This is a genomic window from Izhakiella australiensis (assembly GCF_002006995.1).
GTDB lineage: Bacteria > Pseudomonadota > Gammaproteobacteria > Enterobacterales > Enterobacteriaceae > Izhakiella > Izhakiella australiensis.
Window position 1 is genome coordinate 1 of record NZ_MRUL01000002.1, and the last position, 115343, is coordinate 115343.

Below are 115343 nucleotides of genomic sequence, written 5' to 3' on the forward strand. Positions count from 1 at the left end.
TGCATTTGATTCTGGTTCGTCTGGAGAAACGGGTAACGTAGAATCATCATCGATAGTAGTCAGTTGACGACCAGTGTCAACGAATCGCGGCACATTTCATCTACATGCGCATTGGTGCGCATAATGTATATTATGTTAAATAACATTGATTGTTAACTTACTTCAAGAACCTGGACGGTTTGCATAAAACCATAGGGTTAAGTTCCCCCTTTATCTTGCGTTTTTCTCTGAGGATGTCTCAGATGTATGTACTCGACCAGTTGAGCGTTGCTCCAAACCGGCGACTGAAGATTAATCATGTACATGCAGTCTGCCGTTTTATTAACTATCTGATCAATACTTACGTTTCCCCTCGTTATATGGATGGCACCCCAGAAGAGCTTTCACGTTATGCTTTACAATTATCCAAGCGTTTGTCTGCCTTCTGCTGTTGCATGCGGCGAAGCCGCCCTGCCTTCAATAACATCCACTGATTTACGCCACAACGTTGGTCTGTAAGCATCCCAGCAAAACGGCCCATTCACTTTCTCTTTTCTTTACTATTGAAGCGGTCAACAAAAACTGGCCACGGTTTTAGAGTTTTTCCAGTATCGGTTTTCCGATTCGTTTGGTGGTAACCCACCGTTATATTCATGCGGTCTGAGCGCGCTGTAATACTAACGATATAGTTCGGCGACTCTATGGCGTTGGTCGTATAGATCACCTTGCGGATATAGGGGTGTATTTTTCCATGGGAAGCAAGCGCTGTGCCTCTGGCAACAGTTGTGTCTGCGCCATAACGGCTGGTAGTTTGTAGTGTCCACTTTTATTGTCCCAGGACATTAATATCCCAGCGTTGAAGTGCGCCTCACCAGCAAATATGACGGGACCTCTCTTTGTGGCAGATGTGTGACCAAAACCAAACTCCACTATATATCTAGATCTCAAGCATAAAATTTCATTAGGATTTTGGGGAAGAATAACAAATTCGTAACTGCCCTGTGGCACTACCGTTTGTGGACTGGCTTCTTTGGAAGTGAGAGAGTACTTCCCATCGTCAATTTTTAATGAAAATATCTCGTCGTTACCCGCTGGGCGCTGACTCACGTAGGGATCGGGGGGAGTCTCCTGCACTAGTTTAAGTGTCGAGGATTTTTCTATGCTTCCCCCCAATGGCATTGTATTCCCACCCTGTCTGCCTTGGGCGGATACCGGAGCCAGATGTTCCCGGATGATACGGATATTAGTTTCCCTCACTTCCTGCATCCTGAGATCATCGGTTGCCTTGTCGCGCTTCGCCTTTTCAACAGCTTCCTGTGTACGCTGGCTGGCAGCGGTACCTTCTCCTCGGATTTTTTTTTCAATACCCAGGTAGATTTCTGTGTAATCATCAAGATCCACGGGGTAGAAGGACTGGCTGTCCGCATCCCACAATACGTTCCCTGAATTCAGGTCATTAGGCATGATGTTGTGCTCAGAAAGCGTCTGTTCCATAGTTTCATAACGGGCCACGGAATCTTCAGGCAATATTTTTCCTGAGATTTTGTGAAGCGGGATGCCCGGAACACGCTGCTGGCGTATGTAAAGTTCACCGCCCGGAGCTTGATACAACTCCGCTGAACCGGTACCGTAATATTGCTCAAATGAGCGGGCTTCTTGCCGTGCTGATTTCAGGTAAGCCGCTTTACCATATCTGGTCCGGAGATTGTTGGCTGTAGCTGGCAATGGTTTTATGACAAAGCGGTCATCGGACGCATCCACGGATACAGTACTGAATTTACCTGACCCCACTTCCGCACCGAGCTTCAGTTCTGTCACCGTAGGTAAAGAAACGATACCGTCTTCTTCTGTCAGCGGTATACGGGTAACAGAAGCAATAGTTTTCTCCGGCGAAACGACCACAAGGGGACGGGTCTCATAATGGCGGCCCCAGGATGGAGGTGCATTATTTTCTGCATAATATTTTGCAAATGCTATATCACTGAACACACCATCCTGCGGTAGTTTATATTTATTAAGGAGGGCGTGGGCACTCAATGCTGATTCTCCCGGCAAAGAGGCTATGATATCAATAGCTTGCGGTTTTTGAGTGGCAGGGCCTTTTCCACGACCGGACAGGCCGATCTGTCGGATAACACCCAGACGTTCTCTCAGGTTCTCTATGCGAAATTGATTATTATCATACCGGAGTAGTAAGCAGGTCCTGCCGTCTCTGTCAACGATGCGAAAACGACCTGAATCCGGCCCACTAAGGCTTTTCAACTGAACATAATTTGAACTGCCCACATGCAAGTACATGTTACCCTGTGGGTCTTCGAAATAACCCCTTCCCATGCGCTGCAGTTGCCCTTCAGCAACCTTATCCGCATACATTTCAGGTGTAATATGTCCGGCAAGGTTCTCTGAATATGGTGATTTAGCACGATGAATCATGACCTCGCGGGAGGGCACTTTGCCATTTTGCACATTGACACCACGGTAACGTTGCCTCCACTCACTGAAAGTCTTTGCTATTTTTCTGCTACCGCTCATCCCAGTACTGAATAATGAGCCATACATCATGTTATTTAATATATTTGTCCCCAGATCTGAGTCGTCATTTACATAACTGCTGTAAAGTGACTCTGGTAGAGATGAAATGACTTCTTCTATAACCTCCTTTCCCCCAATGTTAAGCAATCGGAAAGCTCCACGACCAGCCCGAAGAATCCTGAAACATGGAGTGATCCCCATTTCTAAAAAACCGAAAAACATTTCCATTTTGAAGCGATTCCACTGGCTTTTTTTCATTTCAGTGGTTGTGATGATTTGGTCGTCAAGCGCAATGGTATGATGACGTGCCAGAATGTCCTTAAGCTTAGCGACCGATCCACTAAGCCCATAACGTGTGGCGTCTATAGCTATAACAGCTCCATCTAAATAAATCTTATTGGTCGGATCAGTAAGATGCGCAAACTGGATGATTCTTTCCCCATATTTATCGACTCCAACAACCTGTCGAATCTGCCTCGTAGACAGATGCAGAGTAATCCACGCCTTAAATCTGTCGTCATTTATTAATACCTTCGGCACATATTGCAGACGCGGCACCCTCCATTCTCCATCCTTCACTAACCAGAATGGCTTTTTTACGTCCTGAGAAGAAATAAACAGCTTGTCTCCATTCGACATATTAAAAACCAATAACCCGTAAAGGGGATCTCCATCTGCGGTGATGATTTGAGCCATTATGGAATTACCTGAAGCATAATCAAGCAAAGCGTTGCGGTCCTGCTCCGGGAGCCCCGTAAACTCTTCACTGGCCCGCCTTGCCAGCCCTGCCAGTTTGCTTGACTCAGATAGAGTAAATGCTCTGGAAAACGCCGCCTCTTCAAAAACGGCACTAACTTTTTTTTGATAAAATGAAGGAATGTCATCTCTTAACTTCAGCAAGTTATCTCCTGTATTCTTCGGTAGCCTGCTGCCATCCTCGTTATAAATAGTAGTCAGATAGAACTTGCTATCCTCAGGGGAAAGAAAACGTACAAAAAAACTTCTCGGATTTATCAGGGAGCTACTTTCCTCCTTCGCTTTAAACTTTTGTTCCATTTTTCCTGTCGCCAAATCTCTTGGTGTCATTTCCACTTCAAGTTCACGAGACAGAAGTATCCAGTAGTATCTGACAACACCGACCGTAGCTATTATTGTTGAGTTGCTACTTAACATGGTGTTATTTAGGACAGTTGCAATAGAGTCATTAATAAATGTCTCTGGGTTTAATGTCATCAATCCCTCAATGATTACCCTCTGCGCATCCAGAATTTCTTTCAGAGTGCTTTGCTCCTGAGGAGAAAGGAGTCCAATACCTGCAATCCGTGTGAGGGGGATTTGACTGGTTCCGGTCCAGTATACTGTTTCCGGCATATTGACTGTTGTATCTGAGGTTTCACCTACTGGCGAAAGTTTTTGAACTGAGCCCTCCGAAAATGCGGGCACTTCAGGGACAGATGAACTGTTAACACCAGAAGGTTTCGTAGAATCGCCGAGTTTGATAGAGACGGGCATACCAGTCGAGTACATGTCAGGGGGGAGTTGTGTTACCAGGCGCGAGGAATTAGTCAGAGTCCGGGGGGCCCCGAGTAATGGCTCTTGCTCATTTTTTATCTCTTTCCGGGTTGCGATTTTCCAGGACACACTGTACATCTCTTTTCCGTCCCTGCCGAGAGGTACCCAGATACGGTTACGGTATAGTGATGCCAAGGGCGTCAGAGCATCCCCTACTCTCTCCCCCACAGCAAAACCCAGTCGATCATCATTGACGCGTTGAGCCACATCCTGCAGCCACCGGTAACTGCTCCAGTGCCTGTCATCTCTTTTTTTACACGAATAGGAAAAATTCAATTCAGCCTCGCCAGCGCTTTTTACTGTAAAAATGAAGGTTTTCCCGGCCAGTTTTTCTCCCTGGTTTATATTCAATGCCACCTGTATTCCGGCGTTTAAAACCCACTTTCCCCTCAGTACCTTTGAGTTATCAGCTCCATCTAGCAGGGCGGGGACTAAGTATCTGTCTGCCTCCAGGAGCGCCTGCTGCAAGTGCTCCGGGTAAGCTGGCGATGTGTTATCATCAACGGCGCTATCGGTTTTTTTCACCTGGACGGTATCTACAGAGCTGTCACTTCCTAAAAAGGTTTTTCCCTTTATCCAGTTAACTGCTGCCATGCCTGCAATGGTCACCAGCCCAATCCCCCCTAGTACTACCTCCTTGCTTTTTAGAGCCTGCATGTAGGTTGATGCCAGAGGAACCGCCACTGCAGTCAGAGGAAGCAGCAGCGTGCTTTCGGGTCTGTCAGTTGATGAGGGAACTGATACGTCCTGTGTCCCCGTAAAACGTATGATATTTTCGTGCTCTTCAGGTAATCCCACAGCCTCCCCGGTACGAACACGATTGCCGGATCCTGGTCGACCAGCCACATCCTTCCTGTCAACCTCAGGATACATTTTCGTTTTATATGGTCGCGGCAGGGTGATATGAGACAGATCATCAGTCTCCGCGGTTCTTGTGTCTGCAAGAGTCATTTCTTTAGTGGCCCTCCTGGCAGACGGCACGCTTTTGCTATCCGCTACCGACAGGTGGGCCCAGAGTCTTAGCAACGCAGACTGCCATGAAGGGGTCGGTTCATTCCTGTTTTCAGCCGGCAGACCGAAAGACTGTGTTGCCATCAACGTCACAATAAGAGCGGCTGCGTGTTCCTGGGCCTTCTGCGTCTTGTTTCTCGACTGTCCTGGCATGTACTCTTGCAGTTGTGTAAATGACGTATTTCCCTCTTCATTTAAGAAAAGAGGCAACTGACTTCCGTACTTGTCCAGTACGGCCAGTCCCATTGAGCCGGCCAATGCAACCGCTTTTTCGTCAACAGGAAAAGTGCTGATGTCCTGCAATATCTCTGACAGGCTGAAGAGTATCGGATCGCATGAAGTTGATATAACTCGGTGTCTGCCTGATGAACGCTGCTCACTGCGGGAAGGCGGTGTACGTGTCGGTAGTGCTTTACTGGTAGAGGCCGGTTGCTGAGTCTGAAGGGCCGTACAGGAGGGTCGTATAACGGCTTCGTAGTGTCCCTGCTGATCCCAGACTATGAGTCTGTGAGTTGGGAAGCCTCTGCCGGGAGCTCTGTAGGTTCCCTGAACTACTTCAGGATGAGCCTCTTCCAGTCCTGCTGAGATCATCGTAACTTCGGCGTTCACATTGTAGCGCTGATTTACAATTTCAATCAGCAAAGACGCGGCCCCCCCTGAACCTGAATCGAAAAACAACTTGTTTCCCTGTTCCTGCGGATTCCGGGAGTCGTACTCTTGACGTATCCGGGCGACCTCGTTGTCCAGTGCCTCAGAGTGCAGATCAGACCTTATCGGCTGAATCAGTGCATAAATTGCGCAATTGTTCCCCATTCCGGAATTGGAAATGACCTGATCTCCACGCTCTTGCAGGTAGCGTCTAAATGTGTCGTTAAGTATCTGATAGGCTCGTATCTGTGCAACCTGATCGTGACTGGACGTTTCCGATGGTAGCCCATTTTTTTCTTCCCGTAATTCAGGAGGGTGTCTCTGACTACATGATATTTGCGATGCAGGAGCGGTTTCCTTGTTATTATGTGAATTTTCTTGGATGAAATTATTTTTCACCTTTTTTATGTAAGCTGTGAATGGTTGCTTATCCACGATTGAGTTGATTTTTGTAGTTGTATTTGTAGTTACCTTTATATTAGTAACGCTATTACCAGTTATCTTCATTATGAATTGTGTGTTCTAATGGAAAATAGCTATATAACTCTTTGTTTTATGAAATGTCTTTCAAAAAACGGAACTGAACCGCTGCGGTTGGCTCTGTCGTATTAAAAAATGTCAATGCCGATCGAATAAGTTTAATTGTTTTTCTTCCACCCAGGTTGCGGAAGACCCACGAAAGTGACCCATCCCGGCAGTTGAAATTTGACCCAGGGGTTAAGCTGCTCTCTCTGAAAGGGAGAGCTTATGGTTACTTTTAAGATCGTTATGGAAATTCATATTCTGCATAAACAGAGAATGAGCATCAGAGGCATCGCCTCTCAGCTTGGCATCTTCCACAACACCGTTCACAAATACCTGAAATCCAGACAGTTGCAGCCGGTCTATTCTCCACGGCCAAAAGCCTTTTCTCTGCTGGACAAACACCGGGATTACATGCGTAAACGGATCGCGGATTCAAAAATAATCATTTATATGAATGCGACAAAACCCCGGATTGCGATTTACCTGATCCTGAGAATTCTATACGGTTAGTGGTTCTCCGGCCGACCGGCGGCTGGTTCACTAATCAACGAGCTTAACGAACAGTGCAGTGTCACGGGCTTACGAGTCAGTTCGGTCAGGGGGCCGTCGGCCATCCCGCAGTTGAGGATATTATCAGTCCAGTGGCGGCGAGCTGAATAGACATTCACGTTAACCCGCACACCCTCTTTAAGCCAGCTTAGCCGCTTACTGTTGATAGCTGCTGGCGTAAAGCGCACCGTGCCGCCTTCGGACGACAGGTTAAGTTCTGATTGCCCCATATCGATCTGGCCTGATTCGTCCGCGGCAGACTGGTGTCGGATATTGGGTTCTCCATACCAGCTGGCGGCAACAGTAATGCCTTCCTTCCCCTGCGCCAGCGTCTGGCGAGCATCCGGTGACAACACGACCCGTATCTGTAGATCCGGCAGAGGCCTGGTTTGCGCTGCCTGTCCATTTCCGGCAGCGACGACCATAAATAAGGCCCACAGGTCATACCATCTTAATTTCATTCGTTGCTCCCGTTACCTGATGGCAATTGTTAAGCGTAGACCTCAAACAGTATCCGCGCTTCAGTCTATCGTATCCATCGCCCAGTTTAACAGGTCACTGTTGCAAATATCCGGTAGTGGTAAACTGATCGGTTCTTTCGCATTAAAATGTCGCCGGGTAACGTACTGTTTTTTGATGTTGCCAAACGATGCCTCTGATCAAAAAAGCCTTTAAACGCCTGCATTATCCCGTCGATGTCGATAATGGCGCAGCGTGGTTCTGCCGCCAGTTCCTGATAGCGATAAAAGGTATCGCGTGACACGCCCATAATCTTACTGGCTTTTGATACGTTACCAAGTTCTTCGGCGAGATTGAGCAGGACGGCTTTGTGTTTAATGATGGGATTGTCAGTATGAAGCATGAGAGTTACCTCGTGTTTTGTTTAAAGATTGGACACCCATATCAAAACCGGTAACTCTCAATCTTGCAAGGTCCTGCGTCAGATCAAGTCGCGACTAATATACTTAATGCGACAGAACCCCTCAGTCGCTCCCATTACCAAAAAAGGGTCTGCCTTTATCATCAATCCCTTCGGCTATCCGCTCGCGGTTGCGTACTTTCACTCCTCGTTTTTTTGAGGATGAACTCTGTGCCGGTTCATGTTTCGGTACCTCCAGCGCCTCAATTTCTTCTACTAAATCTGCAAAGTGCAACCCTTCAACAACTTTTGTAATCTCATCTAACTTCTGCATTACGTGAGGGCTAATGATCTCCGTTACTATCTCTGTTGTTTTTTTGTCGATCTCTTTGCGTGCCTGTACCCTGATCTCTTCTGTGGCTTTCTCGGCAATCACTTTGCCTGCCTGTGCCCTGATCTCTTCTGTGGCTTTCTCGGCAATCACTTTGCCTGCCTGTGCCCTGATCTCTTCTGTGGCTTTCTCGGTAATCACTTTGCCTGCCTGTGCCCTGATCTCTTCTGTGGCTTTCTCGGTAATATCTTTTTCTGCCTGTGCCCTGATCTCTTCTGTGGCTTTCTCGGTAATATCTTTTTCTGCCTGCTCCTGCAGAGCTTTCTGAATATCCTTTTGCGCCTGGTCTTCAATCTTTGTCACTAAAACTTTATCAATCTGTTTTTTTGCATCTTCGTTAATGAGAGGCATATCGTCTGGCCTGGCGATTTCTTCACTCCGTAACTTCTCAAGGTTTGTGAAGCACTCTGTTATTTCATTTATTTTCTTAATGAAAAAAGGATCGGTTAATATATGTTCAGTTAATTTCTCTCTTGCTATTTTAATTGCTTTATCTTTGTCAATTTGTCCAAATATCTTTGATTTTTCAATTGATTCACTTATGATTCTACCTGCCTTATCTGTTTTTAATGCTTTTTTTATTGTTACTTCTGTTTCCCTCTTATCTTCACTGATGTTTAAAATATACAGTCCATTTTCCTTCATTAAATTTATCATATTGCTTACAGACACTTCTTTCACGCTGTCCACTTTAAAAAGATGCGCAGGGAATACATGATTTTCCATATAAGACGGGACGAGGAGATTGTATTTTATTAATTTATTGTTAATCTCTTTGAATATTTTTTTCTGTTTTTTTCTTATTTCTTCCTTCCTGTGTTTTTCCAAAGCAATTTCTTTTGCAGCATTCCATGATTTATTACTCATAGCTTGCATAATTTCCTTTATATCATCCCTGCCCAATGAATAAGGCTCTGATAGCAAAGGAGCCTCTGGCATTTTTTTGCGAATTTTATTAAGCAACTCAGTTACCGGATTACTTTCACTTCCGTAAACAGTAACAGACTCGTGAATTAATTTATCAACTAATTTTTTAAGTAAAGGCGCTAACGCTTTTTCTCTTAAAATCCGATCGTAATATCCTTCCTTTTTTGAAGAAAATATAGATCTCACAAACTGTTCGAAAGTAGATCCTTGTTTATTCGGAGATCGAAGAACCAGCGCCATATCTTTTAGATGCGCCGGTGACCTGATGTCATCAACCAGCCCGATCATAAAATGAAGGAAAGCTTCATTGATTTTTATTCCGTCAGGGGTTTTGATGTCAAATGAAAGTTTGCTGAGGAACTCATATCCTATTTCATTTGTTTTCATAAGTTTTTCTAATGCAGCTTCAGGAGGCAATGACAGCAGACTGAGCATGTCGCTGGATACATAATAAATCAGCGAACAATTTTCGGCAGTCAGACTGCGGGCTAACTGTTCAGAAGGAGGTTCCGTCGGGATGAAAAAAGTATGACTATATTTATTTTTGCTGGCTTTAGCTGCTTGCGGCGGGCCGTATTCATCAATACTGCCTGAACTTCCATGAGAAGTTTCCTGAGGTCTTTTGCTATCCGTCTGGTTTATTTTCAGATTTGCTGAACGGTCCGTTAGATGTACAATATTATTATCATTTGTTTCTCCTGTAATTTTTCTTTCCGCAGATACAATACTTATTTTCTGGTTTTTTATATTTTCTTTTATGGCCTCGTTGTAAGTGTTAATTAAATATTCACTGGGGGCGCGGATAGATTCATTCATATCAGTAAACTCGATATCATTATTCATCCCGCCAGAAATACTTATATGCTCTATCATATTTATGGTATCTTCATCTATAATTTCAGTAGAAATTATATCTAATATTTTATCCTCATCTAAAGTATCTTTAAGTTTGAGTTGGATGAGTTCTCGTATGCGAACCAGGTCCCCGCATTTTTTTGCATCAACATACCCATCCCTGTAATCAGAGCATAATTCTTTTAAAACTTCTCCCAGGTCATTATCACATGCATTTTTAATTCCAAACGCGTCATAAAAATCGGTCTCTACTTTAGAATTGGATACAGATAGATGTGTTTTAAAATCGCAATCAGAAAAAAAATTATTTTTTGATAACTCTTCGTTAACAATCACATCTGTATCTAAGTATAACCCTCCATAATTATATACTGCAACCAGCCTGCCCAAATCAGAGAAGCATTTACCTTTCTCCTTTCCATCCTGGATCTCATCTATTTCTGAGTAAATTCTGCGAATGTTTGAAAAGGCATCCCCCTCTTCCGTCGATTTTATCTCTCTAAGCTCACGGGAGTCTCTTATTTTTAAACTTGGTGCTATCTGCTCTAAGCAGGCACATGATTTTTTTGCTTCCTCATCTAACCAAAGAATTACATTATTATTTTTATTATTATTTGCAGTGTTAAATATATTTAAAATCGTATTTTTATTTATATTTCCATGATATATCATATGGATGTTAAATTTTTCGCTTTTAGTAAGATGGTCCTCATTATGAGTGTTATTCATGAAAGGTGAGTTGCTGGGAAATATTGATGCAGTTGCCGGGCTGTGTGTGCGCTTATGAAACGGTGAGTTATTGTCAAATCTGGTGTACGGAGCAATCAGGCTTGATGTTTCGTGGACCTGTACTCCGTCCTTAAACGGGACGTTATTTACTACCAGTGTCAGCAGATTAAATCCCGGAAGCCGGGTCCCGCCTGCACCACGCGCCGGCATGGCACTTTAAGATGGTGCGCTACTCCGGGTTTCTGGCCAACCGCAAACGGGGATCGCTGCAGCCTCTGGTGTATGAAGCCCTGCAGATGCAGGCGCGGAAAAGCCGGAGAAACCGGGGGCGCGGTGCTGATGAAGGGCTTCCTGGGCACGGATCCGTACAAATGCATCCTGTGCGGCGACAGGCTGCGTTTTGCCGGCGCTCAGGCAGGAACGCATGCGGTGGAATTACTGTCGGAAAGGCTGCGTGGAATGGAGAAAAAGCAATGGCTTCGGATGCCTGAGCTGGCTCAGTGCGCCTGAAAAATGGGTTTCAGATTAAAAATACGACAAAAACTGCATTTTCATACATCATCTATCGTTGCAGTTCACCATTAAAGGATCTGTCACACTACTATTCATGGTTAGGATCTATGGTCACTTCCGTTTTTGCCCAACATAAGTTAAATTGATTATATCAGTTCATTGTCGTTCTCTTCATTACTCAGGCCACTTCCCTTTGGTGACTCACATAGTGCCCAGCCGTCTTCTCCTGCGTATCCCATTGTCGTTTCTCTCACTGCGGCATTGGCGTTCCCTGATGGAAACGCCAATGCCAGCTTCCCTTTTTCTATCTTCTGCCTTTCACCACCGATGCTGACCAGTTGAAACCGGTTACTTCGCTCTCTTTGAGCGACTCTGGTTTTCTCTTTTTCGGCGTTTTACTTTTGGCCCTGGCTGCGGCCTGTTCTTTCTCTTTCGCCAGCTTTATGTTCATGACCTGCTGACGAGCGTCGGCGGTCAGCTCTTTTTCTTTTTTGCTGTCAGGCTCTTTACCGGTTCGCTGGCGAAACTTCTGTATCAGGCTGTTGAACAACTCCTCGACTTCACGTCGCTCTTCAGTGCTAAATTGATCGATGGAAATCATTTTCTTATCGTTCATCGTTCACTCCTGATATAAGGTAAGTTAAAAAATTGGCCGCGGCAATTAAACCGGCAAAGCAGAAAACTCAGTAATACTCCGTTTGGTGGTTTGAAAACGCAACCTGCGCACCAAGTCGGTAATCCTCGTCATAGGCAGTGATCAGTGAGCAAAGGCCGGCGTTACCCTCCTTTTGATAGCTACAGCTCTGTTTTAACCAGAGGGTGAATTTGCCTGCCGTCAAGGCAGACTTGAAATCCACGAACTGCGGATTGCCTGCCGGATAAGCGATAACGTTATCCGTTTGCTGCTGATAATCGCGAATGCGCACCGGGAATTGTCCGAGGCGATATTCATAGCGCTGAGTCATCTCATTGCTATCACGTTTTCTCACCGTTTCTAAAAGGCCCTGAGCATTGTAGCTAAGATTATATTTACCGCTTTCATTGTCCAGCTCGGTAATCTGGCAGTGCTGATTAACCTTACCGGCAATATGCTGGCCTTTTCTTGATGACAAAATGCCATTCTGATTCACGATACGAAACTCGGTATGGTTAATTTTATCTACCATATTTATTCGGGTAAAACAGCCGTTCCGGTCATACCATACCTCGGTCATCAGCTTTAACTCCCCTGCACTGCTTCTTATCCATTGCAGGCTGTGTTTAACCGGTCCGGTACTGGGATCGTGGTTGAATAACAACGCAGCATTGAGTATTGCAGGCTTAAACTGTATGGGGGATGCCGCCTGTGAGGAAAATGTCAGACAGAGTGCCAACGCCGGGAGAAACCCAAATTTCATTTTTATCTCTGTTTATTTAGCGCTTTAATGAATAAGTTGTCACTACTATATGATTTTAAGGCCGCCTTACACAATAAGCCGGCCTTAAAAGCCCTATTATTCCAGCGCTTTATCGCCGGTTTCCTCAAAGAAGCTGATTGCCAGCAATGAAATCAATACGCAGGCTATCATGTACCAGGCTGGCGCCATTTTGCTGCCGGTCGCGTCGATAAGCCATGCGGCAACCAGCTGTGCGGTGCCGCCGAATACTGAAACTGCAACGGCGTAGGCGCTGGCCATATAGCTGGCCCGGATGCGGCGCGGGAAGCTTTCCGGCATTAAGGCATAGGCCGGCGCCGATCCCATGGTATAGAACACCATCAGCACAATCATCGCCGACATCACCGCTGGCAGATTGGGAAAATGCGTCATCACCCAGAATGCCGGATACAGCAAGACCAACAGCATCAGTCGACCAATTATCGCTAGCGGCTTGCGTTTGCGCAGCTTATCAGACCAGGCGCCATAAATGGGGCACATCACGAAGGAAATAACGCTGGTTGCCAGCGCCACCATGATTGACAACTTTTCCGGTAATCCCAGTTGTTGAATGCTATAGGTCGGCAGGTAATAGATCATGATGTAACTGGAAACCGACATACCCATAATCGAAAATACCGTCAGAAACCAGTTGATAACGTGGCGCGTTTCAAACAGTCGACTGCCCTTTGGTTTCGCTTCCTGCGGTTCATCAACGATATGACGTCGCAGGTAGATCCCGACCGGCACAATCAGCGTGCCCAGCAGGAATGGGATCCGCCATCCCCAGTCGTTTAGCGCTTCTGTCGACAGGCTAAACGTCAGGGTTGTCGCTACCCCGGCTCCCAGCAGGGCTGCCGCGCCCTGGCTGGCCAGCTGCCAGCTGGCGCGAAAGCCGCGGCTGGCATCGGAACCGGTTTCCAGCAAGGTTGCGGTTGCGGCGCCGAATTCACCCCCCTGCGCAAAACCCTGAATCACGCGGGCCAGCACGATCAGCGCCGGCGCCGCCACGCCGATAGTGGCGTAATTCGGCGCCAGTCCGATCATTGCCGCACCCAGCGCCATTAACATAATGGTGAGCGAAAGCGCCGATCGCCGCCCTTTTCTGTCGGCGTAATAACCGAGAATAAGGCCTCCCAGCGGGCGTGCCACAAAGCCGATTGCGAAAGCGGAAAAGGCCAGCAGCGTAGAGGTTACCGCATCATGGCTGGGGAAAAACTGCTTACTGATCGCCAGGGCAAAATAGCTGTAAACGGTAAAATCATAAAACTCCAGTAAGTTGCCGAAAACCGCAGCGAAAATGATTTTCCGCTGCGAGGTAGAGGTATTCGCCATCTGCATACGCAGGTCTCCTGTCTGTCCTATCTTAAGAAACGTCATTCGCCTTAGCGTGACGCTTTATTTTTATTCTTTTATTCAGCCAGATAACGTTCGGTCAGACGCGCCCAGTAGGCGGCGCCCACCGTCAGATTGTCATCGTTAAAATCGTATCCGGCGTTGTGTAGCATGGCGCTGTCGCCATTACCTATACGCATAAAGCATCCGGGGCGCTGTTGCAGGTAGTAGGCAAAATCTTCGCTTCCGGCAATAACGGGTAACGGTGATACAACCCGATCTGCGCCGAGCAGCTCTTCGGCTACCTGACGGGCAAATTCAGTCTCATCCGGGTGATTGGTCAATACCGGATAGCCCGTTACGATTGACACTTCAGCCTGCACGCCGTAGCCGGCGGCATGATGCTGCGCCAGCTCGCAGATCCGTTCTTTTAGCCGCGCTCTGACTGCCGGATCGAACGAGCGTACGCTGAGCTCCATGCGGGCGCTTTCCGGAATGACGTTAGCGGCGTGCCCGCTATGCAGCGAGCCAATCGTGACGACGGCCGCCGCCGTGGGATCGATATTGCGTGACACCACCGTTTGTAACGCGCCGACCAGACTGCCTGCTGCCACCAGCGGATCGGCGGCCAGGTGCGGTCGCGCGGCGTGCCCGCCTTTACCGTGCAGCGTGATGGCGATGGTGTCGCAGGCCGCCATAAACGGACCGCTGCGAAACATCATGGTGCCACTGGGGTAACCGGGATGGTTATGCATGCCAAAAATCGCATCGCACGGGAAACGCTCGAATAAACCTTCGGCAATCATCCGTTCGGCGCCGCTGTTGGTCCCGGTTTCTTCCGCTGGCTGGAATATGAGATTCAGCGTTCCGGAAAAGTTACGGGTCTGCGCCAGATATTTAGCCGCGCCTAGCAGCATCGTCGTATGGCCATCATGACCGCAGGCGTGCATCACGCCAGGGTTCTGACTGCAATATGCCCTGCCCGGCACTTCCTCAATGGGCAGTGCGTCCATGTCCGCGCGCAGCCCCAGGCTGCGTTGACCATCGCCTGCGCGTAAGGTACCGATGACGCCATGACCGCCGATGCCGGTGGTTACCTCATAACCCCACTCAGCGAGTTTTTCGGCAACCAGCGTCGCGGTGTTGGCCTCCTCATTGGAGAGTTCGGGATATTGATGGAGATGATGTCGCAAAGTGGCCAGCTCTGCCGCCAGCGGTTTTGTATCAGCCAGCGAAGGATAATTATCTTTATTTTTCATAAAATTACGATGATTTTAAATAACAGGGATTTTCGAGTCTACCATCGTCCTCATACTGCTTACATAACATCTTCATGCTATTGTGTTGCTTTTAGATCAACAGTCAGATGTAAACGCGATGAGCATGCACAGCTTTGTTAATGAGGTTGATGAACGGCAGTTACGCTATCTGTATGAAGTGGCGATCAGCGGCGGCGTGCGGGCGGCGGCAGATAAGATCGGCGTTAACGCATCAGCCGTCAGCAGGCAGTTAGCGCAGCTGGAAAAAAAACTGGATATGGTACTGATTGAGCGTCTGGGCCGGGGAATTGCCCTGACGGAAATCGGTCTTCATCTGGTGGATTTTTACCGCGAGCGTTTAAAGCGTCAGCAGGAGCTGGTGATGCAGCTGCAGGAGTTTCGTCAGCTCAAGCGTGGTCATATTGCCATTGGCGTCGGCGAAGGCTTTATCGCCAGGCTGTTAGGGCGCGCGCTGCGTGACTTCAGCGAGCATTACCCGGATATTGTGGTGGATGTGCGCTGTGGTTCGACGGTCGAAATAGTTGAAATGGTGCGTGAAGGCCAGGTTGATATGGGGTTATGCACCGGGGTTGATGAAGTGGATTTGATGGTAAAAGTCCGCTCGTTTCGCGGTGCGCCGCTGTCTGCCGTCGTCAGCCCGCGGCACCCGCTGGCGGCAAAAAAAAGCGTAACGGTGCAGGAGCTAAAGCATCATCGCCTTATTTTTATGTCGGATCACTTTGGCGTGCAGCGCTATCTGAACGTTCTGGCTCAGACCGAGCAAGTGCATCTCTCTCCCTCTTACCGCTGCAATATGTTTGCTGCCGCGCAGGCCATCGCCGCTGCCGGGTTGGGGGTGGCGTTTATGTCCAGCGATGCTACGCGCCACCCTATTGATGGTCCACAGGTAGTGGTAATTCCGATTGATCATCCGATCGCCAGCGGCTTTCCCAGCCAGCTGATCTGCCGCGCCGGGCGTCGTATGACGCCAGCGGTCCGCAATTTGTGGCAGCAGCTGGAACGGGGAATGAAGATGCCAAAATAGGCCGCGCAAACAGCGAACGTCCGGCGCGCAGTCGCCGGAATGCGACGGGTGACTCCCCTGCTTTTACTTGCTCGCGCAAGACTGGGTTTATTTGCTGGTTAATAGGGCGTCGGCGATAAAATTGAACAAATGCTCGCTGCGCTCTGCAAATGCCGCCTGATCGCCCAGCCAGCCAAGTGCGCCCAAAAGCGCAAACAGATCGCTTTCACTGATGCCGGGATTGGCCTTTCCCGCCGCCTGGGCGTTATGCAACAGGCGCCCGCCTGCCATGCGTAACGCTTTGCAGGAGGCATAAAGGGCGGAATTCGGGTCAGCCAGCGCCGTTGCCATCATATCGACAGCACCGCTGTAAACTCGCACAAAGTTCACCGCTTCGCGTAACCAGAGACGCAGAGCGTGATCTGCCGAGTGAGACGCCTCAAGCTGATGCGCTTTTTCTATTAGCGCGTCCAGACTGGTTCGTAATAGTGCATCAAGCAGCGCTTCGCGGCTGGGAAAGTGGCGCAGCAAGGTGGCCAGTCCCATACCGGCTTTACGCGCAATGTCGCGTAGCGAAGCGCCCGCTCCGTCCTCAGCGATAACCACGCGCGCAGTCGCCAGCAGGTGATTGTAATTTTCTTTGGCGTCGGCTCTCATAATCCCTCATTGACAAATGGATCAGTGATCCGAATAATGTGGATCGCTGGTTCGGTAATTGTAGTGTCTCTACGATGCCGATAGCAACAGATAAAGGAGCAAGCTATGCGCTACAAAATTTTTGGCAAACATACCGGCTTACGTGTTTCTGAATTTGTGCTTGGTACGGCAAACTTTGGCACCGCCTGGGGCGGCCACGGCGCCGATCCCGATGAAGCTCGCCGTATCCTCGATACCTACGCCGATGCCGGCGGTAACTTTCTCGACTCGGCGAACGGCTATCAGGATGGGCAATCCGAAGCGTTTCTTGGCAGCCTACTCGCAGGGCGTCGCGATGAATTCGTGCTGTCGACAAAGTTCACCGTTAAGACCGATGCCAACTCGGGGATTCTGGTTACCGGCAACAGCCGTCAGGCAATGATCTCTTCCGTTGATGCCAGCCTGAAGCGCCTGAAAACCGACCGTATCGATCTTTACTGGGCTCACGTTTCTGACGGCGTTACGCCCCTTGAAGAGCTGGTTCGCGGCTTCGATGACCTCGTTCGCGCCGGTAAAATACTCTATGCCGGCCTGTCTAATTTCCCTGCCTGGCGCATCGCCCGCGCAGCGACTATCGCTGAGCTGCGTGGTGCGGTACCGATCGCCGGTATCCAGGTTGAGCATAGTCTGGTTCAACGGGCCACCGAACAAGATGTTATTTCCGCTGCCCGGGCGCTGGGCATTGGCGTGGTGGCCTACTCGCCGCTCGGCGGTGGCCTGCTGACCGGGAAATATCGTTCGGATAACCGCGAAGCCAGGCGTGATGAGGCCTGGGCCGGGGCGGGTTTTCAGCCGGAAAACAGCGCACAGCGCACGGCGATTATCGATACTCTGCTCGATATTGCCAGCGAAAGCGGCGTAACAGCTGGCGAAATCGCTATCGCCTGGGTGGCTGACAAAGGTTCGTTACCCATCATCGGGCCGCGCACCCTTGGGCAGCTTGAAAGCAACCTCGCTGCCAGCAGCATCAAGCTGTCAGCTGAACAGGTTGCCCGGCTGGATGCCGTCAGCGCCATACCTCGCGGCTACCCTTACACCGTACTGGACGATCCGCGCATTCAGGACATTATTACCGGTAGCCGTGCGCAGCAAATCGACCTGCCCGTCGACCCGGTCGCCTGACAAAACCGCGCCAGGGTCATTCCATATGACTCAGTAAGATGCTGACGGCGCGCCTGGCTGACGCCAGTGGGGTGAGCGCCCCGCGCAGATAGTATTCTGTGGCCGCGCCGTCAAGTAGCAGCAGTATCTGGTCGGCCAGCATTTCCCGTTCATGGCGCTTTTCACTAAGCTGCTGGTAAATAAATGCCCGCAACCGCTGCTTGTATGCCTGAACAAGCTGATAAACCTCACCCGCCGCTTCCTCTGCCTGCAGGCTGGCATGGATCATCGGACAACCCCGGTAATCCTCCTGTTGCGCGGCGATTTCATCGAATAAGCCGAGAATTTTTTCCCGTTCGCCTTTTTTGCGCGCGGTTGTATCGGTGAGGCGCTGCATTATTTCTGCGGCAACCTGCTGATAAACTTCGCTAATTAATGTCTCTTTTGCAGGAAAGTTGTTATACAACGTCATGCGGGCGACCCCGGCTTCGGCGGTGACCTCATTAATGCCGACGTTTGTCGCGCCACGTTTGATAAACAAGCGCTTTGCCGCGTGCATGATCTGTTCCCTGCCCGCACCGTTGCGGCTGCGTTTATCCATTTTTTATCCTCATGTTGACAAACGGATTGTTGAAAAACATTATAGACCGGTCTACCTAATTAACAACAGGCGCATCAACATGGTCAACATAAATTTCTGGTTCAGCCCCGGTTCCTGTTCCCTTGCCCCTCACGTGCTGCTGCACGCAGCGCAATTGCCCTTTACGCCGCACGCCCTGTCGATATCCCGCCAGGGAACGCAAAGCGACGACTTTGCCCGCATCAATCCGAAAAGGCGGGTTCCGGTTCTTGCCCTTGACGATGAAATTATTACCGAGGTGCCGGCAATTGCGGCGGCGATCGCTCAGCTGGCTCCGCAGCAGGGCCTGATGGGCAAAACGCCTTTTGACCAGCTACGGGTGCTGGAATGGATGTGCTGGCTATCGGGGGAGTTACACGGTCAATGCTTTGGCGGATTATTCCGTCCTGAGCGTTTTATTAGCGATGCCAGTCAGTTCGGCGCCATTCAGCAGAAAGCCCGGGAAAGGATTGCCGACTGCTTTAGCGCCATTGAAAACAACGTTTCCTCAGGCTTTGCCGTGGGCGATGCGCTAACGGCTGTGGACCCTTATTTACTGGTTTTTTATCGCTGGGGTAGCCGCAATGCCTTCGCGATGGCCGAGCGCTATCCCCGCTTTACTGCCTGTATCCACGGCATGGTAAAACACCCGGCAATCGTCAAAGCAATGGCTGATGAAGGTATCAGTCTGTGAACGCTAAACTTTGCGCCGAGGGCCGTAAGCTGGATGATGCCCGGCTAACTTATTGACATAAATTAAAATAATAAGACAATGTTGGCTTCAAATATTCAGCTGAAAACCGGAGCATAATATTAGCCGCTTCTGCTACTTTCCCTCTGTCGCTCCAGTGAGAAAAACAGCCATGCTGGCTGCCGCTGCGCTGTTGCTCGCCAGCTGCGCCTCCGAACCGCCGCACTCGCTGGTGACGCCGTTTCCGGCGCCGACGACGGGCGCAAAAGCGCAGCCGGGTAGCTCTGCTAAGCTTCCCGTTCCGCCCGCCTCCCGCCGCGACCAGCCGCCGGTTCGCGGCGTCTGGCTGGCGACGGTTTCCCGACTTGACTGGCCGCCTGCCTCATCGGTCAATGCCAGTAGCCCGATGCTGCGTATCAGCCAGCAGCAGCAGGCGTTAAGGGACAAACTTGATAAGCTGCAACGCCTGGGTATCAATACCCTTTTCTTTCAGGTTAAACCGGACGGTACGGCGCTCTGGCAATCAAAAATCTTACCCTGGTCGGATATGCTAACCGGCCGAATTGGTCAGGATCCCGGCTACGATCCGCTGCAGTTTGTGCTCGATGAAGCCCATAAGCGCGGGATGAAGGTCCACGCCTGGTTTAACCCTTACCGGGTTTCGGTTAACACCCATGCTGCCACCGTTGCCGCTCTTAATCGTACCCTGTCGCTACAGCCCGCCAGTATTTTTGTTCTGCATCGCGACTGGGTGCGGATTGCCGGCGATCGCTTTGTCCTCGATCCGGGGATCCCCGAAGCGCGCGACTGGATCACCAGCATCGTCGCCGAAGTGGTTGAACGTTACCCGATCGACGGCGTGCAGTTTGATGATTACTTTTACAGCGAATCGCCGGGCTCTGCCTTGAATGACAGCCAGACCTACCGAACTTACGGCAAGGGCTTTGCCAGTAAGGCCGACTGGCGGCGACATAATACCCAGCAGCTGATTGAGCAGGTTTCACGCACCATCCATGAGCTAAAACCTGACGTTGAGTTTGGCGTCAGCCCGGCCGGCGTCTGGCGCAATCGTTCTCATGATGCGGCTGGCTCAGAAACGCGCGGTGCGGCGGCCTATGATGAGTCTTATGCCGATACCCGCCGCTGGGTGCAGCAGGGTCTGCTCGATTATATCGCACCGCAGCTTTACTGGCCCTTCTCGCGCAGCGCGGCGCGGTATGACGTGCTGGCGAGATGGTGGGCAAATGTCGTTGCTGCCAGCGGGACGCGGCTTTATATAGGCATCGCGCTGTACAAAGTCGGTGAGCCTTCTAAGCTTGAGCCGGACTGGACGGTACAAGGCGGGGTACCCGAACTGAAAAAACAGCTCGACCTGAACGAGTCGCTGCCGCAAATTCAAGGCACCATTCTGTTCAGGGAGAACTACCTGAACCAGCCTCAGACGCGCGAGGCGGTTAATTATCTGCGCAGCCGCTGGGGCAACTAGCGGCCGGCTTACGCTCGCCTTCGACTAGTGATGCATGTAAGCTTGTGTTTCTGAATGTGATAAAGGAATGCAGGCTATGTCAGTCCATTGGGGGATTAAAGCAGCAACGGTTGTATTACTTAGCGGCGCATTAAACGCCTGCGTACCCTACCCGCGCGAGCGTGAAGCCTATAGCGACCTCTGCCAGTCTGAGTATCAGTTCACCGTGCCGGGCATGGCTGGCAAAAACAAAATTTTCCTGCAAACTTGGCTATTCGACCATGAGACGACTTATGAGCGCTACAAACAGGCCCATTTCACGATTCCGTACGTACAGGGACCGGGAGCCCCTCATGAGTTTTACGTCCAGCTAATTGCCTGGAACGAGGACCGCAAGCGCCCTTCTCGCGCGTCATCACGCGGCGAGCCGGCGATACCGATACTGTATGACAGCCGCCAGGCTTACATCACCTTTGAAAATGGTTCACGGCTTTTTGCCCGCCCGGAGATTTTCATCGGCAATAATAAAGTCTATGACTTCCCGACCCCGGACATGGCGTATGCGCGTCCGTCGCCTTACGATATTAACAGCGACGAAGTGCATCGGCTGGTGCCGAAACTTACCAATAATGATGATTACGGCTCGGTGTACGTGCTGTTTAAAACGGCAGCGTTTAATGCCAACTCAAAATGGACGATTAATTTGGGCAGCCTGGAGGTTAACGGGCAGAAAATCGCCATCCCACCGCTGCGTTTATGCTATCACCCGCTAAAAAAATGGGTCGGAATTGAACCGCTAATGCGACCCTAGTCTTAGGTTAACATGCCGTGGCTAATGCCGGTTTAGCCACGGACCGGTCGGCATTTCCTTCGCTCTGTTTACGCTTGCTGTGGGATGCGGGCAATCACTTTGATTTCAAAATCATAACCTGCCAGCCAGTTAACCCCCACCGCGGTCCAGTTTGGATACGGCGCATGGGGAAAAATTTCATTTTTGACCGTCATAAAGTCCTCAAACTGACTCTGCGGATCGGTGTGGAAAGTCGTTACGTCCACCAGGTCGTTAACGGTACAGCCCGCTGCCGCCAGCGTGGCCGTTAAGTTTTCAAATGCCAGCCTGACTTGTGCCTGATAGCCTGGCGCCGGCGTGCCATCGCTACGACTTCCCACCTGTCCGGAGACAAACAGCAAATCGCCGCTGCGAATAGCTGCCGAATAACCATGTTTTTCATATAAAGCGTGACGCCCGGCGGGAAAAATAGTTTCTCTTGTCATCATAAATCGCCTTTCAAGGTTGATGGATTTAAACAGGACTTACCACGGCAGTTTAAATTTCATATACTCTGCGTATGTGAATATTAATCATACATACGCAGCGTATGTCAAAAAAAACTGCCTATCTGACAAGGAAACCGCTATGACCGCCAGAAGTCGCCAGCAAAGCATGGAGGAAAATCGCAGCAAACTGATTGCGGCAGCGCGTAAGGCCTTTGCGCTGAAAGGCTTTTCCGCCGCGTCAATGGATGATCTTACCGCCAGCGTTGGCTTAACCAGGGGCGCGCTGTATCACAACTTTGGCGATAAAAAAGGCCTGCTGGCGGCGGTTGTATCGCAGGTTGATGCGGAAATCGCGCTGAGAGCTAAACAGATTGCCGCCAGTGCCGGGGATGACTGGAACAGATTGCTCGCCGAGGGGATTGCCTATATCGAGATGGCGCTTGAACCTGAAGTTCAGCGAATTGTTTTGCTTGATGGTCCGGCTTTTCTCGGCGATCCTGGTCACTGGCCAAGCCAGAACCTTTGCCTGGCGGAAACGCGCAAGGCGGTCGCCGCCATGATTGCAAAAGGCATCATTAAGCCGCTCGACGTGGAGGCGGTATCGCGCCTGCTCAACGGCGCGGCCTTCAACGCTGCGCTCTGGGTTGCGGCGAGCGATGCGCCTGAGGATACGCTCAGCAAGGCGACAGAGACCTTCCGCGCGCTGGCGAACGGGCTGCTGGTCCGGACAGCGCAAGATTAATCCCTCCCACTTCCTTCTGGCGCTTAATAAGCCGCATTGTGCGGGAAAGCGCCGTCGCAAATTGCTGAACGGCCGCCGACAGTACAACGCCCCGTCGCTTTTCGACGGCCAGCGCGGCGGCTAAGAGGCCAGCTTCATGATTATCAATCCGGCAACGATCAGCGCCGCAGCAAAAATACGTGCGGCGCTGGCGGCCTCGCCAAGAAAACAGAGTCCAATAATAAATGAGCCGATGGCGCCGATGCCGGTCCAGATAGTGTAGGCAGTGCCAAGGGGTAATGAGCGCATCGCCAGCGACAGCAGAGCAAAGCTCACGACAACGGCAACGAGGGTGATGACAGCGTATAAAGGACGGGTAAAGCCGTGTGAAAGCTTCATGGTATAGGCCCAAAGGACCTCCAGAATGCCTGCGGCGACCAGCATAATCCAGGGCATAAATGACTCTCCATGGTGCCAGGTCGTCCCGGATTAGGCCGAATGCGCCATCCGGGTCGTCCCGGATGCAGCCTGAAATGGTTACAGGCAAATAGTAACCATTTCATACCGGGCGTCAAGCCCGCGTCAGTGACGTGCGTTACAGTGTAACGTTAATAAAATTCGCTATCCACTATCGCTGAAGCTAACGGCCCGGCAGGCAAAGAGAGGTTGTCGGCATGATTAACGGCCGTCAGCCAGATGCGGCCTTTATGCTATTTGCGGATAAGCTTTGCGCTATTCATTTGTTCACCTGATGCCCTGCGACCTTGATGATGAATGCCATTGCTAAGTTGGTTAATAACTAAGGGATTCATCACTATGGCGCCTTTTCGTTTTTCGCCACGCCGATCGGCGCTGGCCGCTGCGCTGTTAGCCGCCGCGTTCTCCCTACAGGCGGCGGATACGCCGGTAAAAGGCGGCACGCTTATCTATCTGGAACAGCAGGCGCATACGAATCTCTATCCGCCTGCCGGCGGGTTTTATCCTAACGGCGGCATTCTTAATCAGATAACCGATAAGCTGACCTGGCAAAACCCACAGACCTTGCAGGTTGAACCCTGGATTGCTGAAAGCTGGAGCAGCAACGCGGATAAAACGCAGTACACCTTCAAAATCCGCCCCGGCGTTACCTTCTCCGACGGCACGCCGCTGGATGCCAACGCCGTAGCTAAAAACTTTGATACCTACGGTCTCGGCAATCAGGCAAAACATTTGCCGGTTTCAGAAGTAATAAACAACTATGACCATAGCGAGGTTATTGACCCGCTGACGGTGAAGTTCTATTTCAAAAAGCCCTCTCCCGGCTTTCTTCAGGGCACCGCCACAATTGGCTCCGGGCTGGTTTCACTCAGTACGCTGAACCGCAGCTTTGAGCAGCTTGGCGATGCCCGTCATATTATTGGCTCCGGTCCTTTCGTGGTCAGTGATGAAAAGCTGGGGCGCGAAGTTGACCTGACGGCGCGCAAAGATTACCGCTGGGGACCAAAGAATATTCGCCAGCAGGGCGCGGCTAACCTTGACGGCATCAAAATTATCGTCACGCCGGAAGACAGCGTGCGCATTGGCGCGCTGCTGGCCGGTCAGGCGGATGCCATCCGTCAGGTACAGGCGTACGATGAAAAACAGGCGCGCGACCAACGCTTCCCTCTCTACGCGGCGCCGACGCGCGGCGTTAACGATAGCATCAGCTTCCGCCCTGATAACCCGCTGGTAAGCGATCTGCGCGTACGCCAGGCATTGCTGCATGCCACCAATGCAAAGCAGGTGGTTGATACCCTGTTCTCGGCCAATTATCCGCAGGCGAAGTCGGTCATTGCGTCCAGCGCCGCTGGCTATGTCGACCTCAGCGCTACGCTCAGATTCAACCCGGAACTGGCGAAAAAATTGCTTGATCAGGCAGGCTGGAAGCCCGGCGCCGACGGCATACGACAGCAAGCCGGTCAGCGGCTGGCCCTTACTGTGTATGAGTCACCGCCGCAGCCGCAGAATAAAGAGGTGCTGCAACTGGTGGCGCAGCAGTGGCGTCAGGTTGGCGTGGCGCTGGCGGTGAAAGCGGGCGATGCCGGCAGCAAAACCCTCGATAATCTGGACCCGCAGAAAACGCCGTTGGTGGTTTCTGAAGTCGGCCGCGCCGACCCCGATGTAGTGAAAAGCATGTTCCATCCGGCTAATCGCGATGCGCTGCTGCAAAAAGGTGGATCCAGCAGCAAAGTTAACCGCTTTCGCGACGACAAATTGAATGCCCTGCTGGTCAGCATTTCTGCCGAAGTTGATCCGCAAAAGCGCCTGCAACTCACCGGTGACGCTCAGCGCTATCTGCTGGATAACGCCTACGTGATCCCCATCTTTGAAGAGCCGCAGGTCTTTGCCGGCGCTCCCTGGCTGAAAGGTCTTACGTTTGAGGCTGTCGGTCGCCCCGCCTTTTACGGCGTCTGGCTGGAAAAACATTAAGTCAGGAGCCCGATGATGCGTAACTATCTGCTGCACCGGCTGGGGTCAGGTCTGTTGGTTCTCTGGGCCGCCTTCACCCTCTCCTTCCTGCTGTTGCAGGTACTGCCCGGCGATGCGGTGCTAATCAAATTCCAGAATCCCGATCTGGGACTCAGCCCGCAGCAGATCGCCGAAATGCGCCTGGCTTACGGCGCGGATAGCCCGCTTTGGCAGCAATATTTCCACACGCTGCTGGCTATGCTGCACGGCGATTTTGGCTATTCAGTTCAGGCGGGCGTACCGGTTAGCCAACAGCTGGCAAGTAATCTGCCCGGCACCCTGCGCCTGGCGCTGTGTGGCTTTGCGCTGGCGCTGATCCTCGCGCTGGTGCTGGCGGCGCTGTCGCGCCAGCCTGTCCTGCGGCCGCTGCGCGCGTTGCTGCAATCGCTGCCGGCGCTGTTTATCTCGGTGCCGACCTTTTGGTTAGGTATTGCGCTGATCCAGGCGTTTTCGTTTCAGCTGCGTTGGATCCCTGTCATCAATCCGTCGCCCTGGCAAGGGATGATCCTGCCGGTTATCACCGTGGCGGTGCCGATTTCGGCGCCGCTGGCACAGATTCTGCTACGCAGCATTGATCAGGTCACGACTCAGCCATTCGTCGCCGTGGCGCGCGCTAAGGGCGCCAGCGAAAGTCGCGTGCTCTGGCGTCACGTGCTGCGTAACGCCATGTTGCCGGTGCTGACTATCGCCGGCCTGCTGCTCGGCGAGCTGATTGCCGGGGCGCTGATTACTGAAACGGTGTTCGGCCTCGGCGGCCTCGGCCAGCTCACTCAGCAGGCGGTTAATAATCAGGATGTGGCGATCTTACAGGCGGTGGTGATGATTTCCGCGCTGGCCTTTGTGTTAATTAACCTGCTGGTCGACCTGCTGATGCCGTTATTCGACCCGCGCCTGCAGGTGGCAAGCGGAGGCGCGTTATGAGTCTGGTCGATTATTCAACTATGCGCCGTAAACCCGGCCTGCGACGCCCCGCATTGCGCGTTCAGCCGACCCTTTGGCTGGCGTGGCTGGTGATATTGCTGGCGCTGCTTGCCGCTCTCGCCCCGCAATGGTTCACCGCTTACAGCGCGACGGAGGGCATCGCCGGCGCGCAGCGACTGGCGCCGCAGGCCGGCCACTGGCTGGGCACCGACCAGCTGGGACGCGATCTGTTTGCACGTATTGTTTATGGCGCCGCGCCGTCGCTTTCGGCCGCGCTGATCGCTGTGGCAATGGGACTGAGCATAGGCACGGCTCTGGGGCTACTGGCGGGCGCTGCGGCGGGAAAAACCGACGCGTTGATTATGCGCGGCGTTGACGTGCTGCTGTCAATTCCGGCGCTGTTACTGTCGCTGAGCATCTTGATCCTGCTGGGATTTGGCACGCTGCATGCCGCGCTGGCCGTCGGCGCGGCATCCGTTGCCAGCTTTGCCCGGCTGGCTCGTGGCGAGGTGGTACGCATTCGCCGCAGCGATTATGTCGAAGCAGCCTATGGCAGCGGCGGCACCTTTTTCAGCGTGCTGTGGCGCCATATTTTGCCTAACGCGCTGACCCCGGTTATCGCCTTTGCCGCGCTGCAGTTTGGCCAGGCGATTTTAGCCCTCGCCACGTTGAGCTTTCTTGGTTACGGCACGCCGCCCCCGTCACCTGAATGGGGTTTACTGATCGCCGAGGGACGCAACTCTCTTTCGACGGCCTGGTGGTTGACCACCCTGCCCGGATTAACGGTCATCGCCGTGGTGCTGGCGGCTAATCGTATCAGCGTACAACTTGCCGGAGGTCGCCGATGAGCGATGCGCTAATGCCGCTGCTGGCGGTAGAACATCTCAGCCTGAGCTACCAGCGCGGCAGCGAATGGCATCAGGTAGTACACGACGTCAGCTTTGCGCTGCAATCCGGCGAAATGGTGGCGCTGGTCGGCGAGTCCGGATCGGGTAAAACCACCGTCGCCCAAGCGATAATCGGCCTGCTGGCTGAAAATGGACGGCGCGAACAGGGTCGCATCCTGCTTAACGGCAGCGATATTGTCGGTTGGTCACAAAAGCGTCTCGACGGGCTGCGCGGCGCGCGCATCAGCCTGGTGCCGCAGGATCCCGGTAATTCACTCAATCCGGTGAAAACCATCGGCGTACAGCTGGAGGAAATTCTGCACTTGCACACGCGTCTCACGCCAGCCGACCGCCGTCAGCGGGTGATTGAACTGTTAACCCACGTTGGACTGAATCATCCGCAGCAGCGGGTGCATCAGTATCCGCATCAGCTGTCGGGGGGAATGAAGCAGCGGGTACTGATCGCCATCGCCATTGCCTTACAGCCGGATATTATTATCGCTGACGAACCCACCAGCGCGCTGGATGTCACCGTACAAAAGCGCATCCTTGATTTGCTCGATCGCCTGCGGCGCGAATCGGCAACGGCGGTGCTGTTTGTTACCCATGACCTGGCATTGGCCGCCGAGCGCGCGGACCGCATTATTGTCTTCCGTCACGGGCGCATACAGGAGGCAGAACGCACCGCGCAGTTGATTCATTCACCGCAAAATGCCTATACCCGCCAGCTGCTGCTGGATGCGACTCCGCGCCCGCACAACCGACGTGAAATCCCGCGCCATCACGCGCCGCTGATTGACGTCAGCAACATCAGCAAAGGATTCGCGCTGGGTAAAGATCGGCGGCTAACGGCGCTGAATGCGGTGAGCTTCAGCGTGCAGCGCGCAACCACCCATGCGCTGGTTGGCGAATCCGGTTCAGGTAAAACGACCCTGGCGCGCATTTTACTCGGCTTTGAAAAAGCAGACGACGGTCGTGTCAGCCTCAATGGCGAGATTGTCAGCGGGCTGCGCGGCGAAGCGCTACGCCAGCTGCGACGCAGGATCCAGTTTGTTTATCAGAATCCGTTTGCCTCGCTCGATCCTCGCCAGACGCTGCGGCAAATTATTGCTGAACCGCTGGGCAATTTTACCCGCCTCAGTGGCGCAGAGCGTCGCCAGCGGGTTGAGGACGTTACGCTGCGGGTCGCCCTGCCGCTGGATATCCTGGCGCGCCGCGCACGTGAACTCTCCGGCGGGCAGCGTCAGCGGGTTGCCCTCGCCCGCGCCCTTATTTTACAGCCCGAAATTCTGGTGCTCGATGAAGCGACTTCGGCGCTGGACGTGACGGTACAGGCGCAAATCCTTCAGCTATTACAGCAGCTGCAAAATGAACTCGGGCTGACCTACCTGTTTATTACTCACGATCTGGCAACGGTGCGCCAGCTGGCGCACAGCGTCACGGTGCTACGCGGCGGCGAAGTGGTGGAAACTGGTGACGTTGTCACTATTTTTAACGCGCCGCGCGCGGCCTACACCCGTGAGCTGATTGCCGCCGTACCCGATGTTCTACCGCGCATTAAGGAGTCCGCATGACGGTGAAACGTATTGGCTTTTTTACCCGCCTGCTGGATGAGGTTGTGGCGCAGCAGCGTTATCAGCTGGCTGGCGAGCAAATACAGCACGCTGAGCGTTTCGGTTTTGATAGCGCCTGGATTGCTCAGCACCATTTTCACCAGCATGAAGGCGGCCTGCCATCGCCGCTGGTGTTTCTCGCCCACGTCGCGGCGCAAACGCGACGCATACGCCTTGGCACCGCCATCATTACCCTGCCGATGGAGAATGCGCTGCGGGTCGCTGAAGACAGCGCGGTGCTCGACCTGCTTAGCAACGGCAGGCTGGAGATAGGATTAGGTTCCGGCGGTACGCCCGGCTCGTTTTTACCCTTTGGTTTAACCTTTGAACAGCGCGGCGCCGCCTTTGCCGACAATCTGCATCAGCTGCTCGGCGCCTGGCGTGGTGATTCGCTGGCCCATCCCGATAACCAGCTCTATCCGGCCGCGCCGACGCTGGCGCAGCGCGTCTGGATCGCCACCTTTTCGGCTGAAGGCGCGGCGCGGGCGGGAAAGGCCGGTCACGGCCTGATGCTATCGCGCACCCAGCCACGCAGCGACGATTATCCACAGCAGCCGCTGGATGAGATCCAAAATCCGCTTATCGATGCCTACCTTGAGGCGCTGCCCGCCGGTATCGCGCCGCGCATTCTGGCCTCGCGCACCGCCCTGGTGGCCGACGCCAATGCCCGCGCCCGCCAGATAGCCGAGCCGGGAGTACGCCTGCAGGCGCAGCAGTACCGCGCTAGCGGACACCGGCTGCGTGGCGAGACGCTGGATGACATTTTTAGCCAGTTTGACGCTCATATTGGCGACGCGGAAACCGTCAAAGCCTCGCTGGCGCAGGATACGGTTTTGCCACGGGTAACGGATATCTCTTTTCAGGTGCATTCAGCCACGCCTTCGCCTGGCGAAACCCTGCGCTCAATTGAACTGATTGCCGAATATATTGCGCCCTGGCTGCGCACGCTATGACAGCCGGACAACCATTAAGGAGAGGTTATGACCAATTCAACCGACCTGCTCGCCGCGCTGGCCGGGCTTGAGCCCGGCTCCGAGCTGGCGCAGGCGCGAGAGGTGCGCGAGGCAGCGACCCGCCATGCTCAGGGCAGCTACCAGCTACTGTTCGGCCAGTCAGACGATGATTTCTCTCTTGCCGAGCGCTTTGCCATTGCCGCGCTGGTTGCCGGGCGACAAGGCGCGGCGGATTTGCAGGCGCACTATGCGCAGCGAGCGCAGCCGCTGGATAACTCGCCGCGCCATCAGCTGGCGCTGGAATTTGCCCGCCGTCTCACCCTCGAACCGGTGAGTGCCGGACCGCAGCACATTGCGGCGCTGGCTGATGCCGGCTGGCGTGCGCGCGCTATCGTAACGCTGGCGCAGCTGGTCGGCTTCGTAAACTTTCAGCTGCGGCTGCTGGCCGGACTTCACCTGCTACAGGGCGAATCCCTCAGCAGGGAAAACCACAGTGCCGGGACGGCCAGTCGCTGGCATACCGCGAGCCGCACCGCCAGCGGAAAACCTGCGCCAGATGCATTCACCCGGCGCCAGCTGGGCTGGGAGCCATGGCTGGCGGCAAAACCGCTGGCGGAGTTCAGCGAACAGGAACAGGCAACCCTCGCGCACTTCGGCCATAGCGATTCTGACTATTTTCGTCTGCTGGGGCGCAATCTGCCGCTGCTGGAGCAGCGCACGTTAACCGACAAAGGCATTTTCTACAGTGCCGGAGGGCTTGCACGCGCCGAGCGCGAGCTGGCGGCGACGGTAGCCAGCAAGGTTAACGGCTGCATTTACTGCGCCTCGGTGCATGCCCGCAAGGCCGCGCAGCTGGCGAAAGAGAGCGATGCGATTGACCGGTTGCTCGATGTGCAGCCCGGCGCCGCGCTGTCGGAAAATCAGTCGCCACGCTGGGCGGCATTAATCGATTTCGCAGCCGGGCTCTCTGCTACGCCGGTTAACGTCACCAGCACCCAGCTACAGCAGGTTCGCGCCCAGGGACTCACTACCCTGGAACTGCTCGATCTGGTGCAATCCACGGCTTTCTTCGCATGGGCCAATCGCCTGATGCTGACCCTGGGCGAGCCTTTTTTACTCACTGACAATTAAGGTTATTCATGTCACTGCATGCTACGGAACAACTGATTAACTGGCGGCGTGAGCTGCATCGTAACCCGGAACTCTCCAACCAGGAGTTTGCCACCACTGAGCGTATTACCGGCTGGCTGCAGCAAGGCGATATTCGTCTGCTGCCGCTGGGGCTGAAAACCGGCGTGGTGGCGGAAGTTGGTCAGGGCGAGCCGCTGATCGCGCTGCGCGCGGATATTGACGCGCTGCCGATTGATGAATCAACAGATCGCCCATGGAAATCACAGCACCCCGGCGTGATGCACGCCTGCGGTCACGATATTCACACCTCGGTGATGCTGGGCGTGGCCCATCGCCTGAAGCAGCAGGAGAGCAGCTTGCCCGGTCGGGTGCGCATTTTATTCCAGCCGGCTGAAGAGACCTTTAACGGCGCCCGGCAGCTTATTGATGCCGGCGCGCTGGAAGGGGTTCAGGCGATTTTTGGCATGCATAATGCGCCGGACCTTCCCTTGGGGGAACTGCGTACCCGCCCCGGCGCGCTATACGCTAATGTTGATCGTTTTATCATTCGCCTGCATGGCAAAGGCGCTCATGCCGCCCGCCCCCAGGATGGCATTGATACCATCGTTATCGGCAGTCAGATAGTCACGGCGCTACAGGCGCTGCCCGCCAGAATGTTTAGTTCGCTGGAGTCGGTGGTGCTCAGCGTCACTCGCTTTAGCGCGGGTAATACCTGGAACGTGCTGCCGCAGAGTCTGGAGCTGGAGGGCACCGTCCGAACGCATAATGATGCTATCCGCGCAGCGATCCCGCAAAAAATCACCGCGCTGATCAACGGCATTGCGGCGGGCTATGGCGCGAGCGCCGAACTGGAGTGGATTGCCGGGCCGCCTGCGCTCATCAATACGCCGCGCTGGGCGGAGTTCGCCCTGCAGCAAGCGCAGGAGAGCGGCTACCGTACGCAGGTTGCCGCGCCGCAAATGGGAGGTGAAGATTTCGCTTTTTACCTGCATCAGGTTCCCGGCGTGTTTGTCAGTATCGGCAGCGCCAGCGATTTTGGTTTACATCATCCGGCTTTCGACCCTGATGAAAGCATTATCGGGCCTGCCGTCAACTATTTTAGCCAGCTGGCACCGCGCGCGCTGGCTGCGGTGGACCACGACAGACAATAAAAAGGAGAGCAAAATGACTATTTCCCTACCGGTTCCGCTGCTTGACCATGTGGTGATTAACGTGGCCGACCAGCTGGATGAGGCCAGCGCATTATACCGCCGCCTCGGCTTTCAGCTGTCCGAACGCGGTCACCATACGCTGGGCTCCAGTAATCATCTGGCGATATTCGGTGAAAACTATCTTGAGCTGCTGGGTTATGAGGCGGGACGCGGCGATAAGCGTAAAGACCTGTGGCAGGCGCCGCTGGGGCTTACCGGCCTGGTATGGAAAACCCAGGATGCTGACAGTGAATTTCGTCATTTGCAGCGCAGCGATCTCGACGGCGATCCGCCTGCCTCTTTTCAGCGCCCGGTAATTTTGCCGGATGGCGAACAGACTGAGGCGCGTTTTCGTACCGTTCGCCTGCGCCCGGAGCTGGTCCCCAACGGCCGCAGCTTTTTCTGTCAGCATGATACGCCGCAGGCGGTCTGGCAGCCGGCATGGCAGCGCCATCCCAACGGCGTGCAGGATATCAGCGAGTTTGCGATCGTCGCTCAGGATCCGGCTAGCGCGGCACAGGTCTATGGCCGGCTGTTCGGTGCTGATCGTATTCAGGCCAGTCATGAGGGAGCGCTGGTGATTAAGGCGGGTAAAGCCACCGTGCGTATTGCCAGCGCCGCTTATGCAGAAACGCGCTTTGGCGCTCTGCCCCGCGATTATGACGGTACGGCACGCATGGTGGCGCTCAGCCTGCAAACCGGTTCGCTGGAGAACGTTAAACAGAGTTTGCTGCAGGGTAACGTTGTCTTCCGTGAGCAGCCTGACGCGATCGTCGTCGCAGCCGACAGCGCCTTTAACCTGGCACTGCGTTTTCATCTCTGACCGCCGGGCGGCAAACCGCCGCCAGCTACCAGCTTATTTTTGTCAGCAGCGGCTGCTTCGTTGCTGACAGCCGCTACAAGCGCTGCCCGCCGCTGGCATCGATATATTGCCCGGTTATCCAGCCGCCGTTTTCGCTGGCAAGAAAGGCAACAACCTTTGCGATATCTTCAGGCTGCCCCACTCTGCCCAGCGCGATTTGCCTGGCGGTTTCCGCCGCGAGGTGTGCATCCTGCGCAGCGGGATTCATTGCCGTGGCGGTCGCGCCGGGGCGGACGCTGTTGATGGTGATCCGTCGTTCCCCTACCTGAGGTGCCAGCAGTAACGTGAGGGCATCCAGCGCGGCTTTGGTCGGCGCGTAAGCCGCCATCTGCGGCCAGGCGGAGCGGGTACCAATCGACGAGATATTGATAATGCGCCCTCCGTCGCGGATAACAGGCAGCAACTGCTGGATAAGAAACATCGGTGCAATCAGGTTGATATGCAGATAAACGCCAAACTCCGCTTCGCTGAGCGTCTCCAGCGGCTTCCTGCCGCCCTTTCCGGCATTGTTAACCAGAATATCAAGATGCGGCGTTAGTCGTTTTACGTTGTCAGCCAGCGCGGCAGCGGCGCCTGGCTGCGATAAATCCTGTTGCAGCACCCTGGCCTCACCGCCGGACTGACGAATCTCTTTTGCTAACAGCTCTGCGCTTTCAATCTGATGGTGGGTATGCAGCAACAGCCGCGCGCCAGCGGCCGCCAGCTGGCGGGCAATAGCGCGGCCAATACCGCCGCTGGCGCCGGTCACCAGCGCGGTTTTATTATTCAGCTCAGCCATGCTGAGCTTCCGGCATCGGCGCTTCCCAGCGCTGCTGCTGCTCAAGCGTCAGCGCCAGCTGGCGCAGCGACTGACGATCGACTTTATTGGTCGCCGCCCAGGGCAGTTCGGCAATAAACGCAATACGACGCGGGTGCTGATAGGCCGGCCCCTGGGCCAGCGCATGCTGCTTGAGCGCTTCGCGCGTGACGCTCTGCCCTTGTTGTAACACGACAAACGCCACCGGCACCTGGCTGCGCTCTTCGTCCGGCAGCGGCACCACGCAGGCCTGGCGCACCGACGGATGGGATTCGAGTATTTTTTCCACTTCACCGGGATAGATATTTTCTCCGGAGCAGACAAACATGTCATCGGCGCGGCCAACGAAGAAATAGAAGCCGTTTTCGTCACGGCGCATCACGTCGCCGCTGTAGTACCAGCCGTCCTGCAACACCTCTGCGCTTTTCTCCGCCAGGCGATGATAGCCCGGCGTCACCGCCGGGTTACGCATCATCAGCACCCCCTGATCGCCCTGCTGGCCGTCGGCAAACTTCACCTCGCCGGATTCCAGCGGGTAGCCGAGCGACAACGGTGGCGTCGGCAGGCCGTCAGGATGGGGGCCAAATACCGCCGGTCCCGCCTCGGTGGTGCCATAGCCGTGCGAAATAACCACGCCGGGAAAGGCGGCTTTAATTCGATTTAGCAGGCCAAGGGTAATCGGCGCCGAGCCAAGCATCACCTTGTGCAGCGCGCTGAAGTCATAGCGGTTGATGTGCGGATCGCGCAGCAGGCGGGCGAACATGGTCGGTACGGCGGTGACAATATTAATCCGGTAGTGTGACAGCGCCTGCAGGTAGCTTTCCATATTGAACGCTGGCAATACCACCAGCAGGCCATTAGCGGCAAATACCCTTTTGACCAAAAACAGTCCGTTCATATGAAACAGCGGCTGCGCCACGATATAGCGCGCCTGCGCCGCATCCGGCTCCACGCCGCCAAAACGGGTGGCATCCAACGCCCAGGATTGACCGGCATGAGTCAGTGGGACGCCTTTGGGACGCCCGGTGGAGCCGGAGGTATAAAGCATCATCGCCAGTTCATCGGCTGCCGGCGTTACGCTGGTAAAAGCCTGCGGCTGGATCAGTGCGGCAAAACCCGTTGGTGACAGGTCATCAAAACTAATTACCGGCACCACGCCGTCGAGCAGCCGCGTGCGTTCATCATCAGCGAAGACCAGCTTGATTGCGGCGTTATCAATAAAATAATGCAGCGTATCTGCTGGCACTTTAATGTTTAGCGGCACCGCGACCAGTCCGGCGCGCATAATGCCGAAATAAGCGGCGATATATTCCGCCCGGTTAAGGGCGGCAATGGCAATGGCATCGCCGCGCTGATAGCCGCGCTCCAGCAGAAAATGGGCAACGCCTCCGGCTAATTCATCCATCTGCCGGTGACTATATTCCCTCGGCTGCTGCGGATCGCGCAGGTCGATAATGGCGACTCTTTCCTGCGGCAGCGAGCGATCGCTAAGATCGCCAAGATTGCGTACGGTGTGACTCATAATGGTAGGCTCCGACGTCAGCTCAGATGGAAATGACAGGCCACCTGTCGCTCTGAAGTTAACGATTTAAGTTGTGGGCGCTGCTGCTTACACAATGGCTGTGCATGGGGGCAGCGGGTATGAAATGCGCAACCCGCAGGCGGGTTCAGCGGGCTGGGCAGTTCCCCTTCCAGCAGGGTGTCGCTGTGGGGATGACGCGGGTCGGCAACCGGCGCTGCGGCCAGCAGCGCGCGGGTATAAGGGTGCGCAGGCGCCTGCCAGATCTCCGCGGTCGGGCCGGTTTCCACAATCCGACCGAGATACATCACCACCACCCGATGGGCGATGTATTCCACGACCGACAGATCGTGAGAAATAAACAGATAAGTTACCTGCGAACGCTGCTGGATATCGCGCATTAAGTTAATCACCTGCGCGCGCACCGACACGTCAAGCGCAGAAACCGGCTCATCGCAAATCACGATGTTGGGCTCCAGCGCCAGCGCGCGCGCAATACCGATGCGCTGGCGCTGACCGCCGGAAAACTCGTGGGGAAAGCGCGTCGCCGCAGACGCGGGCAAACCGACCTCTTCCAGCAGGTGGCTGACGCGCGCCTGAATCGCCGCTTTCGACCAGCCTGCTACTTGCAGCGGGCGAGCAATGCTGGTTCCGACGCGCTGGCGGGGATTCAGCGATCCTTGCGGATCCTGGAACATCATCTGTACCTGACGGCGAAAAGGCAGCAGCTGCTTTCCCTGTAGCGCCAGCACATCATCGCCGTTAAGCCGCAAATGTCCTTCGGCAGGCAGTAAGCGCATCAGCGCCTTGCCGAGGGTTGATTTACCGCAACCTGATTCGCCGACCAGCCCGACGGTTTCGCCGGTATTCAGTTGCAGGCTGACGTCGGAGACCGCCTGAACCCAGCCGCCTTTACTGGCATAGCGCACCGAGATATTTTCAGCATCAAGCAGTGTAGTCATAAGGTTCCTCCCCGCGCTGCGCTGGCGCGTTGACCAAACAGGCAGCGCCATGCTGCGGGCGCGGACTATGAATTTCGGGTATCTGTTCACTACAGGCCTGGCGCGCCAGCGGACAGCGGTTGCGAAAGGCGCAGCCGGAAGGTAAGGCATTGAGCGGCGGCACCCGTCCGGGAATTGCGTATAACCGCTCTCCTGGCTGACCGCTTTTCGGCGTTGAGCGCAGCAGGCCCTGGGTATAGGGATGAATGGGATTATCAAACAGCGCGAGCACGCTGGCCTGCTCTATAATCCGCCCGGCGTACATTACTGCCACCCGCTGCGCCATGGCAGCCACCACCCCGAGGTCGTGGGTAATCAGCAGCAGCGCCATACCGGTTTCGCGCTGAATATCGCGCAGCAGCTGGAGTATCTGCGCCTGAATGGTGACATCGAGGGCGGTGGTTGGCTCATCGGCAATCAGCACCCGCGGTTCACAGGCAATCGCCATGGCGATCATCACGCGCTGCGACATGCCGCCGGAGAGCTGGTGGGGATAATCGGTCATGCGCCGCGCCGCGTCGGGGATTTTTACCCGTGCCAGCAGCGCAATTGCCCGTTCGTGCGCCGCGTGACGGCTGATGCCCAGGTGAACCTGTAGCACCTCCATTAGCTGCGAGCCGATGGTTTTAACCGGGTTAAGGGCGCTCATTGCATCCTGAAATATCATTGCGATACGCTGTCCGCGCAGCTGCTGATACTGTCTGACGCTCAGCCGGGTCAGATCCTGATTATCAAAGCGGATGCTGCCATGAGTAATGCGCGCGCTGGCGGCGGGCAGCAGTCCCATAATGGCCAGCGCGGTCATTGACTTACCGCAGCCCGACTCACCCACCACAGCCAGCGTTTCGCCGGCGTCCAGATGAAACGTCAGCCGGTTGAGCGCGGTAATATTTTTCCCCGCGCTGCGCAGCGTAAGCGTCAGATCCTGTACGTCGAGTAAGCTCATCAGTCACGTCCTCGCAGCTTAGGATTGAGCGCATCGTTCAGGCCGTCGCCGACCAGATTGAGTGCCAGCACCGCCAGCATAATGGCTACCCCCGGCACCGCGCAGATATACCAGGACGAGCGGATTAAAGTACGCCCTTCACCAACCAGCCTGCCCCAGCTGGCGAGATTGGGATCGCCAAGGCCGAGAAACGACACCACGGATTCATACAAAATGGCGCCAGCGATGACCAGTGAAGCCAATACGATTACCGGCGGCAGCACATTGGGCATGATCTCTTTTATCACTATCTGATAATCCGCCATGCCGCTGGCGCGGCAGGCCTGCACAAACTCGCGGTCGCGCCAGGAGAGGAACTCCGCACGCGTCAGACGGGCAATTGGCTGCCAGGAGACCAGGCCGACGGCGATAATGATATTCACCATATGCGGCCCCAGCACCGAGACAACGGTCAGGACAAACACCACGTTTGGGATCACCTGAAACAGTTCGGCTACGCGCATCAGCGTTTCATCCACCCAGCCGCCAAACCAGGCGGCGGCAGCGCCAATGCTGACGCCAATCAGGGTAGCGGCGAGGCTTGCTGCCAGACCGATCAGCAGCGTGGCCCTGGCGCCGTGGACGATCAGCGCGGCGATGTCACGCCCAAGGGAGTCGGTGCCCAGGGGATAACGGGGGTCGGTAAACGGCCAGATTTCCGGCATCGCCACGATACGCAGCGGATTCTTCGGATAGAAATAGTCGGCGCTCAGCGCCATTGCCACCATCACGACAACGATAAGCGCGCCGCAGACCGCGCCGGGATGACGTAAAAACTGACGCAGCCAGCGCGGAAGTTGCCGCCGGGTACGACCGGCATAAGTGGTGATATCTTCACTCATGATGAACGCCTCACGCGCGGGTCAAGGTGCGCATAGGCAACATCGACGACGATATTGATCACTATCACCAACAGCGAGCTCAGCACCAGAATGCCGAGGATCAGCGGATAGTTACGGCTCATAACGCTATCAAACAGTACCTGACCAATTCCCGGCCAGCTGAATACCGCCTCGATCACGATGCTGCCGCCGAGTACCGTCCCCAGCTGCAATCCAAGCAGGGTCACTACCGGCAATAGCGCGTTGCGCAGCATATGGCGCAGCGTAACCCGCAGGCGACTAAGCCCTTTGGCCTGTGCGGTACGCACATAGTCCATCTGACCAACTTCCAGCATCGAGGCGCGCATGACGCGCGCATAGGTTGCGGCGTAAAACAGGCCGAGCGTGATGGCCGGCAGCGCCAGGTGATGCAGAATATCCAGCGCCTCGCCCCAGGGCGAGAGCGTCAGCCCGATGGTTTCCATACCGCCGACCGGGAACCAGCCCAGCTTCACCGAGAACAGAATAATCAGCATGATGCCGAGCCAGAAGCTGGGCGCGGCAAAGCAGATCACCGCCAGCGTGGAGATAAGCGAGTCCCAGAAGCTGTTAACCCGTACGGCCGCCAGAACCCCGGCGCTAACGCCAACCAGTACCGCCAGCGCAATGCTGGCCAGCATCAGGATCAGGGTGGCCGGTAAATGGGCGAGAATCACGTCCAGTACCGGCATGTTCTGGCGAAATGAAAATCCCAGATCTAACTTGCATACCGACCACAGATAGTTAAACAGCTGAGTAATGGCCGGCTGGTCGAGACCGTACAGGTGACGCAGGCGCGCGATCATCGCCGGATCGGTGACCTGCTGCTCTGCGGTCATAACGTCCAGCAGGCTGCCGGGCACCAGCTTCATCAGCGCGAAGTTAATCACAATCACGCCCGCCAGTAGCGGAATGCCCTGCAGCAGCCGGCGCAGGATCAATGTGTGCATCAGACTTACTCCGCCAGCCAGATATCGTTGAGTGCGGTGCCCTGCACGTTGGCATCGGTGGTGACGTTACGTACGTTTTTACGTGCCAGGGTATAGGATTGCATCTCGATTAGCGGCACGATCGGCACGTCGGTGCTGGCCAGGCGTGCAAACTGATGCACCAGCTCTTTACGCTTAGCCTCATCGGTTTCCACGGTCATTGCCGCTACCAGCTTATCCATTTCGGCACTCTGGTAGCCGGTTGCATTGCGAAAAGCGCCGCCCTTGACGATGCCGTCGGAGGTAAAAAACTGCGTTACCGTTGGCACGGGCTCAATCGGTGCGGTGAAGTTAGAGATGGCAATATCGAAGTTGTAATCGCTGTAAATGCGCTTCAGCGCCGTGGCGCGATCGACGGCGTCCAGATTGACGGCGATCCCGACGTCCTCCAGCGCTTGCTTCAGGTACTGGCCCAGCTTAGCGTTCTCTTCAAACCAGGCGGCCGCCAGCAGATTAACCGTAAAGCGCTTACCGTCTTTTTCCGTTAAGCCGGCGCTATCAAGCAGCTGTTTGGCTTTATCGGGATCGAAAGCATAGGTTGGGACATCCGGGGTGAAAAACAGCGAGTTGCTACTGAATATCGGCGAAATGGCGGGTTTGCCGCGGCCAAAATAGATGGTGTTAAGGATAAAGTCGCGATCGATAGCGTGCAGGATCGCCTGACGGACTTCGCGGCGTTTAACCTGTTCGCGGCGCTGATTAAATTCAATCGTCACCGTCCAGGCCGAGTTCTCGTAGCCGCGGGTATCCAGTACGATATTGCCGCTTTTTACCAGCCGGTCGACATCGCGCGCCGGTACCGGATTGGAATAGCCGACTTGCAGCTCTCCGGTTTCCAGTGCGGCAGTGCGCGAGGCGGCATCGCCCCACCAGCGAACGATCAGCTTATTAAGATAGGGCTGACACGCGCCCCAGTATTTTTCATTCCTCTGGTATTCAACATAGCTGCCGCGTACCCAATTGCCGTATTTCCACGGCCCGGTACCGACCGGCCGGTTATTCAGCGGATTGGTAATAATTGGCTGCCCCTGATACAGGTGTTTTGGCAATACCAGCTGATACTGACCGGCGAGGGTGGATTTAAGAAAAAACGCCGGTACCGGCACCGAGAAGGTCAGCTTTACCGTATGCGGGTCGATTGCTTCCGCCTTTTCCAGCGCTTTTAAGGCAATACCGGCAGAGATCGCTTTCCAGTGCTCAATTGCGTTGAACACCACGTCATCAGCGGTAAAGGGTTTGCCATCATGCCAGCTGACATTTTTACGTAGCCTGATGGTATAGCTTTTAAAGTCGGCGGCCGGGGTCACTTCCTCGGCCAGCGCTGGCTGAAATACCAGCTGCTCATCAAGCTTCAGCAGACGTTCCAGAATTTTTGTCGAGGTCTGAAAAGGCGCAGAACCGCCGCCACCGGGAACGTAGAGCGACTGCGGCTCCAGCCCGCCCCAGGAGATAACCAGGGTACCGCCGCGCTTTGGCGCCGCAGTGCCTGTTTCCGTCGCAGCCAGCGCGCTGCCAAGCAGGTTAAAACCGCCTACCTTTGCGGCAACGCCTAACGCAGCGCCGCCTGCCGCCAGCGTAATCAGCTGGCGTCGTTTTTTATTGATCGTCATGATTTCTTCTCTGGTGTGTTCAACAGCGTGGCGTAGCTGGCGCGGCCAATGGCTACCAGCTGTCCGCTGTGGTTAAAAACATCAACGTCGGCGACGCCCACGCTGCGGCCTGCCCGTCTGACGCGGGCGATGACCTGAAGATCGGTATTGATAGCCGGACGTAGATAATCGACGCGAAAGTTAATCGTTGGCAGTCCCTGCCCCAGCAGCATGCCGAGAGCGAAATCACCCACGGTGTCGATAACCGATGCCAGTGGCCCGCCGTGCCACTGCCCGCTACCGGCTTTACGCTCAAACTCCGGGCGCATCGGCACTTCAACGTCAAGGGTCTGCGCCTCATAATCAATGGCGACAACCCGCAGGTTTAGCCAGTTGATAAACGGTGAGGCGGCGAATATAGCGGCTAAATCGTCTTTATTGAGAACCTTGCTCATGCCACGATCACCTTGCCGATCACCTGGCGCTGCTCCAGCGACGCCAGCGCCTGTGCGCCCTGCTCCAGCGGCCATTGGCGGTCAATGACCACTTTAAGATCGCCCTTTTCAATCGCCGCCAGCAGCGCGGTCAAATCGTCGCGCTCCCAGCCGTTGGAGCCAAGGATTTGTAGCTCGTAGGTCCAGATGTAGCGCAGATCTTCCGGCGGCGCGAAGCCCGCCGTCGCGCCGCAGGTCAGCACGCGTCCGCCAATGCGCAGCACCTTCAGCGACTTCACCCAGCTGTCGCCGCCGGTAAAGTTGACCACAACGTCAACCCCGCCCGGCTCTGCGCTACCGCGGCGGCGGGCAGGTTTGCCATAGCGCTGCCAGATGGCTTTAGTAAAATCTTCCTGCTGGTAGAGAATCGTTTCATCAGCGCCCAGTTCGCGCAGCCGCTGTGCCTTTTCTTCGCTGCCGGCACAGGCAATGACCGTCGCGCCGGACAGCTTCGCCAGCTGCACGCAGCAAACGCCAACGCCACCGCTGGCGCCGAGGATCAGCACCTTTTCCCCTGGCTGAATGCGTCCGATACGCTGCATCATGCGCCAGGCGGTACCGTAAGCCACCGGCAGCGCCGCCGCTTCGGCGAAGCTGACGCTGTCCGGCAGTCGGATCAGCTGATGTTCGGCAACCCGGCAGCGTTCCGCCAGGCCACCGTGGGTGGTTTCACCCACCAGGCCGCCGTCAATGCGGTTAATCGGATCGACGACAACCCGATCTCCCGGCTGCCACGCCGTAACCGCGCTGCCGACCGCAATAATTTCGCCGGCAACGTCAAGGCCGATAATAATTGGAAACGGTAAGTTGATGCCGGGCATGCCGCGGCGCGTGAAAATATCGTGATAATTTAGCGAAGCGGCTTTGACGGCGATAATCACCTCGTGGGCGGCAGGTTCGGGATCGGGAAAGTTTGCTTCGAATATGAACTTATCGTTGTCACCATGTTGATGTAAAACCAGCGCTTTCATTCATTCCCCAGTATTAATTTTCAGTCACCGGGAGCCCGTCAGCCAGACGCGCAGGCGCTGCGACAGGCCCGGTTATGATTAAAAAGATGTGCAATAACAGGATCTTTTCTAGCACTTAAGCCGGCGGGAATGAAAATGACAAAAATGGCTTTACTTAGCTTATAAATAGCAAAGGTTGTGTTTTGCGGATAACGGCGGATTAATCGCTATTTAACGGCGATATTCAGTTCAGATGAGTGAAAAACGCAGAAGAAATTACCTTCAGCCGCAGGCCATTTTTTATCGCTTTTGCGCACGAAATACGGCATCGCCGGCTCACTCTTCCGGCATTAGCGGGTTGACCTGCCTGAAATGATGCAAAGGCCGCTTATTTTTGTGAGCAGCAAACGATGTAGTTCAGGCGGCGGCTGTTGCGGCGAAAAAAGCGAAACATCGCGATAAAGCGCTGGCGGTTAGCGCGGGTGCGCAAGCCGTTGTAGATAATCTTCAGCGCGCGCAGTCCGCCTTCATCTTTGATCAATCCGCCCGGCGACATCAGCGACATTTTTCCGTACTGGCTGTATACCTTGTGGAAGCCGCAGTGAAGAAACAGCTGTTCCCATCCGGGTTTAGTCATCGGGCTGACGTTGGACTTGACCACCTGCTCTAACTGGGCGTGTCGACTTTCTTGCAGCTCGCTGCCAGTGTACATAATATCGTGGGTCAGAAGATGGCCTCCGCGTTTTAACACGCGATAGTATTCGCCTGCCAGTTTCACTTTGGCTTTATCCACGTACATTGTCAGCATTGCCTCATTAATCACGATGTCAAAGCTTTCATCACTGAATGGCAGCTTGCTGGCATTGGCTTCAGAAATATGGATTTTATCTTCCAGCCCGGCAGCGGCGACGTTTTGCCGCGCCGCATCCAGTGCTTTTTTATCCATATCAACGGCAAAGACCGTACAGCCAAAACGCTGCGCCAGCGCAATCGACGTCGTCCCCATGTTGCAGGCAATCTCCAGCACTTTGGTTTCCGGCGTCAGCCGTACCTGACTGAGTAACCACTCGGTGGCCTCGATCCCCCCGGGGCGCAAGCGGGTTTTTCCAAGACTGGCTAAAAAGGTATGTCCGGCTTTCTCACTGCTGTGCATAGCATCACCCTGGGGTTAGCGTTAACGCGGCTATCTCCGGTCAGCGTCGGCGGCAAAAAAATCAAGATTGAAGTAGGTATCATCAGTCAGCAGCTCAATGCGATGCCAGTACTGTGGCGGGCTGATGGCAAAACACCCGGCCTTGATAACCACTTCGCGTTCCGCTGCCTGCGCCTGCTCATCGGCAAAACCAACATATTTCACCGCGCCGCGCATTACAGAAAGCCGCGCGTATACGCCTTGTTTGGTATTGTGGCGATTAAGTAGCGCCTGCGGAACGGTGGTTTTGTCCCAGAATGGCGTTGCGCGCGTATGGCGAAAATGTTGTGGAATAGTCATGGTGTCTGTCTCCTTAATGGAAGCTGCACAAAATGTAGGCTGATTTACAGATTGGTGTTACCAGCCGCAGACGTTGGTTTCTTCATCTGATTCATAACCACGAACGATATTAATTAATTCTTTGACCGCATCGGCAGCGATGGTTGGCTCCTGCAAAGCCGTCAGGCTGGAAAAATCCATGTCGACCGACACGCCGTTATTGTTATTAGTTACGGTCAGCATAAAAGCATCTCCGTCTCTGCCTGCTTCAGATAGCTGATTGAGTAGTCCGGCAACTTCCTGTGCAGCAACCGCAGGGACATAAAGTGACATCGGTTTAAGATAGCGTTTTTCTCTTTTCTCACCGTTGTTGCCACTGACGATAGCCAGAGAATAGCCGGCGTTTTCATTGGTCATGATCCTGTCCTCATCCTTGCATCAGAATTTTTGGGTCTACATAAAAATCAACGCTGAACAGCGTATCGTCGCTCAAGGCTGCAATCCGGTGCCACTTTTCCGCGGGAAATACGCCAAACTGCCCGGCTTCTATTGTCAGCGTTTCAACCGGCGCCTCGCTGGTTTCATCGGCATAGCCATAATATTTTATCGCGCCCTGTAGTACGCTCAGGCGCGGGAAAACCCCCTGCCGCGTGCCAGCATCAAGATGACGTCGCCAGATTGAGGCAGGCGCAGTTTCTTTGGTCCATAAAGGCGTTGAGCGCGTGTGGATATAATCGGCAGGAATCAAAATCCGTTGCATATAATTCTCTCCTTTTATTTTTACCGTTCTGAACGAGGCTACTCAGTCAAAACGATGCAATAAGATGCATATGATATACCTGTTTTTGAGTTTGTGAATCCTTTTTATAAAAACCACGGCCAGCGCAGGCGACGCTGCGCGAAGCCTTATGTTTTAAACGCCAAACCGGCTATTAGCAGCCCGTTCGCCACTACCGGCAATAAATATATCCATTAATGCAACGCGTCACCGTTTTGCCGACAAATACAGCGTATGTCGCGATGATTACCGTAACCGGCAGTTCGGTGGGCGCCTGACGCAATTCACCGCACTTTATCTGGAGGAAACGCACACAGATGTAAAGATTTTTTTACACATGTTCATCGCCGCCTGCGCTTCTCTGCTCAGCAGAATGGCCATGCTGGTTATCAGGTTTGTTGAGTAAGCCATTTTTTCAGCATAGGGACCGCATTACCCCGGTTATTAACCTGATGATCGTTGGTTTCTCGCAGCCGGAAAAGATGAAGACGCTAACGGGGGCGCTGGAAAAAATTAGCACCTGGAAAACAGAGAGGGAAAAGTCTCACTGGTCTGGTTTCGCGCTTCTCACCAGGTTACAATTAAACGTATAATATTTTTCTGATGCTGCCCGTTCGGTTGGTATAAAACTAAGACAAAAAATGATGTTTTTTATGTTTATGATTTTATTGATTAAAGCTAATTTAGCGAGTTTAATGAAAGCGTAGGTATCGGCTAAGATAGCACTTTTAAAGTGAATCGTTACCTGGCGTTATTTTATGTTGTTAAATAATTTCTAAATAAAATGCAATTAACTATATAAATCTATTCATTATCGACCTTCTTATTTTCTTCATTGCTGGTTGATAAGCTTTTCCTTATCTTTGGGTAAAACGTTACAATGAAAAAAAATGTAAAGTATGTTTTCTTTTTTGAAAGCTCTAAGAATATTGGCGGTCAGGAGTGGCAGCTGCTGCAGCAGATGGAATCGCTCAATAAAAGTGGCTTTACAACCCTTTTGTTCTGTAAAGCAGACAGCAGGATCGATAGTGAAGCGCGCTTACGCCAGCTGGCTATTATTAATGCCCCTTTTCGTAACAGCTGCCATCCCTCGACCATTGCGATTATCCGCAAGGCGATAAAACAGTATCGCCCTGCCGCCTGCATCTGCCACAGCGGCCATGACGCCAACAATTTGTCCATCGCGACAATGCTGATGGCGAACAGACCCAAACTTATCCGTTCGCGTACCTACTACACGGCAAGAAAAGCCAGCCTGATTAATCGTCTGCTTCCGCTTGACCTGGTGATGGTTCCCAGCCGTTTTATGAGCGAAAAGCTGCATGACCACTTCCCAGGCAAAAAAATGCAGGTGGTTTATCCCGGTATCGCGTTCAGCAAATTGGATCAGGAGCAGCATCTGCCCCTCGACGCCGGGCTTGATGACTGGCTAAAGCACCATGCAGGCGACGTTATTGTTCAGTTAGGCATGTTGCGCGAAGAAAAAGGCCATCGAATCATCCTTGATGCGCTCAAAGAGCTGGTCAAAAAGCGGCCGGGTGTACGCTACGTGATAGCCGGCAGTGGCAATGAAGCGCCGCTGCGTGAATATATTGCCGCCAATGGGTTGCAGCCGAATGTGTGGATCGGCGAGCTTTCCTCCGTCGCCGCCCTGCTAATGCGCGCCAGCATCGTTGTGATGCCTTCGAAAAAAGAACCGCTCGGCATGGCGCAGATTGAAGCATTAGGCTTGGCTGTCCCGGTAATTATCAGTAATCAGGGCGGATTACCGGAAACCGTGACTGATGGCGTTAGCGGAATAATTGTCACCACTGACACAGCCGAAGCCTGGTCACAGGCAATTGATTTTGCCCTCTCACAGCCGGCGTTGATGAGAGAGTATGCGCTGGCGGGCCAGAAAGATGTCAGAGCGCGCTTTAGCTGCCAGACGAATACCGAGGCGCTAATTGATATCATCACTCAGCGCCATACATCATCCCGTTGCTGCCAGCAGTGTCATAAAAAGCGTGAGTGGTACAGTTCGGATCACAGATACTGTGAAGAATGTTTTCATCAGCATATCCGCGCGCTCCGGGACAGTAGCAAAATGTAGTATCCCGGTTTAGCTGAGCGGCCCGGGAGAATAGACGATAGCTAACCGACAGGCGGCAAAGGATGCCAGACAACGCTGCTAATACAGGCTTCATACCATTGAAGGCATCAGATCATGCTATGTATATTAATACGAAAGTTATTAATGTCGCTCTCTGTTATCTTCCCTCTGCTTCTGCCATCGGCATAATGCAACCCGGCATAGCCTTCTGCTATAGCCGGCAATCTAAAACGCGCCATGAATGTATTAGCCCGCTGAATTTCCGGTCGGCTCTGGCGACTTCGGCTGGCTTCACTGAGTAATGGCGTTAAAAACCGGTCAAGTGTCGAAATAGAATGCTCAAATACATCAACACCGCCCTGCTCAAGATTCAGCACGACGCCATAGTTATGCACCAGACATGGAGATAATGACCACTGTTGCCATGACGGATGTATATCATACTTTCTTAAGCTATTTTTTACCGTTTCGCCGATACTTTCTCCCCCCATAAGCCATACACCGCCGGAAAGGGTGGATATCAGTCCACTCCCCCTGGGCGCGTCTAATTTTGCAAGAATGGTGGCTACAGCGTCATCGATAAGTGAGGAGATATTATGGTCAAAGTGAACAACTGCGCCTGCTGTGTTCGCAGGGTTATAGAGCGTCATGATAATACAGGTCTGCGCGTTCAGTGAATAAAGATAGTTATCATCAAGCCGGGCGTTAAAAGCTGATAAAATCCCCTCGCCAGGCAGCGCCCCTCTGAGATAATCAGGTAGTATCCTGCTGGGAAAAGCATCCTCCAGACGATCCATCGTGCCCAGAAATTTGCTTTCCGGTTGAATCTCTTTGCCTTCAGTAAGCAGAGGCGTAGCAGGTAAAATAGCGGGCTTTATTGTTGGCATCAAATACCTCTATTCGGTTAACGAAAATCTGATAATCAGCGAACTGGTAATTAAGCGTTAATCTCTCAGCGGAAAATAATCCGGCGACATTTTTAACTGTGGCCGGATTTACACCCAGAGAAAATTAATATTCTAATGATGAGGTTGAGATTTCTATTCCTGCACGGATATAACCCGCCGTTCAGAGGAAAGAACTATTCCTCGTTGGTTAATAAGAATTTTACCGGACCGATGACCTCAGAAAATAAGTTATCGATTCTATCCAGGAGGCCTGTAAGTTCATTTATTGTTTTCTCCTTACTCTGCGAGTACAATTCTTCATTACTCGATTTTTCATAAGTCGATGCAACCGGTTTCGGAGTTGCCCAGTCTTTAAACTTAGTACCTGAAACAGGCGTATTTAAAATATCAAAGGCCTGAATTTTTTGTGCATCAGTGACTAATTGGGAATAAGCAATCCCGGTCAAACCCGTAACAACGCGTCGGGTTTCCTGAAATCCGTTTACATTCAGGTCATCATAATACTTGTCACTGTTAAATGAAGTGATATTGCCACGAAGACTATCTTTGTTTGACAATGCACTAATTGAGTCACCCAGAGCGATTTCTTCCCCGCTGAGAAGTTTTAATTCACCATCGAAGGCGCGGAATTTTTTAGCCTCAATATAATGTAGGTTATCAGCTATTTTGTTATCACCAATGAATATATCGAAATAGAGCTCTGAGGGTTTCCTTTGAGTTTGAATATTTTCGATGCTTGAAAAACAACTCAGGTAGGATAATACTCTATCAATTGAGTCCTTGTCAGAGGTAACATTATCTTTCATCGGGATATCAATCTGGAAAAAACGCTGTTTTCCTTGTGATATAGTTAAGGAGAGATAGTCCTGCATCTGAACGCTAGCCGTGACATTAATCTTATTCTCATGGCTGTTTTTATTATAATCGGCTATTTCTCTTCCCAGCTCTTTAAATGCAGTAAATCTGTCGTCCGGACTTGCATAACTATCATGCAAATTAATGCGTCTGGAAGTAAATGTATGCATCAAACTATTTTTAAGATCATTTGCAGCTAAACCGGGTGAAAGCCAGCATAAAAAGCGATGCATCATCACTGCTATTGGCTTTGGTAATGTTTGTTTTGCCCATTCATCGACTTTTCCGCCAACTGCATTGCTATTGGAAGAGTCTAAATGCGTTATCGTAACCGGATTCAGACCGGAGTAACGGATATCTGAATTGATAGTGCTCATACTTCGCCTTGTACTAATATCATCATAAAACTTACTTTTGCCTGGTGATTCAACTTACCTGCACCTACGCTCAGACGCCGCAGTATCTCCGGGGTAAACGAAAACTGCCGAATGTAGAAGGTAACTGAACATCGCGACAATATCACACTCATCAAACAGCCACATCACGCAGCACGAGATTATCTTATGATAAAAACCTAAATTTCATTTGAATCAGCGATGCTGAAGCGGCGTAGTGCTGCGGCTTGTGCAGAGAGCAATGGGACAATTCGCACTAAAGGCAGGAATAATGCACGATAAGCATGGAATCATCTTTCCTGATAGCATCATGAAAATATAAGGTTTTCTTCCGTTTTTTTATATGTAAGCCGATGGCGCTTCTTTGTAGTATTTGTGGTTTGTAAGTGAGTGCTTAACCATTTTAACCAGAGATAAGAAAAACTGAGGTGTTATTTCATGATAATAAATAAAAAGCTTAGCATTGCCGTCGCAGATGCTTATCCTCTTATTACCAGTGCTATGATTAACGAGATAAGTAAAGTCAGTCGTCTTTCACCTGTTTTCTTTGCAAATACAGGCGAAGAGCTAGTGAAAAAAGTTAGCGAAAATAATAAATCATTAGATGTATTGCTGACTGATTATAATTTTTCACTTGGTGGTAATGACGATGGTTATCGCCTGATTAAAAAGATATGTGACAGCGGGAAAGTTAAAAATATATTTATTTTCAGCGATATGAAAGATACGCTTACCCTTAATCAGCTGATGGGCTTGCCTCTGGCAGGAATTATCAGTAAGCGGGACGATCTTCAGTTAGCGCTTAAAACAATTGCTAATCAATGTTCATCGATATACAAAAAAAATACATGTTATCTCTCTCCCGCCATTCAGGATGTCTTTAGCAACCTAAAAATGAACGCTGCGCCAACATCATTAACCCCTCGCGAGTTTGAGGTTATAAAACTCTACGCAGAGGGGATGCGCCTGAAAGAAATTGCTTCACGCCTCAAGCGCTCAGTCGGGACCGTTGCAGTTCATAAGTATAACGCGATGAAAAAAATGAATTTCAGTAGCAATGCACAGCTGATTGACTTCGCGCGTCAGGCTGGCATTTATTGCCTGTAATTAATAGTATGCTTTTATTAATGTCATGCCAGCTGCTACTCACAGTCTGGCATGAAGCATTTTCACCACTCTTTGACTAGTTCCTGGTCTTCATCAGGGCTAAAGGTGAATGTCATAAAATCATTCATCACTATCTGAAACATCAGCTTCTGAAGTATCTCCTTGTTTTTATCTTCTTCAGGAACAGGCTTAGTCGTTGGTTGTTCCTTATCTTTTTTCTGAAGCATGCGCTGCTCTATTGAGATAACATCTTCTTTATTGCTGCTATTTTTTGTGGCACTCATACTGAGATGATTGTTAATGAGCATAGTTAAAACTCCGAATCAATTCCTCAAAAACTCTTTATCCGTTTGATAGAGAGCGTCAATCGTAGAGGAAAGAATTTTTGTCAGGTTGTTAAATATAGTGTTTGCTTGGGAGAATTTCTGACTCATTATTTGCGTATCACTTTCGACAGTACTATTAGCACTGTTAATGCTGTTTTGCCATTCATTAAATCGTGCCATTGATAACGTTACCTCTCCGTCTTTATTTACATCACCCATTTTTTTAAGGGCTTCCATCATCGTATCAATTGGCCCGGTTTTAGCAAGAAAAGTATATTTACCGTCCACTATTTTATAATCAATTCCCAACTGTTTCTTCCAGTATTCTGCCGTTTCTTTACCTTTTTCGTCGGCAGGAAATTGCAACAATGCCTGACCAGACTTCTCCCATTTTTCCTTAAAATCTTTCAGTTTCTTATAAAGACCTTTCAGATCCACTTTAACGTCATCTTTCCCGGGCGTAGTGAATCCTGACATCTCCGTTTTAAGTTTATTAAAATCACTCATGAAATCCTGATACTTTCCAGTGGCTTTACTATAACAATCCATATAATTTTCTTGTAAATACGTCAGATTATCAGACAAGTACTCATAGATTTCCCAGCTGCTTTGTGGATTTTTCTCTTCTCTTGCTTTTATAATGCCTGATAAGGCTTCTCCAAGTGCTTTTTCGGCTGGCTCAGCGTCAATGATATTGCCTTCATCATCTGGCTGAATTGATTTTAGATCATCAAGATGATCAAAAAGTTTATTATTTAGCAATACCATTTCGCTTTCATATTGACCTTCCCGCTGTTCAGCAGACGCATTTTTATCATATTCTACTGGCGATGGAACAGATATGGCCGTTGACGTAACTGGATAAGAAACAATCATAAATTCATCCTTTATTAACTTACATTTATTAATGATTAATATTATGCTTAAAACCCTGCCCGGTAACTTGCAAAAACTGCCTGTAAAAGCGAATGGTGATAAACAAAGTATCAGATTTTATATTTCTGATAATATGAAATTATTTTTTCAACATACTGCTGCGTCTCGCGATAAGGTGGAACACGGTTATTGTAGCGATCTACGGCGCCAGGACCTGCATTGTAAGCGGCTAAAACTAATTCCAGATCGTTATTATAGCGTTCAGCCAGTAGCGCAATAAAATAGACGCCAAGTTGAATATTCTTTTCGGGATCGTGCAGATCGTAACGTCCATCGGCCTCCCCCAGCTTAGTAATCAGCCACTTAGCCGTTTCAGGCATGATTTGCATCAGCCCCATTGCCCCAACGGATGACTTTGCTTTAGGGTCGAAGCCCGACTCTACGCTGATAACCGCTTTAATCAGCGCCGGATTCACCTTGTAACGGTTTGCATAGTTATTGATAATGCCGTCCCAGCGATCTCTCTGTCGACGTTGTCTGGCACTGGCCGGCAATACTGCACGCTGTCCGCTGTTTTTTTGAGGAACCTCAATACTGCCGGCCTTTTGGTAATACTGCAGCTGATTTCTGATAGCCGACGGTAGCGTCAGGCTGGCCGCGCATTTTTTAAATCCGCGATGGCGCGGTTTATCCGCCATTTGCGTAATGCCATTTGCATCAGTGAAGCACCATGTTGCTGCGCTTACTGCAAAAGTCGTTAGTAAACCTGAACCAAGTATGACGACAGCGATAACTCGTCGGCGTGTTTTTTTAGATAAAACATCATATCCGCTAGCTGACTGAATCATCTTTGTTTTCTTTGTTTTCTTTGTTTTCATGCTGACTCTCATCACTGTCAGGATGCTCAGCGCCCTCGCTTTCCTGTTCAGCGGACGCCTCATCATTTTCCTGCCAGTGCTGTTCGACCTGTGCCAGCCATATCAGTATTTTCATTATTTCCATGATGTTGTCAGGATCAACAAACTGGTATTGCTTTGCCGTTTTAAATATACGCCGGGCTAACGGAATATTTCTTATCACAGGGATAGCGTGTTTTTCAGCGTAGCGGATAACCGTCACTGCTCTGGCATTCTGCTCAACCAGTGAAACAAAAGGTAAATGGCAGATCTCATCATTAAAATAGATCCCGATAGCAATATGCGTCGGGTTTGCCAAAATAAACTTTGAGCCTTTTATATCTGCTTTAGTTTGTTCAGACAGCAGTTCCTGATGCGCCTTTTTACGATGACGCTTTATTTCCGGATTACCTTCCATGTTTTTATATTCTTGTTTTACTTCATGGCGACTCATCATCAGTTCTTTGATGTACATGAAAAACTCAGCGAGAGCGTCAATCGCGACGACGAACAAAACGGGTAACAGCATGTAAAAAAACAAAACTGGCAACAGCGCACGCCATTTAACAATGTATTGTTCCAAATCATAATGAGGAAAGGCAAAAATTTCTGCTTTATGGACCTGGGTGAAAAGTACCGCGCCCGCCAGGGAGCCCGTCAGATATAAAATAGCCTTAATTGCTTCTTTCAATGTTCGGATACTGACTATTTTCTTCAGACCGGCAACGGGATTCAGCTTACTGAAATCAATGCGGATGGTTTCTGTGGCCAGATGAAATCTAGTCTGCATTAATGTCGGCAGGATAGTGATCGCTAACGATACCCCAACGATGCCCGCGATTAACTTGAAAAATGTCACCGCCATCATCCGGATGTAATCTCCCAGCGGCATGGCAAGCCCGTCCTGGTTGAATAAATCGAAGGTGAACATCAGGTCACTGCGATTGATGGTTGAAAAGACAAAACCCGCTACGCCGATGATGATAAGCCAGCTAACCAGCTCGCGGCTTATAAAAATTTGCCCTTTTTTCGCCGCATCCTTCTTTTTCTTTGCGGTAGGTTTTTCAGTTTTTTGCTCCATCAGGGTTGCAACCTACCGGATAACAACGATAAAAGATCCTGCCCTGAAAGCTGAGGAGCGATAATCTGCGTAAGATAAATAAGCAATACGCTACAGGCAATAAAGCTTTTGATGCTTAACGCCACTGAAAATGCGTTCAGCTGTGGTGCAAAGCGTGACAAAATGCCCGTTGCGCTTTCAACCAGAAATAACGATACCAGTACCGGCCCGACTAAAATCACAGCTTTTAGCAACATCTCATTAATTAACGATGCGAGTCTGATGAAGGTTTCTTTGTTGGTATTGATAGGCATATCAAGCGGGTACAGGATGTAACTCTGGTATAAGACTTTAACCAGAGTAACCATGCCGCCGCTAAGCATAAAAATAGCGCTGTAAAACACGTTCATAAAGTTGGCCATCACCGAGGTTTCAACACCGATGCCCGGGTTCATCGTGCTACTGATAGTTGCCCCACGCTGGTTATCAATAATTTCTCCAATGGCCAGGGCGGCCCAGAAAGGTAATGCCAGGCAGCACCCGCACAGCAAACCGATGATCAGTTCTTTCACAATGATAGGGATAGCTGACTCAAAATTAAGTTCAGTGATATCCTGACTAATGATCGGGTACAGGCCCAGCACGATCAGACATATGATGACATTTTTAACAATCATCCCCCCCATTAACTGATTGTTAAACCAGGGAAGAAATATGAATGTCGGCAATATCCGGGCCATACCAATAATGATAAGCAGAATAACCTGATTAAACTCGCTATAAATACCCATCAGTCAAATCCTGTTCAGGGTACCCTGAACGCCATATTAAATACTTCTAAAGAAAATCCCTTTAGGCTGGAGATAAACCAGGAGGAGGTAAAAAACAGGCAGCAACAAACGGCGAGTAATTTAATGCCAAATGGTAAAGTCTGTTCCTGAATATGCGTCACGCCCTGAATGAGAGCGACGGTCAATCCTACTACCGTGGCCACAATAACGGGCACAGCTGAAAGCTGAAGAATAAGATATAGCGCTTTGTTTCCAAGGTAAAAAATGTTATCCATGCTGTTATCCTACCGTTTTCCACAAAGAGGAGTACTGCATAACCATTCCGGTGGCCACCTTCGTCCAGCCATCAACGGCCACAAAGAGTATGAGTTTTATCGGTAATGATACCGTTACGGGACTCATCATCATCATACCTAATGCCAACAGTATATTTGACACTAAAAGGTCAACCACGATAAAAGGCAGGTAGATATAGAAACCTAAAATAAAAGCGCTCTTTATCTCACTTAATGCATAGCTTACCAGCAATGAAAAAATAGAGGAGTTTTCAACTGTTGGCGCATTTTTTTTAACATCATTTTTATTAATGGCATTCCGTTGGTTATAAATATCATTGAAAAACGTTAAAAGTTTTTTGTCTGAAAACTGGTAGAGGTAATTTTTATAATCAATAAGTCCGTTGTTTACAAAACCCTCAACGGATTCAACGCTGTTAAAATTTACGCCTTCTTCGCGGTAGTAATCATAGCCCTTGTTTGCAATTGGCATCATAATAAATGCAGTTAGCATTAAGGCAATGCCGTTCAGCGTCATGGTTGAAGGAACCTGCTGCAAGCCGATCGCATTTCTGATAAGGGAGAAAACAATTGAAAATTTAATAAAACAGGTTCCGCCCGCGATAATAAACGGCAGCAGCGTTGCCAGCCCTAACATTGCTATCAGGGATATATCATTCATTTGCCACATTTTTACTTATTCGCTCGCTGGCGCACCCTGCACATGAGTAATTTCTACGGCGAACTGGTCATCCAGTAATACCATCTCACCTGTCGCAACACGCTTATTTTGCACTACCAAAAAAACCTGACGGGTCTCAGGCCGACTTTTAGCCAGTGTAATAACGTCACCGACGGTTATCTGATTTAATTGTCCGATTGTCAGCATTTTTTCACCGGCGATAAAATCAACTTTTACTTCTATATTTTCGAGAGGATAATCCTCGCAAAAGGCGTTTTCTTCAGCTTCGCCTTCCATTTTATTAATATCATAGCCAGTTTGTTCTATATGCATATCATCACCTTCTAATCGGAGCTTATAAATTTCTTGTTGACCAATGCGAGCCACTTCTCTGATGCATTGCATTAATAAAACATCGCCCGCTTTTAATCGTGATAACTCTTTTTTAGCCAGCAGGGTGTAACCCAGCTGCAACTCCAGCTTCAGCGGTAATGCCCGCCACTTTTCCGCTGCAGCTGGTTTGCGATAAGTGGGCAATGTCAGGTCTGAAAGCTGATACCACGCCAAATGTAAGCCCTGTGCAAAGCTTACCAGTTCGTTGGCAATCTCTGCGCCAGTAACCGTCGCCACATAGCTAATCTGCTTAAGTTCGCCATTAACAAAAGGACCGGCGTGGTTATTCTGAGAAAAAAATCCAACGGCCAGCTGCGCCAGTAATCCTTCATCTATCAATTGCTGTGGAAAAACGTCGGCGGTCAGCTGACAGGCCTCTAGTAATGCTTCACCGGTACAGTAAACAGTAAGGTTGCGGTCATCTCCCCTCGCTGCCAGACAGATATAACGCCGTGCAGCTTCTGGCTGTATAAAAGCGATGGGGACATTTTGCAGACAACTGTACTGGATGACTGCCTGTTTTTTAACGCTAACATTCCGCAGCGGTAAAGGTTGCATCAGCTGTCCTCTTCATCAGCAAAATAGTCCCCACGACTGCGTCCCTGATGTTGCTGCTCACTGGCCATTTTCGCCGGCGTGATAACGACGCCTTCCTGTGGTCTATGCAGCTCAAGCATCTGCCTGACATCGTTACTGGAAGGCATTACCGAATAAACAGCGTTGTTACCGTGGCTGGCATGGGTAATAACCACCCGGGCGGAATGCTCAAGGTGGCTGTTGTTTAATTTAAAACGCCATAAAACTTCGCTTCCGCTCTGTTTTTCAACCGGCGAAATATTTTCTAATGCCGCTAACCTGATTTGACCGGCGGTCTCATTGGCCGGCCCGCGCATCATTGATTGAGCATCCGGTCTATTTTTTTGAGAAGTAACAGCGACCTGGGGCAACGTGGGATCAGATGCATGAATATTCATACTATGCGGTTCATTTCTGTCACCCTCGATCATTTCTCTCGTCGCATCCTGAACCAGCGCTGCATTATGTTGTCCGGCGGCGGCAATGGTTGAGGCATCCCGAACCGTTGATGTTGCATAATTTGCTGCCGCTACGGTGTCATGATCTCCAGCGACAGCATCAGCCCCAAGGGCTTTTAGCGCGGATGATGAAGGCATTTTTTGCGTATCACTGTTTGACGCGATGTTTTCACTTACCGTCGCTAACAGCGCTTCGCTGCGAATATTTGTCACGGTCGACTGTGAGTGAAGTTCAGCAACGCGCTGCCCTTTAACGGCATGCGGGGATGCAGGCTGATCGCGATCGATCGGGTAGCGCAGCGCCTCTTTTTTGCCATCAGTATTGGGTTTGCCAGCTGCATCCTGATGATTATTCTGGGCCAGTATTTTGCTTTCGGCTGAGGACTGTACCGAGAATGTCAAAGCGGGATACGCCGGCTGATGCTCTGACAAGGGCGCAATCATCACTGCGACATCGCTATCCTCTTCGCGGTGCTTTTTTTTGGCCCGCGCAATTCTCTGATCCAGCGAGAGTTTTTCATCCCCACTATTATTGGTGGAGATTTTCTGGCCGCAAGTTAGCGCAATAATTCCATTCTGCATGTTAAGCTCTCATTAATATGTAGCTCTTCTCTACTCATAACCTTTCTTTTCCTAACTCTTTTTACTTCCTTATTAAGAAAAGACCATTTTTCTTTCTTCTTTGCATAGCCAATTTGCACCTTATTAAGGTCTGCCATTTCAGCTTCTGAAGATATTATTATTTCTTTTAATTCTTCTATTATTAATCCGATACGGTTATAATTTGCCAGCAGTAACGCCTCTTTCCTTTTAATGACAAAAATTGCTTCTCGGGATAAGGCCTGGCCATCCAGTTGCTGCCACTGAGAGGATAACGACAAAGCCAGCACAGCCCGTTGTGCCCGGTAGCCCGCAACGTCACTTTTCAGCTGATTTATTTTTTGTACGCAGGCATTTTTTTTAAACTGAACCTGGTCATGATAAATCTGATATAAATTATGGATTTTATTGTAAGGCACAGAGCATCTCCTTTGTTTCATCCGCCGCTGAACCGCACGCCTCCGGCTGACATAAGAAGCTCATGATCTGTTCCTTTTTGCCAATAGCCTCATCGGTAGCCGCATTTTCTCCAGGCTGATATTCGCCCAGTTCAATCATTAGCTGCAGCTCCTCGAGACGCGACAGCGTATTTCTGACGCTGGCAGCAGCCCGTAGGGTTTCAGCATCGGCCACCGCAGTGGAAAGTCGGCTGACGCTACGCAATACGTCAATGGCCGGAAAGTGACCTTTACCCGCCAGCTTGCGCGAAAGATAAATATGCCCATCGATAATTGAGCGGATCTCATCACCTACCGGATCAGCCTCATCTTCATCTTCCAGCAACACGGTATAAAAAGCCGTGATACAACCGTGCCGCGTATTACCCGTTCTTTCTAATATCCGTGGCAGATCATCAAACACGGAGGACGGAAAGCCCCGTCTGGCAGGAACTTCTCCGGCTGACAGTGCAACATCGCGCAACGCGCGGGCATAGCGCGTCATAGAATCGATCATCAACACCACATGCTGTCCCTCATCGCGGAAATATTCCGCAATGGTTGTTGCCAGCAGTGCGGCATTGCGGCGTTCAACGGCCGGACTGTCTGATGTCGAGTACACCACAATGGTGTTATCTCGCTTCTCTTCCGGGATCCCCGTTAATAAAAACTCGGTAACCTCTCGCCCCCTCTCGCCAACCAGACCGACCACATAGACGTCGGCCTGGGAGTATTTAAGTATCATACTCATTAATGTTGTTTTACCGGCGCCTGCGGCGGCGAATATCCCGGTACGCTGTCCTTTACCGCAGGTTAATAAGCCATCAATTGCCCGCACGCCGGTAACAAAGTGATCGCGTACCGGCGCGCGCTGCTCGATGTCCGGCGGCGAGCGCGTTATGTGCCACAATTGTGAATCGTTGAAGTTATCCAGCGGCCGGTTGGCGCTAATACGTTGACGAACCTCGCCTTGTGCATTCATCACCGTCCCCAACAATGCCGGCGATAAAGCAACTGAAAACGTATTTCCTTGCGGAACAACGATGTCGGAGGTTGAAATGCCCCCGGTTTCACCCAGCAGACAGAGGACGGCGCCACGGTGATCGAAAGCGATTGTTTCCGCGCAGGCAATCACATTCTTTCCTTGCAGACAACGATATAGATGGCATTGTTCGCCAATAAACGAATGTCTGAGTGGCGCCGTCACGATCGACCCTTTGACGCCGGTTATTCGGGCGCTGTTACGGAAGAAGTCTGCTAAGCTGAGTGCTTTCATTACCTTAAAACCTGATGAAAAAGCTCCAGAAGACGGAAAAAAGCGACCAGGGCATTAGCAAACTCCTGACTGTCCGTAAGTACCGCTTCACTTAATGGCGCTCTTAGTTCAAAAAAATTATCGTTTTCAATCAGCTGAATCTGACCATTAGTCGCCCATGGATAGAGAGTGATTAGCGGTTCAATAATCTGCTCTGCGCCAGCCAGCAACTTTTGTTGATGGTATTCGGCTAATTTGCTCCACAAAATCGCCTTATCATCCTGCTGAGATATCAACAGGCTGGGAAACCCTTCCAGCTCCAGCTCAATAGTCGAGTGATGGTCGATATCGCGAATAATAGAGGAATCGCATCCCAGAATATCTAAAGCTTCTTTTAAAAGTGGCACCAGATCGATGTTCATTGATTTTCATCCTGTCATTTATACAGTTTGGATAACATTGATTTTCACTGTGTCGGAAATCTCACCAAAGGATAAGACTTCAAGTTCAGTAAAATCATTCTCAATAAGTCTTTTGGTATAGCGTCGGATATCTACCGCCGTCAGCAAGACAATATCTTTAAGCGATAAGAACCCTGTGGCCAGATTTTGCTGAAATGCCTGATGGATAAACTCGCTGTCTTCCGGTTCAAGATTAATAAAGCTACCCGTTGATGTGTTACGTATCCCTCGACGGATGCGCTTTTCAACCTCAGGAGATAAAACAAATGCAGTAATTTTGTTATCAACGGCAAACTTATCAGAGATATAGCGAGCCATGGCCGCACGCACATGTTCAACCAGCATAATCGTGTCGCGTTCTTTTCCTCCCCACAGAGCCAGCGCCTCCATCACGACTTTCATATTACGTACAGATATTTTCTCTTTTACCAAACGATGTAATACTTCAGTAATTCGTTGCACCGTCATATGACGGTATACTTCTTTCAGCAATTCAGGGTAATTCGCTTCCATTTTATCAAGTATATGTTTCATTTCCTGAATGCCGAAAAATTCAGAGATATTGTTTGCAACTATCGTCTGGAAAGACAGGCTTAATTCCTCTTCCCAGTCACGGAATGTTATATCAGGTAAACTAACAAGCTCGCGATCTTTAATCCTGACCCACTGAAAAGACCGGTTCCCTTCGTCAATGACTTTAATATCAACATCACACAGAGAAAGGGCTTCATTCCAGTGTAATGCTTTACAGTGGTCATAAACGATGGGAACCTCACCCGCACGGACTTCATTGACCATCAATAAAGCGGTGTCCGGGCTTATCGTTGATTTTGACAGGATGCTTATTTCAGGCAAATGTATACCGAAATTAATAAAAAAATCTTTTTTAAGCTTTAATGACAATTTTTTTAACGGAGCCCCAGCGGCACTATACGGCGGGACAAACAACATTAACGGAATTGTCTCCGGGAGCACATCATTCAAATTATCAGCTCCGCCTTCTTTTTGCTGATACGCGCTACCGTACTCCCCCTTCCCTTCATCCATTTCATTCTGTGCTTTTTCAGCTTTAGCGGCTTTCATCCTGCGTGAAAAACAAATGGCAAGAATCAATGCTGAAATAGAAAAAAAGACAATGCCGGGGAAACCGGGAAGTAAACCAATAAGCAGAGATACCGTGGCGGTGACCACCAGTACAAAGTCACGCTTGAAAATTTGTTCAATGATGTTCTCGCCCAGGTTCTTGCCGTCTTCACTCACCCTGGTGACAACAAATCCGGTGCCTATCGAGATCAGCAGCGCTGGTATTTGCGCTACCAGCGCATCACCTATAGTCAAAATGGTATAAACTTCAGTAGCATGGCTAAAGCTCATGCTATGGCGCCCCATCCCGATCGATATGCCGCCAATAAAGTTAACAAAGATGATTACGATGCTGGCGATAGCATCGCCTTTAATAAACTTCATGGTACCGTCAAGCGCACCATATAACTGGCTCTCTTTTTCCAGCGCTAAACGGTTTGCTTTTGCCACGTCCGCATCAATCGATCCGGCTTTAAGATCCGCATCAATACTCATCTGTTTGCCCGGCATCGCATCCAGAGAAAAACGCGCACACACTTCGGCAACGCGTTCAGAACCTTTGGTAATAACAATGAACTGAAATAGCGTAATGATGGAAAAAATGATCAAGCCAATAATAATATCGCCAGAGATAACAAAATTACCGAAAGTAGTAATAATATGTCCGGCATCAGCCTGAATCAAAATCATACGGCTAGTGCTGATTGATAACGCTAAGCGGAAAAGTGTCGTAATCAGTAATAAAGAAGGTAGCGAAGAAAAATCCAGGATTTTCTGGATGTAAAACGTACCGATAAAAATAAGCACTGAAAATGTAATGTTTAGCGCCAGCAGAAAATCTATTAGCCAGGTTGGCAAGGGGATAATCAACATGGCAATAATAGTCACCATTAAGATGACAATAAAAAGCTCAGGACGCTGAGAAATACGTTGTAACATCGAAAACCCCAAAAACTAATGCGCGGCGCAAAAGTTATATATGTCTTTAATTCTGCTAATCAGGCCGTTGAGATCAAGTTCATCTATATATACGACATGAATGACTTCGTTTGATTTAAGTAAAAAGTGCTCATCGTCCTGAATCATGTTCTGCCATACATAGAGGAAATTCTCCAGGCGAGATGGATAAATATTTAAGTTAGTCAAAGCAACAAAATAGCCAGCCATATTCACCACGCGAGTACAAAAGCTCTCTTGCTCTATAGTTATCTCGCCGCCATCATTAAGCATGGCCAGTTGGTCGGAGAAGTCCCAGTTGGTATGATTTTTATTCATAGCGTTTCCCGCCCTCACTGATGCGGATTAATCGGTCCATCATATCTAGTAAATTTCGATCAAGGTCATTCTTTAATCTGGCGCCTTCCAGTAACTCGTTAGCAAAAACTTGTGATGGAAAGTGTGAGATAACGGTTCTTAAATGTTGAATAACCGCTATTTTGTCAGCATTGACATTAAATGCCATGTTATCTTTTATGAACGTCTGCACATGATTCGCGACTTTCTCAGGATCGGTAACAAAATTAATAAAAAACTCAATAAGAATATTTTTAATCTTGCTAGCAGGAATATTAAGGTATTCGCACTCCAGCATGCTACTGATGAAATTTTCACTTGCTGACTTAATTAAGCACAACCTGTAGTTCGCCTCAAGGAGCAAGCCAAACTCATCTTTTGAACATGAGGGATCATGGCTGTTAATATCTGAGTGTAGCGCCAGGGTAAAATAATCAAGGCCTGTTTTAATCCGGTCTGCACCAAAGTTAGCGTACATTTCCTGATAAGTTACCACCGGTTCCTGCTTCAGGGAGATAAATTCGTAATACATGTTGCGCAGCGTCTTTTCATCTCGCTGTAAAAGTGAAGAGTACTGACGCGTTTGCGATTCCGTGTTGAGTCCTGCCCGAATTCCTTTTTTTCCCGGACCATTGATCAGCAGATTCAGCGTGTCTTCAAGCAGTTCCAGAGGGACATCGGCCAGTTCATCGTCATCCGCGGCACGATTATGTTTTTTTTGTCGGATCATTGCCTGCAGCAGCAAAGCAAGCTGCATAGGGTCGGGATACATCTGCTTCATAAATGCCAGAAACGTTTTACTATTCATCCCCGTTGAGCAGGCGAACTCACGGATTTTGCTAATTGGCGCCGGGCGTTCAGGGGCAAGAATGGCATCACAGGCACGTTCAACAGAAGTGGCAACTTCGTTGTTTTTCTTGCCCGGCATCCGGTTTTGTAAAAAAGTGCTGAGCAGAGCTGCCATATCATCAGCCATCGTCATGGCAACAGACGAAGCGGTTGAGTAAGTGACTTTTACCTCCGCTTTGTCCTGCATAGCTTGCAAGCTTTCAATTAAATCATTATTAACCGGTGCCTGATTAATCGTCATATTGCCAGCCATGTTATCTCCATTACTGATTAATCAGTGCATCGCGGTTTATGCCGCTATTGGTTGCCGAATAATGTTTTACTGCATCCCACCCATCATTGATATAGCCTTCAGTCGCTGTATCTAACTTATTACTGTCAGATAATACTCGCGGCTGAATCAGGAAAAGCCGGACCGACTTATTAACACCATTGCTTTTTCCTTTAAACAAATAACCCAAAACAGGAATGTCTGCGAGGAAAGGCACACTGCTGTTTGCAACCTGAATTTGGTCGCGTGTATAGCCGCCGATAAGTAAACTCTGGCCTTCATTAACCCTTGCAATTGTGCTGATAGTGGTATTGCCAACAACCGGTAAATTATCAACCTGCTCGATATTTCCGGCGCCGTCATTTAATGTGCTGCCATCCATAATATTCAGGCTCATCTCAACAATGTTATTGTCGTCAGATATTATCGGTGTAACCTTTATGGTAGTTCCATAACTTACTGTTTTTAAATCGACCTGATGATCACCGGTTAATTTGACATGGAAGCTACGGGCATTATCAAACAATGCCGGCATATTTTCCTGAACCAGCAAAATAGGACGCGAAACGACGTTTGCTTTTTGCTTTTTGCTTAACGCCATAATGGTTGCCAGAAACCAGGTCTGCTGTGGCCCGCTAAGAATGCTGCTGGTATTGAGTAAACCAAGCGCGTTGCTGCCCAACGTCATCTGCCCTTTCCAGTCAACACCTAATGAGTCCAAATCTGATTTGTTAATGTCGATGATCCACAGCGACAATTCGATTTGCTTGCGCGCTATATCAAGGCTGGAAACCAGATCTTTGATCATATTAACCTGAGCTCGTGTACCTTTAATGATTAAACTGTTTCTTGCAGTAAAAGGTAATATTTTTATATTGTTTCTGTCGAGATCGCTGCCACTAAACAAAGCCTGTCCATTGAGCATGTCGGTCTCAGAGATGGCCGTTTTATTTTCATCAGTTCTATTTTTCACCACTGAAACTGCACGCGTTCGACCACCTGGCACACTATCCATTAATAATTCATTAACTGTCGAGGCAATACCCTTAATCGTTATTGTTTTTTCACGGTAGTCATAGGTGCGATCGTCGACAAACGTATGACGTAACTTGATGGTTTCAATCACCTGCTTGCTCAATTCTTCGTGTGGTGTTTCACCCATAAAGTTAGCTATGGCGCTGATAATGTCTACATACTTAGGCGGACCAGATACGTACAACGTACTCGCCGAATAATTCATTTTTAATGGATAACGATTGTCATATAACTGGTTATCCTTTAAAAACATAATCAAATCGTTGTAATTGTAACGCGGCAGGTGAACGATAGCCGTTTTCGCTTCAGATGCTTCATAGACGTAGTAGATTGAACCATCGTAGTACCATATCAATCCAAGATCGTTGGCTATTTTGCTAAAAACCTCACCAGGACGATTCAGGTTAAAATTACCTGTCACACTATATTTTTTCGCTTTTGTACTGACGATGACCGGTCTTTTCATTTCGGCAGAGAGCGCTTTAAATACGTACTCAACGCTTTTGTCCCTGGCAACGAAGCCATTGCTAGCTGGCGTTCTTTCCGGTAAGGCCCGCTCAGCCGGAATTACATTTTTCTCTGATGGAAAAATAATATCCTCTGCCATCGTTGTCGCAGGGTTCAGAAATACACCGATAATGAACAGGTATATTGATTTATTTTTCAAATTCAAAAACATGAATATTTGATTCCATATAAGAGCGGATGGCATGATCGCGCCCTTTATCATCGCTAAAAACTCTAAAAAATACGTCATCCTGAGAAATGTGAATTTTACACCGGCTGATATGCGCCAGCGCGATCCACATGGCTGAGATTAACTCATATTTTTCAATAAAAATATCATCATGAAAACTACATATTTTATAATCAAAAAAACTTGATTGATTACTTTCCATTTTTCATTCCGCGTTAGTCACTACTACCATCTTTAAATTTTCTAATGGCTAATGGTTTTAAACCCAGCTCCTTTTTTATGGTAGTAGATGCATGTGACGACGACGCAAATCCATTTTGTAATGCAATGTCGGTAATTTTATCCCGACCATCAATAATATCTAATACCGTTTGAGATACTCGCCATGAAAGTAGTTTTTTCTTAGCCGTCATGCCAAAAAAGTTATTAACAATCCTTCTAAAATACGAATAGGAAAAGCCATATTCTTTACACAGAGTAAGAACTTTTTTAGGCGAGCAACGATGAGGCAGCAGATAGCGAACCATCCAGTAAGCTTCTTTTTTTCTTAAGAACTCGCAAAACTGAGCAAAGGCAATGTTTGAACGATTCGAAAGAAACATCAATGTAAACCAGTAGCCCAAATCCTGACTGGTTAAAAGTAAAAGGTTATAATTATCTTCACGCAGCGGCAGTTCAGGCTGTTGCGTATTGCTTTCGTCGAAAAAAGCCAGCATCTCGCACAGCGCATAAATGTTTTGTATACGATAACGCCCTACCGCTGGTAGCTGTAGTCTGCAATTTTCTGAATAGTAAACCAGCTCAAGCGAATGCGTTGAGTGCGGGTCACGCCAGATGGGCATCACGCTGATTGCGTCGCTGCCAGTATCGAGGCGCTTTCCCTGGTAATCGAGCAGACAGCAGCTGTCGGTAGATAACTCAACAATACTATTATCACACTTTGCCCATTCATTATTCATTTCAGACATACTGATACTCCTGGATGAACTTATCTTCCGGCGATCTCAATCGTTCCGCTATCGTCTTGCGGTAAAAATGTCACTATCCCGGTGCACGCCAACATATATTTACTTAACGCTTTATCCGTTGTTTCATAACTAACCTTTTGGTCGTGAACTTTATAGGATAAATATAATTGTTCTTTGTGGTTCATCAACATATACTGCGTGGCACAAAGTACCATTTGCCTTTTAAGGCCATTTAAATCTTTATATTCGACAAGCGAATAAGCTGAATCCATATCTCCTGACGCAGCGTGGTTGACACATCCGCTCTGTAGAAATGTTGTTAGTAGTAATATGGCCGCAATAGCGATATTACCCGTTTTGTTAAAACGCGAAATCATTATATTACCCTTAAAATATTGTCCTTTATCCTACGGGTATATTATTTGTAAGCATATAAAAAAATATTTATTTAATCACTCCATTTAAATAAATAAAAATTTATGTTTTATGGTGTCATCACTCATTAATATCCTGCAGCCAGATAAACCACAATCGTACTTTAAAATTATATGAACAACGCAACTGAAAGATATACGCTAAGAATTCTCTCCGGTCCAATGTACGGAGTCGATCTGACGTTGCCTGCCGCTGAATGGCTCTATATTTGGTTCGCTGACGCTGACAAGCTTGCTCAGCAATCTGAGACTGGTACTTTCACTGATGCCAGCTTTCATGCAGAAAATAGTATCTTTGTACCTGCCCCACATAATATGGAAGAGCGTTTTATCCTACGCTTTAGCAGCCCGCAGCAGCAACAAGATAGTCAAATCGCTGATGAAGTGGCTGCCGATAACGGGATGATTGAGCGAGATAGCGGCGATTTCATTACGGCACAGCGATTGTCAGCAGCCGTCGCTGCCGACGACAAACACGCTGTGAAAGAGACGATTGCTATTGCCCTTAATCAGCCAATTTCCATTGGATGCATGACGCTGGCCGTCAAAAACATCGTTGATAGCTGGAGTGACAGCGTCGTTAATTATCAACCAGAATCAGGTTCCAGCCCACCCCAACCCAAAGCGCAACCTGCCAGGATCGTTACGGTGCGTCGTCAATGGCTAATCCCCTGCCTGGCTGGATTGGCGATTCTGGCGTTAGCCGTAGCTCTGGGTATCTACTTTATAAGCCACCATGACCGGACCGCCTCGTTACAGGAAGTGTTGCGCGAGGTGAGTCCAGCAATTGTCAAAACTTCAGATAATCGCTACTACGTTGTGGTGGATAGCTTGCAGAAAAAAAGCTGGGTCTATAATGCATTGCGAAAAAAGCAGCTACTCAATGACAATGTCGCAATCGTTGATGCTGACCAGGTGGTTGAAGAGATAAAATCCGTGCTGCGACAAAAAGGGATCCCCTTTTTCGATGTACAACTGTCCGAACGAGCAGAATTAACGCTGGTTATCAGCAGCGAACGCTGGCCAGCTACAAAAAATAACGACCAGACACTTAGTGATATACTTCAAAGAGAAATTAGCTGGCTACCCCGAACAATATTCAAAAGAGTATCAGACAAAGAGCTAACAAGTGTCGCTGAGGGAAATATTAAGTCATCGGGATTAATCAGTCAGCGCGACAGCGCTAATAACTACGTTAATTACATCGTTCGTGGTGACATTGATGACAACCATCTTCTGGCTTTCCAACGTCAGGTAAACGAATTCTATCATCAATACGGTGATGAATATGTGAAGTTCATTATCGTATTGAATGAAGATCCTTTAAGAGATAAATCGCTTAAAGTTGGTCGGGATGGATATATTCTTATCCCGGGAAATCACTGGTTATATTCTGATATAACCGCTAGCAATAACTAATGGAGTATATAATATGGCTACTGATGTAATTAACACACCTGCTGATATCGGTGATGGACGTCACATACAGAAACTATCAGATTCTTTCAATACTGGCGTTGCTACATTAAAGACAAAAGTCACAACCGCACTTGAAGCACTTAATGGAAACCCGAGCGATCCGACAACATTGTCTAATTACCAGGCTGCACTGGCTGAATATACTTTGTATCGCAACGCCCAGTCTAACGTGGTGAAAGCATATCGGGATATCGATCAGTCTATTATCGCCAACTACAAATAATCCCCTTTGGTGAGGAAGCCGTCATGAGTGATATTGTATCACCGCTCGTTAACGCCCTCGGCGCCGCTAGCCGCTCTGGCGGTCTGCAAGGTCATGGCGGTGATTCCGTCCTGATGTCTTTGGACGACCGTCTTGGCCACGCATTTGCCAGTAAAGCCGTTGAAAGCCAGCATACGCGGGAAGAAATTTACGCCGCCCTCAATGACCCAAACGTAACGTCAAACCCTGCTCAGCTTATTGAGTGGCAGAAGCGACTGTCGATCTACACCCTTGAAACTAACCTGTGCAGCACGATGGTGAGAAAAGGCGTCGCTGCTATTGAAACGTTAATAAAAACATGATCAGAAAATGTGGACCTGCTTTTCTGCTGGCCCTGATGGTTTTTTTACTTACTGGTTGTAATAGTGAACTTATCAGCCAGCTATCCGAGCGCCAGGCGAATGAAGTCGTCGCCATGCTGGAAAAACATAATATTGATGCGGCTAAACAGAAATCTGACAAAAGCACTTTTTCTGTACAGGTTAGTCCGGACGTTCTCAGTGAGGCGACAGCGTTATTAATCAGCTATAACCTGCCTTCTGCTGATGACGTTGAGATTGCCCAACAGTTCCCAGCCGATGCGATGATCACCACCCCTCTCGGGGAAAAAGCACGGTTAATATCAGCCATTGAGCAGCGCTTAGGTCAGACTATACGGCAGCTTGATTATGTTAGTTCAGCACGGGTTCATCTTAGCTACCCTTTCACCGATGATAACGCTGTAAATTCTGCTTCAGTTTTTATTCTTTATCGCGGGAAAGTTAATCAGGATGAATATATATCAAAGATAAAAAGGTTAGTTAAAAACAGCGTGCAGGGTATTAGTTATGAGAATATTTCTGTCGTTATGTTTGAGCAAAATGCGCCTGTCAGGATCACGCCGGCGGATAACAGTTCAGTACCGAAGCTGTACCTGCTGTTTGGGTTTCTGTTTGCCGCCGTGCTGATTGCATTACTGGCTGGGGTATTACTCAATCAGGTTAAAAAAAATGGCTCTCTGCGCTTTTGGGATAAAAAAACCGCTGCGGAGGATAACGTATCTTAATGAAGGTGGTTTATCGCTATCCTTGCGGAGAAACCGGGTCAATTTCCTGATTATAACCGTCCGCCAGTTCCGCACTGTTTTCAGTGCGGACTGGCGGCATTTCATGTGCAAAAGATGCAACAGAATATAGATGTGAATATTACCCTGAAGGTAATAAATATAATGTATAACCCGGTCAGTTACAGCGATCCGTCCTGGCTGCTGCAGTTGACCGGTAATCTCACCGGGCGGGGGCCACTGCCGGATGCCGCTATTAATTATCTGCTAATCAAGCATTACTGCCCTGTCATAGTGAGCCCGCAAGTGACTGAAATTGCGCCTGGCGGTCAGTTGTTGATTTGCCATTGGCATCGGTTACAGGAGATTGCCTGGCTACTGGGGCTGAAATGCTGCGCAACCAGCCTTATCCGCTCGCCACTTTTTTTACAGCAGCTAACTGATTCTCAGCGCCGCTTTTTTTTCAGTCCGTTCTGTCTGCCTTCTGTTATTACCCAGCCGGCGCTGGCAGATGAGCAAATTCTTGAAGTTGGCGCTCAGATTCTTTTTCAGGCGGCAAACCAGCTGCTGAGCGAAGACTATCTCAGCCGGCTGCGTTTAGTTTTCCCTCAACATTGTAACTGTAATCTGTCGTTTGACGGTCGACCTCTTCATCTGGTTTTAGCAGCAATTCAACAGGCGGTGCTGTATGTATAAGAAAATAATTTTAACACCGGGTTTAAAAGTAACGTCTGCGAGGATTCCAAAGGAGACTATTGCTACCAGTAAACGCTACCACTCCTTGAATGAGCAGGCGAAAGCCAATGCACGCAATATTATCCGCAGTGCCAATCAGGAGAGCGACGCTATTTATACCCTCGCCTACCTTGATGGTTTCGAGCAAGGTCTTGGCCATAGTATCGAGCAATTAATAAGCTATCTCAGGCAGAGCGAACATATGGTCGAAAGCATTGTAGCCCAGGCTTGCGCCCACCTTGAGAAGCAACTGAAGGATTTCTTTGCCAACGATGACGTTATTTGCAGCCTGCTGGAGAAATGGCTGACTGAACTGGATACCCTCTCAGCGAATAAACTGGTACTCACGCTACCCATACATCATCGCGGCGCCACTGAGCGCCTACGTCATCTCTTTGATGAAATTGGTATAAATGTTGAAGTGAGATTTATTCAAACATCGCTTATCACGCTTGAACACAACAAGGTTATCTGGAGTTGTGATATTGCTGCTCTTCCCGCGACCTTTGGCAAAAAAGCACTGAATGAAGTTAAAAGTCATCAGGACATTTATGAAGCCTGTCACACTAACGGTATTCATACGCTCAGGCAGCTACAGCAAACACTTAATGATTATTGCAATTCTTCTGAAAGCTAAATGGCAGGGAAACCAGCTGTAACTGAGGTTTGTTGCATAAAAAATTTTTTCGTAAATGGCTTCTCTGCCAGAAAGGCAGAGAAGCCATAGCGCTATTCAACTGAAGACAGCATCATACCACGCCGCTGATACCAGCGTTCGATCAGCTGACTGATCGTCCGGACTTCCACAAGGTCTTGATCCTGAATGGTTATGCCATAGTCCTCTTCCAGCATAATCACCATCTCTTGCAGCTCCAGAGAATCCATATTCAAGTCGTATACCAGATCGCTTTCTGTCGCTATCCCGGTAATTGACAGTGATTTCACCTTACTGACTGCGCTGATAATAGCACTTTGCAGATAAGTTCGACTTTGTTGCGGCATGGCTATGCTCTCCCTCGGTTATTATTATAACCAGCCAGATTGGATGCTCTCAAACCCTGCACGCTCGACGTGAACTTCTGATCTCCGTGGGTCATCTGATAGCTTGAAAAATGATGCGCAGGAATGATCCCTTTGAGTTCATCAGCCAGATCCGTTACTAAAGTACTTTTTTGCAGCAGAGGAAGAATAATTTTCTTAATAGGATCGTTATACTTGTTGTGGTCATGTAACGCTTTCAGTATCTGCACAACCTCTTGGGTTACTTGCGGACTATAGCGGAGGGTATTTCCTTCCGTGATAGTTTTAGCCTCTTTCGTTAAGCCGTTAATATATTCCCTGACATCAGTATTGCTAATGTTATTATTCAGACTACTAACAAAATCAGCAATAAATTCGGCTGAAGCTAATTCTTTGTCTTTTTTCAGATAATAACTCGTGTCGACTCTTGCCTTTATAGCACGAAAGTTTAGTCTTGCATTTTGCTGGACAAAGGCATCAACAACCGTCTTAGCAGATAATTTTGCCGGTTTTTCGTTAGCGTTTTTTTGCTGAAAAACGTTAGCTTCATTGACTAAGGTATTGTTAGCTTCTTGTATTACAGCACTTTCTTCATCAGAAAACGTATTTCTATGAACAGGAAAATCTGATGCTGTCAACTCCTGTGTCGTGGCCGTTACCGCTCGCAGCTCTTCCCGCACCTTCTTAACATCTAAAAATGAGGCATATTGTTCAGGATTATCGATTAGCTCATCTGCGGCCATATCTCGCAGCTGCTGCGTGCTGAAGTGATGGCCTGATAGCGCCAAACCCTGCGAACAGGCGTTAAAAAAGCAATTTCCATCGCGCGAAATAGCGACTATATCGCCATTTTTCCCAATAAGATCATAATGTGGCAGGCCCTTTTCTTCGCTACGCAGTAACCAAAGACTCTGTTGTTTTTCTTTCGACTGCTTTCCATTATCAATAAGATGATGTTGCGCGTCGTCGATAATTTTCAGCGCAACGTTTGCTGGCCACGCTTCAGAACTTGCCAGCAAAAGTGGAAACATATCGCCCCCCATCGAATCGTATGCGCCATCCTGGCGGATAAATTTTTCTGCAATCTGGCTGATTTCATCAGCCGATAAAATTTCTGGAGATTTATTTTCAGTCTCCGTTTGCGAAGCAAATTCAATACTGCGGTTTCGGCCTGAAGCAATAGTAGTGGTTTTATCATCAAGTTCATATTCAGGCCCAATATCTTCGATTTCAACCTCGCTGCTCAAGGTGCGGCCGCTCGGCCCGGCGCCTTTGAGTTCACGGTCATGTTCATCGCCAACAGGCGTTTTCGCCTGACGGTTTGAAACACCATCAGTGGTGGATTTACCCTCAAGCTCTTCTTCAGACTCACTGTCTGAGATTTCGCTCTCGTTACTCAAGGTGAGGCCCCGCGGCCCGGCGCTATTGAGTCCACGATCATGGCCATTGACACCAGGCGTTTCCTCCTGACGGTTTGAAACACCATCAGTGGTGGATTTACCCTCAAGCTCTTCTTCAGACTCACTGTCTGAAATTTCGCTCTCGTTACTCAAGGTGCGGCCCCGCGGCCCGGCGCTATTGAGTCCACGATCATGGCCATTGACACCAGGCGTTTTCGCCTGACCGCTTGTCACACCACTGGTCGCGGCAGTTTGCGGCTGCTGACGGCTATTAGCATCAACAGACTGGCGTTCAGGGCTGCCCGCGCCATTCGCTAATGACGCCAGTTTTTGCCTCATTTCCGGGGAAAGGTAGTGACTGTCAGAGAGTAACCCGGCCACGCTGGTTATATTCGCCCGATAACGTGGGTGAGTACTTAATCCCTGCAACAATGCAAGCGCTTTGTCTTCGGCAGCGTTATGTTTATCAGTGCGGACCTGTTGGTCTGCATCAATACTCTTCGCTTCTGCGTGCATTTGATGCAGATAGTTCTGCGCCTTGCGCCCCTGAATACCAACCGCGGCCAGTTTTTCATCACAGACAGCAGCAAGATAACGGACGATGCCTGTAACCAGATTATTGTCCGCTTCGGCATGGCTATAGGCGGCACGGTTAAAAGTATGCATATCTTGGTCAAATTCGCGGAAAACTCCGATGAAATTCAAAGGAATATCGTGTCTGGTAAACAGCGCAACGGTCGGGGTGGTCTCCAAATCTACAGGACTTTCTGAGCCGGAATTCGCGGCAGCGGCTGTACTTTCCGGCAGAGAATCGTGCTGGCTGGCAGTTTTCTGCGGTTGAACCGGGCTGGCAGAAACGCTTAGCGGTAACGCGTGTGGAATGGCGCCGTCGTGAGCGTTTTTTTCGTCCTCACCAGACACATGCTGCTGGTTATTTGTGCTGCCATCATCGCCAAATGCTTTTGCTCGTTCAGTCTGCCGCTGAGCGCCAGATGGATCGTACTGATTCACCGGCACGCTAATATGCTGCGTATTAGAAAATGGCGTACTATGCAAATCCCTGCCATGCGCACTGACTAAACGTTCGTTAAGGTCTGTAATCGTTTTATTTAATTCAGCCAACCCGGGAACGTTAACGCTAACATTGTTAACCGGATTAATATTAGGGTTAACCTGAATGCTGATCGGCGCACCTGACATGGGATAGCCATTGGCTGCTATGGGGAAGGGATTGCTGGCTGGATTTGCGGATGGTGGAAACGGCCCATTATGGGCTGGTGCCGCCGGTTCTGCCGGTGAGTTTGCGGGTTGCTGCATCGCTTTTCGGATAAAGGTTGGATAGTTAAGCTTACTACGAATAGCAAACATCAAGTCCTTAATCGCTTTATAGCCGTTGTCGGCAGTGGGCGAGCCAAATAGGTCACGATGCTCATTAGAAACTCTTAATGGTTGATTATGTAAGTAGTCTTCAGGTGATTGCTTTAATCCTTGCGATGAATAATTATCACGACAAAGACCATCCACTTGAGTTTTTATCTGATTGCTTACTTTTGTTATTATTTCTTTATTGTTTTTAGAGTCGCCTTCAAGGCTATTTAAAAAATTACCAATTGCACTGATTGTTTTTTTATATTCTTTAATTATATTTTTATCTTGTCCAGCAACATAAACCTCGGTAGTAAAGTTTTTCCCCTGAGATATACCTTTTTCAACCGTTTTAATCCAGTTATCTTTTAATTTGTTAAAATCTGCGATTTTTTCCGCTGGGGCGTTAATTTCCATCAGATAATTTTCGATGAGATGGACAGACATTGCATGGCCATTGAGATGCTTTTGTTCTAACCATTTTGCTGATGAAGCATGCTGATGAACTAACTTACCTAATACTGCCTCTGCAGCCCGATTTTCAAACTCGGTGCGAAAAGCCATGTCACCTTTGCTGATCGCCGAATTTGTCAGTTCACGGAGGTTGCAGGGTTTCTGCTGACTGTTCGTTGCTCCGCTTAGCGGAAAGTCCTGTCGCAGAGCGTCTCTACTGATAGCCTGGTTGGCAGGTTGTAAATCGTTTAATGAGAAACTGCGAATTAATGGAGCGAGCATTTTAACTATTTCCTTTTTCTGCAAAATTATTTATTGGGTAAGCGTATGCCGCTATCAATAAATCCGCACACCCATGTATCGTTTCATCGTCATACTTCTTTTTGGGGTTAAGTATCCAGCCCACAGTTTTGGGAGAAAACGACCTGAATTTAAGTCTGAATCTGTTTTGATTATATTCATTTTCATAGCAGTTACGTTGCGCATCCGATTTGATATTGCCCTCGGGATGAGAGTATGAAAACATCATCACCCGACAGATACGATCGCCAATATCTAATACCCTCGCCAGTAATTCGTCGGAATTTTTATCCTCAGCATCCTCAGTCAGAAGCTTTAGCCACGTATTCCCTATTTTTGAAGTTACTTTTTGGGTGTTTTCGCTATTGTATGCCTGCAAATATTGAGTTACGGTCTGAGACAATAACTCTTCTCTGATATTTACTGGCATTGATTGAGGCTGACAATGACGCCAGGCAGCAAGAAATACTAAGCCGCGAGTTAATTCCTGCTGCAAATGAGTCATGTCGATAAGTTGTAAAGCGAGCGACTGGCGTTCTACGGGAAGCCTGCTGATTAGCTGATGCAGGGCAAACGCCAGGCGATGAGTATCGCAATACGTTTTAGCCTGTTTTTCTGCGACTGCTTTATCTTGTTGTAAGCCGGATGGGGGCGATTCACCCGCCAATAAAAATGGCTGGTTATAAAAGCTGGCCGCTACGTTTCGTACTTGCGTTACCGGCAGGTCAACCGGTGTTAATGTCCATGAGGTTGGCGGCAAACCATCCACACAGGCGCTCCGCCAGTTGGTGTTCGCCTGATCATAACGAATGAGAGGTGGATATTGATAGGAAGTTCCGCTTGTATAAGGCATTGGTAGTCCGGTTACACAATAAAAAACGCAAGCCATACAGCAGGCTCCGCACACTAATACCCGACGGGTTGCGGAGCCTGTTTATCAAGATTAATCAGGCTTTGATATTACCGGCGACCGACGCGCCCAGCTCCTGATCCATACGACGAGTTTGCTCCATCATCGACATCATATCTGCCAGCAGCTTAGCCGACTTTTCTGCCGACTGGCGCGTCATCTCAACGGCGCTATCCAATACTTTGGCTTCAGCTCTTTCCAAAGTCTCTTCTTTCTGGAAATTACTGACCACGGTGCTGCCGGTACCGTCGGCGATGCCCGCACTGGCGACCCCGATAGCACGCTGGGTTTCAATTTTGGCCCGGTTTTGCTGATAGCGGTTATCACCCTGATTATAGGCAGCCTGCAAGTCGTTTCGCTCAGCCATAACGATATCCAGATCGCGCTTCACCGCCGCTTTGTGTGCATCGGTGAGTTGATCATGATGTGCTTCAAGGTCAGGCTGAGCATCGTTGTTTGTCGGCAGCTTATTTCCTGACTTAACATCGGCAGTATTTTTTACCAGAACGTCGTGGTTAACTGAGTCCTGAACATTCTGCAGTTCGCGAATTTTTACATCCCTTTCATGCATGCCTTTCAGGTTACCTTCAAGGCCAATTCGCTTATCGCCCTGAATATTGACTTTCTGGTGCTGATAGTTTTTGGTTGAGCCGTGCAATGCCGCAGCCTGAGTACCGATATTGATACCGGATGAGATAATGCTCTTACTCATAATTGATAAGCCCTGCGCCATCTGAGCGCTGGCTGCCGCTTTACTACTGGTTTCACTCATAGTGCCGTATTTGGCGCTCAGCGTATTACTGGCGATTGCTGAATCATTCGATGCTTTGATAAGCAGCATCAGAACGTCACTCCACCTGCTGCTTGCAGGTCCGATCACCGTAACGCTATCTCCCTTACTGTCATGGATAGCCGTTTCCAGACCGCGCTGAACCTCTGTACCCAGGGACCTGTCCGTTTTTAATACAGACAGTAGCGCTACTTTTGCCTGCTCGGGCGTTTGTACCTGATTCAGATAATGCGAACCAATCTGACTGCTGATATCAACTAACAGGCCACTTTCACTAATTGGCGTCCCTTTACTTTTAACCTCAGAAACTGCATTGTCCGCAGAACCGGAAATAATGCTCTGGGAGTCGATAACTAAGGGATTAGCACTCAGATTATGTATAGTAGTCATATTCATTCCTCTTGAAATTTATGATGGCTTGTATTTACGCCCGGGTACGAGCCAGAACCGCCCTTCCTGCGGCGAGTTCCGCATTTGCCATATCTGATGACGCAATCAGCATCTGATTGGTTTTTTCAATAACAGCAGAGAAAACATCAACGATCTGCTTATCGAAGCGTTGCATGATTTTTGATGCGCTAAGCAAAAGCGTAATTTCTGCCATGACATCGCTGGCTTTTTTCTCAAACACCCCGGCACTTATTGACCCACCAGCATTAACGCCGGCATTAACGCCCTGAAGCACATCGCCACTGAGCGCCATCAGGTTTGCCATTTGTTTTACTTTAACTTCATTACCCATTAGCTGACTTAAAAAGCGCGTTAACGGCTGAGTCATCCGGGTAATGACATCATCAACGGCCGTAACCGCATTCTTCATGGCACTGGTTAAGCCTTTAAAAGCCTGTCCGAGCATCTTTCCTGCCGCCGACATTAATTTATCAACTGGCAGTTTTTTTAATAACACGGCACCTAATATCATCACCACCACGAAAATAGCCACCGCCAGTACCGTTGACACAATCTGAGCCGTATCAGGATCCATGCCAAACTTGACCAGAACTTTACTTATTACATCAGCCATTGCCTGAATTACCGGCATAATGACATGTTCAAGCACCGGTTTAAGCGCCGCGCTCATGAACGATTCATTACCCGTAACTTTCTGATAGATTTCATCGCTGACCATTAACGCCAACCCGATGGCAGCAATTGCCAGACTGGCGCCACCGGTAAACACGGCGGCCACCACGGAAACAACGGTGATTATTGCGCCAAGTATTTTGCCAATGCAGCCCATGGTTTCCTGCATTTCTTTGGCTTTGCGCTGCTGTGCCTCAACCTCTTCAGCATCACTGCGCAATTTTTCCTGCTGTGCTTGCTGCACTTTACGTGAGAATTCAATATTGGCGCGTAAGCTCTCTTCGCTTGACTCGCCCATAATGGCAATGATTTGTGCCATTAATAAGGCTGCGGTCTGAGTGGTTTTTTTACCCTCAGTAATAATATCCTGCGCGGAGGCAGATTTTTTATTAAGTCTATCCAGATAGTCCAGAGCGTTTTTCATTGCGCTCGCCGCGTTATCGCGTGCAGTTTTCGCCTGAGAAACGTCCTTGTTTAGATTACCCAGAACTGTCTTTTCATTACTAATCTGACCTGAAAGGCTATTTATTTTCTGTTTAACGTCCTGAATAGAAGATGCCAGCTTTGCTATATCATCCTGACTGCTGCCATTCTGAATAGCCTGTTGGTGATCTTTTTCCAGTTGGGCCAGCGTTTTTTCATCATTAGCTTTTTGTTGTTCCAACGCATTAAGCTTTTCCTGACTGGCCGCCTGGTTCAGCTGTGCCTGCTCATATGATTTTTTAGCCTCATCATATTTTTTGCTCTCAGTGTCTATTTGCTCAAGCGTTTCTTTACTGGCATTCCCCATGCTTTTGCTAAAGCGGGTATACATATCCATCCGCAGTTGCAATTCGTCCATAGCCTTTTCACCGAGCAAAACCACCAGTTCCGCCATTAATTCGTTATAGCTTTTTACTGACGTCGATTTACCGGTATCTGTCTGGCTGAGTTTGGGAGGTGCAAGATAAGGTTTTATCGTACCATTTTGTCCCCTGTCTGATTCGGTAATTATCTTTTCTTCGATAATTTTTTTTGCAGCTGCCGCCTGGTCGGGGTCTAATTTGAATATTCCACCACTTTCAACTGTTGATGATACAGGCTCATCATAGTTAAGAGGGATATTTAGTGGTTGCGATGAAATATTAGTTATACCACTCATCTTTTTTCTCCTTCCTTTCTTCAAGATCCCTTATGCTGTTAATTGCATCGAGGTATAAATTAGCCTGATGGACCAGTTGCTGGTCTTTCTCGTGCTCAACCACCAACTCAAAACATTTTTTAGCTTTGCCAATGTAATGCAACTGCAAATTACATTGACCTGCTTCAAACATAGCCCGGTAATTATTTTTGCTTAAAGCAAATGCAACGGCATATACATCGAGCGCTTTTTTATATTCCTGCTTGAACTGGTAAACGGCAGCCAGACCAAAAGCATAATCAGCATTGTAGATGTCATAGATAAAAAGAAATTTAAAAAACTGCTCCGCTTCAGCTATTTTTCCCTGTTGATACATCTCATAGGCGCAGGCATAAAGGGCATCAAACATATTGTCAGGCAACGCGTACAGCTGTTTGCGTGATGCTCCGCTTGTTACGATATCGTTGAGTAAAGTGTCAATATTTTCATCATCGATCTCGCTAAAGAAATCATTATTCTTAAAATTCATATGGTTGCACTGTTTGTAGGTGGGATTTTAATCGGGAATATTTTAAATATTCATCGTGATGAGGGGATATAAAGGAACGTTTAATTTTGCGGTTAACCTGCGGTAATTCTGCATGCCGGTACGACGTGTCGTACCGGCATTGTGTTATTGCTCGTCGTTTTCCCCGAGGAAAAAATACCACAGCGGTACGGAAAGCAGCGCGGTAAATACCAGCGTATACAGCAGGATCATAAACGTCTGGGTCACCACCATTTGCGTGCTCCATTCGCTCAGGGGGATCTGATACTGCTCAACTACCCCGCTGATAATGGCTTTGCCCATCACCACGACTACCAGCATAGCGACCACGATGACACCGCGAATAAACCGTCGGGTTTCCTTCTTTTTTACCGCAATGCGATCCTGGATAATGCTTAGCGGCGACTGCTGAGATGGCAACAACGTCCTGGCGGCGCGCTGGTGTTGCTGCTGGTTACGCTTCCAGCGCAGCATATCCAGTGCAACAAATGCAATCAGGCTTGCGCCCATCATCGGCAAGCAGTATCCGGCTACCAGAGCCAGCAGCAGCGTCAGTACACGTCCCGATAAAGAGAACGTCAGCCAGCAGCTGACCAGCGTTTCTGCCGGACTGGATTGCGTCTGAGCCGGGCGGCGCAGCCACCACATGCGATAGCCGAGGACAATTAGCGCACACAGTCCGAAGCCAAAGACGGCCAGAATAAGCTGGTTAGGTAAGCCAAACAGCACGCCCATATGCGCATCCACGCCCCAGCGGGTTAATTTGGCAACTAAGGGAAAGTTGGCAAAGTGGGTCTGATCAACGATGGCGAAGGTGGCCGGATTGACCGCTACCGCATCAACGCGCGTCGGCCAGCTACGATCAACTTCGGTCACCGTCCAGGCTTTACCCTGAGCGCTGGGTTGGCGTAGTTCGACTTTATCTGCGCTGATGCCGACTGCTCTGGCGGCTGCCAGCACCCGCCCCCAGTCGGCGTCAGGCTGGTTAATCGCCGCCGCGCGGCCATGATTGGCATGCACGGGCATCGCCATGCCGTCATGATCGGCGTGTGCATCCGCAACCTCAGGTGCAGCGCTGACGGCAAGATCCGTTTTAACCTGCGGCGTCAGCCAGCCGAAAGAGGCCCGCATATGGTTAATATTTTCCCCTGCCCATTGCGACCAGGTCAGTCCGGTTACAGAAAAGAACAGCAGTCCAAGCAACAGCGCCAGCCCGAGGGTCGCGTGCCAGTGACGGCTAAGCGCCAGACGCCCTTTCACTTTGCCCCGGCGGCGACGCGGTCGTACGTTCAGCCATAGCACCACGCCGCCGAGCGCCGCCAGCCACAGCCATGAGGCGGCCAGTTCGCTGTAGCTGCGTCCCGCATCCCCCAGCAATAAACCCCGGTGTAGCTTATCCAGCCACATGCGCAGCGGCAGCACGCCGGAGGTGCCATATACCGTCATATCCCCTTTGACGCTGAGCGTATAGGGATCGATAAATATCGCCCGCGATTCCGAAGGCGCGCTGTCCGGGTAAATAAACTGCACGCGCGTGGTTTCATTGGCGCCAGGGGCCGGTCGTAGCGCATAAACCACCGTCTGTTCGCCGACATAATGGCGGGCGGCGGCCACCTGCTGTGCCAGTGGCTTCGCCGTGCCCTGAGGCTGAACGAACAAGGCATCCTGATACAGCAGGTTTTCAATCTGCGGCGTCAGAACATATAACGTGCCGCTTAATGCGGCGACAAAAATAAACGGGGCAATGAACAAACCGATATAAAAATGCAGGCGACGGACAAGGTTGTAGGTCGCGCTGCGCGTGGTTGAGGCAACGGGTGATATTGAAGACATAGCCTTCCCATTTTTTCAGGATGAATACCAGTCACGACGACCGTTAAAACGGCGTCGGGGATCTGCTCGCTAAACGGAAAAATGGGCCGCAGGCGGACCGCGCGGCGGCTGGCTGAGGGAATAGGAAGGAGATACCGGTCTGACAAGGCGCAGTGGCGGTCTGGGCGTGCGGGTCATCAGCATCAGCCAGCTCAGTACCAACAGTGCCCAGACCATAAACGGCACGTGGATAAGCAACGTACAGTAACCACAGGCGGCGTCATCATCCCTATCCATCAGATGATTATCCGCCGCCGGGGTATTTTCTGCCGCAGACTGATGGTCATGGACGTGGTGCCCCGCCATGCTGTTATCCACGCTGTCTGTTTCTTCCATGTCGTCCATATCAGGCATCATCGCCATCGGATGGGCGTTGTGAGACACGGAGGATGCCATGCTGCCAGCCATGATCATTTGCTGATGCATCAACGATTTTGACACCACCGGTGCAATCATCAGCAGCAGCATTGCCAGAATGGCAAGGCTGGCAGAGATTGCTTGTTGTCTGTGGCGAGGAACGTTCATGCAGTAAAGCGCAACCGGCAGTCGAAAATGGCAAGCAGTGTATCCTTTTCGCTAACTGGAGGTAAAAAAATTGCGCTTTTTTTACCAGAAATAATGAAAATTTAGCACTGCGTTACCATTTTACAGCCGCACCTAAACCTTATTGTAACCAAAAAGACACATATCATTAACCGATAAAGCGAGGATGACCATCAGCAACCATGATCATCCCGTATTGGCGCTCTCACCTGAGGTCAGGCAGCTTTGCTCAGCTATTTTCGCGTCGTTGTTTAACCATCCCGACGATAGCATCCCAGGTTTTGGCTTCCATAAAGTTTTCAATAGCGATGAACTGAACCCGGCCGTCATCGTGCAGTTTTTTCGCCCGGTCAATCAGTCGGGTATGGGTGACAATCAGATCGGCGCCGCCGGGGATGGCCTCAATCTGGCTGTTATTAACCTCCACGTCCAGCATTGCTTTGCGTAGCTTATTGCGCAGAATGGATGCCCCCATCGCACTTGACCCCATGCCGGCATCGCAGGCGACGATAATGCGTTTCAGCGGCTGCGTGGCCTCAGGTACGATTATCGCCACGCCAGATGTCGCTGCGACATCGGCTGCCAGCTCGCCGGGTTCTTCCTCTGCGGCCTGACTTCTGTCGAGTTTGAGGATCACGCTTGCCACCAGAAATGACACCAACATTCCGGCGAAAAAGCCAACCAGGTTACCGACCATCGCGCCTTTAGGCGTCAGCATCAGCAGCGCAATAAAGCTACCAGGCGATGGCGTTGCCACGGTGCCGCCTCCCAGCATCAAAAAGCAGCTCAGCGAGGTAGTAATACCGGCCATGGTGGCAAAAACCAGCACCGGTTTCATTAGTACAAACGGGAAATACACTTCGCCGATGCCACCCACGCCGGCAATCAGTGCGGCGGTGGGCGCGGTTTTTTTCGCCATCCCCTTGCCGAACAGCGAAATGGCCAGCAGCGTCCCCACCGACGGGCCACAGTTCGCGTCCACCAGGAACAGCACCGACTTGCCGGTTTCCGCCACCTGTTCAAGACCCAGCGGCGCCATAATGCCGTGGTTAATCGCGTTATTCAGAAACAGCACCTGCGCCGGGGCAACAAAAATAGAGATCAGCGGCAGCACCTTGTGTGAAATGGTCCAGTTCACGCCAGCGGAAAGAACATGGATTAGAAATTCGATGATCGGGCCGATAATCAGGTAGCCCAGCAGGGTAATCAGCAGTCCGATGATACCCATGCTGAAGTTACTGATCAGCATTTCAAAACCGGCGCGGAATTTCCCTTCCAGGTAATTATCGACTTTCTTCATTATCCAGGCGGCCGTGGGACCAATCACCATGGCGCCGCTCAGCATCGTGACGTCAGAACCAATAATCAGCCCCATGGTTGCCAGCGCGCCGAGCGCGCCACCCCGCTGTCCGTGGACGATATAGCCGCCGGTAAAGCCAACCAGCAGAGGTAAAAGATAGGTAAGAATCGGACTTACCAACGCGCCAAGATGCGGATTTGGCAGCCATCCGGTTGGAATAAATAAGGCGGTTAATAATCCCCATGCGACAAAAACGCCGAGGTTAGGCATTACCATACCGCTTAAAAAATTCCCGAAGCGTTGAACCTTTACTAAAAATCCTGGCCCGTTGTCAGCGCCAGTAATTTGTTGTGTAGCCATGTCATTTGCCTCTGTAGGGTAATAATGTAATGAGGTTGACTGCAGTTATTAGCTTATTTAGCGAGACTTGCCGCCAGATATATTAATTGTGGTGCCGCTGATATAACTGGCATGATCCGAGGCGAGATAGCAGATTAAGTCCGCAATCTCATGATGCTCTCCCGCTCTGCCGAGAGGAATTACGCCAGTATAATCATCATCAATATGGTCAAACTGTTTTCCTCTGGTATAGGCCAGCGCTTTATAATTTTCGTCGCTGTTCATATTGGTTCGCTTATTAATACCGGGAGCAATACCCACCACGCGAATATTGAAGCGGCCATACTCTTTGGCCCATGAACGGGTAAAGCTGTTCAGCGCACCTTTGGTTGCTGAGTAGATGCTTTGACCGGCAGAGCCTTCAGTACCCGCTTCTGAGGAGACGTTGATAATCGTGCCGCTATTTTGCTTGATCATGGCCGGCAGCACCGCCTGAGTGCAAAGAAAAGGCGCTTTCTGATTTACCGCAACGATAAAATCAAAATCCGCTTCCGTTGCCTGATAAGTGCTGTTTTTTCCGTAGAAGTCGTACATTAAGCGCGGGCGGTTAACACCGGCATTGTTAACCAGACAGTCTATTTTGCCATAGCGTGAAATAACCTCAGCGACGAGCTTGTTAACCGCGTCAGGTGAGGTTATATCAGCCTTAATAAACAGAGAAGCGTAATCGCGCCAGTTATCGGCTTCATTGAGATCGCAAATAACGACTACCGCGTTATTACGGTGCAGCATTTGCGAGATCCGGGCGCCGATACCGGAAGATCCGCCGGTGACCAGAATGATTTTTTCATTAAGATTTATCCAGCCGTTATTATTTTTCATCGAACCTTACTCCAGATTAGCGTGGTATTGCCAAAGGCTTTTTAATTCAATTTGCTGTTGGCGAATAATCATCAGGGCTACGGTATCGCCCAGCAGCAGCAGCGATTGCTCAAATAATGATGTCATCGGCTGGACCGAGGGCGTTTCTCCACTCAGATTGAGCTTGGTTTGTACCGGTATTCGCACAAACAGGTGGCAATAGCTGCGCATGGTGCTCTGCGGATTAGCGCCAATATGGACAACACGCGCGCCAAAATCATGGGCTTTTCTGGCAATGCCCAGCGGAAACAGGCTTTCCCCGCTGCCGGATCCGACAATCAGCAGGTCTTTATCGGTTATTGCCGGTTCAGTAATCTGCCCAACCACATAAGTGTTAACGCCAATATGGGCCAGCCGTTTGGCGATCGCCTCCAGCGAAAGCAAGACTCTGCCAACGCCAACAAAGAATACTTTTTCAGCGCCGCAGATCAGCTGGATCAGCTGTTCAACCTGTTCCTCTTCTACGTTCTGCAAGGTCACTTGCAGCTCGTTAACAATTTCTTTTTCAGTCGCAAGATAACTCATAGTGCCTTCTCCCCCGCCGCCGCGCGCGCTGCCAGCCCGGCGCTGACTGCCTGGTGAAGCCGCTGCAGATTCTGCTCAAAGCTAAATCCCTGCTGATAAAGGCTGGTGCTGCCTAAAACCAGATTATCGGCTCCGGCGGCGACCAGTTCGGGGATGCTGTCGAGTGATACCCGACCATCAACCTGAATAGCGCAATCAGATCGCTGCTTATTAGCCATTGCGCGAACCTCAGCCACTTTATTTTTCGCGTAGCTGACCTGCGATTCGCCGCTGTCGCCGGCAAAGCCGGGGTTGATCAGCATCAGCAAAATGCAGTCGATTTCTGCCAGCGCGTAGCGCAGATTTTCCGCCGGCGTCGCCGGGTTCAGCGCGACGCCGGCTTTAACGCCGTGGCGTTTAATCAGGTTAACCAGACGGTCGAGATGGCGCGCTGACTCGTAGTGAAAGGTGATTTGCTGTACGCCAATAGCCAGCATTTCCGCGACAAACCAGTCGTTGTTAACGGCCATGATATGAATGTCAAAAGGCAGATCGGTAACGCTGCGCAGTTTACTTATCGTATCAATGCCAAGCGGCATGCTGGGGCTGAACCGGGCGTCGATAACATCAATATGCAGCGCGTCAACCCCGGCCTGCTCAAGCTGACGCACGGACTCTCTGAGGTTAAGTAAATCCGCGCACATTATTGACGGCGATAAAACAATTTTATCCATCATTCATTCCTTATTATTACCGTATCCGGCGTCGTATCAGAGGACTAACCTGCTCCACGCCACCGTGCTGAAGGCATAAACGGCTGACTGTCAGGCTGCGACGCCCAGAGCATCAATAATGCTTTGTTTGCTGGTGGCCCGGCGCATCAGCTCAACGGTATCGGGTTCCATGCAGGCAACCGCAATTTGTCCCAACATATCCAGATGCGTGCCGTCTTTTCCTGCGATGCCAATAACCATATAGGCCAGTTCGCCGCCGCCGAAATCAACGCCGTCGGGCAGCTGAATAATTGAAATACCCGAGGTTATGATCTCACTCTGAGCGCCGTCCGTGCCGTGCGGGATAGCCAGATGGTTTCCCATATAGGTCGACGCGATGCGCTCACGCGCCAGCATCAGGTCGATGTATTTTTCGCTGACGTAACCACCGTTGACTAATAGCTTTCCCGCTGCGCGGATGGCTTCGTCGCGTTCGCTAATTTTCGAATTAAGTACAATGCTGGCCGCACTACATATCTCTTTCACCACAGGCCCCTTTTGATAATGGTTGAAAATGGTTAGCAATAACGCTGGCTGGCTGTCAGTAAGTTGCTCTCGCAATTTTTACCAACCAAAACTCAATAATCACAATATCAATTAAGTTAAAATAACGATCAATCGCAACCATTCAAAAGCATGACGTAGTTCAAATAAATTTATCGGCGGCGCTGAATGCGGTGACGATGTTTGTGTTGAAATTCCGGTTTTTATATCCAGTTAACTAAATGAAATTATTGCCATTTATATTGACTACATTGACGGTCGCAACTGACCTATTTTTGGCGGAGGGACTGAAGGTTGGCGGAGAGTATCGGCTTTATTTCGCAATCATTCGCAGCGTTGTTACTGTCTGGCGCTGGCAATTTCCACTGCCAGCGCGCAGAGCGTTAACCTAAAATGCCTGACCAGTAACCCAAAATACCGATCGGAAAAATGGCCAGTATCAGCAGTAGCGCGTTCACCTTGCGGCGCAGCAGGTAAGCGACGAACAGCGTAAGCAGCAGCGGCAGCATACCGGGTAGCAGCTGGTCAAAAATATTCTGCAAGGTTGTGATCGCAACTTTTCCATCGCTACCGGTGATGCGCGAGACAACAACCGGCACCTGAATCGTCGTCCACTTACAGACCAGCGCTCCCATAACAAATAGCCCAAGGATGGAGGCGCCTTCGGTTAATTTTTGTAGCCGATTTCCGCCCAGGTCGCGCAATATTTCACGCCCTTTCTGGTAGCCGTAGTTCAGGCCATAATATTTCAGCGCCAGGCGGATAATATTAAATAAAATAAAAAATAACAGGGGGCCGGCGAGGCTGCCGGTCAACGCAATAGAAGCCCCAAGCGCTGCCAGAACCGGGCGCACGGTACCCCAGAATACCGGATCGCCGACGCCGGCAAGCGGTCCCATCAGGCCAATCTTCCCCCCGCTGATGCCGGTGCCGCTTACCGGCGATCCGCCCGCCTTTTCTTCCTCCATGGCCGCCGTCACGCCAAGAATGGGCGAAGCAACGTAAGGTTGCGTATTAAACCACTCCAGATGACGCTTGAGCGCATCAGCCCTCTCCGGTCCCGGTCCATAGAGGCGCTTAATGGCCGGGATCATAATAAAGCAGATCCCCAGCGCCTGAGCGCGTTCAAAATTGAACGACCCCAGCAGGATATTGGAACGAATAAACATATTGCGCAGGTCGCTTTTCGTCAGCTGTTTTTTGTTATCACTCATATCGTCACCTTATGCGTCAAGATCATCATCGGAATCGGCGCTGTTCGCCGTTGCGCTTAACGGCTTGTCTGGCGCCGGTACAGCACGATATTTGGGATGAATCTCCATCCACAACAGCGCCAGTACCAACCCCAGGCCGCCAAAGCCGACCAGATTGAATTCAGTAAAGGCCGCCAGCAGAAAGCCGCCAAAGAAAAACGGCATCAGGTATTTTACGTTCATCATATTGATGACCATGGCGTAACCGACCACCACCACAATTCCGCCGCCGATTTGCAGTCCTTTGGTTACCACATGGGGAATATTCGCCAGGGTGCTTTGCACGGTCTCAACATTCATAAGCAGCACGGCGAAAGTCGGTAAGGCTACGCGCAAACCCTGAAGGATTAGCGCGCTGATGTGCATCATTTCAATTCCCCGCGTGTTGCCCGCGTCGGCATAGCGATCGGCGCGGTGAATGAAAAAAACGGTAATAGTGCGAATAAATATGGTCAGTACCTGCCCGGCCGCTGCCAGTGCCACAGCAATGGCAATGCCTTCGCCAACGCCCTGATGGGTGGTAATCACCAAAATGGTGGCAATTACCGATGCAATGGCGGTATCCGGCGCCATGGCCAGCCCGACGTTCATCCAGCCCAGCGCCATCATCTCCAGGGTGCCGCCGAGTATGATGCCGGTGGTCAGATCGCCCAGGATCAGACCGACCAGCGTACAGGCGATTAGCGGTCTGTGAGTTTGCCCTTCATCAAGTACTGAGCCCATTCCAGCGATAGCGGCTACTATCACTAATGCGATAACCTGAAATGTATCCATAAGGAGCCTCCGTTACAGTTTGTCGGCCAGGTTGACGGCCGGGTCTGATGGCAGCTGACGCAATTCAACGGTGATTCCCAGCGTATTCAGCTCGTGAAACGCCGCCTCATCATCATCAGAAACGCTGACCGAGCGCGTTATCTGCCTTTTACCGGCCTCAAAAATCATGCCGCCGACGTTAACCGTGCTCAGCGTTACGCCTGCATGAACCAGGCGCACCACGTCGCGCGGCCGGGCAAATAGCAAGATGGCATCAACGCCAGTATATTTTTCACTGTGCCAGGCGCGGGCCATTTTCTCGACTGAAACCACGCTGGCTTTCATGCCGGAAGGTGCGACGGAAATTAACAGCGACTTTCGTAATTCATCCGCAGCGACTTCATCTGAAACAACAATAATTCGCTCCGCCGGATGCTGTTTTACCCAGCGGGTTACCACCTGCCCGTGAATAAAACGATCATCGATACGCGCTAATAAAATATTCATCTTACAAATCGTCCTCTTCATGTTGATTCAGGTCGGATAAATTCATTCTCGTTACGCCCTCAATGCCGCTGCTACAGGCCAGGCTGGCGAGTTGTGTTATTTCCGCTATCTCCTCTCTTTCCAGTAAAACATTCAGCAGCATCGGAATATTGAGTCCTGAAATAACTTCGCCGCAGCCGGCGGCGGCGCAGTACATTGCCGCCGCGTTATAAGGGCTGCCGCCGGGAAAATCGACCAGAAATAACGCCGCTGATTTAATTCCCGTCGCTGAAATTTTTCTGAATAAAGCATCGGTATTTTCAGCGGGAGTAAAATCGAGACAGTAAATGGTTTCTTGCGCGCCAATAATCATTTCCGCAGAAACTTTCAGCGCAGCAGCGGCGTTGCCATGCGTAATCAGAATGACCGGTATCATCGAAGATATATCTCCTGATTTTTAATGCGTTGAGGTATGAATAAGTCGTTATTTGTTGGCCATATGCTGCGCCTTACCGCACATCCATAATTCGTCACGGGATAGTAAACCACAACCATTGCCAATCATATGCAACAAAAACCAGTCTTTAACAAAGCATTTCCAATTGCAATTAGTTGCGGTTAAAAGGTTGATATGCTTCAAATATTTATTATCATCTTATTGATTAATAAAGAGTAATAAGAAAATATTCAGTGAATGACAATAAATACAAGCTGTGTCATGCTTTGTGAAAGAGATAATCAGTGATGATCTGAGAATATTTAAAATACAGGCTGCTGATTAATGGAGAGCGTATGAGTGGTTCACTGACAATTGAACGAAGAAACAAACTGGCGCAAATGCTTCTTAGCGAAGGCAGCGTAAAAGTAGGAAAACTGGCGACCACCTTTGGCGTTTCCACGGAAACGATCAGAAAAGATCTTATTTATCTTGAGCGCAAAGGCATTGCAACGAAAGGCCACGGCGGCGCCATCGTCTCCAGCAGCATCCTGACAACTGAGCAGCCGCTGCTGCGTAAAACCTCGGAAAATCTCGATGTCAAAAATACCATTGCCCGTGCCGCCGTCGAGCTAATCCCCGAACGCGGCGTGGTGATCCTTGATACCGGCAGTACCAGCCAGTGCCTGGCCGCGGCGCTGACTACTCAGAGTAATCTCACCATCATTACCAACGCCCTGAACGTGGTGCAGTCGCTGTCAGGCTCCGGTAACGACGTATTTATGCTCGGCGGTAAATTTAACTCGTTCAGTCTGGCGATGGTGGGTCACTGGGGAGTCAATATTCTGAAATCCATCAACGCCGATATCGTTTTTCTCGGCGCTGACGGTCTGAGCGGCAGAAATGGCCCCTGCACTGCTTCTTATGATGAAGCGGAAATCAAGAAAGAGATGGTTAACTGCGCCTCGACCAAGGTCGTTATCTGCGACAGCAGCAAATTTTCCAGTTCGGGCCTGTTTCAGTTCAGCAGCTGGGATGATATTGATTATCTGATTACCGACAGCGACATTCCCGAAGAGGAATATGCCGAGCTGAAGGCGCTGACTAACGTGATCGTAGTGGATAAAAACGGCTGAGTCTTCTCCTGCGACGGCGACGCTTCACGCCGCGCAGCGGCAGCTGCGCGGCAAAGGTCCTTCTCTACTTCAGCTCTGGCTGGGCAACCAGCGGCATGTTGCGCGGGCTATCGTAACGCGCCAGGCGTGATAGATTTTGATTAATTGCTCAATTATCACGCGACGTCGGCGGGTACACCCCACGCGCGCGATTGTTGGTAAATGATCGACATCACATTTTAAATCTTGCGTTGGAATCGCACGTGGACTAATTGGCAACGGGTTGTTAGCTTATCCAGATTGTATTTACCTGAGTAAATCACCGGATTGTTACTGCGATACGCAGGCAAAACCTGGGGGCGAGCCGCTGGCACGCTCCCAGGTTTTTTTTTAACTAATGGAATACCGTTTTCAGGGCGGTGTCAGGGAGAGTTTTAATGAAGTATCAGAAGCTTGCTGAAGATATTGCCAGTCGGGTTGGCGGCAGTAAAAATATAATCAGCCTGGTACATTGCGCCACCCGGCTGCGCTTTAAGTTGAAGGACAATGCCAAAGCAGACGCTGAAGGTCTGAAGGCGAATCCGGACGTTATTATGGTCGTTGAAAGCGGTGGTCAGTTTCAGGTGGTGATCGGCAATCACGTGAGCGACGTCTTTCGCGCGGTATTAAGCGTCGCCAATATCAGTGAAGAGGCGTCAACCAGCGCCGAAAACGTCGGTGAAAAAAGCTCGCTGTTTAACCGCTTTATCGACATTATCTCCGCCATTTTTACGCCATTTCTCGGCGTCATGGCTGGCTGCGGCATTATGAAAGGCCTGTTGGCGCTGGCCGTCGCCTGCAACTGGCTGGACAGTGAAAGCGGCACTTATACCATCTGGTATGCCGCCAGCGATGCCTTGTTCTACTTCTTCCCCATCGCCCTCGGCTATACCGCCGGTAAAAAATTCGGCGGCAATCCCTTTATCACCATGGCGATTGGCGGCGCATTGGTTCACCCGCTGATAATGGGTGCATTAAAACTCGAAGATACGGGCGGCGGCGCTGAGCATTTTCTGGGTATCCCGGTCACCTTTATTAACTACAGCACCTCGGTTATTCCCATCATATTTGCAGCCTGGATGAGCTGCTGGTTGGAGAAATGGTCTAACCGCTGGTTTCCTGATGCGGTTAAAAACTTCTTCACACCCTGCGTTTGTATCAGCATTACCGTGCCGTTTACCTTTTTACTGATCGGCCCCGCCGCAACCTGGCTCAGTCAGGGGTTGGCACACAGCTATCAATATTTTTACAGCGTCGCTCCCTGGCTTGCTGGCGGCATTATGGGGGCTATCTGGCAGGTTTGTGTCATTTTCGGTCTGCATTGGGGACTGGTACCGCTAATGATTAACAATATTACCGTTTTCGGCTCAGATTCTATGGTCCCCCTGCTGCTGCCAGCGGTAATGGGCCAGGTTGGCGCCGCCCTTGGCGTGTTCCTTCGTAGTCGAGACACGCGTCTGAAATCACTGGCCGGCTCTTCGGTTACCGCCGGCATATTCGGTATCACCGAGCCGGCCGTATACGGCGTCACTCTCCCTCTGCGCCGTCCGTTTATTTTTGGCTGCATCGCCGGTGCCATTGGCGGCGCCACCGTTGGCCTGTTCGACACGCGCGTTTATTCATTCGGGCTGATCAATGTCTTTACCCTCGCGCAGGTCATCCCGCCGCAGGGAGTCAACTGGACCGTATGGGGCGCAGCGATCGGCACCGCGCTCTCGCTGATCATTTCCTGCATGCTTACCATCATTGCCGGCATGCCGCGTGGCGAAAGTACAAAAACAGCCAGTGCCGACAAAGCGGCCGAAGCGGATAACAAGCCGCAGGCCTGTATAATCCCGGAACCTATGGATTATTACGTGCTGGCGCCAATGAGCGGCAAGATTGTGCCCCTTGATGAAGTGCCGGACCCCACCTTTGCCAGCGGGCTTCTCGGTCAGGGCTGCGGCATTGTTCCCAGTGAAGGAAAAGTCTTTGCCCCCTTTGCTGCTGAAGTTGCGTCGTTATTTAAAACTAAACACGCTATCGGCTTGCAAAGCGATGATGATGTTGAGCTGCTTATTCACGTTGGAATCGATACCGTAAAACTCGATGGCCAACATTTTACCGCCCATGTTCAGCCCGGCGACCGCGTTCAGGCTGGTGACCTGCTAGTCGAGTTTGATATCCCAGCCATTCGCGCCGCCGGTTACGATCTGAGCACGCCGATCGTTATCAGCAACCATGAAGATTTCAGTGCGGTCACGTCTGCCAGCGCCGGTCACATCGACGCCGGGCAGCTGATGATCTCAATAAAAAAACAGTAAAAGGAGCAGTTATGAAAAGGTTTCCCGACAAGTTTTTATGGGGCGGCGCCGTTGCCGCCAATCAGGTTGAAGGCGCATATCTCGATGATGGCAAAGGCCTGTCTACTTCCGACGTTCAGCCGGAGGGCATCTTTGGCCCGGTCATTAATCGTAGCGGGGATGAAAGCTATACAAAAGATGTCGCTATCGACTTCTATCACCGCTATCCGCAAGACATATCCCTGTTTGCCGAGATGGGATTTACCTGCCTGCGAATCTCTATTGCCTGGGCGCGCATCTTTCCTCAGGGAGACGAACAACAGCCGAACGAAGCCGGGCTGGCCTATTACGACCGGCTGTTTGACGAACTGGAACGGCATAATATCCAGCCGGTTGTCACCCTCTCCCACTATGAAATGCCCTGGGGATTGGTGCAAAACTACGGCGGCTGGGGAAACCGCAAGGTTATCGAATTTTTTCAACGCTATGCCCGCACGCTGTTCGAACGCTATAGCCGTCGGGTAAAAATCTGGCTGACGTTTAATGAAATAAATATGTCGCTGCATGCGCCTTTAACCGGCGTTGGCCTGCCTCAGGACAGCAGCCTGGCGCAGATTTATCAGGCGATCCATCATCAGTTGGTTGCCAGCGCTCTGGTGGTCAAAGCCTGCCACGAACTGGTACCGGAAGGAAAAATCGGCAATATGCTGCTCGGCGGACTGATGTATCCGCTCAGCTGCCAGCCCGACGATGTGTTCGAAACCCTGCAGCAAAACCGCCGCTGGCTGTTCTTTGGCGACGTACAGTGTCGGGGTGCCTATCCGGGTTACATGCAGCGCTACTTCCGCGAAAACAATATTAAGCTGGAGATCAGCGAACAGGATCGTGCCGCGCTGCGCCAGACCGTTGATTTCATCTCCTTTAGCTATTATATGACCGGCTGCTCTACGGCGGACCAGGCCAGCCATGAAGCCCAGCGCGGCAATATTATGAGTATGATCCCGAACCCGCATTTAAAAAGCTCCGAGTGGGGCTGGCAGATCGATCCGGTTGGGCTACGTACTCTGCTTAATATGCTATGGGACCGTTATCAAAAGCCGCTGTTTATCGTTGAAAACGGCCTGGGGGCGAAAGACAAGGTTGAGGCGGACGGCAGCATTAATGATGATTACCGTATCAGCTATATTAACGATCACCTGGTGCAGGCGCGTGAAGCGATTGATGATGGCGTTGAGCTGATGGGATATACCAGCTGGGGTCCAATCGATCTGGTCAGCGCCTCAAAAGCCGAGCTGGCTAAGCGCTATGGTTTTATCTATGTCGACCGCGACGATCAGGGGAATGGCACCCTGGCGCGCAGCCGGAAAAAAAGTTTCTACTGGTACCAGGACATTATCAAAAGCCACGGCGAAAAACTGAAAGACTGACGCCCTCACCTCGCCCGGCCTGGCGGGCGAGGTGAATCCCCCGCCGGTTACAATCGCAATTGATAGCTTTTAACGATAATAAATTCTCATCTCAGCAGCGCGTTTAATCGCATGCTTAGCATTAGCAACTTCAAATTTATCAACCACATTACGCATATGAAATTTAACCGTTCGTAGTCGGATATCCAGTATTAGCGCAATCTCCTGATAGGTTTTTCCCATACTAGCCCAATAAAGAACTTCGTTCTCACGCGCGGAAAGCATCTGCCTCTGGCCGTAATCGCTCCCCTTTAGTTCATGATAGAAAGACAGCATTTTTTGATGGATCCCCAATAGCAAATACTGTAAAGATGCTTTGTTGACTTAAATCATCGCCCGGAAATCATCTCTGTTGTTCTCTCCCGGAAAAACTGAAAGTACCGCAAGATTATTTACATTATCGTGCAATACAAAAGTATGCCCATTGTCAATACTATAACCCTCGCCGGCGTTAAAGATATTATCTCCCCCGCGATCCTGGTGGTAAAGAATATCCTTACCCCAGTAAAAGTCCTCTACTCTGTTCAGAGACTTTATTATTACAGGGTCGAATAACTGATACTCACCCTGTAAATATTTATTAAACCATGAGTCATGATTATTAATGATAATCATCTCTTTTGGGAATGATTTATTCATAACGGCATAAGCATACTTGACCTCGCCGCAAATGGTTATTTCTTTATCAAGAAGTAATTTTATTAGTGCATTTATATCTGGATTGGAAAAGTACATAAATAAAAACTCATTATGTTATGTCAAAAAATACCATAACTGGTTGGCGTGCTGCGCTGATTTGACACATGAAAATCACAAGCAGGACGCTAAAGTTCCACGATATTAGCAACTGCGATTATGTTATGAGACCTTTTTAGCTAAAATTACAGGCTGGTTCGAATCATGCAGCCTGGGTTATCAACAACCATTTTGATAACCATCAAAGAACCGCCTCCAGCCACACTGGAAAAGCTCACCCTGTGCTGATCACTCAGGCAAACCCTCTTCGGCAGGATAGAGTGCTTTGCATACATATACAACGTTAACCCGAAATGATAACCACATGTCTTTGTCTTCTGGATGTGAACAGGAATGCTGCCTGTCGATAATTCAGCCATAGCAACGCGGCGGGAAGTGAATTTTTTAATTATGTAATTGAGCAATTACATACGTTTCCTTTCATGTCTCCTTGTGAATGCAGTGACACTTTATCATGAAACCATAAACCATTTAACCTGAGTTTAGTTAACCAGTGAAATAAGTTGACTTGTGTCAAGTTTCTAAAACTTATCCAGGTAATAATGCCCACGTAAGACCTGAGCAATTAAATACACTGCAATTTTTTTTCATTCCTTTCTTTCGCCATTTTCGAATGGCTTTTTTTTACCTTTTTTTGCATTCTGTTTTGGACCGGTTTAATTATAAACTCTGTTACAGGGAACAATTCGCCTCTCCTGTGTCAATGCCCCTTGCGTGCCACGCTGGTTGTGTAACTCAGGCGCGTAAAGAAGCGTCACCTACATAAATTTGTACCGCATGACATTCGCTAGCAAAGCTGAGGCGTCGGTATAAAGTTGAACGTTAGTCAACGAAAGCGTGGAATAAAAAGCCTGTTCACGCCAGAGCCACGACGTAAACAGGCTTAGGGAGTCAATCGTGCAATGGATTTTGCCCGGACACACGCTGCTTGCGCTCACGTCGGCGTACGCTAAGAGTGGAGCAAATAAAGGTAATCACAAACACTGCGGCAAACAGCACGACAATGGTTGGCGCTGGCGCGCTATCAATAAAGAACGACAGGTATACCCCGGTCAGTGAGATAACTATCGAGACGGCGACAGCAACCAGTAATGCCAGATGGAAGCGGCGAGTGAGCAAAACCGCAATGGCGCCGGGCGCGATCAGTAACGATATTGACAGGATTATGCCGACCGATTTTAGCGTCGCCACAATCGTCAGCGATACCATGCACAGCAGGCCATAGTGCAGCCAGCCGGTGCGCAATCCGCTGGCCCTTGCCTGCTGCACGTCAAAGCAAAACAGCAGAAAGTCACGCCATTTAACGGCAATCACCACCGCCACCACGCCGGCAATGATCGTCGTTTGCTGCATATCCGTAAGGGTTATGCCGAGCATATCGCCAAACAGAATATGGTCCAGATGCACCTCTGGCTTTAGCGCGATATACAGAATCAGACCAGAGGCGAACATGCCGGAGAATACAATGCCCATCAGGGTGTCCTGCTTGATCCGACTGTTGTCTTTCAGGTAGCCGGTCGCAAGTGCGCAAAACAGACCGGCGACAAAAGCACCGGCGCCGAGCGGAATGCCCAGCATCCAGGCCAGCACGACACCGGGAAATACCGCATGGCTCATTGCATCACCCATCAGCGCCCAACCTTTTAGCACCAGAAATACTGAAAGCAAGGCGCAGGGCACGGCCACCAGCAGCGCCACCAGCAGCGCGCCGTTCATAAAGCTAAACTGGAAAGGTTCAAGCAGCGTTGTCAGCATGATTCTCTCCATTAGCTTGTCGGGCGCGCCGGCGGTTAGCCAACAGTCCGTGAGTTGGGGCGAAAACAAATGCCAGCAGGAAGAGTAGCGTTTGTGCGACAACGATAATGGCGCCGGTTGCCCCATCGAGGTAGTAACTGGCCCATGCGCCGAGAAAGCTGGTCACGCTGCCGATGGCGACGGCAATACACAGCAAGCGCGGGAAACGGTCTGACAGCAGCCAGGCGGTAGCGCCAGGCGTGACCACCAGACAAATAACCAGAAACGCGCCGACCGTTTGTAGCGCTGCGACCGTCGAGGCTGCCAGCAGGGTGAAAAAAATCAGCTTCAGCCGCGCAGGCCGCAGGCCAATGGTGCGGGCATGATTCTCGTCAAAAAAGGTGACCATCAGGTCCTTCCATTTAAAAAACAGCACGATGATGGAAACGGCGCCGATAATGGAAAGCTGGAGAATATCGGATGGCGCAATTGCCAGAATATTACCCAGCACGATGGTTTGCACGTTTACAGCCATCGGATTGAGCGACACCATAAACAGCCCGATGCCGAAAAACGAGGAGAAAATAAGCCCGATAATGGCATCCTCTTTCAGACGCGTGCGCTGATTGAGGAATAGCATGCTGCCAGCAGCCAGACCGCCGGATAAAAAGGCGCCGAGAGCGAAAGGCACCCCCAGCATATAAGCCCCTGACACGCCGGGTACAATTGAATGCGACAGCGCATCGCCGATTAACGACCAGCCTTTGAGCATCAGATAGCAGGAAAGAAAGGCGCACAGCCCCCCCACCATTGCCGAAACCCACATGGCATTCAGCATGTACTGATAGTGAAAAGGTTCCAGTAACAGTTCCATCATCACTCTCTTTCAGCGTCAGGCGAACGATGTGAAACGAACGGACGTTCATCATCGGTCACGATCCGATCTTCAGAGCCGCTCAACACCACGTGGCGCAGCACGCCGCTGAAGGCTCGTTCCAGATTTTCCATGGTAAATGTGGTTTCAGTCGGCCCGCTGGCGAGCACCGTCCCCTTCACCATCACGCTGTAATCGCAAAAATCTTTTACCGAGCCAAGATTATGCGTGGAAACCAGCATGGTCTTGCCCTCTTCGCGCAGCTCGTGCAGCAGGCTGGTAATTTTTGCTTCAGTTTTAACGTCAACTCCAGTAAACGGTTCGTCCAGCAGGATAAGCTCGCCCTGTTGAGCAATCGCCCGGGCGAGAAAAACGCGTTTCTTTTGCCCGCCGGAGAGTTCACCTATCTGACGGTGGCGAAAAGCCAGCATATCCACCCGCTCCAGCGCCTCGCTGACGATACGTTTATCCGTAGCGCCGGGGATACGCAGCATCCCCATGTGGCCATAGCGCCCCATCATCACCACATCTTCAACCAGAACAGGAAATGACCAGTCCACTTCTTCAGCCTGCGGCACGTAAGCGACAAGGTTTTGACGCAGAGCCTGATGGGTTGGCAGGCCAAGTATGGATATTGAACCGCTGGCAAGGCGCACAAACCCCATCAGCGCTTTAAACAACGTTGACTTACCGGAGCCGTTAACGCCTACCAGCGCGGCGATAGAGCCGCCTGGTACGCTGAAGGTCGCCGAGCGCAGCGCCGTATGACCATTACGATAAGTCACGGTGACATCAGAGACGACGATCCCCGCAGCTTTCTTCATGATTTGTCCTTCATGCCGTCTTTAAGACCCTGCACCACGGTGTGGGTTGTCACTTTCAGCAAATCGATATAGGTCGGAACCGGACCGTCTGCCGCGCTCAGCGAATCAACGTACAGCACGCCGCCATAGTGCGCGCCGGTTTCACGAGCCACCTGACGCGCTGGCTTATCGGAAACGGTGCTTTCGCTGAATACCGCTGGGATATGATCTTTTTTGACTAAATCAATGACTTTGCGCACCTGCTGCGGCGTGCCCTGCTGATCGGCATTGATCGGCCACAGATAGAGCTCCTTCAGGCCAAGGTCGCGCGCAAGGTAGGAAAACGCCCCTTCGCTGGAGACCAGCCAGCGTTTATCTTGCGGAATTTCGGCAACCTGTTTTCTCAGTGGATCGAGAGTGCTAATGATTTTTTTCTTATAAACCTCCGCATTATGCTGGTAAGTTTTGGCATTAGCCGGGTCGTACTTCACCAGCGCGTCGCGGATATTATCAACATAAATCAAGGCATTATCCGGAGACATCCAGGCATGCGGATTTGGCTTGCCGTTGTAGGGGCCTTCGGTAATGCCCATCGGTTTAACGCCAGTGGTAACAATCACTTCTGGCACCCCTTTAAGATGCTGATAGAAACGTTTAAACCACAGTTCAAGGTTGAGTCCATTGGCCAGGATCAGCTGAGCACCCTGCGCACGTTTAATGTCGCCAGGCGTTGGCTGATACTCATGAATTTCCGCGCCAGGTTTGGTAATCGAGCTGACGTCCGCAGCATCTCCCGCCACGTTTTTCGCCATATCGGCAATGACGGTAAAGGTGGTGACAACCTTAAATTTATCTGCCGCCAGCGCGTTACCGCTGGCGACCAGCATTATCCCGGTGAGGAGTAAGACTTTGGTTTTTTTAAGCAAATACATCGTGTTTTTCTCCGAAGAAATGAAACATAGCAAAGGCTATAACTTATACCATCAGCTATGATTAAATGACAATAATTCTCGATAACATTCTGTTGCACAGATTGTCTGTTGATGCAGAAATGATTTTATTTATCATTGAGTTAGCGAGAAATCATTGCTTTCAATCGGCAATAACAATGGTAATAACAGGCAAAAGCGTCGTGGTGTAGTATATTTTTTCGTCAAGCCCGGCAAATCAGCCGCAGTTAATAACGGGACATTTTATGAAGCTAAAACTATCTGCCGTTTTATGTGTGACCTTCGCCACAACGGCGCTTTTTAGCAGCCTGTTACAGGCGGCAAATAATGATATTAAAGTGGACAATGGCGGACTTACCGCGCGTTTTTCTGCCGCGCAGGCCAGGCAAATTTATCATTATTTAAAGAAAGTTCGGCAGCAGGAAGGCTATGTGGTCAGCTCCGGCGCGGCTGGTTCAAACTATCTCTCCAGCCCGGCGGTAACCTGCAAGCGCACCAATCCCGGCAATCTCGGACGCAGTGAGAAGGATGACAGCCCGGACCTGTACAGCTGTTCGATGCGCATCAACCAGGCGGGCCTCAGTGCGCAGCCGTAATTATCAGCCAGCAAGCGGTTGTCGGTTATATCCCGCTTCGCGGGGGAATTGACCAACTGGCAACCCGGCTACCAAACGGAAAAACACAGCAGCCCGCTATTCTTATTTCGGGCGCTGGGTTCAGGAGAACATACTGCGACTGAGCTTACATCGCTTCGCTCACTTTAAACGCGCGGATCGCCCGGGTCAGATGCTCAGCCTGTTCCTGCATGGACTGGGCTGCAGCGGCAGACTCGTTGACCAGCGCGGCATTCTGCTGCGTCACCTGATCCATTTGCGTTATAGCCATATTGATTTCATCAATACCCGAACTTTGTTCGGAGCTGGCTATTGAAATTTCACCCATAATTTCCGTCACGCTTTGCACGCTGCTTAATACCTGATCCATGGTATTGCCAGCCAGCGTCACCTGGCGGCTACCTTCTTCCACCTGGCTGACTGAATCTTTAATCAGCTGGGCAATTTCTTTGGCCGCCGAGGCGGAACGCTGTGCCAGATTGCGCACTTCAGAGGCCACTACGGCGAAGCCGCGCCCCTGCTCGCCGGCGCGAGCCGCTTCCACCGCCGCGTTCAGCGCCAGAATATTGGTCTGGAAAGCGATGCTGTCGATTACGCTAATAATATCCACAATTTTACGTGACGAGGTGTTGATCACCTCCATGGTGCTGACAACCTGTTTTACCGCATCGCCACTTTCCGTCGCTACCTCTGATGCCCGGGAAGCGAGCTGATTTGCCTGGCGGGCGTTATCGGCGTTTTGCTTCACCGTGGCGGTGATCTGTTCCATTGCCGATGCAGTCTCCTCCAGCGAACTGGCCTGCTGCTCAGTGCGGGATGAAAGATCCATATTACCCACTGAAATCTGCCCTGATGCGCTGGCAATTAAATCACTGCTGCTACGCACCTCGCTGACGATGTTTAACAGATTGTCATTCATATACTTTAACGCCTGCATCAGCTGGCCGGTTTCATCGCGGGTCTTCACTTCAATATGGCTGCGTAGATCACCGGCGGCGACATTGGAGGCAATATTCACCGCTTCGCGCAGCGGGCGGACGATGGAGCGCGCCAGTTGCCAACCCAGTCCCAGAGCGGCTACAAATGCCAGAATGGAGCAGATAAGCGTGATATTAATCGTCATCTTGCCATCCGCAATAGCCTGCGCGCCCTCTCCTTGCAGCTGGGAGGATTGTGAGTCAGCAAATGATCCAACCAGTTTTAAAAATTGCGATTGCACCGGCGCCATCTGCTGCAGCGCGAAATAAGCCGCATCGCTAGTATTGCCTGCTTTAATCAGGGTCAGAAGGTGCTGTTTATCGGCATTAAAAGCCTGTGCAGCTTGCTGAACGGCGGTAATTTTCTGCTGCCCGATGTCGGTGTTCTGCATGCGGGAAATTTTTTCAATCGCCTGATCGGTGGTGCGCGAGGCCTCCTCCAGCTGTCCCTGGCGTTTAAGGTTATTTTCCGGGCGGCTGGCATCCAGGATCATACCTCGCAGATGCTTAATCTGCTCATTGAGCGCGTTGCAGGCATCAAACGCCAGACGCACTTTGGTGTAACGATCGTTAATGATGCTGCTCATTGCATCATTGTTACCACTGGTTTTAATAATTGCCGTTGAGCTGACAATCACTAACAGCAAGATTACCAGAGTGAACGCGGCGCTAATGCGTGCGCCTACCTTCATATTCTTTAATAGTGCCATGTTGTCTCTTGTCCTTGAATAGAAAGCATACACGCGTTCCCGATACGGCCAGAACGGCGATTTCTTGGGTTTTAAAGGGAAAATTAGCCAATTAATCCTGATGACAAGGTTACGGCACTGCGTCCAACGGTTACTTAGGGCGGGTGGGCAACGCCTTAATCATTCAGGCGTTATATTCATCGGCACACTTGATGTAAACTTGAATGATACTAATGAATTTTAATTATCCACTTAGTATTAGTGATGTTTTTATCTGCCATCAAGGCTAGCGGCAAAGCCTCTTGCCTGAATTTTTGCCAACAGAAAAGCATTAGAATAATTCATTTACGTTACTAATTATGTTCCGCCATCAAGCAGCAATGATAATAATGTTTACTGAGATAAAAATTGCTGATAGCGCGGCTGAAACCCGGCCTTACCGGCAAAAATTTACATCGGCAGCGCGGGTGCGCTGACGGGTTCAACGCGGCAAAAGTTCGGGGCGGGTTATGTCCATGGCAGCAGCGATGCAAATGGATGCCATGGGCTAACGCTCCAGGTTGAATGTTATTGGCAAAATAATAAGTGGCTATGTTATAACGTCATTACGACTCAGCAGACGAACAGGTTTCCATCATGAAAAAGCAGCTTTCTGCGGCGATTTTGACGCTGATGGCAGGCAAAGCATACGCATTTCAGGCGCATGTCACGATCCCGCAAGGCTATAACGGTAGCGTGGACCTTCCGGCATTGATGGGCGCTAAAATTGCACTGGCGGATGGTCGGTATATTCACCCCTCCCAGTGCGATGCCCATGCCATCAGCGGCTGCAACTGCCCTTTTTGCACCCAGCTACGCAGCGTCGGACGCGGATAATTAAAACTAGCTATCATCTTACCCTTTGTCGGATATTATTTTTCCCTGCCGTTCCAGCGCCAGTTTTTTACTTCCGGCAAATCGTCACCATACTCCCGCACGTAGCGATAATGTGCTGTCAACTTATCCTCCAGCTCCGCACTGAGATATTTTTGCCGCTCCGGAGGTAAAGCTAGCCGTTGAATGGCATCCAGCGCCAGGTGAAAGCGATCCAGCCGGTTGATTACTGTCATATCGAAAGGCGTAGTAGTGGTGCCCTCTTCATTGAAACCGTGTACGTGAAAGCGCGACTGATTAGCTCGCGGACTTATCAGCCGGTGGATCAACCCAGGATAGCCATGAAAAGCAAATATAACCGGACGGTCACGGGTGAACAGTGCTTCAAATTCCTGCTCCGGCTTACCGTGCGGATGTTTGTGCCGTGGCTGCAAAGCCAGTAAGTCAACAACATTCACCACCCGGATGCGCAGCTCAGGCTGAGCCAGCCTCAGCCAGTCCACTGCCGCCAGCGTTTCGCGGGTCGGCACATCTCCCGCGCATGCCATAACGATATCAGGCTCAATATTATCCCTTTCGTTACCAGCCCAGTGCCAAATGCCGATTCCCTGCTGGCAGTGGGAAACTGCCGCCTGCATCGTCAGCCACTGATCGGCAGGCTGCTTGCCGGCAATGATCACATTGATGCGATCCCAGCTTTTAAGGCAGTGATCGCTAACCCATAACAGCGTGTTTGCATCTGGCGGCAAGTAAACACGGACAATATCCGCTTTTTTATTGACTACGTGATCGATAAAACCTGGGTCCTGATGGCTGTAGCCATTATGATCTTGCTGCCATACGTGGGAGGCCAGTAAATAGTTAAGTGAAGCAATTGGCTGGCGCCATGATAAGAGGCGGGAGGTTTTAAGCCACTTAGCATGCTGGTTAAACATTGAATCGATAATGTGGATAAAAGCTTCATAGCAGTTAAACAGGCCGTGACGGCCACTGAGCAAATAACCCTCCAGCCAGCCCTGGCACTGATGTTCGCTGAGTATTTCCATCACTCTTCCCTGGGACGAAAGCTGGCGATCGTCAGGCGTTATCGTCCCCATCCAGCAGCGATCGGTCACGTCAAAAACAGCGCCCAGGCGGTTTGATTCAGTTTCATCCGGAGCAAATAGTCGAAAATTATCCGGGTTATGACGAATGATTTCCGCCAGTAGACGTCCCAGCACCGCTGTAGCTTGCGCTTTTTCCACACCCGGAGCTGGAACCTCAACCGCGTAATCGGCAAAATCTGGCATTTTAAGCGCCTGGCGCAGACGCCCGCCGTTGGCATAGGGCGTTGCGCCCATACGCTTATCACCGCGTGGTACCAACGTCTGCAGATAGTCGCACGGCTGGCCCTGCTGATTAAAAAGCTTTTCAGGCTGATAGCTTTTCATCCACTTTTGCAGCTGCAAGCGGTGCTGTGTATTTTCACGGCAGGCTGATAGCGGAACCTGATGAGCACGCCATAGCCCTTCGACCTTCACGTCATCAACCCATCGTGGACCGGTCCAGCCTTTGGGGCTGCGCAACAAAAGCATGGGCCAGCGAACCAGCGTATCCGGTGGTGTTTTCTGGCGGTATTGGTGCTGCAGCGCGCGGATAGTACTAAAGGCGCTATCCATGGCTGTGGCCATTTGCCGGTGCATATCTTCGGGATCGTCACCGCTGACTACCATCGGTAACCAACCCTGGCTGCGAAACAGCTGCATCAGGTCATCGTCGCTGCTGCGGGCCAGCAGGGTTGGGCTGGCAATCTTGTAATCGTTGAGATGTAGAATCGGCAGCACCGCGCCGTCACGCTGCGGATTAAGGAATTTTATACCTTGCCAGGCTGAAGCTAATGGCCCGGTTTCCGCTTCTCCGTCGCCGATAACACAGGCAACAATCAACCCCGGGTTATCAAAGGCCGCACCAAATGCGTGAGGAAGCGAATAGCCTAGCTCGCCACCTTCATGAATCGATCCCGGCGTTTCCGCAGCTGCGTGGCTGGGAATACCGCCGGGAAAAGAGAACTGACGGAACAGCTCTCTCATACCGTCTTCATCGCGCGTCACCCGGGGGTAAATTTCACTGTAGCTGCCTTCAAGCCAGCTTTGTGCCACCATTGCCGGGCCGCCGTGACCGGGGCCGCAAACAAACAAAACGTCCGTATTGTGCTGGCATATCATCCGGTTAAGGTGGGTATACACAAAGTTAAGCCCGGGAGTGGTACCCCAGTGGCCAAGCAGTCGTGGTTTAACATCCGTTGCGCTAAGGGGATGACGCAGTAAGGGATTATCCATCAGGTAAATTTGACCAACGGATAAGTAGTTCGCTGCCTGCCAGTAGGCGTTAAGGCTCGCTAACTCATCATCTGTCAGGCATGCTGACATAGGCTGCCCTCCTGTTTATGTTCAGAGTCGACGCAATTGCATCACGTTAACCTGCACTTTTCCTTTATTACGCTCCAGCTGTCCGTTCAACGACACCAGATCGTCAGGCTTCACTTGCTGGCCGCGCCACACGTTATCATTGATGATTACCGCGATAGTACCTCGCGCATCACGCAGCAAATAGTGGTTGACAGCGGTACGTTTCAGTATATTGCCCTTCAGCGAGACCCAGCTTTTTTCCGGCAACTTCGCCAGTTCGTCGCTCATCATCTGATGTTGCCCGTCAGTAACGCCGCGGTAGCCGTCTTTCTGCTCCTGCGGGGCGGGTGGCGCAGTGTCCTGCTTAAAACCGCCTTTATCCGCTGCTTGTAACCCCAATGAGAACAGTAGAGGAATAAGTGTCAGATATTTTTTCATAATGCCATCCTCGTGATGAAAATAATAAGTGTGGCACAGGCTGAAAATTTTGAAGGGGTGACTGGCGGTATAAGAGGTTAATCCCTTATTATTATGGTAAAAATGTAATCCCAGCTAAATAAAAATTATATTTATTGCCCGAAATATTGAGGTGATCGCCAGCGTGATTCATCTCTGTATGGTGGCAGAGATTTATTTAGATTGCAGTTTTTCAATCTGTACCCATATGTCGTTGTTGTTTTTCATTAACAGACCATTGATGCGATATTTAGCCCCGCTTTTCAGCGCAGGATGTTGTAACTGGTTGGGAATGACAATGGTGAGGGTTCCGCTATCATCCTCAATAAGATATTTTTCAGCGCTTTGTTTCTTGCTTATTTTCCCCTCAATAACAACGTGCGATCCTTCACTCAGGCTGGCAAGCTGTTTAATCTCACTGATGTTATTTTCCTGCGCGGATTCATCGTGGCTGTTACTGGCGGCACTATCGGCCTGGTTGCTGTAAGCTGGTGCCGGCGCCGCGGGCGTTCCTGCATCTGCCGCGTAGCCGGTTGACACAAAAATTAAGGCCAGAAAACTGGCAGCTGGAGTTAATCTTCTCATTAAAACCATCCCAAAAAGGTTTGAAAATAAAAAGACAAACCCCGCTATGCGTTACATAACGGGGCATACACTCAGCGGGGAAGCTGAGGTGGCAGGCTAGCGGATGCGTTACTTAGCGCTCTTCTGTCCGCCTTTTCTACCCGCTTCAGACGCCCTTTCCCGGTCATTTTTAAAATTGCCGCCGCTATGCTGGCCGCCCTTCTTACCGGCTTTAGACGCCTTGTCATGATCTTCTGCAAAATTTCCTGAACCACCACGATGTTGAGCCATAATGTCCTCTCTTCGTGTTGTCGGCAAACAGCCGGGATGTATTGCCAAACCCGACCAACGCGTTGCATAAATAAGCCTGGCAAGCATCTGAATAATTTCAAGCGGCAGAAAAACCACCGGTTTCAGCCAGCTGATTTAATTGCGGTTATTAATGATATTATTTTTTAAGCGAAGCGTAGTAAGTGCCTGTTATATAACAGATGAAATAAATATAAAAAGCCTCTCATAAAGAGAGGCTTTTATATTCAACTGGCTCTTTGGATTGCCGCCGTGTGCAAGCAGGCTTTACGATAAGCGCCGGGTGGCTGATTATAGATCTTAGTAAAGATACGGGTGAAGGTTTGCTGCGAATCAAAGCCGTACTTCAGGCAGATATCAAACACCCGTTCATTAGTATTTCGCAGGTCGGCGGCAGCCAGTCGCAGCTTACGATTACGAATATAGCTGCCTAAAGGCTCACCCTGATGCTGTATAAAAAGCCGTTGCAGATGCCACTTGGAATAACCGGAATGGCGGGCCACCTCATCGATCCGCAATGGCTGATCAAGATTGTCATCAATCCAGCCAACTAATGTTTCAATGACTTCTACGGAAATGTTCATCTTTCCTCCCCCTTACTCGGTATTATCAGTTGCCATTATCTGGTTACTCTTCCCACCAGCGCAGAAAGGTTTGATACGGATTGCCTGGGTCAACCACCTCGCCAAGGCGCGGGGTAAGCAAGCGCCACGGTTGGTTCTGGCTGGCAGCTTCAAGGCGACGCCAGGGGTCGTTCCAGCTGTGACGCGCCAGTACAAAACGGCCGGCGTGGCCGGGAAGGACGCTGCGCGCTCCTAAGTCCAACGCCGCCTGCGCGCTTTCTTCCGGCATCATATGCACGTTTTTCCAGTCCGGGTCGTACTGGCCATTTTCCAGAATGGCAATATCAATTGGCCCGAACTGCTCTCCTATCGCTTTGAAATGCTTGCCATAGCCGGTGTCGCCGCTGTAATAAACTTTGCGGTGCGGCGTGGTAAATAAAAAGCTGGCCCACAGCGTCTGGTTGCTTTTCAGACTGCGGCCGGAAAAATGTCTGGCGGGTAGCACGTCAATGGTCAGCGCATCGCTCACCTTCCAGCTTTGCTGCCAGTCGGACTCCTGAATGCGCGTCGCATCCATTCCCCAATGCTCGAGGTGAGCGCCGACGCCAAGCGGCACAATGGCGTTACGCACCTTATCCTTCAGGCCGCGAATGGTGGCATAGTCAAGATGGTCATAGTGATCGTGGGAAATAATCAGCAAATCTATTTCCGGCATCAGCCCGGCTGTCCACGGATAGTCGCCGTCAAAGGCGCGGTTAATAAACGACAGCGGCGAGGCATAATGGCTAAATACCGGATCGATAAGAATACGTTTACCAGCCAGCTGCAGGTACCATGAGGAGTGGCCAAGCCAGGTCATCACGTCTTTGGCCGGATCCAGCGAGGCCAGATCGGTAGCGACCAGGGGCAGCGCGCGCGCAGGCCGTAAATCCTTCTGGCTGCGAGTGAGGAACTCCCAGAACAGCTGAAGGCGCCCTTTCTGGCCGGTCAGCATCGGTGCTTCTTCTGCATTACGAAAGCGACCGTCACGATATTGCTTTGAGCGCGAAACCCGTTGCAGACGTTCTCCGGCCGGGAGACTGCCAAATCTTGAGTTGAATTGAGAGCATTCAGTCATCACAATACCTGCGTTTACGTTATTATCGAGTCATAATCCCGGGAATTGAGTGTGGTGTACTGCGGCGTGAATAAACTTGAATATGAGTGAGTAAACACTCATTATAAGGAGATGCGCTGGCTCGTCAAGTGCAATCTAATTGCGATAAGGTTGATTGCACCCCTTGCCTCAACGTGATTCAATCTGATTCGCTGCTTAATGTTTGTTTTAAAAGGTAACTAATGTGGCTCGTCCAAAGAGTGAAGATAAAAAACTGGCCCTGCTGGATGCGGCCACCCATGCTATAGCAGAAAGCGGTCTTGGCGCTTCAACTGCGCAGATCGCCCGCGGCGCGGGCGTGGCCGAGGGGACGCTGTTTCGTTACTTCACCACTAAAGACGAACTACTTAACGCTTTATACGCGCACCTGAAGCTCGACCTCGGCAAATCGCTGATCAATAACGTCGACCTTCTTACCTGTCCGCCAAAGACGTTTATGCTGCATTTATGGCATAACTGTATCGACTGGGGGGCGGCGAATCCGCAGGGCTATCTTGCCATGCGCAAGCTGGCTATCAGTGAAAAAATCACCGAGGAAACGCGCGAACAGGTGATGAAACTCTTTCCTCAGCGTCGCGCCCGACTGGAGCTTGGTCTGCAGCCGGTATTTTGCGCCCCGCCGTTTCGCGCCTACAGCGATGAAATTTTCCTGGCGCTGGTTGAAGCAACGATCAAATTTATTACGGCCGAACCGGCGCGCACCGATGAGTTTAAGCAGGTAGGATTTGATGCGCTGTGGCGGGCTTTAGGCAAAGAATAAGCTGCCCTACTCAGGGGGCAAAGGCAGCCAGCACCTGCGCCACTGCCAGTAGATCGGCGCTGCCGCCGGGGCTAAGATTACGCGCAATGAGCGCCCTGTCCATCTGCTCCAGCGCCGCACTATCCCAGCCATTTTGTAATAGTTTCTGCGCATAGCGCTGAACAAACTGCATCCCATGCAGACCGCCGCGCGCGGCAAGATTAGTATCCGGGTTCACCGCCATCAGGCGCAGCAGGGCGTGATGCAAACGTCGTTCGCCAGGCTGCTGCGCCTGCCAGAATGGCAGCACCGACTGCCTGACGGTAGCAAAACCGCTTTCAACTTCTCCTCTGGCGCCCGTCAGCTGCCAGCGCTGATAGAGTCGTTCGCCGGCCGTAGATCCACGCTGGCGGTTCACCAGCTCCCTGGCAACCAATCCATGGGTTATTTCGCTGACCTGACGGCACAGGCTGCGTTGGGTCAGTTCGCTGTCGGTGGCGCTTAGCCGCCCCGCCGCAACGCACAGTAGCCCGAGCGAAAAGATGCCGCCTTTGTGGGTATTAACCCCGGCGGTCGCGCTGAACATCGCCTGCTCACAGGCGATACCCGCCGGGCGAATAACCGCCAGCATTTCCGACGCTGGCCGTCGGGCATGGTCGAAGCCAAGCTGATAAAACTGGCTGAACCACGGCGCGATCGCGGCAATGCTACGCATAAACAGCGCCAGATCCATATCGCGATGGGCGCCATTATTGTCCCGATCCACCAGTCCTGGTTTCGGCGTCAGGCACACTTCGTCGATCATCGCCTGGCGGGCCAGGCGAGCAATCAGCGGTGGCGATGCCGGGGTGATGGCGGCAAGATTAGTCACGTCGTAACCAGCTATCGATGGTTTGTTCAATCTGGCCAACCACCTGCTCAAGGGGATGGCGACGGGATCGACTGCAAGCGTGGGCTTCATCAGCACAGAGTACGCAGCGCCGGGGAGCGAATCCACAGGCTTTACGCCCCAATGGCTCGCCCTGCGGCGTGATGACGTCTATGTCCCACAGGCGGCCTAATGGGTGATGCTCTTCCAGCGCAATCAGCGCGCTCTTAAGAGACAGCGCCGGCTGCTGTACACACCACAGGGCTTCCGGACCGGTAGGCAACCAGAATACCTCGCGCTGCAGCACCTGCCAGGCGTTGCGCCACAGCAGCTGATCGCAAGCCTGCAGCGCGACGCCCATACAGTGACGATAGCGAATGCTGTCTTTAACCGGGCCGGGAGTGACCAGCGTCAAAGAGAGTAAAGGTGCCTGCCAGCGCGCCAGCCACTCCTGCTGGCGCTGCGCGCGCTGTTCTTTGGCGTCCAGCATCTCAGTGAGGCTGACGCCTGGCATAGCAGACGTCTCCATGATCACGCCTCCTCTTTTACCTGGCGAACAACGTCAATCACGCTGCCATCGCGGTAGCGGATCACGCCGACAATGCGGTCGGTAAAAGCAATAGGACGAGGATTGCCGCACAGCACAATCGCCCGCTGATACAGCGCTTCCATATCCATTACCGGTAATCCCGCCTGCAGCAGGCGTTCACGCACTTCCGGACGCGCCGGGTTAACGGCAATACCGTGGTCGGTGACTAAGACGTCAATGCTTTCGCCCGGCGTTACCAGGGTGGTAACCCGACGCACCACCGTTGGAATGCGGCTACGGATCAGCGGCGCAACGACAATGGTCAGATTGGCGCCGGCGGCAACGTCACAGTGACCGCCGGACGCGCCGCGCATAACGCCATCGGAGCCGGTAATCACGTTAACGTTAAACTCAGTATCGATCTCCAGCGCGCTGAGAATAACGACATCAAGCTGGTCGCAGCAGGCGGCTTTCGCCCCGGGATTGGCATATACGTTGGTGGATATTTCAACGTGGTTGGGATTTCTGGCCAGCGAGGCGGCGGCCTGACCATCGAAGCACTGGGTATCAAGCAGGGTTTCAATCAGCCCCTTTTCGTGCAAATCGACTAAGCTGCCGGTGATCCCCCCCAGAGCGAAACGCGCAACGATGTGCTCCCTTTCCATTTTTTCCTGCATAAAGCGGGTGCAGGCTGTTGCCGCCGCACCGGAGCCTGTTTGCATCGAAAAGCCGTTTTTGAAATAGCCGGAATGCTCAATAACATCAGCGGCCTGGCGGGCAATCAGCAATTCTCGCGGGTTGCTGGTGACGCGCGCGGCACCGACGCTGATTTTTGCCGCATCGCCGACGCTATCAACCTTCACCACGTAATCAACCTGGTCCTGTGACAGACTGGCCGGCAGGTTAGGATAAGGCGCCAGCGTTTCAGTGAGCACCACCACCTTACGCGCAAACTGGGCGTCGACCATCGCATAACCCAGCGATCCGCAGCTGGCGCTGCCGTGGGTGCCATTAGCATTGCCAAATTCATCGCTACAGGGCACGCCGAGAAAAGCCACATCAATCTTAATTTCGCCCTTCTGTAATAAATTGACGCGCCCACCGTGAGAATGTATCTGCACCGGTTGTTCCATCAGGCCATGGGAGATTTCATCCGCCAGCTGGCCGCGCATACCGGACGTCCAGATGCGGCTGATTACGCCGGCGCGAATATGTTCAATCAGCGGCTCGTTGCAGGTCATCAGCGAGCTGGAGGCCAGGGTCAGGTCGCGAAAGCCCATCGTTGCCAGCAAGGCGACGACCTGATTGATCACCCGGTCGCCTTCACGAAAAGCATGATGAAACGATATCGTCATGCCGTTTTGCAGGCCGCTGCGTTTTACCGCCTCTTCCAGGCTGTCACAAAGCTTACGCTGGTGCTTAACCTTAAGATCATTCAGCCACGGCGTGGCGCTGTGCGCACCGCTGAACGGCGTCAGGTGCCGGAGCTGGGAATATTTTTGCTGTAATTCTTCGATTATCTCGCTCATTGCTTATCTCACTGAATAATTAACGGCGAATGCCGGTTTTTGAACGTTCCAGAACCCGCCGGGCGTGGTCGATAATCGGCCCGTCGATCATTTTACCGTTGAGTGACACCACGCCGAGGCCGTTACGCTCGCCTTCCTCTGCGGCGTGCACCACGTCTTTTGCATGCTCAACCTCCTGAAGAGTGGGTGCATAGGCGTTATGCAGCAACTCAATCTGACGGGGATTAATCAGTGATTTACCGTTGAAGCCAAGCTTGCGGATCAAATCAACTTCCTGCAAAAAACCCTGCTCGTCGTTAACGTCAGGCCACACCACATCAAAAGCATCAATGCCGGCCACCCGCGCGGCATGCAGTACAGCGCAGCGGGCATAGAATAGTTCGCTGCCGTCACCGCGTTCGGTTTGCATATCCATGACATAATCAAAGGCTGCCAGCGCAATGCCCATCAGACGTTTTGAGCTGCGAGCGATAGCGACCGCGTTGACGACCCCCGACGCCGACTCGATTGCCGCCATCAGGCGAGTTGAACCGAGCGGGCGGCCGCACTCTTTTTCAATGCGCGCAAGGTGCGTTTCCAGCTCATAAATATCCTCCGGTGAGTCAGTTTTTGGCAGCCGCACCACATCCACGCCGGCGCGCACTACCGCCTCGAGATCGGCCAGACCAAACGGCGTTCGCAATGAGTTGATGCGCACCACCGTTTCGATATCCTGATACATCGGGTGCTGAAGGGCGTGAAAAACCAATATTCTGGCGCTGTCTTTTTCACGTAGCGCCACCGCATCCTCCAAATCGAACATGATGGAGTCCGGACGGTAGATAAAGGCGTTAGAGAGCATGGCGGCGTTGGCGCCGGGCAAAAACAACATGCTGCAGCGGAGCTTTTTCATTGCAGTGCCTCCCAGCTGATGCTGACGTTTTCCACCGCGCGCAGCACCGCGCTTTGCAAGCGGGCGCGGATCACGCAGTCGAGAGCCCCTTTATCTTCAATCACAATATGCCCTTGCGTTACCTGCATTTTTTGCAGCGTTTCATTGACTACGCTGCGGATTTGTTCGCCGAACTGTTTGTAAACTTCGCTGCGAATAACGATATCTAATTCGCCTTCAGCCGGTGCTACCTTGACCATCAGATCGCTTGACTCGATGGTGCCGGCCAGCGCTTCTTTAGTAATCTTCATAAAAAACTCTCAGTTTGAATCCAATTAATTCATGCGCTTAAAGCACAGTTTGTCTGCAAGTGCTGAAAAGTGCTGACGGGAACCCGCTGCGCGATGGCAGCATATTGCTGCGTGAGTAGCAGCCTGCGCACTTCTGACGCCGAAACGGCTACGCCTTCTGCATCAGTCATGCGCGGCATTTCCACCACCTGGATGGCGGGTAAATGCCCATCAGGCGCACTTAAGTAAGCCTGCATGGCCTGGTTGTACTGACGGGTGACCGGACAGAACGGCTCGCTGCCGACAAAACGGTGAGTGATTTGCAGCACCGGCGCGATGTACTGGCGAAAAATGCGTAAATCCAGCGCGCACCATGCCTGCTCAACTTTGCCGCTGGCTTTCAGAAAGTACGAAGGAAAGGTGGCGCGTGAAATAATATAGGGGCCGCCTTTATGCACCGTGACGTTAGGTAAATGGCTGACCCCCTGTTGCACCATGGTCAGACGCTCATCAAAGGAGAACAGCGCCGCGTTTTCCTCCACCACGAAAATATGCAGCCAGTCACAGCGCGCGGCGGCCTGCTCCGCCAGATAACGGTGTCCGAGAGTAAACGGATTCGCGTTCATCACCACCGAACCGATTCTCTCCCCCGCTCGCAGCCCCTGCGACAGCGTGGCGCAATAGCGGCTAATGCCGTGTGGGATGTTCTCCATCAGTAAAACGCTGTCCGTTTGCGCTATCGGCCAGAAGCCACACTGCTGAAAACAGCGGCGGTTAGCCGGATGGGTAAACAAAAACAGCTGTAAATGTCCCTGCGACATCGCATAGTTCTGGATTTCACTTAGCAGGCCCGCACATAGGTTCTCACCGCGCCAGCGGTCGTCGACAGCAACACACTTAACGATATTGCCATCCAGTCCGGCGCAGCCTGCCAGCGTCTGACCACAACGCGCAACGGCAAACAGCGATAGGGACGCGTCCATTTCCAACTGGCTGGCCTGCAGTAAGCGGCCGACGGCGGTTTTCATCCGCATATCACGGCTGATATCAACCATCAGCAACTGCATAACGTTGCTCTCAGACATGCTCTGCTCCTTACGCCGCCGCAGTTTCAGGCACGCTAAGCGGTGCATCGGCAACCTGATTCGCCAGGCAACCAATATGCTCGATGTCGACTTCAATACGATCGCCGGCGTGCATGAACAGCGGAGGAGTCCGTTTTTTACCAACGCCGCCAGGTGAGCCGGTAATAATCACATCGCCGGCACTCAGGCGGGTAAAGGTTGAGATATATTCGATCAGCGCCGCAACGCTATAAATCATGTTGCTGGTTGAGTCCTGCTGAACCTGCTGTCCGTTTAGCCGGGTAATTAGCGTCAGATTTTGCGGATCGGCAATCGCATCACTGGTGGTCATCCAGGGACCAAAGGCGCCGGTGCAACGGCCATTTTTTCCGGCGGTATACCAGCTATGCTGCCAGTCGCGCGCCGAGCCATCCATGTAGCAGCTATAGCCGGCAACGTGCTCCAACGCCTGTTCGCGGGCGATGTTTTCTCCCGCACGGCCAATAATCACCGCCAGTTCGCCTTCATAATCAAACTCGGTTGAATAGCGTGGCTTCAGGACCGCCTGACGGTGGCCGGTTTGCGAATCGGCAAAGCGTACAAACAGCGTGGGCGCCGGATTCTGTTCGTTAAACTCCAGGCGCTTGTCCGCATAGTTCATGCCAACACAAATGATTTTTCCGGGATTATCGATAACGGGCAGGAAGTCGACCTCGTTCAAGGCCAGTTCCGCTGGCTGATGCTGGTATTCCACCGCTTCAGCCACGGCGTTTGCGGCAAGCAACGCCTTCAAATCACCGTAGCGCTGGCCCAGCCGTGCGCCGAGGTCAATAATGCCGTTTTCGCTTACAATGCCGTAGCTGCGGCGCCCGTTAACTAAATATGCTGCAAGTTTCATCGTAAATATTCCGTCATCGTCAGAGAATAAAGTTGCTGAGTACCAGCAGCGAAAGCGCGACGTTCAGTGCGCCGCCGACGCGAATGGCTATCTGGGCGAAAGGCATCAGCGACATGCGGTCCGCTGCGGATAAAATGGCTACCGCACCGGTGCCGCCCTGCCCGCTCTGGCAGCATGAAATAACGGCGACATCAATCGGGTGCATACCGAGCTTACGGCCAACCAGCGCCCCGGTGAGGGTGGTCGCGCCGACGGTGCTGATAATCACAATCAGGTTTGACAGCGTGAAGGCGCTGACCAGGTCATGCCAGGGCGTAATGGCAACCCCTACGGCGAACAGAATTGGATAGGTTACGGCTGACTGGAAAAACTTATACACCACCTGCGATCCTTCCTGCATACGCGGGGAGATTGCGTTGGCAACCTTTAACAGCACAGCGACAAACAGCATGCCAACCGGTGCAGGCAGGCTGGTGTAGCGCTGGATCAGCATACCGACCATATACAGAAGCACGGCAAGTAGCGCACCGGAAGCCATGGCGATGACGTCCACTTTGCCGCTGAGTTCACTGGTCAGGCTTTTACCAACGTCATCATGTTTGTCGGACATCAGCTCGCCGTTGCCGGTCAGGTGCGGATAGCGTTTGCCGAGCTGGTTAAGACATCCCCCCATCACCACCGCGCACAGACCGCCGAGCATCACAATAGGCAACACTTTGCCGAGAGCAACGCCTTGATCCATATGCATAATGGTGGCGTAACCAATTGACAGCGGAATCGCCCCTTCGCCAACGCCGCCGGCCATCATAGGTAACACCAGAAAGAAAAAGGTCTGGAATGGCGTCATGCCCAGCAGGTAGCCGACACCAACACCGACGATCATGCCGACGATTTCACCGCAGACCATCGGAAACACGATGCGGAAAAAGCCGCGGATAAGCGTTGTTCGGTTCATGCTCATCACGCTGCCAACAATGATGCAGCAGATATAGAGATAAAGAATGTCGGTTGATTTATAAAACTCGGTGGTGGACTTCACCACGTCCTGCGGCAGCCAGCCGTAGTAAACCAGTGCCGAAGGAATAAAGGTTGCGCAAATAGCCGCAGCGCCGATCTTTCCCAGATAGGGTAGCCGTTTGCCAAACTCACCACAGGCAAAGCCAAAGAATGCCAGCGTAGCGACCATCACCACGATACTGCTGGAAAGATGACCATAAAGGCAATTTACGCCGATTAACGCACCCGCCAGTATAAACAATGGCAGCGGAACCACCCCGACCTTCCAGTTATCGAGAATGTTCCACCATTTGTCTTTTAATAAAAATCCTGCCTTTTTATTTTTTTTTGCAGAATCAATATACGAATCACCTGTTGCGCTCATGTACTTACTGTTCTCCATTAACGTCACTGCGCTAAAAATAAGAAAACAAACGCACGATTAGTTTGATGGATGTCAAATAGCAAATGGAGTTTTTAAGGCAGTAATGGTTTTTAAAGTCTTTATAATCTTCGGGAAAAGCTTTTTTAACATTACACATTTCCCAATAAAAATAACGTCCTTATCGCACGTAAAAATACTTGCCGTTTAATTATTCTGGTTTAGCCTGACCCCTTCGGGGTAGTCACCAAAATTAAACAGAAAGTCAATGAAGCTAAAATTCCAGACAAAATTATTTCTTTATCTGGCTATATTCAACACCGCCATTTTTATCGCTCAGGGAGTCTGGCAATATGCCAGATTGAATAGCAAGCTCTATAAAGACACGGCCGCACGTACGCTTAAAGAGGCCGAATACATAGCGCAACGTGCTGCTTTAAAAGAGGATATTTTGCGCGGCGATACAGCGGCAATAAAACGTCTGTTGTCACCGCTGGCTGCCAGCAGCGATGCCAGTTTTATCGTTGTCGGCGACGCGCATGCCCGGCACCTTTATCATTCGCGTGACGAGAAACTTATCGGCACCAGGCTGGTAGGAAATGACAATGCCAGCGTGCTGGCCGGCAATAAAACAACAACCCTGCGCCATGGCACCCTGGGCGTCTCGCTACGGAGCAAAGTGCCGGTATTTTACCAGGGGAAGGTATTGGTATCGTCTCTGTTGGCTACCTGAAAAGCTATCTTAACGGCATCTCGGCACAAAACGTCGTTCATATTTCGATCTCGCTGCTGCTGCTGCTTTGCTGTCTGTACCTGTTCAGCTGGTGTTTCACCCGCCACATAAAGAGACAGATTTTCTTTCTTGAGCCGCGCGAAATTGGCGTGCTGGTCAGGCAGCAGAAAGCCATGATGGAAGCGATGTACGAAGGCGTTATCGTGATTGACGATTGCTGCCGGATTCAGCTTATCAACCGGGCAGCTAAAACCTGGCTTAATCTTCCACAGCAAAACAGACAGCTGCGCGGCAAACCCGTTACCTCAGTGATTCGCCCCATTACTTTCTTTGAGCAACAGGTCATGTTGAAACAGGACACGCATGATGAAGTGGCGGTTTTTAATCAGCTGACCGTGATTGCC

111 protein-coding genes and 4 pseudogenes (1 of these 115 running past the window's edge) are annotated in these 115343 nt (G+C 50.7%); 31 read left to right on the plus strand and 84 right to left on the minus strand.

Annotated elements, in window-relative coordinates; genetic code table 11:
- Positions 1-233: 233 nt before the first annotated feature.
- A pseudogene (locus BTJ39_RS25070) lies at positions 234-419 on the plus strand (hypothetical protein); the annotation flags it as partial.
- Positions 420-699: 280 nt separating this feature from the next.
- On the opposite strand, the gene BTJ39_RS03325 reads toward BTJ39_RS25070, so the two are convergent.
- From BTJ39_RS03325 to BTJ39_RS03345, 4 genes and pseudogenes are all read right to left on the minus strand, one after another.
- Complete coding sequence (locus tag BTJ39_RS03325) at positions 700-6249, minus strand: OspG family effector kinase (RefSeq protein WP_139356302.1); 5550 nt, start codon at positions 6247-6249, stop codon at positions 700-702.
- 524 nt (positions 6250-6773) lie between these two features.
- Positions 6774-7277: a hypothetical protein gene (locus BTJ39_RS03335; RefSeq protein ID WP_078001259.1), complete on the minus strand. Its 504-nt coding sequence runs from the start codon at positions 7275-7277 to the stop codon at positions 6774-6776.
- Between the two features lie 266 nt (positions 7278-7543).
- Positions 7544-7678, minus strand: a pseudogene (locus tag BTJ39_RS03340) (helix-turn-helix domain-containing protein); the annotation flags it as partial.
- 121 nt (positions 7679-7799) lie between these two features.
- Positions 7800-10577 carry a glycosyltransferase gene (locus BTJ39_RS03345; RefSeq protein ID WP_176110201.1) on the minus strand — a complete coding sequence of 926 codons (2778 nt, stop codon included), beginning with the start codon at positions 10575-10577 and terminating at the stop codon, positions 7800-7802.
- Between the two features lie 197 nt (positions 10578-10774).
- Here BTJ39_RS03345 and BTJ39_RS25380 point away from each other — a divergent pair.
- Positions 10775-11087 (plus strand): annotated as a pseudogene (locus BTJ39_RS25380) (IS91 family transposase); the annotation flags it as partial.
- Positions 11088-11394: 307 nt separating this feature from the next.
- Here the strand turns inward: BTJ39_RS25380 and BTJ39_RS03355 are convergent.
- From BTJ39_RS03355 to BTJ39_RS03370, 4 genes are all read right to left on the minus strand, one after another.
- A complete protein-coding gene (locus BTJ39_RS03355) occupies positions 11395-11706 on the minus strand; it encodes a hypothetical protein (protein WP_078001262.1) in 312 nt (103 codons plus the stop codon).
- A 67-nt stretch (positions 11707-11773) separates the two neighbouring features.
- Entirely contained in the window at positions 11774-12487 is a 714-nt protein-coding gene (locus BTJ39_RS03360) for a YnfC family lipoprotein (protein WP_078001263.1), read from the minus strand.
- Positions 12488-12583: 96 nt separating this feature from the next.
- Positions 12584-13846, minus strand: a complete 1263-nt coding sequence (locus BTJ39_RS03365; RefSeq protein WP_241825864.1) for an MFS transporter — start codon at positions 13844-13846, stop codon at positions 12584-12586.
- A 71-nt stretch (positions 13847-13917) separates the two neighbouring features.
- On the minus strand, positions 13918-15099 hold the full coding sequence (locus BTJ39_RS03370; protein WP_078001265.1) for a M20 aminoacylase family protein: 1182 nt from the start codon (positions 15097-15099) through the stop codon (positions 13918-13920).
- Positions 15100-15217: 118 nt separating this feature from the next.
- Here BTJ39_RS03370 and BTJ39_RS03375 point away from each other — a divergent pair, with 118 nt between their 5' ends.
- Positions 15218-16144 (plus strand): LysR family transcriptional regulator, encoded by a 927-nt coding sequence (locus tag BTJ39_RS03375; protein ID WP_078001266.1) that lies wholly within the window; start codon positions 15218-15220, stop codon positions 16142-16144.
- 87 nt (positions 16145-16231) lie between these two features.
- On the opposite strand, the gene BTJ39_RS03380 is transcribed toward BTJ39_RS03375, so the two are convergent.
- The gene (locus tag BTJ39_RS03380) at positions 16232-16780 is read right to left on the minus strand and encodes a TetR/AcrR family transcriptional regulator (RefSeq protein WP_078001267.1); all 549 of its coding nucleotides are present in this window, start codon (positions 16778-16780) and stop codon (positions 16232-16234) included.
- Between the two features lie 105 nt (positions 16781-16885).
- Here BTJ39_RS03380 and BTJ39_RS03385 point away from each other — a divergent pair, with 105 nt between their 5' ends.
- A complete protein-coding gene (locus BTJ39_RS03385; RefSeq protein ID WP_078001268.1) occupies positions 16886-17941 on the plus strand; it encodes an aldo/keto reductase in 1056 nt (351 codons plus the stop codon).
- 16 nt (positions 17942-17957) lie between these two features.
- Here the strand turns inward: BTJ39_RS03385 and BTJ39_RS03390 are convergent, their stop codons facing one another.
- Entirely contained in the window at positions 17958-18521 is a 564-nt protein-coding gene (locus BTJ39_RS03390; protein ID WP_078001269.1) for a TetR/AcrR family transcriptional regulator, read from the minus strand.
- 79 nt (positions 18522-18600) lie between these two features.
- Here BTJ39_RS03390 and BTJ39_RS03395 point away from each other — a divergent pair, with 79 nt between their 5' ends.
- From BTJ39_RS03395 to BTJ39_RS25080, 3 genes are all read left to right on the plus strand, one after another.
- A complete protein-coding gene (locus BTJ39_RS03395) occupies positions 18601-19233 on the plus strand; it encodes a glutathione S-transferase family protein (RefSeq protein ID WP_176110205.1) in 633 nt (210 codons plus the stop codon).
- Positions 19234-19402: 169 nt separating this feature from the next.
- The gene (locus tag BTJ39_RS03400; RefSeq protein ID WP_176110207.1) at positions 19403-20716 is read left to right on the plus strand and encodes a glycoside hydrolase family 10-like protein; all 1314 of its coding nucleotides are present in this window, start codon (positions 19403-19405) and stop codon (positions 20714-20716) included.
- 76 nt (positions 20717-20792) lie between these two features.
- Complete coding sequence (locus BTJ39_RS25080; protein ID WP_078001272.1) at positions 20793-21506, plus strand: hypothetical protein; 714 nt, start codon at positions 20793-20795, stop codon at positions 21504-21506.
- Between the two features lie 68 nt (positions 21507-21574).
- Here the strand turns inward: BTJ39_RS25080 and BTJ39_RS03410 are convergent, their stop codons facing one another.
- On the minus strand, positions 21575-21973 hold the full coding sequence (locus BTJ39_RS03410; protein WP_078001273.1) for a RidA family protein: 399 nt from the start codon (positions 21971-21973) through the stop codon (positions 21575-21577).
- Positions 21974-22112: 139 nt separating this feature from the next.
- Between BTJ39_RS03410 and BTJ39_RS03415 the strand changes: the two genes are divergently transcribed.
- Positions 22113-22715: a TetR/AcrR family transcriptional regulator gene (locus tag BTJ39_RS03415; RefSeq protein WP_078001274.1), complete on the plus strand. Its 603-nt coding sequence runs from the start codon at positions 22113-22115 to the stop codon at positions 22713-22715.
- A gap of 120 nt (positions 22716-22835) precedes the next feature.
- On the opposite strand, the gene BTJ39_RS03420 is transcribed toward BTJ39_RS03415, so the two are convergent.
- Positions 22836-23150, minus strand: coding sequence for a DMT family transporter (locus BTJ39_RS03420; RefSeq protein ID WP_078001275.1), 315 nt, complete (start codon positions 23148-23150; stop codon positions 22836-22838).
- A 360-nt stretch (positions 23151-23510) separates the two neighbouring features.
- Between BTJ39_RS03420 and BTJ39_RS03425 the strand changes: the two genes are divergently transcribed.
- The 8 genes from BTJ39_RS03425 to BTJ39_RS03460 are packed head-to-tail and all read left to right on the plus strand — an operon-like array spanning position 23511 to position 32699.
- A complete protein-coding gene (locus BTJ39_RS03425; protein WP_078001276.1) occupies positions 23511-25142 on the plus strand; it encodes a TIGR04028 family ABC transporter substrate-binding protein in 1632 nt (543 codons plus the stop codon).
- A 15-nt stretch (positions 25143-25157) separates the two neighbouring features.
- A complete protein-coding gene (locus tag BTJ39_RS03430; protein WP_096777678.1) occupies positions 25158-26102 on the plus strand; it encodes an ABC transporter permease in 945 nt (314 codons plus the stop codon).
- The gene (locus tag BTJ39_RS03435; RefSeq protein ID WP_078001278.1) at positions 26099-26950 is read left to right on the plus strand and encodes an ABC transporter permease; all 852 of its coding nucleotides are present in this window, start codon (positions 26099-26101) and stop codon (positions 26948-26950) included. Before BTJ39_RS03430 ends, BTJ39_RS03435 begins: the two co-directional genes overlap by 4 nt.
- Positions 26951-26961: 11 nt before the next feature.
- Positions 26962-28563, plus strand: a complete 1602-nt coding sequence (locus tag BTJ39_RS03440) for a dipeptide ABC transporter ATP-binding protein (RefSeq protein ID WP_078001740.1) — start codon at positions 26962-26964, stop codon at positions 28561-28563.
- Complete coding sequence (locus tag BTJ39_RS03445) at positions 28560-29555, plus strand: putative FMN-dependent luciferase-like monooxygenase (RefSeq protein WP_078001279.1); 996 nt, start codon at positions 28560-28562, stop codon at positions 29553-29555. Before BTJ39_RS03440 ends, BTJ39_RS03445 begins: the two co-directional genes overlap by 4 nt.
- Positions 29556-29582: 27 nt before the next feature.
- Entirely contained in the window at positions 29583-30686 is a 1104-nt protein-coding gene (locus tag BTJ39_RS03450; protein WP_078001280.1) for an alkylhydroperoxidase domain protein, read from the plus strand.
- Between the two features lie 8 nt (positions 30687-30694).
- Positions 30695-31837, plus strand: coding sequence for an amidohydrolase (locus BTJ39_RS03455; RefSeq protein ID WP_078001281.1), 1143 nt, complete (start codon positions 30695-30697; stop codon positions 31835-31837).
- A gap of 13 nt (positions 31838-31850) precedes the next feature.
- Positions 31851-32699, plus strand: coding sequence for a VOC family protein (locus tag BTJ39_RS03460; protein ID WP_078001282.1), 849 nt, complete (start codon positions 31851-31853; stop codon positions 32697-32699).
- Between the two features lie 73 nt (positions 32700-32772).
- On the opposite strand, the gene BTJ39_RS03465 is transcribed toward BTJ39_RS03460, so the two are convergent.
- From BTJ39_RS03465 to BTJ39_RS03525, 13 genes are all read right to left on the minus strand, one after another.
- Positions 32773-33516, minus strand: coding sequence for an SDR family NAD(P)-dependent oxidoreductase (locus BTJ39_RS03465; RefSeq protein ID WP_078001283.1), 744 nt, complete (start codon positions 33514-33516; stop codon positions 32773-32775).
- Entirely contained in the window at positions 33509-35056 is a 1548-nt protein-coding gene (locus tag BTJ39_RS03470; RefSeq protein ID WP_078001284.1) for a class I adenylate-forming enzyme family protein, read from the minus strand. Before BTJ39_RS03470 ends, BTJ39_RS03465 begins: the two co-directional genes overlap by 8 nt.
- A 17-nt stretch (positions 35057-35073) precedes the next feature.
- Positions 35074-36015, minus strand: a complete 942-nt coding sequence (locus BTJ39_RS03475; RefSeq protein ID WP_078001285.1) for an ABC transporter ATP-binding protein — start codon at positions 36013-36015, stop codon at positions 35074-35076.
- Complete coding sequence (locus BTJ39_RS03480; RefSeq protein ID WP_078001286.1) at positions 35999-37000, minus strand: ABC transporter ATP-binding protein; 1002 nt, start codon at positions 36998-37000, stop codon at positions 35999-36001. The genes BTJ39_RS03475 and BTJ39_RS03480 overlap by 17 nt, the downstream gene beginning before the upstream one ends.
- Positions 37000-37881, minus strand: coding sequence for an ABC transporter permease (locus BTJ39_RS03485; protein ID WP_078001287.1), 882 nt, complete (start codon positions 37879-37881; stop codon positions 37000-37002). The genes BTJ39_RS03480 and BTJ39_RS03485 overlap by 1 nt, the downstream gene beginning before the upstream one ends.
- Positions 37878-38849 (minus strand): ABC transporter permease, encoded by a 972-nt coding sequence (locus BTJ39_RS03490; protein WP_078001288.1) that lies wholly within the window; start codon positions 38847-38849, stop codon positions 37878-37880. Before BTJ39_RS03490 ends, BTJ39_RS03485 begins: the two co-directional genes overlap by 4 nt.
- A 5-nt stretch (positions 38850-38854) precedes the next feature.
- A complete protein-coding gene (locus tag BTJ39_RS03495; RefSeq protein WP_078001289.1) occupies positions 38855-40498 on the minus strand; it encodes an ABC transporter substrate-binding protein in 1644 nt (547 codons plus the stop codon).
- A complete protein-coding gene (locus BTJ39_RS03500) occupies positions 40495-40932 on the minus strand; it encodes a PaaI family thioesterase (protein ID WP_078001290.1) in 438 nt (145 codons plus the stop codon). The genes BTJ39_RS03495 and BTJ39_RS03500 overlap by 4 nt, the downstream gene beginning before the upstream one ends.
- Entirely contained in the window at positions 40929-41942 is a 1014-nt protein-coding gene (locus tag BTJ39_RS03505; protein ID WP_078001291.1) for a quinone oxidoreductase family protein, read from the minus strand. The genes BTJ39_RS03500 and BTJ39_RS03505 overlap by 4 nt, the downstream gene beginning before the upstream one ends.
- A 367-nt stretch (positions 41943-42309) precedes the next feature.
- Positions 42310-43074 (minus strand): SAM-dependent methyltransferase, encoded by a 765-nt coding sequence (locus BTJ39_RS03510; RefSeq protein ID WP_078001292.1) that lies wholly within the window; start codon positions 43072-43074, stop codon positions 42310-42312.
- 30 nt (positions 43075-43104) lie between these two features.
- Complete coding sequence (locus tag BTJ39_RS03515; protein ID WP_078001293.1) at positions 43105-43413, minus strand: TehB family protein; 309 nt, start codon at positions 43411-43413, stop codon at positions 43105-43107.
- A 57-nt stretch (positions 43414-43470) separates the two neighbouring features.
- Positions 43471-43809: a DUF1869 domain-containing protein gene (locus tag BTJ39_RS03520; protein ID WP_078001294.1), complete on the minus strand. Its 339-nt coding sequence runs from the start codon at positions 43807-43809 to the stop codon at positions 43471-43473.
- A 10-nt stretch (positions 43810-43819) separates the two neighbouring features.
- Positions 43820-44152, minus strand: a complete 333-nt coding sequence (locus tag BTJ39_RS03525) for a TehB family protein (protein ID WP_078001295.1) — start codon at positions 44150-44152, stop codon at positions 43820-43822.
- 898 nt (positions 44153-45050) lie between these two features.
- Here BTJ39_RS03525 and BTJ39_RS03530 point away from each other — a divergent pair.
- Positions 45051-46262, plus strand: a complete 1212-nt coding sequence (locus BTJ39_RS03530; RefSeq protein WP_078001296.1) for a glycosyltransferase family 4 protein — start codon at positions 45051-45053, stop codon at positions 46260-46262.
- Positions 46263-46369: 107 nt separating this feature from the next.
- On the opposite strand, the gene BTJ39_RS03535 is transcribed toward BTJ39_RS03530, so the two are convergent.
- Complete coding sequence (locus tag BTJ39_RS03535) at positions 46370-47149, minus strand: hypothetical protein (RefSeq protein ID WP_078001297.1); 780 nt, start codon at positions 47147-47149, stop codon at positions 46370-46372.
- A gap of 194 nt (positions 47150-47343) precedes the next feature.
- Positions 47344-48402 carry a hypothetical protein gene (locus BTJ39_RS03540; protein WP_139356304.1) on the minus strand — a complete coding sequence of 353 codons (1059 nt, stop codon included), beginning with the start codon at positions 48400-48402 and terminating at the stop codon, positions 47344-47346.
- Positions 48403-48858: 456 nt separating this feature from the next.
- Here BTJ39_RS03540 and BTJ39_RS03545 point away from each other — a divergent pair, with 456 nt between their 5' ends.
- Positions 48859-49527 (plus strand): response regulator transcription factor, encoded by a 669-nt coding sequence (locus BTJ39_RS03545; protein WP_078001299.1) that lies wholly within the window; start codon positions 48859-48861, stop codon positions 49525-49527.
- A gap of 62 nt (positions 49528-49589) precedes the next feature.
- On the opposite strand, the gene BTJ39_RS03550 is transcribed toward BTJ39_RS03545, so the two are convergent.
- The 19 genes from BTJ39_RS03550 to BTJ39_RS03635 form a co-directional block, all read right to left on the minus strand.
- Positions 49590-49835 (minus strand): hypothetical protein, encoded by a 246-nt coding sequence (locus BTJ39_RS03550; RefSeq protein ID WP_078001300.1) that lies wholly within the window; start codon positions 49833-49835, stop codon positions 49590-49592.
- 15 nt (positions 49836-49850) lie between these two features.
- Positions 49851-50729 (minus strand): IpaD/SipD/SspD family type III secretion system needle tip protein, encoded by an 879-nt coding sequence (locus tag BTJ39_RS03555; RefSeq protein ID WP_078001301.1) that lies wholly within the window; start codon positions 50727-50729, stop codon positions 49851-49853.
- A 110-nt stretch (positions 50730-50839) separates the two neighbouring features.
- Positions 50840-51607 carry a lytic transglycosylase domain-containing protein gene (locus BTJ39_RS03560; protein WP_176110209.1) on the minus strand — a complete coding sequence of 256 codons (768 nt, stop codon included), beginning with the start codon at positions 51605-51607 and terminating at the stop codon, positions 50840-50842.
- Positions 51561-52706, minus strand: a complete 1146-nt coding sequence (locus BTJ39_RS03565; protein ID WP_078001303.1) for an EscU/YscU/HrcU family type III secretion system export apparatus switch protein — start codon at positions 52704-52706, stop codon at positions 51561-51563. Before BTJ39_RS03565 ends, BTJ39_RS03560 begins: the two co-directional genes overlap by 47 nt.
- A complete protein-coding gene (gene sctT / locus BTJ39_RS03570; protein WP_078001304.1) occupies positions 52706-53476 on the minus strand; it encodes a type III secretion system export apparatus subunit SctT in 771 nt (256 codons plus the stop codon). The genes BTJ39_RS03565 and sctT overlap by 1 nt, the downstream gene beginning before the upstream one ends.
- A 14-nt stretch (positions 53477-53490) precedes the next feature.
- On the minus strand, positions 53491-53751 hold the full coding sequence (gene sctS, locus BTJ39_RS03575; protein ID WP_078001305.1) for a type III secretion system export apparatus subunit SctS: 261 nt from the start codon (positions 53749-53751) through the stop codon (positions 53491-53493).
- 4 nt (positions 53752-53755) lie between these two features.
- Positions 53756-54442 carry an EscR/YscR/HrcR family type III secretion system export apparatus protein gene (locus BTJ39_RS03580; RefSeq protein ID WP_078001306.1) on the minus strand — a complete coding sequence of 229 codons (687 nt, stop codon included), beginning with the start codon at positions 54440-54442 and terminating at the stop codon, positions 53756-53758.
- A 6-nt stretch (positions 54443-54448) separates the two neighbouring features.
- On the minus strand, positions 54449-55384 hold the full coding sequence (locus tag BTJ39_RS03585) for a FliM/FliN family flagellar motor switch protein (protein ID WP_078001307.1): 936 nt from the start codon (positions 55382-55384) through the stop codon (positions 54449-54451).
- A complete protein-coding gene (locus BTJ39_RS03590; protein ID WP_078001308.1) occupies positions 55384-56442 on the minus strand; it encodes a hypothetical protein in 1059 nt (352 codons plus the stop codon). Before BTJ39_RS03590 ends, BTJ39_RS03585 begins: the two co-directional genes overlap by 1 nt.
- Positions 56418-56879, minus strand: a complete 462-nt coding sequence (locus BTJ39_RS03595; RefSeq protein ID WP_078001309.1) for a hypothetical protein — start codon at positions 56877-56879, stop codon at positions 56418-56420. Before BTJ39_RS03595 ends, BTJ39_RS03590 begins: the two co-directional genes overlap by 25 nt.
- Positions 56866-58173: a FliI/YscN family ATPase gene (locus BTJ39_RS03600; RefSeq protein ID WP_078001310.1), complete on the minus strand. Its 1308-nt coding sequence runs from the start codon at positions 58171-58173 to the stop codon at positions 56866-56868. The genes BTJ39_RS03595 and BTJ39_RS03600 overlap by 14 nt, the downstream gene beginning before the upstream one ends.
- Positions 58173-58574, minus strand: coding sequence for an InvB/SpaK family type III secretion system chaperone (locus BTJ39_RS03605; protein ID WP_078001311.1), 402 nt, complete (start codon positions 58572-58574; stop codon positions 58173-58175). The genes BTJ39_RS03600 and BTJ39_RS03605 overlap by 1 nt, the downstream gene beginning before the upstream one ends.
- 18 nt (positions 58575-58592) lie before the next feature.
- Entirely contained in the window at positions 58593-60635 is a 2043-nt protein-coding gene (locus tag BTJ39_RS03610; RefSeq protein ID WP_078001312.1) for an EscV/YscV/HrcV family type III secretion system export apparatus protein, read from the minus strand.
- A gap of 15 nt (positions 60636-60650) precedes the next feature.
- Positions 60651-60971 (minus strand): hypothetical protein, encoded by a 321-nt coding sequence (locus BTJ39_RS03615; RefSeq protein WP_078001313.1) that lies wholly within the window; start codon positions 60969-60971, stop codon positions 60651-60653.
- The gene (locus BTJ39_RS03620; RefSeq protein ID WP_078001314.1) at positions 60964-62091 is read right to left on the minus strand and encodes an HrpJ domain-containing protein; all 1128 of its coding nucleotides are present in this window, start codon (positions 62089-62091) and stop codon (positions 60964-60966) included. Before BTJ39_RS03620 ends, BTJ39_RS03615 begins: the two co-directional genes overlap by 8 nt.
- Positions 62092-62101: 10 nt before the next feature.
- Positions 62102-63823, minus strand: coding sequence for a type III secretion system outer membrane ring subunit SctC (sctC, locus tag BTJ39_RS03625; RefSeq protein ID WP_176110211.1), 1722 nt, complete (start codon positions 63821-63823; stop codon positions 62102-62104).
- Positions 63801-64043, minus strand: a complete 243-nt coding sequence (locus tag BTJ39_RS24770; protein WP_176110213.1) for a hypothetical protein — start codon at positions 64041-64043, stop codon at positions 63801-63803. Before BTJ39_RS24770 ends, sctC begins: the two co-directional genes overlap by 23 nt.
- 13 nt (positions 64044-64056) lie before the next feature.
- Positions 64057-64809: a helix-turn-helix domain-containing protein gene (locus tag BTJ39_RS03630; protein WP_078001316.1), complete on the minus strand. Its 753-nt coding sequence runs from the start codon at positions 64807-64809 to the stop codon at positions 64057-64059.
- A 20-nt stretch (positions 64810-64829) separates the two neighbouring features.
- On the minus strand, positions 64830-65186 hold the full coding sequence (locus BTJ39_RS03635; RefSeq protein WP_078001317.1) for a hypothetical protein: 357 nt from the start codon (positions 65184-65186) through the stop codon (positions 64830-64832).
- 171 nt (positions 65187-65357) lie between these two features.
- On the opposite strand from BTJ39_RS03635, the gene BTJ39_RS03640 reads away from it, so the two are divergent.
- From BTJ39_RS03640 to BTJ39_RS03665, 6 genes are all read left to right on the plus strand, one after another.
- Positions 65358-66662 (plus strand): PrgH/EprH family type III secretion apparatus protein, encoded by a 1305-nt coding sequence (locus BTJ39_RS03640; RefSeq protein WP_078001318.1) that lies wholly within the window; start codon positions 65358-65360, stop codon positions 66660-66662.
- A gap of 13 nt (positions 66663-66675) precedes the next feature.
- Complete coding sequence (gene sctF, locus BTJ39_RS03645; protein WP_078001319.1) at positions 66676-66945, plus strand: type III secretion system needle filament subunit SctF; 270 nt, start codon at positions 66676-66678, stop codon at positions 66943-66945.
- Positions 66946-66968: 23 nt separating this feature from the next.
- Positions 66969-67286, plus strand: a complete 318-nt coding sequence (gene sctI / locus BTJ39_RS03650; RefSeq protein WP_078001320.1) for a type III secretion system inner rod subunit SctI — start codon at positions 66969-66971, stop codon at positions 67284-67286.
- On the plus strand, positions 67283-68029 hold the full coding sequence (gene sctJ, locus BTJ39_RS03655) for a type III secretion system inner membrane ring lipoprotein SctJ (RefSeq protein ID WP_078001321.1): 747 nt from the start codon (positions 67283-67285) through the stop codon (positions 68027-68029). Before sctI ends, sctJ begins: the two co-directional genes overlap by 4 nt.
- A gap of 114 nt (positions 68030-68143) precedes the next feature.
- The gene (locus BTJ39_RS03660; protein WP_078001322.1) at positions 68144-68722 is read left to right on the plus strand and encodes a hypothetical protein; all 579 of its coding nucleotides are present in this window, start codon (positions 68144-68146) and stop codon (positions 68720-68722) included.
- Positions 68715-69398 (plus strand): hypothetical protein, encoded by a 684-nt coding sequence (locus BTJ39_RS03665; protein WP_139356305.1) that lies wholly within the window; start codon positions 68715-68717, stop codon positions 69396-69398. Before BTJ39_RS03660 ends, BTJ39_RS03665 begins: the two co-directional genes overlap by 8 nt.
- 92 nt (positions 69399-69490) lie before the next feature.
- Here BTJ39_RS03665 and BTJ39_RS03670 read toward each other — a convergent pair whose 3' ends face one another.
- The 17 genes from BTJ39_RS03670 to BTJ39_RS03750 all read right to left on the minus strand — a co-directional run bounded on the left by BTJ39_RS03670 (position 69491) and on the right by BTJ39_RS03750 (position 87433).
- Positions 69491-69763 carry an acyl carrier protein gene (locus BTJ39_RS03670; RefSeq protein WP_078001324.1) on the minus strand — a complete coding sequence of 91 codons (273 nt, stop codon included), beginning with the start codon at positions 69761-69763 and terminating at the stop codon, positions 69491-69493.
- 2 nt (positions 69764-69765) lie between these two features.
- Positions 69766-73281, minus strand: a complete 3516-nt coding sequence (locus BTJ39_RS03675; RefSeq protein ID WP_078001325.1) for an OTU domain-containing protein — start codon at positions 73279-73281, stop codon at positions 69766-69768.
- 1 nt (position 73282) lies between these two features.
- Positions 73283-74152 carry a hypothetical protein gene (locus BTJ39_RS03680; RefSeq protein WP_139356306.1) on the minus strand — a complete coding sequence of 290 codons (870 nt, stop codon included), beginning with the start codon at positions 74150-74152 and terminating at the stop codon, positions 73283-73285.
- A 94-nt stretch (positions 74153-74246) separates the two neighbouring features.
- Entirely contained in the window at positions 74247-75389 is a 1143-nt protein-coding gene (locus tag BTJ39_RS03685) for a hypothetical protein (RefSeq protein ID WP_078001327.1), read from the minus strand.
- A gap of 34 nt (positions 75390-75423) precedes the next feature.
- Complete coding sequence (sctE, locus tag BTJ39_RS03690) at positions 75424-77223, minus strand: type III secretion system translocon subunit SseC family protein (RefSeq protein WP_078001328.1); 1800 nt, start codon at positions 77221-77223, stop codon at positions 75424-75426.
- Positions 77207-77731, minus strand: coding sequence for a SycD/LcrH family type III secretion system chaperone (locus BTJ39_RS03695; protein ID WP_078001329.1), 525 nt, complete (start codon positions 77729-77731; stop codon positions 77207-77209). The genes sctE and BTJ39_RS03695 overlap by 17 nt, the downstream gene beginning before the upstream one ends.
- A gap of 144 nt (positions 77732-77875) precedes the next feature.
- Positions 77876-79582 carry a DUF2534 family protein gene (locus tag BTJ39_RS03700; protein ID WP_078001330.1) on the minus strand — a complete coding sequence of 569 codons (1707 nt, stop codon included), beginning with the start codon at positions 79580-79582 and terminating at the stop codon, positions 77876-77878.
- Positions 79583-79651: 69 nt separating this feature from the next.
- The gene (locus BTJ39_RS03705) at positions 79652-80146 is read right to left on the minus strand and encodes a DUF2946 domain-containing protein (RefSeq protein WP_078001331.1); all 495 of its coding nucleotides are present in this window, start codon (positions 80144-80146) and stop codon (positions 79652-79654) included.
- Between the two features lie 247 nt (positions 80147-80393).
- Positions 80394-81824: a PTS transporter subunit EIIC gene (locus tag BTJ39_RS03710; RefSeq protein WP_078001332.1), complete on the minus strand. Its 1431-nt coding sequence runs from the start codon at positions 81822-81824 to the stop codon at positions 80394-80396.
- A gap of 57 nt (positions 81825-81881) precedes the next feature.
- Positions 81882-82685, minus strand: a complete 804-nt coding sequence (locus tag BTJ39_RS03715) for a sorbitol-6-phosphate dehydrogenase subunit (RefSeq protein ID WP_078001333.1) — start codon at positions 82683-82685, stop codon at positions 81882-81884.
- Between the two features lie 6 nt (positions 82686-82691).
- On the minus strand, positions 82692-83249 hold the full coding sequence (hxlB, locus tag BTJ39_RS03720) for a 6-phospho-3-hexuloisomerase (RefSeq protein WP_078001334.1): 558 nt from the start codon (positions 83247-83249) through the stop codon (positions 82692-82694).
- A complete protein-coding gene (locus BTJ39_RS03725; RefSeq protein WP_078001335.1) occupies positions 83246-83965 on the minus strand; it encodes a ribulose-phosphate 3-epimerase in 720 nt (239 codons plus the stop codon). Before BTJ39_RS03725 ends, hxlB begins: the two co-directional genes overlap by 4 nt.
- A gap of 87 nt (positions 83966-84052) precedes the next feature.
- Positions 84053-84487, minus strand: coding sequence for a PTS mannitol transporter subunit IIA (locus BTJ39_RS03730; RefSeq protein ID WP_096777680.1), 435 nt, complete (start codon positions 84485-84487; stop codon positions 84053-84055).
- A gap of 401 nt (positions 84488-84888) precedes the next feature.
- Positions 84889-85719 (minus strand): PTS mannose transporter subunit IID, encoded by an 831-nt coding sequence (manZ, locus tag BTJ39_RS03735; protein ID WP_078001337.1) that lies wholly within the window; start codon positions 85717-85719, stop codon positions 84889-84891.
- Positions 85720-85728: 9 nt separating this feature from the next.
- A complete protein-coding gene (locus BTJ39_RS03740) occupies positions 85729-86532 on the minus strand; it encodes a PTS mannose/fructose/sorbose transporter subunit IIC (protein ID WP_078001338.1) in 804 nt (267 codons plus the stop codon).
- A gap of 12 nt (positions 86533-86544) precedes the next feature.
- A complete protein-coding gene (locus BTJ39_RS03745) occupies positions 86545-87018 on the minus strand; it encodes a PTS sugar transporter subunit IIB (protein WP_078001339.1) in 474 nt (157 codons plus the stop codon).
- 1 nt (position 87019) lies between these two features.
- Positions 87020-87433, minus strand: coding sequence for a PTS sugar transporter subunit IIA (locus tag BTJ39_RS03750; RefSeq protein WP_078001340.1), 414 nt, complete (start codon positions 87431-87433; stop codon positions 87020-87022).
- A 356-nt stretch (positions 87434-87789) separates the two neighbouring features.
- Here BTJ39_RS03750 and BTJ39_RS03755 point away from each other — a divergent pair, with 356 nt between their 5' ends.
- From BTJ39_RS03755 to ascB, 3 genes are all read left to right on the plus strand, one after another.
- Positions 87790-88569: a DeoR/GlpR family DNA-binding transcription regulator gene (locus BTJ39_RS03755; protein ID WP_078001341.1), complete on the plus strand. Its 780-nt coding sequence runs from the start codon at positions 87790-87792 to the stop codon at positions 88567-88569.
- Between the two features lie 416 nt (positions 88570-88985).
- Complete coding sequence (gene bglF, locus BTJ39_RS03760; protein WP_078001342.1) at positions 88986-90890, plus strand: PTS beta-glucoside transporter subunit IIABC; 1905 nt, start codon at positions 88986-88988, stop codon at positions 90888-90890.
- A gap of 11 nt (positions 90891-90901) precedes the next feature.
- Complete coding sequence (gene ascB / locus BTJ39_RS03765; protein ID WP_078001343.1) at positions 90902-92296, plus strand: 6-phospho-beta-glucosidase; 1395 nt, start codon at positions 90902-90904, stop codon at positions 92294-92296.
- 69 nt (positions 92297-92365) lie between these two features.
- On the opposite strand, the gene BTJ39_RS03770 is transcribed toward ascB, so the two are convergent.
- The 6 genes from BTJ39_RS03770 to BTJ39_RS03795 all read right to left on the minus strand — a co-directional run bounded on the left by BTJ39_RS03770 (position 92366) and on the right by BTJ39_RS03795 (position 97434).
- On the minus strand, positions 92366-92611 hold the full coding sequence (locus BTJ39_RS03770; RefSeq protein WP_078001344.1) for a response regulator transcription factor: 246 nt from the start codon (positions 92609-92611) through the stop codon (positions 92366-92368).
- A 48-nt stretch (positions 92612-92659) separates the two neighbouring features.
- Positions 92660-93070, minus strand: coding sequence for an autoinducer binding domain-containing protein (locus BTJ39_RS03775; RefSeq protein ID WP_078001345.1), 411 nt, complete (start codon positions 93068-93070; stop codon positions 92660-92662).
- A gap of 912 nt (positions 93071-93982) precedes the next feature.
- Positions 93983-94846 (minus strand): metal ABC transporter permease, encoded by an 864-nt coding sequence (locus BTJ39_RS03780; RefSeq protein WP_078001346.1) that lies wholly within the window; start codon positions 94844-94846, stop codon positions 93983-93985.
- Positions 94827-95699: an iron/manganese ABC transporter permease subunit SitC gene (gene sitC, locus BTJ39_RS03785; RefSeq protein WP_078001347.1), complete on the minus strand. Its 873-nt coding sequence runs from the start codon at positions 95697-95699 to the stop codon at positions 94827-94829. The genes BTJ39_RS03780 and sitC overlap by 20 nt, the downstream gene beginning before the upstream one ends.
- 2 nt (positions 95700-95701) lie before the next feature.
- Entirely contained in the window at positions 95702-96523 is an 822-nt protein-coding gene (locus tag BTJ39_RS03790; RefSeq protein ID WP_078001348.1) for a manganese/iron ABC transporter ATP-binding protein, read from the minus strand.
- Complete coding sequence (locus BTJ39_RS03795; protein WP_078001349.1) at positions 96520-97434, minus strand: metal ABC transporter substrate-binding protein; 915 nt, start codon at positions 97432-97434, stop codon at positions 96520-96522. Before BTJ39_RS03795 ends, BTJ39_RS03790 begins: the two co-directional genes overlap by 4 nt.
- A gap of 263 nt (positions 97435-97697) precedes the next feature.
- Between BTJ39_RS03795 and BTJ39_RS03800 the strand changes: the two genes are divergently transcribed.
- Positions 97698-98048 (plus strand): hypothetical protein, encoded by a 351-nt coding sequence (locus tag BTJ39_RS03800; RefSeq protein ID WP_078001350.1) that lies wholly within the window; start codon positions 97698-97700, stop codon positions 98046-98048.
- Between the two features lie 145 nt (positions 98049-98193).
- On the opposite strand, the gene BTJ39_RS03805 is transcribed toward BTJ39_RS03800, so the two are convergent.
- Positions 98194-99753, minus strand: a complete 1560-nt coding sequence (locus BTJ39_RS03805) for a methyl-accepting chemotaxis protein (protein WP_078001351.1) — start codon at positions 99751-99753, stop codon at positions 98194-98196.
- A 615-nt stretch (positions 99754-100368) separates the two neighbouring features.
- On the opposite strand from BTJ39_RS03805, the gene BTJ39_RS03810 reads away from it, so the two are divergent.
- On the plus strand, positions 100369-100608 hold the full coding sequence (locus BTJ39_RS03810) for a hypothetical protein (RefSeq protein ID WP_078001352.1): 240 nt from the start codon (positions 100369-100371) through the stop codon (positions 100606-100608).
- 35 nt (positions 100609-100643) lie between these two features.
- Here the strand turns inward: BTJ39_RS03810 and BTJ39_RS03815 are convergent, their stop codons facing one another.
- The 6 genes from BTJ39_RS03815 to BTJ39_RS03840 all read right to left on the minus strand — a co-directional run bounded on the left by BTJ39_RS03815 (position 100644) and on the right by BTJ39_RS03840 (position 106001).
- On the minus strand, positions 100644-103013 hold the full coding sequence (locus BTJ39_RS03815) for a phosphoketolase family protein (RefSeq protein ID WP_078001353.1): 2370 nt from the start codon (positions 103011-103013) through the stop codon (positions 100644-100646).
- Positions 103014-103034: 21 nt separating this feature from the next.
- Positions 103035-103430, minus strand: a complete 396-nt coding sequence (locus BTJ39_RS03820; protein WP_078001354.1) for a YgiW/YdeI family stress tolerance OB fold protein — start codon at positions 103428-103430, stop codon at positions 103035-103037.
- A 192-nt stretch (positions 103431-103622) separates the two neighbouring features.
- On the minus strand, positions 103623-104033 hold the full coding sequence (locus tag BTJ39_RS03825) for a NirD/YgiW/YdeI family stress tolerance protein (protein ID WP_176110217.1): 411 nt from the start codon (positions 104031-104033) through the stop codon (positions 103623-103625).
- A 108-nt stretch (positions 104034-104141) separates the two neighbouring features.
- Complete coding sequence (locus tag BTJ39_RS03830; RefSeq protein ID WP_078001356.1) at positions 104142-104303, minus strand: con-10 family general stress protein; 162 nt, start codon at positions 104301-104303, stop codon at positions 104142-104144.
- A 245-nt stretch (positions 104304-104548) separates the two neighbouring features.
- A complete protein-coding gene (locus BTJ39_RS03835; RefSeq protein ID WP_078001357.1) occupies positions 104549-104905 on the minus strand; it encodes a RamA family antibiotic efflux transcriptional regulator in 357 nt (118 codons plus the stop codon).
- 43 nt (positions 104906-104948) lie between these two features.
- Positions 104949-106001, minus strand: coding sequence for an MBL fold metallo-hydrolase (locus tag BTJ39_RS03840; protein WP_078001358.1), 1053 nt, complete (start codon positions 105999-106001; stop codon positions 104949-104951).
- A gap of 223 nt (positions 106002-106224) precedes the next feature.
- On the opposite strand from BTJ39_RS03840, the gene BTJ39_RS03845 reads away from it, so the two are divergent.
- Complete coding sequence (locus tag BTJ39_RS03845; protein WP_078001359.1) at positions 106225-106800, plus strand: TetR/AcrR family transcriptional regulator; 576 nt, start codon at positions 106225-106227, stop codon at positions 106798-106800.
- A gap of 10 nt (positions 106801-106810) precedes the next feature.
- Here the strand turns inward: BTJ39_RS03845 and citG are convergent, their stop codons facing one another.
- The 8 genes from citG to BTJ39_RS03885 are packed head-to-tail and all read right to left on the minus strand — an operon-like array spanning position 106811 to position 114209.
- Positions 106811-107650 carry a triphosphoribosyl-dephospho-CoA synthase CitG gene (gene citG, locus BTJ39_RS03850; RefSeq protein ID WP_277869761.1) on the minus strand — a complete coding sequence of 280 codons (840 nt, stop codon included), beginning with the start codon at positions 107648-107650 and terminating at the stop codon, positions 106811-106813.
- Positions 107643-108182: a citrate lyase holo-[acyl-carrier protein] synthase gene (citX, locus tag BTJ39_RS03855; RefSeq protein WP_241825867.1), complete on the minus strand. Its 540-nt coding sequence runs from the start codon at positions 108180-108182 to the stop codon at positions 107643-107645. Before citX ends, citG begins: the two co-directional genes overlap by 8 nt.
- A complete protein-coding gene (gene citF, locus BTJ39_RS03860; protein WP_078001362.1) occupies positions 108179-109705 on the minus strand; it encodes a citrate lyase subunit alpha in 1527 nt (508 codons plus the stop codon). Before citF ends, citX begins: the two co-directional genes overlap by 4 nt.
- Before the next feature lie 19 nt (positions 109706-109724).
- Positions 109725-110597, minus strand: a complete 873-nt coding sequence (gene citE, locus BTJ39_RS03865) for a citrate (pro-3S)-lyase subunit beta (RefSeq protein ID WP_078001363.1) — start codon at positions 110595-110597, stop codon at positions 109725-109727.
- Entirely contained in the window at positions 110594-110887 is a 294-nt protein-coding gene (gene citD / locus BTJ39_RS03870) for a citrate lyase acyl carrier protein (protein ID WP_078001364.1), read from the minus strand. Before citD ends, citE begins: the two co-directional genes overlap by 4 nt.
- 29 nt (positions 110888-110916) lie before the next feature.
- The gene (gene citC / locus BTJ39_RS03875; protein WP_078001365.1) at positions 110917-111951 is read right to left on the minus strand and encodes a [citrate (pro-3S)-lyase] ligase; all 1035 of its coding nucleotides are present in this window, start codon (positions 111949-111951) and stop codon (positions 110917-110919) included.
- A 10-nt stretch (positions 111952-111961) separates the two neighbouring features.
- Entirely contained in the window at positions 111962-112828 is an 867-nt protein-coding gene (locus tag BTJ39_RS03880) for a fumarylacetoacetate hydrolase family protein (RefSeq protein ID WP_078001366.1), read from the minus strand.
- A 19-nt stretch (positions 112829-112847) separates the two neighbouring features.
- Positions 112848-114209 carry a 2-hydroxycarboxylate transporter family protein gene (locus BTJ39_RS03885; RefSeq protein WP_078001367.1) on the minus strand — a complete coding sequence of 454 codons (1362 nt, stop codon included), beginning with the start codon at positions 114207-114209 and terminating at the stop codon, positions 112848-112850.
- 265 nt (positions 114210-114474) lie between these two features.
- Between BTJ39_RS03885 and BTJ39_RS03890 the strand changes: the two are divergent.
- Positions 114475-115343: pseudogene (locus BTJ39_RS03890) on the plus strand (ATP-binding protein) (it continues 747 nt past the right edge of the window).

What these genes read in the sequence shown, in the direction of transcription:
- BTJ39_RS03725 (WP_078001335.1), bottom strand. Translation starts at nt 83,965, where the DNA reads ATGATGGATAAAATTGTTTTATCGCCGTCAATAATGTGCGCGGATTTA.
- BTJ39_RS03780 (WP_078001346.1), bottom strand. Translation starts at nt 94,846, where the DNA reads ATGCTGACAACGCTGCTTGAACCTTTCCAGTTTAGCTTTATGAACGGC.
- BTJ39_RS03795 (WP_078001349.1), bottom strand. Translation starts at nt 97,434, where the DNA reads ATGTATTTGCTTAAAAAAACCAAAGTCTTACTCCTCACCGGGATAATG.
- sctC (WP_176110211.1), bottom strand. Translation starts at nt 63,823, where the DNA reads ATGTTTTTGAATTTGAAAAATAAATCAATATACCTGTTCATTATCGGT.
- BTJ39_RS03360 (WP_078001263.1), bottom strand. Translation starts at nt 12,487, where the DNA reads ATGAAATTTGGGTTTCTCCCGGCGTTGGCACTCTGTCTGACATTTTCC.
- BTJ39_RS03500 (WP_078001290.1), bottom strand. Translation starts at nt 40,932, where the DNA reads ATGAGCAAGGTTCTCAATAAAGACGATTTAGCCGCTATATTCGCCGCC.
- BTJ39_RS03635 (WP_078001317.1), bottom strand. Translation starts at nt 65,186, where the DNA reads ATGATTTCGCGTTTTAACAAAACGGGTAATATCGCTATTGCGGCCATA.
- BTJ39_RS03490 (WP_078001288.1), bottom strand. Translation starts at nt 38,849, where the DNA reads ATGCACACATTGATCCTGCGCCGGCTGCTGCAGGGCATTCCGCTACTG.
- BTJ39_RS03545 (WP_078001299.1), top strand. Translation starts at nt 48,859, where the DNA reads ATGATAATAAATAAAAAGCTTAGCATTGCCGTCGCAGATGCTTATCCT.
- BTJ39_RS03475 (WP_078001285.1), bottom strand. Translation starts at nt 36,015, where the DNA reads ATGACTACACTGCTTGATGCTGAAAATATCTCGGTGCGCTATGCCAGT.
- BTJ39_RS03830 (WP_078001356.1), bottom strand. Translation starts at nt 104,303, where the DNA reads ATGGCTCAACATCGTGGTGGTTCAGGAAATTTTGCAGAAGATCATGAC.
- BTJ39_RS03495 (WP_078001289.1), bottom strand. Translation starts at nt 40,498, where the DNA reads ATGACGATCAATAAAAAACGACGCCAGCTGATTACGCTGGCGGCAGGC.
- BTJ39_RS03825 (WP_176110217.1), bottom strand. Translation starts at nt 104,033, where the DNA reads ATGAGAAGATTAACTCCAGCTGCCAGTTTTCTGGCCTTAATTTTTGTG.
- BTJ39_RS03555 (WP_078001301.1), bottom strand. Translation starts at nt 50,729, where the DNA reads ATGATTGTTTCTTATCCAGTTACGTCAACGGCCATATCTGTTCCATCG.
- BTJ39_RS03525 (WP_078001295.1), bottom strand. Translation starts at nt 44,152, where the DNA reads ATGCAACGGATTTTGATTCCTGCCGATTATATCCACACGCGCTCAACG.
- BTJ39_RS03435 (WP_078001278.1), top strand. Translation starts at nt 26,099, where the DNA reads ATGAGTCTGGTCGATTATTCAACTATGCGCCGTAAACCCGGCCTGCGA.
- BTJ39_RS03465 (WP_078001283.1), bottom strand. Translation starts at nt 33,516, where the DNA reads ATGGCTGAGCTGAATAATAAAACCGCGCTGGTGACCGGCGCCAGCGGC.
- BTJ39_RS03440 (WP_078001740.1), top strand. Translation starts at nt 26,962, where the DNA reads ATGCCGCTGCTGGCGGTAGAACATCTCAGCCTGAGCTACCAGCGCGGC.
- BTJ39_RS03590 (WP_078001308.1), bottom strand. Translation starts at nt 56,442, where the DNA reads ATGCAGAATGGAATTATTGCGCTAACTTGCGGCCAGAAAATCTCCACC.
- sctJ (WP_078001321.1), top strand. Translation starts at nt 67,283, where the DNA reads ATGATCAGAAAATGTGGACCTGCTTTTCTGCTGGCCCTGATGGTTTTT.
- BTJ39_RS03675 (WP_078001325.1), bottom strand. Translation starts at nt 73,281, where the DNA reads ATGCTCGCTCCATTAATTCGCAGTTTCTCATTAAACGATTTACAACCT.
- BTJ39_RS03395 (WP_176110205.1), top strand. Translation starts at nt 18,601, where the DNA reads ATGGTCAACATAAATTTCTGGTTCAGCCCCGGTTCCTGTTCCCTTGCC.
- BTJ39_RS03615 (WP_078001313.1), bottom strand. Translation starts at nt 60,971, where the DNA reads ATGAATAAAAATCATACCAACTGGGACTTCTCCGACCAACTGGCCATG.
- BTJ39_RS03775 (WP_078001345.1), bottom strand. Translation starts at nt 93,070, where the DNA reads ATGTACTTTTCCAATCCAGATATAAATGCACTAATAAAATTACTTCTT.
- BTJ39_RS03620 (WP_078001314.1), bottom strand. Translation starts at nt 62,091, where the DNA reads ATGGCTGGCAATATGACGATTAATCAGGCACCGGTTAATAATGATTTA.
- BTJ39_RS03415 (WP_078001274.1), top strand. Translation starts at nt 22,113, where the DNA reads ATGACCGCCAGAAGTCGCCAGCAAAGCATGGAGGAAAATCGCAGCAAA.
- BTJ39_RS03460 (WP_078001282.1), top strand. Translation starts at nt 31,851, where the DNA reads ATGACTATTTCCCTACCGGTTCCGCTGCTTGACCATGTGGTGATTAAC.
- BTJ39_RS03485 (WP_078001287.1), bottom strand. Translation starts at nt 37,881, where the DNA reads ATGAGTGAAGATATCACCACTTATGCCGGTCGTACCCGGCGGCAACTT.
- bglF (WP_078001342.1), top strand. Translation starts at nt 88,986, where the DNA reads ATGAAGTATCAGAAGCTTGCTGAAGATATTGCCAGTCGGGTTGGCGGC.
- BTJ39_RS03600 (WP_078001310.1), bottom strand. Translation starts at nt 58,173, where the DNA reads ATGAAAGCACTCAGCTTAGCAGACTTCTTCCGTAACAGCGCCCGAATA.
- BTJ39_RS03520 (WP_078001294.1), bottom strand. Translation starts at nt 43,809, where the DNA reads ATGACCAATGAAAACGCCGGCTATTCTCTGGCTATCGTCAGTGGCAAC.
- BTJ39_RS03470 (WP_078001284.1), bottom strand. Translation starts at nt 35,056, where the DNA reads ATGAGTCACACCGTACGCAATCTTGGCGATCTTAGCGATCGCTCGCTG.
- BTJ39_RS03670 (WP_078001324.1), bottom strand. Translation starts at nt 69,763, where the DNA reads ATGCCGCAACAAAGTCGAACTTATCTGCAAAGTGCTATTATCAGCGCA.
- sitC (WP_078001347.1), bottom strand. Translation starts at nt 95,699, where the DNA reads ATGGAACTGTTACTGGAACCTTTTCACTATCAGTACATGCTGAATGCC.
- BTJ39_RS03370 (WP_078001265.1), bottom strand. Translation starts at nt 15,099, where the DNA reads ATGAAAAATAAAGATAATTATCCTTCGCTGGCTGATACAAAACCGCTG.
- BTJ39_RS03335 (WP_078001259.1), bottom strand. Translation starts at nt 7,277, where the DNA reads ATGAAATTAAGATGGTATGACCTGTGGGCCTTATTTATGGTCGTCGCT.
- BTJ39_RS03455 (WP_078001281.1), top strand. Translation starts at nt 30,695, where the DNA reads ATGTCACTGCATGCTACGGAACAACTGATTAACTGGCGGCGTGAGCTG.
- BTJ39_RS03710 (WP_078001332.1), bottom strand. Translation starts at nt 81,824, where the DNA reads ATGGCTACACAACAAATTACTGGCGCTGACAACGGGCCAGGATTTTTA.
- BTJ39_RS24770 (WP_176110213.1), bottom strand. Translation starts at nt 64,043, where the DNA reads ATGGAAAGTAATCAATCAAGTTTTTTTGATTATAAAATATGTAGTTTT.
- BTJ39_RS03450 (WP_078001280.1), top strand. Translation starts at nt 29,583, where the DNA reads ATGACCAATTCAACCGACCTGCTCGCCGCGCTGGCCGGGCTTGAGCCC.
- manZ (WP_078001337.1), bottom strand. Translation starts at nt 85,719, where the DNA reads ATGAGTGATAACAAAAAACAGCTGACGAAAAGCGACCTGCGCAATATG.
- BTJ39_RS03530 (WP_078001296.1), top strand. Translation starts at nt 45,051, where the DNA reads ATGAAAAAAAATGTAAAGTATGTTTTCTTTTTTGAAAGCTCTAAGAAT.
- BTJ39_RS25080 (WP_078001272.1), top strand. Translation starts at nt 20,793, where the DNA reads ATGTCAGTCCATTGGGGGATTAAAGCAGCAACGGTTGTATTACTTAGC.
- BTJ39_RS03755 (WP_078001341.1), top strand. Translation starts at nt 87,790, where the DNA reads ATGAGTGGTTCACTGACAATTGAACGAAGAAACAAACTGGCGCAAATG.
- BTJ39_RS03420 (WP_078001275.1), bottom strand. Translation starts at nt 23,150, where the DNA reads ATGCCCTGGATTATGCTGGTCGCCGCAGGCATTCTGGAGGTCCTTTGG.
- BTJ39_RS03840 (WP_078001358.1), bottom strand. Translation starts at nt 106,001, where the DNA reads ATGACTGAATGCTCTCAATTCAACTCAAGATTTGGCAGTCTCCCGGCC.
- BTJ39_RS03375 (WP_078001266.1), top strand. Translation starts at nt 15,218, where the DNA reads ATGAGCATGCACAGCTTTGTTAATGAGGTTGATGAACGGCAGTTACGC.
- BTJ39_RS03390 (WP_078001269.1), bottom strand. Translation starts at nt 18,521, where the DNA reads ATGGATAAACGCAGCCGCAACGGTGCGGGCAGGGAACAGATCATGCAC.
- BTJ39_RS03810 (WP_078001352.1), top strand. Translation starts at nt 100,369, where the DNA reads ATGAAAAAGCAGCTTTCTGCGGCGATTTTGACGCTGATGGCAGGCAAA.
- BTJ39_RS03745 (WP_078001339.1), bottom strand. Translation starts at nt 87,018, where the DNA reads ATGAATATTTTATTAGCGCGTATCGATGATCGTTTTATTCACGGGCAG.
- BTJ39_RS03385 (WP_078001268.1), top strand. Translation starts at nt 16,886, where the DNA reads ATGCGCTACAAAATTTTTGGCAAACATACCGGCTTACGTGTTTCTGAA.
- BTJ39_RS03400 (WP_176110207.1), top strand. Translation starts at nt 19,403, where the DNA reads ATGCTGGCTGCCGCTGCGCTGTTGCTCGCCAGCTGCGCCTCCGAACCG.
- BTJ39_RS03885 (WP_078001367.1), bottom strand. Translation starts at nt 114,209, where the DNA reads ATGAGCGCAACAGGTGATTCGTATATTGATTCTGCAAAAAAAAATAAA.
- BTJ39_RS03355 (WP_078001262.1), bottom strand. Translation starts at nt 11,706, where the DNA reads ATGAACGATAAGAAAATGATTTCCATCGATCAATTTAGCACTGAAGAG.
- BTJ39_RS03700 (WP_078001330.1), bottom strand. Translation starts at nt 79,582, where the DNA reads ATGTCTTCAATATCACCCGTTGCCTCAACCACGCGCAGCGCGACCTAC.
- BTJ39_RS03560 (WP_176110209.1), bottom strand. Translation starts at nt 51,607, where the DNA reads ATGAAAACAAAGAAAACAAAGAAAACAAAGATGATTCAGTCAGCTAGC.
- BTJ39_RS03580 (WP_078001306.1), bottom strand. Translation starts at nt 54,442, where the DNA reads ATGTGGCAAATGAATGATATATCCCTGATAGCAATGTTAGGGCTGGCA.
- BTJ39_RS03380 (WP_078001267.1), bottom strand. Translation starts at nt 16,780, where the DNA reads ATGAGAGCCGACGCCAAAGAAAATTACAATCACCTGCTGGCGACTGCG.
- BTJ39_RS03805 (WP_078001351.1), bottom strand. Translation starts at nt 99,753, where the DNA reads ATGGCACTATTAAAGAATATGAAGGTAGGCGCACGCATTAGCGCCGCG.
- hxlB (WP_078001334.1), bottom strand. Translation starts at nt 83,249, where the DNA reads ATGAGTTATCTTGCGACTGAAAAAGAAATTGTTAACGAGCTGCAAGTG.
- BTJ39_RS03800 (WP_078001350.1), top strand. Translation starts at nt 97,698, where the DNA reads ATGAAGCTAAAACTATCTGCCGTTTTATGTGTGACCTTCGCCACAACG.
- BTJ39_RS03565 (WP_078001303.1), bottom strand. Translation starts at nt 52,706, where the DNA reads ATGGAGCAAAAAACTGAAAAACCTACCGCAAAGAAAAAGAAGGATGCG.
- BTJ39_RS03790 (WP_078001348.1), bottom strand. Translation starts at nt 96,523, where the DNA reads ATGAAGAAAGCTGCGGGGATCGTCGTCTCTGATGTCACCGTGACTTAT.
- BTJ39_RS03410 (WP_078001273.1), bottom strand. Translation starts at nt 21,973, where the DNA reads ATGATGACAAGAGAAACTATTTTTCCCGCCGGGCGTCACGCTTTATAT.
- BTJ39_RS03540 (WP_139356304.1), bottom strand. Translation starts at nt 48,402, where the DNA reads ATGAGCACTATCAATTCAGATATCCGTTACTCCGGTCTGAATCCGGTT.
- BTJ39_RS03610 (WP_078001312.1), bottom strand. Translation starts at nt 60,635, where the DNA reads ATGTTACAACGTATTTCTCAGCGTCCTGAGCTTTTTATTGTCATCTTA.
- BTJ39_RS03365 (WP_241825864.1), bottom strand. Translation starts at nt 13,846, where the DNA reads ATGCAGATGGCGAATACCTCTACCTCGCAGCGGAAAATCATTTTCGCT.
- BTJ39_RS03325 (WP_139356302.1), bottom strand. Translation starts at nt 6,249, where the DNA reads ATGAAGATAACTGGTAATAGCGTTACTAATATAAAGGTAACTACAAAT.
- sctF (WP_078001319.1), top strand. Translation starts at nt 66,676, where the DNA reads ATGGCTACTGATGTAATTAACACACCTGCTGATATCGGTGATGGACGT.
- BTJ39_RS03680 (WP_139356306.1), bottom strand. Translation starts at nt 74,152, where the DNA reads ATGCCTTATACAAGCGGAACTTCCTATCAATATCCACCTCTCATTCGT.
- BTJ39_RS03770 (WP_078001344.1), bottom strand. Translation starts at nt 92,611, where the DNA reads ATGCTGTCTTTCTATCATGAACTAAAGGGGAGCGATTACGGCCAGAGG.
- BTJ39_RS03445 (WP_078001279.1), top strand. Translation starts at nt 28,560, where the DNA reads ATGACGGTGAAACGTATTGGCTTTTTTACCCGCCTGCTGGATGAGGTT.
- BTJ39_RS03715 (WP_078001333.1), bottom strand. Translation starts at nt 82,685, where the DNA reads ATGAAAAATAATAACGGCTGGATAAATCTTAATGAAAAAATCATTCTG.
- BTJ39_RS03550 (WP_078001300.1), bottom strand. Translation starts at nt 49,835, where the DNA reads ATGCTCATTAACAATCATCTCAGTATGAGTGCCACAAAAAATAGCAGC.
- BTJ39_RS03750 (WP_078001340.1), bottom strand. Translation starts at nt 87,433, where the DNA reads ATGATACCGGTCATTCTGATTACGCATGGCAACGCCGCTGCTGCGCTG.
- BTJ39_RS03640 (WP_078001318.1), top strand. Translation starts at nt 65,358, where the DNA reads ATGAACAACGCAACTGAAAGATATACGCTAAGAATTCTCTCCGGTCCA.
- BTJ39_RS03425 (WP_078001276.1), top strand. Translation starts at nt 23,511, where the DNA reads ATGGCGCCTTTTCGTTTTTCGCCACGCCGATCGGCGCTGGCCGCTGCG.
- citD (WP_078001364.1), bottom strand. Translation starts at nt 110,887, where the DNA reads ATGAAGATTACTAAAGAAGCGCTGGCCGGCACCATCGAGTCAAGCGAT.
- citF (WP_078001362.1), bottom strand. Translation starts at nt 109,705, where the DNA reads ATGAGCGAGATAATCGAAGAATTACAGCAAAAATATTCCCAGCTCCGG.
- BTJ39_RS03585 (WP_078001307.1), bottom strand. Translation starts at nt 55,384, where the DNA reads ATGCAACCTTTACCGCTGCGGAATGTTAGCGTTAAAAAACAGGCAGTC.
- BTJ39_RS03685 (WP_078001327.1), bottom strand. Translation starts at nt 75,389, where the DNA reads ATGACTACTATACATAATCTGAGTGCTAATCCCTTAGTTATCGACTCC.
- BTJ39_RS03880 (WP_078001366.1), bottom strand. Translation starts at nt 112,828, where the DNA reads ATGAAACTTGCAGCATATTTAGTTAACGGGCGCCGCAGCTACGGCATT.
- ascB (WP_078001343.1), top strand. Translation starts at nt 90,902, where the DNA reads ATGAAAAGGTTTCCCGACAAGTTTTTATGGGGCGGCGCCGTTGCCGCC.
- BTJ39_RS03605 (WP_078001311.1), bottom strand. Translation starts at nt 58,574, where the DNA reads ATGAACATCGATCTGGTGCCACTTTTAAAAGAAGCTTTAGATATTCTG.
- BTJ39_RS03515 (WP_078001293.1), bottom strand. Translation starts at nt 43,413, where the DNA reads ATGACTATTCCACAACATTTTCGCCATACGCGCGCAACGCCATTCTGG.
- BTJ39_RS03740 (WP_078001338.1), bottom strand. Translation starts at nt 86,532, where the DNA reads ATGGATACATTTCAGGTTATCGCATTAGTGATAGTAGCCGCTATCGCT.
- BTJ39_RS03665 (WP_139356305.1), top strand. Translation starts at nt 68,715, where the DNA reads ATGTATAAGAAAATAATTTTAACACCGGGTTTAAAAGTAACGTCTGCG.
- BTJ39_RS03705 (WP_078001331.1), bottom strand. Translation starts at nt 80,146, where the DNA reads ATGAACGTTCCTCGCCACAGACAACAAGCAATCTCTGCCAGCCTTGCC.
- BTJ39_RS03510 (WP_078001292.1), bottom strand. Translation starts at nt 43,074, where the DNA reads ATGCACAGCAGTGAGAAAGCCGGACATACCTTTTTAGCCAGTCTTGGA.
- BTJ39_RS03660 (WP_078001322.1), top strand. Translation starts at nt 68,144, where the DNA reads ATGCAACAGAATATAGATGTGAATATTACCCTGAAGGTAATAAATATA.
- sctS (WP_078001305.1), bottom strand. Translation starts at nt 53,751, where the DNA reads ATGGATAACATTTTTTACCTTGGAAACAAAGCGCTATATCTTATTCTT.
- citC (WP_078001365.1), bottom strand. Translation starts at nt 111,951, where the DNA reads ATGTCTGAGAGCAACGTTATGCAGTTGCTGATGGTTGATATCAGCCGT.
- BTJ39_RS03835 (WP_078001357.1), bottom strand. Translation starts at nt 104,905, where the DNA reads ATGAACATTTCCGTAGAAGTCATTGAAACATTAGTTGGCTGGATTGAT.
- BTJ39_RS03430 (WP_096777678.1), top strand. Translation starts at nt 25,158, where the DNA reads ATGCGTAACTATCTGCTGCACCGGCTGGGGTCAGGTCTGTTGGTTCTC.
- sctT (WP_078001304.1), bottom strand. Translation starts at nt 53,476, where the DNA reads ATGGGTATTTATAGCGAGTTTAATCAGGTTATTCTGCTTATCATTATT.
- BTJ39_RS03345 (WP_176110201.1), bottom strand. Translation starts at nt 10,577, where the DNA reads ATGAATAACACTCATAATGAGGACCATCTTACTAAAAGCGAAAAATTT.
- BTJ39_RS03480 (WP_078001286.1), bottom strand. Translation starts at nt 37,000, where the DNA reads ATGAGCTTACTCGACGTACAGGATCTGACGCTTACGCTGCGCAGCGCG.
- BTJ39_RS03695 (WP_078001329.1), bottom strand. Translation starts at nt 77,731, where the DNA reads ATGAATTTTAAGAATAATGATTTCTTTAGCGAGATCGATGATGAAAAT.
- sctE (WP_078001328.1), bottom strand. Translation starts at nt 77,223, where the DNA reads ATGAGTGGTATAACTAATATTTCATCGCAACCACTAAATATCCCTCTT.
- sctI (WP_078001320.1), top strand. Translation starts at nt 66,969, where the DNA reads ATGAGTGATATTGTATCACCGCTCGTTAACGCCCTCGGCGCCGCTAGC.
- BTJ39_RS03815 (WP_078001353.1), bottom strand. Translation starts at nt 103,013, where the DNA reads ATGTCAGCATGCCTGACAGATGATGAGTTAGCGAGCCTTAACGCCTAC.
- BTJ39_RS03505 (WP_078001291.1), bottom strand. Translation starts at nt 41,942, where the DNA reads ATGAAAGCGCTGGTTTTACATCAACATGGTGACAACGATAAGTTCATA.
- BTJ39_RS03630 (WP_078001316.1), bottom strand. Translation starts at nt 64,809, where the DNA reads ATGTCTGAAATGAATAATGAATGGGCAAAGTGTGATAATAGTATTGTT.
- BTJ39_RS03820 (WP_078001354.1), bottom strand. Translation starts at nt 103,430, where the DNA reads ATGAAAAAATATCTGACACTTATTCCTCTACTGTTCTCATTGGGGTTA.
- BTJ39_RS03535 (WP_078001297.1), bottom strand. Translation starts at nt 47,149, where the DNA reads ATGCCAACAATAAAGCCCGCTATTTTACCTGCTACGCCTCTGCTTACT.
- citE (WP_078001363.1), bottom strand. Translation starts at nt 110,597, where the DNA reads ATGAAAAAGCTCCGCTGCAGCATGTTGTTTTTGCCCGGCGCCAACGCC.